At 60.7% G+C, this 111,700-nt stretch carries 108 protein-coding genes, 12 tRNA genes and 6 pseudogenes (2 of these 126 only partly in view); 40 read left to right on the forward strand and 86 right to left on the reverse strand.

All coding sequences use genetic code 11. The features are described from left to right. The 9 genes from HU736_RS09740 to uvrB form a co-directional block, all read right to left on the reverse strand. Nucleotides 1–304, reverse strand: the 5' portion of a protein-coding gene (locus HU736_RS09740; RefSeq protein ID WP_103438111.1) for a TetR/AcrR family transcriptional regulator. 236 nt of this gene lie to the left of the window's left edge; 304 of the gene's 540 nt are visible here — the first part of the coding sequence; the start codon lies at nt 302–304; its stop codon lies beyond the left edge, outside the window. Between the two features lie 170 nt (nt 305–474). Then, a tRNA-Glu gene (locus HU736_RS09745) sits at nt 475–550 on the reverse strand. 45 nt (nt 551–595) lie between these two features. Then, nucleotides 596–671: transfer RNA gene (locus HU736_RS09750), tRNA-Ala, on the reverse strand. 64 nt (nt 672–735) lie between these two features. Beyond that, a tRNA-Glu gene (locus HU736_RS09755) sits at nt 736–811 on the reverse strand. 42 nt (nt 812–853) lie between these two features. Then, nucleotides 854–929 (reverse strand) — tRNA-Ala (locus tag HU736_RS09760). A 53-nt stretch (nt 930–982) separates the two neighbouring features. Then, nucleotides 983–1,058, reverse strand: a tRNA-Glu gene (locus tag HU736_RS09765). A gap of 76 nt (nt 1,059–1,134) precedes the next feature. After that, nucleotides 1,135–1,210 (reverse strand) — tRNA-Ala (locus HU736_RS09770). Between the two features lie 245 nt (nt 1,211–1,455). Further along, nucleotides 1,456–2,937 carry a glutamate--tRNA ligase gene (gene gltX, locus HU736_RS09775; protein ID WP_186700127.1) on the reverse strand — a complete coding sequence of 494 codons (1,482 nt, stop codon included), beginning with the start codon at nt 2,935–2,937 and terminating at the stop codon, nt 1,456–1,458. A gap of 146 nt (nt 2,938–3,083) precedes the next feature. Beyond that, nucleotides 3,084–5,099, reverse strand: a complete 2,016-nt coding sequence (uvrB, locus tag HU736_RS09780; protein WP_186700125.1) for an excinuclease ABC subunit UvrB — start codon at nt 5,097–5,099, stop codon at nt 3,084–3,086. Nucleotides 5,100–5,378: 279 nt separating this feature from the next. On the opposite strand from uvrB, the gene HU736_RS09785 reads away from it, so the two are divergent. Further along, nucleotides 5,379–6,575, forward strand: coding sequence for an amino acid aminotransferase (locus HU736_RS09785; RefSeq protein ID WP_186700123.1), 1,197 nt, complete (start codon nt 5,379–5,381; stop codon nt 6,573–6,575). A gap of 36 nt (nt 6,576–6,611) precedes the next feature. Here the strand turns inward: HU736_RS09785 and HU736_RS09790 are convergent, their stop codons facing one another. From HU736_RS09790 to HU736_RS09865, 16 genes are all read right to left on the reverse strand, one after another. Continuing rightward, nucleotides 6,612–7,172, reverse strand: coding sequence for a DUF1285 domain-containing protein (locus HU736_RS09790; RefSeq protein ID WP_186700121.1), 561 nt, complete (start codon nt 7,170–7,172; stop codon nt 6,612–6,614). A gap of 12 nt (nt 7,173–7,184) precedes the next feature. Next, nucleotides 7,185–7,790, reverse strand: coding sequence for a DUF4823 domain-containing protein (locus tag HU736_RS09795; protein WP_101321464.1), 606 nt, complete (start codon nt 7,788–7,790; stop codon nt 7,185–7,187). Between the two features lie 66 nt (nt 7,791–7,856). Further along, nucleotides 7,857–8,825: a GTP 3',8-cyclase MoaA gene (locus HU736_RS09800; protein ID WP_186700119.1), complete on the reverse strand. Its 969-nt coding sequence runs from the start codon at nt 8,823–8,825 to the stop codon at nt 7,857–7,859. A 108-nt stretch (nt 8,826–8,933) separates the two neighbouring features. Then, nucleotides 8,934–9,569 (reverse strand): TetR/AcrR family transcriptional regulator, encoded by a 636-nt coding sequence (locus tag HU736_RS09805; protein ID WP_101321468.1) that lies wholly within the window; start codon nt 9,567–9,569, stop codon nt 8,934–8,936. A 405-nt stretch (nt 9,570–9,974) separates the two neighbouring features. After that, entirely contained in the window at nt 9,975–10,757 is a 783-nt protein-coding gene (locus tag HU736_RS09810) for a TatD family hydrolase (protein WP_186700117.1), read from the reverse strand. Nucleotides 10,758–10,788: 31 nt separating this feature from the next. Then, nucleotides 10,789–11,775, reverse strand: a complete 987-nt coding sequence (locus HU736_RS09815; RefSeq protein ID WP_103438118.1) for a DNA polymerase III subunit delta' — start codon at nt 11,773–11,775, stop codon at nt 10,789–10,791. Next, nucleotides 11,768–12,400 (reverse strand): dTMP kinase, encoded by a 633-nt coding sequence (gene tmk / locus HU736_RS09820; protein ID WP_186700115.1) that lies wholly within the window; start codon nt 12,398–12,400, stop codon nt 11,768–11,770. The genes HU736_RS09815 and tmk overlap by 8 nt, the downstream gene beginning before the upstream one ends. A gap of 9 nt (nt 12,401–12,409) precedes the next feature. After that, entirely contained in the window at nt 12,410–13,603 is a 1,194-nt protein-coding gene (gene mltG, locus HU736_RS09825; protein WP_186700113.1) for an endolytic transglycosylase MltG, read from the reverse strand. Between the two features lie 3 nt (nt 13,604–13,606). Then, nucleotides 13,607–14,428, reverse strand: a complete 822-nt coding sequence (gene pabC / locus HU736_RS09830; RefSeq protein ID WP_103438121.1) for an aminodeoxychorismate lyase — start codon at nt 14,426–14,428, stop codon at nt 13,607–13,609. Next, the gene (fabF, locus tag HU736_RS09835) at nt 14,428–15,672 is read right to left on the reverse strand and encodes a beta-ketoacyl-ACP synthase II (protein WP_103438122.1); all 1,245 of its coding nucleotides are present in this window, start codon (nt 15,670–15,672) and stop codon (nt 14,428–14,430) included. Before fabF ends, pabC begins: the two co-directional genes overlap by 1 nt. A 169-nt stretch (nt 15,673–15,841) precedes the next feature. Further along, the gene (gene acpP / locus HU736_RS09840; protein ID WP_004371293.1) at nt 15,842–16,078 is read right to left on the reverse strand and encodes an acyl carrier protein; all 237 of its coding nucleotides are present in this window, start codon (nt 16,076–16,078) and stop codon (nt 15,842–15,844) included. Nucleotides 16,079–16,293: 215 nt separating this feature from the next. Next, nucleotides 16,294–17,034 carry a 3-oxoacyl-ACP reductase FabG gene (gene fabG / locus HU736_RS09845; RefSeq protein WP_103438123.1) on the reverse strand — a complete coding sequence of 247 codons (741 nt, stop codon included), beginning with the start codon at nt 17,032–17,034 and terminating at the stop codon, nt 16,294–16,296. A 16-nt stretch (nt 17,035–17,050) separates the two neighbouring features. Further along, nucleotides 17,051–17,989 carry an ACP S-malonyltransferase gene (gene fabD, locus HU736_RS09850; RefSeq protein WP_103438124.1) on the reverse strand — a complete coding sequence of 313 codons (939 nt, stop codon included), beginning with the start codon at nt 17,987–17,989 and terminating at the stop codon, nt 17,051–17,053. A 127-nt stretch (nt 17,990–18,116) separates the two neighbouring features. Then, the gene (plsX, locus tag HU736_RS09855; RefSeq protein ID WP_103438125.1) at nt 18,117–19,127 is read right to left on the reverse strand and encodes a phosphate acyltransferase PlsX; all 1,011 of its coding nucleotides are present in this window, start codon (nt 19,125–19,127) and stop codon (nt 18,117–18,119) included. Between the two features lie 3 nt (nt 19,128–19,130). Beyond that, on the reverse strand, nt 19,131–19,313 hold the full coding sequence (gene rpmF, locus HU736_RS09860) for a 50S ribosomal protein L32 (RefSeq protein WP_016485486.1): 183 nt from the start codon (nt 19,311–19,313) through the stop codon (nt 19,131–19,133). 13 nt (nt 19,314–19,326) lie between these two features. Next, complete coding sequence (locus tag HU736_RS09865; protein WP_101321489.1) at nt 19,327–19,854, reverse strand: YceD family protein; 528 nt, start codon at nt 19,852–19,854, stop codon at nt 19,327–19,329. A 94-nt stretch (nt 19,855–19,948) separates the two neighbouring features. Here HU736_RS09865 and HU736_RS09870 point away from each other — a divergent pair, with 94 nt between their 5' ends. Then, entirely contained in the window at nt 19,949–20,527 is a 579-nt protein-coding gene (locus HU736_RS09870) for a Maf family protein (RefSeq protein ID WP_103438126.1), read from the forward strand. 38 nt (nt 20,528–20,565) lie between these two features. Here HU736_RS09870 and sppA read toward each other — a convergent pair whose 3' ends face one another. The 3 genes from sppA to rluC are packed head-to-tail and all read right to left on the reverse strand — an operon-like array spanning nt 20,566 to nt 23,201. After that, the gene (gene sppA / locus HU736_RS09875) at nt 20,566–21,555 is read right to left on the reverse strand and encodes a signal peptide peptidase SppA (RefSeq protein ID WP_103438127.1); all 990 of its coding nucleotides are present in this window, start codon (nt 21,553–21,555) and stop codon (nt 20,566–20,568) included. 6 nt (nt 21,556–21,561) lie between these two features. Beyond that, complete coding sequence (locus tag HU736_RS09880) at nt 21,562–22,239, reverse strand: HAD family hydrolase (RefSeq protein ID WP_103438128.1); 678 nt, start codon at nt 22,237–22,239, stop codon at nt 21,562–21,564. Beyond that, nucleotides 22,236–23,201, reverse strand: a complete 966-nt coding sequence (gene rluC / locus HU736_RS09885; RefSeq protein ID WP_101321498.1) for a 23S rRNA pseudouridine(955/2504/2580) synthase RluC — start codon at nt 23,199–23,201, stop codon at nt 22,236–22,238. The genes HU736_RS09880 and rluC overlap by 4 nt, the downstream gene beginning before the upstream one ends. Nucleotides 23,202–23,984: 783 nt before the next feature. Here rluC and rne point away from each other — a divergent pair. Then, nucleotides 23,985–27,239: a ribonuclease E gene (gene rne, locus HU736_RS09890; RefSeq protein ID WP_186700111.1), complete on the forward strand. Its 3,255-nt coding sequence runs from the start codon at nt 23,985–23,987 to the stop codon at nt 27,237–27,239. Between the two features lie 99 nt (nt 27,240–27,338). Here rne and murB read toward each other — a convergent pair whose 3' ends face one another. The 8 genes from murB to HU736_RS09930 all read right to left on the reverse strand — a co-directional run bounded on the left by murB (nt 27,339) and on the right by HU736_RS09930 (nt 34,182). Next, the gene (gene murB / locus HU736_RS09895; protein WP_186700109.1) at nt 27,339–28,358 is read right to left on the reverse strand and encodes a UDP-N-acetylmuramate dehydrogenase; all 1,020 of its coding nucleotides are present in this window, start codon (nt 28,356–28,358) and stop codon (nt 27,339–27,341) included. After that, nucleotides 28,355–28,819 (reverse strand): low molecular weight protein-tyrosine-phosphatase, encoded by a 465-nt coding sequence (locus HU736_RS09900; RefSeq protein WP_186700107.1) that lies wholly within the window; start codon nt 28,817–28,819, stop codon nt 28,355–28,357. Before HU736_RS09900 ends, murB begins: the two co-directional genes overlap by 4 nt. After that, on the reverse strand, nt 28,819–29,583 hold the full coding sequence (gene kdsB, locus HU736_RS09905) for a 3-deoxy-manno-octulosonate cytidylyltransferase (protein ID WP_103438133.1): 765 nt from the start codon (nt 29,581–29,583) through the stop codon (nt 28,819–28,821). The genes HU736_RS09900 and kdsB overlap by 1 nt, the downstream gene beginning before the upstream one ends. Further along, nucleotides 29,580–29,765 (reverse strand): Trm112 family protein, encoded by a 186-nt coding sequence (locus HU736_RS09910; RefSeq protein ID WP_028633616.1) that lies wholly within the window; start codon nt 29,763–29,765, stop codon nt 29,580–29,582. Before HU736_RS09910 ends, kdsB begins: the two co-directional genes overlap by 4 nt. A 42-nt stretch (nt 29,766–29,807) precedes the next feature. After that, nucleotides 29,808–30,815: a tetraacyldisaccharide 4'-kinase gene (gene lpxK, locus HU736_RS09915; protein ID WP_186700105.1), complete on the reverse strand. Its 1,008-nt coding sequence runs from the start codon at nt 30,813–30,815 to the stop codon at nt 29,808–29,810. Further along, nucleotides 30,815–31,249: an ExbD/TolR family protein gene (locus tag HU736_RS09920; RefSeq protein ID WP_186700103.1), complete on the reverse strand. Its 435-nt coding sequence runs from the start codon at nt 31,247–31,249 to the stop codon at nt 30,815–30,817. Before HU736_RS09920 ends, lpxK begins: the two co-directional genes overlap by 1 nt. After that, on the reverse strand, nt 31,246–31,881 hold the full coding sequence (locus HU736_RS09925) for a MotA/TolQ/ExbB proton channel family protein (RefSeq protein WP_186700101.1): 636 nt from the start codon (nt 31,879–31,881) through the stop codon (nt 31,246–31,248). Before HU736_RS09925 ends, HU736_RS09920 begins: the two co-directional genes overlap by 4 nt. A 90-nt stretch (nt 31,882–31,971) precedes the next feature. Further along, nucleotides 31,972–34,182, reverse strand: a complete 2,211-nt coding sequence (locus tag HU736_RS09930; RefSeq protein ID WP_186700099.1) for a DNA internalization-related competence protein ComEC/Rec2 — start codon at nt 34,180–34,182, stop codon at nt 31,972–31,974. A gap of 142 nt (nt 34,183–34,324) precedes the next feature. On the opposite strand from HU736_RS09930, the gene HU736_RS09935 reads away from it, so the two are divergent. Beyond that, nucleotides 34,325–34,951: a DUF2062 domain-containing protein gene (locus HU736_RS09935; RefSeq protein WP_186700097.1), complete on the forward strand. Its 627-nt coding sequence runs from the start codon at nt 34,325–34,327 to the stop codon at nt 34,949–34,951. On the opposite strand, the gene HU736_RS09940 is transcribed toward HU736_RS09935, so the two are convergent. The 3 genes from HU736_RS09940 to HU736_RS09950 form a co-directional block, all read right to left on the reverse strand. Next, the gene (locus tag HU736_RS09940; RefSeq protein WP_101321513.1) at nt 34,835–35,614 is read right to left on the reverse strand and encodes an ABC transporter permease; all 780 of its coding nucleotides are present in this window, start codon (nt 35,612–35,614) and stop codon (nt 34,835–34,837) included. The genes HU736_RS09935 and HU736_RS09940 overlap by 117 nt on opposite strands. Beyond that, a complete protein-coding gene (locus HU736_RS09945; RefSeq protein WP_060481534.1) occupies nt 35,611–36,543 on the reverse strand; it encodes an ABC transporter ATP-binding protein in 933 nt (310 codons plus the stop codon). The genes HU736_RS09940 and HU736_RS09945 overlap by 4 nt, the downstream gene beginning before the upstream one ends. A 144-nt stretch (nt 36,544–36,687) precedes the next feature. Continuing rightward, nucleotides 36,688–37,311, reverse strand: coding sequence for a glutathione S-transferase (locus HU736_RS09950; RefSeq protein WP_186700095.1), 624 nt, complete (start codon nt 37,309–37,311; stop codon nt 36,688–36,690). A 222-nt stretch (nt 37,312–37,533) separates the two neighbouring features. Here HU736_RS09950 and HU736_RS09955 point away from each other — a divergent pair, with 222 nt between their 5' ends. Both HU736_RS09955 and HU736_RS09960 read left to right on the forward strand, forming a co-directional pair. Beyond that, nucleotides 37,534–39,981, forward strand: coding sequence for an acyl-CoA dehydrogenase (locus HU736_RS09955; RefSeq protein WP_186700092.1), 2,448 nt, complete (start codon nt 37,534–37,536; stop codon nt 39,979–39,981). A 107-nt stretch (nt 39,982–40,088) separates the two neighbouring features. Beyond that, nucleotides 40,089–40,502, forward strand: coding sequence for a PA2817 family protein (locus tag HU736_RS09960; protein WP_186700090.1), 414 nt, complete (start codon nt 40,089–40,091; stop codon nt 40,500–40,502). A 264-nt stretch (nt 40,503–40,766) separates the two neighbouring features. Here the strand turns inward: HU736_RS09960 and HU736_RS09965 are convergent. From HU736_RS09965 to HU736_RS09985, 5 genes are all read right to left on the reverse strand, one after another. Then, nucleotides 40,767–40,842 (reverse strand) — tRNA-Gly (locus HU736_RS09965). A gap of 84 nt (nt 40,843–40,926) precedes the next feature. Continuing rightward, a tRNA-Gly gene (locus tag HU736_RS09970) sits at nt 40,927–41,002 on the reverse strand. A 3-nt stretch (nt 41,003–41,005) separates the two neighbouring features. After that, nucleotides 41,006–41,081, reverse strand: a tRNA-Glu gene (locus tag HU736_RS09975). A gap of 82 nt (nt 41,082–41,163) precedes the next feature. Continuing rightward, nucleotides 41,164–41,239, reverse strand: a tRNA-Gly gene (locus HU736_RS09980). A gap of 2 nt (nt 41,240–41,241) precedes the next feature. Continuing rightward, nucleotides 41,242–41,317, reverse strand: a tRNA-Glu gene (locus HU736_RS09985). Nucleotides 41,318–41,685: 368 nt separating this feature from the next. Here HU736_RS09985 and HU736_RS09990 point away from each other — a divergent pair. Further along, on the forward strand, nt 41,686–42,453 hold the full coding sequence (locus tag HU736_RS09990; RefSeq protein ID WP_103438140.1) for a hypothetical protein: 768 nt from the start codon (nt 41,686–41,688) through the stop codon (nt 42,451–42,453). 60 nt (nt 42,454–42,513) lie between these two features. Here the strand turns inward: HU736_RS09990 and HU736_RS09995 are convergent, their stop codons facing one another. Both HU736_RS09995 and HU736_RS10000 read right to left on the reverse strand, forming a co-directional pair. Beyond that, nucleotides 42,514–42,996: a GAF domain-containing protein gene (locus tag HU736_RS09995; protein ID WP_103438141.1), complete on the reverse strand. Its 483-nt coding sequence runs from the start codon at nt 42,994–42,996 to the stop codon at nt 42,514–42,516. A gap of 1 nt (nt 42,997) precedes the next feature. Then, the gene (locus HU736_RS10000; RefSeq protein ID WP_103438142.1) at nt 42,998–43,885 is read right to left on the reverse strand and encodes an ATP-binding protein; all 888 of its coding nucleotides are present in this window, start codon (nt 43,883–43,885) and stop codon (nt 42,998–43,000) included. Nucleotides 43,886–43,962: 77 nt separating this feature from the next. Between HU736_RS10000 and HU736_RS10005 the strand changes: the two are divergent. Beyond that, nucleotides 43,963–46,319: pseudogene (locus HU736_RS10005) on the forward strand (response regulator). Here HU736_RS10005 and HU736_RS10010 read toward each other — a convergent pair. Both HU736_RS10010 and msrB read right to left on the reverse strand, forming a co-directional pair. After that, nucleotides 46,309–46,797 carry a glutathione peroxidase gene (locus tag HU736_RS10010; RefSeq protein WP_186700086.1) on the reverse strand — a complete coding sequence of 163 codons (489 nt, stop codon included), beginning with the start codon at nt 46,795–46,797 and terminating at the stop codon, nt 46,309–46,311. The pseudogene HU736_RS10005 and the gene HU736_RS10010 overlap by 11 nt on opposite strands. Nucleotides 46,798–46,810: 13 nt before the next feature. Continuing rightward, entirely contained in the window at nt 46,811–47,206 is a 396-nt protein-coding gene (msrB, locus tag HU736_RS10015; RefSeq protein ID WP_101321551.1) for a peptide-methionine (R)-S-oxide reductase MsrB, read from the reverse strand. A gap of 169 nt (nt 47,207–47,375) precedes the next feature. On the opposite strand from msrB, the gene HU736_RS10020 reads away from it, so the two are divergent. Further along, nucleotides 47,376–48,587, forward strand: a complete 1,212-nt coding sequence (locus HU736_RS10020; RefSeq protein WP_101321553.1) for a pyridoxal phosphate-dependent aminotransferase — start codon at nt 47,376–47,378, stop codon at nt 48,585–48,587. Nucleotides 48,588–48,805: 218 nt separating this feature from the next. Beyond that, nucleotides 48,806–49,693: a protease HtpX gene (htpX, locus tag HU736_RS10025; RefSeq protein ID WP_101321555.1), complete on the forward strand. Its 888-nt coding sequence runs from the start codon at nt 48,806–48,808 to the stop codon at nt 49,691–49,693. A 57-nt stretch (nt 49,694–49,750) separates the two neighbouring features. Here the strand turns inward: htpX and HU736_RS10030 are convergent, their stop codons facing one another. Further along, entirely contained in the window at nt 49,751–50,401 is a 651-nt protein-coding gene (locus HU736_RS10030; RefSeq protein WP_186700084.1) for a thiopurine S-methyltransferase, read from the reverse strand. 102 nt (nt 50,402–50,503) lie between these two features. Here HU736_RS10030 and HU736_RS10035 point away from each other — a divergent pair, with 102 nt between their 5' ends. Continuing rightward, a complete protein-coding gene (locus HU736_RS10035; protein WP_186700082.1) occupies nt 50,504–51,271 on the forward strand; it encodes a DODA-type extradiol aromatic ring-opening family dioxygenase in 768 nt (255 codons plus the stop codon). Between the two features lie 66 nt (nt 51,272–51,337). Here HU736_RS10035 and HU736_RS10040 read toward each other — a convergent pair whose 3' ends face one another. Together HU736_RS10040 and HU736_RS10045 are read right to left on the reverse strand one after the other, a co-directional pair. Then, nucleotides 51,338–53,032: a DEAD/DEAH box helicase gene (locus HU736_RS10040; RefSeq protein ID WP_186700080.1), complete on the reverse strand. Its 1,695-nt coding sequence runs from the start codon at nt 53,030–53,032 to the stop codon at nt 51,338–51,340. Nucleotides 53,033–53,403: 371 nt separating this feature from the next. Next, nucleotides 53,404–54,159, reverse strand: a complete 756-nt coding sequence (locus HU736_RS10045) for a spermidine synthase (RefSeq protein WP_101321561.1) — start codon at nt 54,157–54,159, stop codon at nt 53,404–53,406. A gap of 120 nt (nt 54,160–54,279) precedes the next feature. Here HU736_RS10045 and HU736_RS10050 point away from each other — a divergent pair, with 120 nt between their 5' ends. Continuing rightward, nucleotides 54,280–55,626: a class II 3-deoxy-7-phosphoheptulonate synthase gene (locus tag HU736_RS10050; RefSeq protein ID WP_101321563.1), complete on the forward strand. Its 1,347-nt coding sequence runs from the start codon at nt 54,280–54,282 to the stop codon at nt 55,624–55,626. Between the two features lie 45 nt (nt 55,627–55,671). Here HU736_RS10050 and HU736_RS10055 read toward each other — a convergent pair whose 3' ends face one another. After that, complete coding sequence (locus HU736_RS10055; RefSeq protein ID WP_186700078.1) at nt 55,672–56,421, reverse strand: sulfite exporter TauE/SafE family protein; 750 nt, start codon at nt 56,419–56,421, stop codon at nt 55,672–55,674. Nucleotides 56,422–56,533: 112 nt separating this feature from the next. Here HU736_RS10055 and HU736_RS10060 point away from each other — a divergent pair, with 112 nt between their 5' ends. From HU736_RS10060 to HU736_RS10070, 3 genes are all read left to right on the forward strand, one after another. Further along, nucleotides 56,534–57,487: a LysR family transcriptional regulator gene (locus HU736_RS10060; protein ID WP_186700076.1), complete on the forward strand. Its 954-nt coding sequence runs from the start codon at nt 56,534–56,536 to the stop codon at nt 57,485–57,487. A 57-nt stretch (nt 57,488–57,544) separates the two neighbouring features. Beyond that, nucleotides 57,545–58,000, forward strand: a complete 456-nt coding sequence (locus tag HU736_RS10065; RefSeq protein WP_103438150.1) for a MarR family winged helix-turn-helix transcriptional regulator — start codon at nt 57,545–57,547, stop codon at nt 57,998–58,000. A gap of 128 nt (nt 58,001–58,128) precedes the next feature. Beyond that, nucleotides 58,129–58,557: an organic hydroperoxide resistance protein gene (locus HU736_RS10070; RefSeq protein WP_186700074.1), complete on the forward strand. Its 429-nt coding sequence runs from the start codon at nt 58,129–58,131 to the stop codon at nt 58,555–58,557. A gap of 62 nt (nt 58,558–58,619) precedes the next feature. On the opposite strand, the gene efp is transcribed toward HU736_RS10070, so the two are convergent. After that, on the reverse strand, nt 58,620–59,189 hold the full coding sequence (efp, locus tag HU736_RS10075) for an elongation factor P (protein WP_103438152.1): 570 nt from the start codon (nt 59,187–59,189) through the stop codon (nt 58,620–58,622). 48 nt (nt 59,190–59,237) lie between these two features. Continuing rightward, nucleotides 59,238–60,371, reverse strand: coding sequence for an elongation factor P maturation arginine rhamnosyltransferase EarP (gene earP, locus HU736_RS10080; protein ID WP_186700072.1), 1,134 nt, complete (start codon nt 60,369–60,371; stop codon nt 59,238–59,240). Between the two features lie 130 nt (nt 60,372–60,501). Between earP and HU736_RS10085 the strand changes: the two genes are divergently transcribed. Both HU736_RS10085 and HU736_RS10090 read left to right on the forward strand, forming a co-directional pair. Then, nucleotides 60,502–60,888: a hypothetical protein gene (locus HU736_RS10085; RefSeq protein WP_103438154.1), complete on the forward strand. Its 387-nt coding sequence runs from the start codon at nt 60,502–60,504 to the stop codon at nt 60,886–60,888. Continuing rightward, nucleotides 60,888–61,373, forward strand: a complete 486-nt coding sequence (locus tag HU736_RS10090) for a GreA/GreB family elongation factor (RefSeq protein WP_437180451.1) — start codon at nt 60,888–60,890, stop codon at nt 61,371–61,373. Before HU736_RS10085 ends, HU736_RS10090 begins: the two co-directional genes overlap by 1 nt. Here the strand turns inward: HU736_RS10090 and HU736_RS10095 are convergent. Continuing rightward, complete coding sequence (locus tag HU736_RS10095) at nt 61,370–62,308, reverse strand: LysR family transcriptional regulator (RefSeq protein ID WP_186700070.1); 939 nt, start codon at nt 62,306–62,308, stop codon at nt 61,370–61,372. The genes HU736_RS10090 and HU736_RS10095 overlap by 4 nt on opposite strands. Nucleotides 62,309–62,428: 120 nt before the next feature. Here HU736_RS10095 and HU736_RS10100 point away from each other — a divergent pair, with 120 nt between their 5' ends. The 3 genes from HU736_RS10100 to HU736_RS10110 all read left to right on the forward strand — a co-directional run bounded on the left by HU736_RS10100 (nt 62,429) and on the right by HU736_RS10110 (nt 66,839). Continuing rightward, nucleotides 62,429–63,178 (forward strand): 3-oxoacyl-ACP reductase family protein, encoded by a 750-nt coding sequence (locus HU736_RS10100; protein ID WP_186700068.1) that lies wholly within the window; start codon nt 62,429–62,431, stop codon nt 63,176–63,178. Between the two features lie 132 nt (nt 63,179–63,310). Next, on the forward strand, nt 63,311–64,513 hold the full coding sequence (locus HU736_RS10105; protein WP_186700066.1) for an MFS transporter: 1,203 nt from the start codon (nt 63,311–63,313) through the stop codon (nt 64,511–64,513). A 193-nt stretch (nt 64,514–64,706) separates the two neighbouring features. Continuing rightward, nucleotides 64,707–66,839, forward strand: coding sequence for a TonB-dependent siderophore receptor (locus HU736_RS10110; RefSeq protein ID WP_186700064.1), 2,133 nt, complete (start codon nt 64,707–64,709; stop codon nt 66,837–66,839). Between the two features lie 183 nt (nt 66,840–67,022). On the opposite strand, the gene HU736_RS10115 is transcribed toward HU736_RS10110, so the two are convergent. Further along, nucleotides 67,023–67,112, reverse strand: a tRNA-Ser gene (locus tag HU736_RS10115). Nucleotides 67,113–67,400: 288 nt separating this feature from the next. On the opposite strand from HU736_RS10115, the gene HU736_RS10120 reads away from it, so the two are divergent. Further along, nucleotides 67,401–68,090 (forward strand): crotonase/enoyl-CoA hydratase family protein, encoded by a 690-nt coding sequence (locus HU736_RS10120; protein WP_186700062.1) that lies wholly within the window; start codon nt 67,401–67,403, stop codon nt 68,088–68,090. Between the two features lie 75 nt (nt 68,091–68,165). Then, nucleotides 68,166–69,137 (forward strand): magnesium and cobalt transport protein CorA, encoded by a 972-nt coding sequence (locus tag HU736_RS10125; protein ID WP_103438160.1) that lies wholly within the window; start codon nt 68,166–68,168, stop codon nt 69,135–69,137. Between the two features lie 42 nt (nt 69,138–69,179). Here the strand turns inward: HU736_RS10125 and HU736_RS10130 are convergent, their stop codons facing one another. Then, the gene (locus tag HU736_RS10130) at nt 69,180–69,917 is read right to left on the reverse strand and encodes an amidotransferase (protein WP_103438161.1); all 738 of its coding nucleotides are present in this window, start codon (nt 69,915–69,917) and stop codon (nt 69,180–69,182) included. A gap of 527 nt (nt 69,918–70,444) precedes the next feature. On the opposite strand from HU736_RS10130, the gene HU736_RS10135 reads away from it, so the two are divergent. After that, nucleotides 70,445–71,245, forward strand: coding sequence for a c-type cytochrome (locus tag HU736_RS10135; RefSeq protein ID WP_186700060.1), 801 nt, complete (start codon nt 70,445–70,447; stop codon nt 71,243–71,245). A gap of 48 nt (nt 71,246–71,293) precedes the next feature. On the opposite strand, the gene HU736_RS10140 is transcribed toward HU736_RS10135, so the two are convergent. From HU736_RS10140 to HU736_RS10155, 4 genes are all read right to left on the reverse strand, one after another. Continuing rightward, complete coding sequence (locus HU736_RS10140; protein WP_101321585.1) at nt 71,294–71,626, reverse strand: ribonuclease E inhibitor RraB; 333 nt, start codon at nt 71,624–71,626, stop codon at nt 71,294–71,296. Nucleotides 71,627–71,819: 193 nt separating this feature from the next. Further along, nucleotides 71,820–72,056, reverse strand: a complete 237-nt coding sequence (locus HU736_RS10145; protein WP_186700058.1) for a hypothetical protein — start codon at nt 72,054–72,056, stop codon at nt 71,820–71,822. Between the two features lie 147 nt (nt 72,057–72,203). Next, complete coding sequence (locus HU736_RS10150) at nt 72,204–74,279, reverse strand: LTA synthase family protein (RefSeq protein WP_186700056.1); 2,076 nt, start codon at nt 74,277–74,279, stop codon at nt 72,204–72,206. A 190-nt stretch (nt 74,280–74,469) separates the two neighbouring features. Then, complete coding sequence (locus tag HU736_RS10155) at nt 74,470–74,661, reverse strand: PLDc N-terminal domain-containing protein (RefSeq protein WP_103438165.1); 192 nt, start codon at nt 74,659–74,661, stop codon at nt 74,470–74,472. A gap of 124 nt (nt 74,662–74,785) precedes the next feature. On the opposite strand from HU736_RS10155, the gene HU736_RS10160 reads away from it, so the two are divergent. After that, nucleotides 74,786–75,736 (forward strand): ZIP family metal transporter, encoded by a 951-nt coding sequence (locus tag HU736_RS10160; RefSeq protein ID WP_186700054.1) that lies wholly within the window; start codon nt 74,786–74,788, stop codon nt 75,734–75,736. A gap of 21 nt (nt 75,737–75,757) precedes the next feature. On the opposite strand, the gene HU736_RS10165 is transcribed toward HU736_RS10160, so the two are convergent. Further along, nucleotides 75,758–76,288, reverse strand: a complete 531-nt coding sequence (locus HU736_RS10165) for a hypothetical protein (RefSeq protein ID WP_186700052.1) — start codon at nt 76,286–76,288, stop codon at nt 75,758–75,760. Between the two features lie 59 nt (nt 76,289–76,347). Beyond that, nucleotides 76,348–76,869, reverse strand: a complete 522-nt coding sequence (locus tag HU736_RS10170; protein WP_101321591.1) for an ankyrin repeat domain-containing protein — start codon at nt 76,867–76,869, stop codon at nt 76,348–76,350. A gap of 270 nt (nt 76,870–77,139) precedes the next feature. Here HU736_RS10170 and HU736_RS10175 point away from each other — a divergent pair, with 270 nt between their 5' ends. Beyond that, nucleotides 77,140–77,412, forward strand: coding sequence for a DUF3509 domain-containing protein (locus HU736_RS10175; RefSeq protein WP_103438169.1), 273 nt, complete (start codon nt 77,140–77,142; stop codon nt 77,410–77,412). Nucleotides 77,413–77,515: 103 nt separating this feature from the next. Here HU736_RS10175 and HU736_RS10180 read toward each other — a convergent pair whose 3' ends face one another. From HU736_RS10180 to aroC, 3 genes are all read right to left on the reverse strand, one after another. Further along, nucleotides 77,516–78,052 (reverse strand): oxidase, encoded by a 537-nt coding sequence (locus tag HU736_RS10180; RefSeq protein ID WP_186700050.1) that lies wholly within the window; start codon nt 78,050–78,052, stop codon nt 77,516–77,518. Further along, nucleotides 78,052–79,206 carry an MFS transporter gene (locus HU736_RS10185; RefSeq protein WP_101321594.1) on the reverse strand — a complete coding sequence of 385 codons (1,155 nt, stop codon included), beginning with the start codon at nt 79,204–79,206 and terminating at the stop codon, nt 78,052–78,054. Before HU736_RS10185 ends, HU736_RS10180 begins: the two co-directional genes overlap by 1 nt. A 63-nt stretch (nt 79,207–79,269) precedes the next feature. Then, the gene (aroC, locus tag HU736_RS10190; RefSeq protein ID WP_186700048.1) at nt 79,270–80,361 is read right to left on the reverse strand and encodes a chorismate synthase; all 1,092 of its coding nucleotides are present in this window, start codon (nt 80,359–80,361) and stop codon (nt 79,270–79,272) included. A gap of 157 nt (nt 80,362–80,518) precedes the next feature. Here aroC and HU736_RS10195 point away from each other — a divergent pair, with 157 nt between their 5' ends. Further along, nucleotides 80,519–81,478, forward strand: coding sequence for an alpha/beta hydrolase (locus HU736_RS10195; protein WP_186700046.1), 960 nt, complete (start codon nt 80,519–80,521; stop codon nt 81,476–81,478). Nucleotides 81,479–81,568: 90 nt separating this feature from the next. Beyond that, on the forward strand, nt 81,569–82,354 hold the full coding sequence (locus HU736_RS10200) for a hypothetical protein (RefSeq protein ID WP_186700044.1): 786 nt from the start codon (nt 81,569–81,571) through the stop codon (nt 82,352–82,354). A 48-nt stretch (nt 82,355–82,402) separates the two neighbouring features. Here the strand turns inward: HU736_RS10200 and prmB are convergent, their stop codons facing one another. Beyond that, a complete protein-coding gene (gene prmB, locus HU736_RS10205) occupies nt 82,403–83,311 on the reverse strand; it encodes a 50S ribosomal protein L3 N(5)-glutamine methyltransferase (protein WP_186700042.1) in 909 nt (302 codons plus the stop codon). A 179-nt stretch (nt 83,312–83,490) separates the two neighbouring features. On the opposite strand from prmB, the gene HU736_RS10210 reads away from it, so the two are divergent. The 5 genes from HU736_RS10210 to HU736_RS10230 all read left to right on the forward strand — a co-directional run bounded on the left by HU736_RS10210 (nt 83,491) and on the right by HU736_RS10230 (nt 86,181). Next, nucleotides 83,491–84,081, forward strand: a complete 591-nt coding sequence (locus HU736_RS10210) for a cysteine hydrolase family protein (RefSeq protein WP_101321599.1) — start codon at nt 83,491–83,493, stop codon at nt 84,079–84,081. Nucleotides 84,082–84,163: 82 nt separating this feature from the next. Continuing rightward, complete coding sequence (locus tag HU736_RS10215) at nt 84,164–84,484, forward strand: hypothetical protein (protein WP_103438175.1); 321 nt, start codon at nt 84,164–84,166, stop codon at nt 84,482–84,484. Nucleotides 84,485–84,571: 87 nt separating this feature from the next. Further along, the gene (locus HU736_RS10220; protein ID WP_101321601.1) at nt 84,572–85,132 is read left to right on the forward strand and encodes a Smr/MutS family protein; all 561 of its coding nucleotides are present in this window, start codon (nt 84,572–84,574) and stop codon (nt 85,130–85,132) included. A 70-nt stretch (nt 85,133–85,202) separates the two neighbouring features. Next, nucleotides 85,203–85,748 (forward strand): GTP cyclohydrolase I FolE, encoded by a 546-nt coding sequence (gene folE, locus HU736_RS10225; RefSeq protein WP_101321602.1) that lies wholly within the window; start codon nt 85,203–85,205, stop codon nt 85,746–85,748. Nucleotides 85,749–85,809: 61 nt separating this feature from the next. Continuing rightward, the gene (locus HU736_RS10230) at nt 85,810–86,181 is read left to right on the forward strand and encodes a glutaredoxin family protein (RefSeq protein ID WP_186700040.1); all 372 of its coding nucleotides are present in this window, start codon (nt 85,810–85,812) and stop codon (nt 86,179–86,181) included. Nucleotides 86,182–86,283: 102 nt separating this feature from the next. On the opposite strand, the gene HU736_RS10235 is transcribed toward HU736_RS10230, so the two are convergent. The 3 genes from HU736_RS10235 to HU736_RS10245 form a co-directional block, all read right to left on the reverse strand. Further along, a complete protein-coding gene (locus HU736_RS10235) occupies nt 86,284–86,736 on the reverse strand; it encodes a hypothetical protein (RefSeq protein WP_186700038.1) in 453 nt (150 codons plus the stop codon). Beyond that, nucleotides 86,733–87,437 (reverse strand): hypothetical protein, encoded by a 705-nt coding sequence (locus HU736_RS10240; protein WP_186700036.1) that lies wholly within the window; start codon nt 87,435–87,437, stop codon nt 86,733–86,735. The genes HU736_RS10235 and HU736_RS10240 overlap by 4 nt, the downstream gene beginning before the upstream one ends. A gap of 253 nt (nt 87,438–87,690) precedes the next feature. Further along, nucleotides 87,691–88,293, reverse strand: coding sequence for a glutathione S-transferase family protein (locus HU736_RS10245; RefSeq protein ID WP_186700034.1), 603 nt, complete (start codon nt 88,291–88,293; stop codon nt 87,691–87,693). A 142-nt stretch (nt 88,294–88,435) separates the two neighbouring features. Here HU736_RS10245 and HU736_RS10250 point away from each other — a divergent pair, with 142 nt between their 5' ends. Then, nucleotides 88,436–89,626: a benzoate/H(+) symporter BenE family transporter gene (locus HU736_RS10250; protein ID WP_186700032.1), complete on the forward strand. Its 1,191-nt coding sequence runs from the start codon at nt 88,436–88,438 to the stop codon at nt 89,624–89,626. 6 nt (nt 89,627–89,632) lie between these two features. Here the strand turns inward: HU736_RS10250 and HU736_RS22175 are convergent, their stop codons facing one another. The 3 genes and pseudogenes from HU736_RS22175 to HU736_RS10260 all read right to left on the reverse strand — a co-directional run bounded on the left by HU736_RS22175 (nt 89,633) and on the right by HU736_RS10260 (nt 93,080). Then, nucleotides 89,633–90,505 carry a methyl-accepting chemotaxis protein gene (locus HU736_RS22175; protein ID WP_371411618.1) on the reverse strand — a complete coding sequence of 291 codons (873 nt, stop codon included), beginning with the start codon at nt 90,503–90,505 and terminating at the stop codon, nt 89,633–89,635. Next, nucleotides 90,494–91,570: pseudogene (locus HU736_RS22180) on the reverse strand (HAMP domain-containing protein); the annotation flags it as partial. The gene HU736_RS22175 and the pseudogene HU736_RS22180, both read right to left, overlap by 12 nt. An 85-nt stretch (nt 91,571–91,655) precedes the next feature. Next, nucleotides 91,656–93,080, reverse strand: coding sequence for an aminotransferase-like domain-containing protein (locus HU736_RS10260; RefSeq protein ID WP_186700028.1), 1,425 nt, complete (start codon nt 93,078–93,080; stop codon nt 91,656–91,658). 124 nt (nt 93,081–93,204) lie between these two features. Between HU736_RS10260 and HU736_RS10265 the strand changes: the two genes are divergently transcribed. From HU736_RS10265 to HU736_RS10280, 4 genes are all read left to right on the forward strand, one after another. After that, nucleotides 93,205–94,398, forward strand: coding sequence for an MFS transporter (locus tag HU736_RS10265; RefSeq protein WP_186700026.1), 1,194 nt, complete (start codon nt 93,205–93,207; stop codon nt 94,396–94,398). 48 nt (nt 94,399–94,446) lie between these two features. Continuing rightward, nucleotides 94,447–95,295, forward strand: coding sequence for a lipopolysaccharide kinase InaA family protein (locus tag HU736_RS10270; protein ID WP_186700024.1), 849 nt, complete (start codon nt 94,447–94,449; stop codon nt 95,293–95,295). Between the two features lie 34 nt (nt 95,296–95,329). Further along, complete coding sequence (locus tag HU736_RS10275; RefSeq protein ID WP_186700022.1) at nt 95,330–96,193, forward strand: phosphotransferase; 864 nt, start codon at nt 95,330–95,332, stop codon at nt 96,191–96,193. A gap of 140 nt (nt 96,194–96,333) precedes the next feature. Next, nucleotides 96,334–97,335 carry an NADP-dependent oxidoreductase gene (locus tag HU736_RS10280; RefSeq protein ID WP_186700020.1) on the forward strand — a complete coding sequence of 334 codons (1,002 nt, stop codon included), beginning with the start codon at nt 96,334–96,336 and terminating at the stop codon, nt 97,333–97,335. A 40-nt stretch (nt 97,336–97,375) separates the two neighbouring features. On the opposite strand, the gene HU736_RS10285 is transcribed toward HU736_RS10280, so the two are convergent. Together HU736_RS10285 and pyrF are read right to left on the reverse strand one after the other, a co-directional pair. Continuing rightward, complete coding sequence (locus tag HU736_RS10285) at nt 97,376–98,170, reverse strand: WaaZ-like lipopolysaccharide core biosynthesis protein (RefSeq protein ID WP_186700018.1); 795 nt, start codon at nt 98,168–98,170, stop codon at nt 97,376–97,378. A gap of 190 nt (nt 98,171–98,360) precedes the next feature. Further along, the gene (gene pyrF, locus HU736_RS10290) at nt 98,361–99,062 is read right to left on the reverse strand and encodes an orotidine-5'-phosphate decarboxylase (protein WP_186700016.1); all 702 of its coding nucleotides are present in this window, start codon (nt 99,060–99,062) and stop codon (nt 98,361–98,363) included. Between the two features lie 179 nt (nt 99,063–99,241). Between pyrF and HU736_RS10295 the strand changes: the two genes are divergently transcribed. Beyond that, entirely contained in the window at nt 99,242–99,409 is a 168-nt protein-coding gene (locus HU736_RS10295) for a DUF2897 family protein (RefSeq protein ID WP_103438184.1), read from the forward strand. 41 nt (nt 99,410–99,450) lie between these two features. Here the strand turns inward: HU736_RS10295 and HU736_RS10300 are convergent, their stop codons facing one another. The 10 genes and pseudogenes from HU736_RS10300 to HU736_RS10345 all read right to left on the reverse strand — a co-directional run bounded on the left by HU736_RS10300 (nt 99,451) and on the right by HU736_RS10345 (nt 108,689). Beyond that, nucleotides 99,451–99,774 carry a ComEA family DNA-binding protein gene (locus HU736_RS10300; protein WP_186700014.1) on the reverse strand — a complete coding sequence of 108 codons (324 nt, stop codon included), beginning with the start codon at nt 99,772–99,774 and terminating at the stop codon, nt 99,451–99,453. 466 nt (nt 99,775–100,240) lie between these two features. Beyond that, nucleotides 100,241–100,627: pseudogene (locus tag HU736_RS10305) on the reverse strand (transposase); the annotation flags it as partial. Nucleotides 100,628–100,633: 6 nt separating this feature from the next. Beyond that, nucleotides 100,634–100,864 (reverse strand): annotated as a pseudogene (locus tag HU736_RS10310) (IS66 family transposase); the annotation flags it as partial. A 48-nt stretch (nt 100,865–100,912) separates the two neighbouring features. Further along, nucleotides 100,913–102,443, reverse strand: a pseudogene (gene tnpC / locus HU736_RS10315) (IS66 family transposase). 87 nt (nt 102,444–102,530) lie between these two features. Then, entirely contained in the window at nt 102,531–102,821 is a 291-nt protein-coding gene (tnpB, locus tag HU736_RS10320) for an IS66 family insertion sequence element accessory protein TnpB (RefSeq protein WP_225912996.1), read from the reverse strand. Between the two features lie 199 nt (nt 102,822–103,020). Then, complete coding sequence (locus HU736_RS10325; RefSeq protein WP_186700012.1) at nt 103,021–104,277, reverse strand: glycosyltransferase; 1,257 nt, start codon at nt 104,275–104,277, stop codon at nt 103,021–103,023. Nucleotides 104,278–104,314: 37 nt separating this feature from the next. Then, nucleotides 104,315–105,250 carry a hypothetical protein gene (locus tag HU736_RS10330; RefSeq protein WP_186700010.1) on the reverse strand — a complete coding sequence of 312 codons (936 nt, stop codon included), beginning with the start codon at nt 105,248–105,250 and terminating at the stop codon, nt 104,315–104,317. A 19-nt stretch (nt 105,251–105,269) separates the two neighbouring features. After that, nucleotides 105,270–106,418, reverse strand: a complete 1,149-nt coding sequence (locus HU736_RS10335) for a WbqC family protein (protein ID WP_186700008.1) — start codon at nt 106,416–106,418, stop codon at nt 105,270–105,272. A gap of 13 nt (nt 106,419–106,431) precedes the next feature. Further along, on the reverse strand, nt 106,432–107,067 hold the full coding sequence (locus tag HU736_RS10340; RefSeq protein ID WP_202883896.1) for a PIG-L deacetylase family protein: 636 nt from the start codon (nt 107,065–107,067) through the stop codon (nt 106,432–106,434). Beyond that, a complete protein-coding gene (locus HU736_RS10345; protein WP_186700006.1) occupies nt 107,058–108,689 on the reverse strand; it encodes a glycosyltransferase in 1,632 nt (543 codons plus the stop codon). The genes HU736_RS10340 and HU736_RS10345 overlap by 10 nt, the downstream gene beginning before the upstream one ends. A gap of 752 nt (nt 108,690–109,441) precedes the next feature. On the opposite strand from HU736_RS10345, the gene tnpB (HU736_RS10350) reads away from it, so the two are divergent. Then, nucleotides 109,442–109,621 carry an IS66 family insertion sequence element accessory protein TnpB gene (gene tnpB, locus HU736_RS10350; RefSeq protein ID WP_225912997.1) on the forward strand — a complete coding sequence of 60 codons (180 nt, stop codon included), beginning with the start codon at nt 109,442–109,444 and terminating at the stop codon, nt 109,619–109,621. Nucleotides 109,622–109,812: 191 nt separating this feature from the next. Continuing rightward, a pseudogene (locus tag HU736_RS21845) lies at nt 109,813–110,699 on the forward strand (transposase); the annotation flags it as partial. A 208-nt stretch (nt 110,700–110,907) separates the two neighbouring features. On the opposite strand, the gene HU736_RS10360 reads toward HU736_RS21845, so the two are convergent. Further along, a protein-coding gene (locus HU736_RS10360) for a polysaccharide biosynthesis protein (RefSeq protein ID WP_186700183.1) crosses the window boundary here: on the reverse strand, nt 110,908–111,700 show its end. Its footprint extends 1,202 nt past the window's final position; 793 of the gene's 1,995 nt are visible here — the last part of the coding sequence; its start codon lies beyond the right edge, outside the window; the stop codon is at nt 110,908–110,910.

Below are 111,700 nucleotides of genomic sequence, written 5' to 3' on the forward strand. Positions count from 1 at the left end.
CCTGCTCGAGCGCGTCGCGATGCTTGCGTGACAGGTAGAAAGCAGCAGCGAGGGCACGGCGGCCGGCGCCGTCCAGGGCTGGATCGATCTGGGTGAATAAACCGCGGCGCTCGCTCAGCAGTTGGCTGAACGCCTCGAGCATGAGCTCGTCCTTGCTGTCGAAGTGCGCGTAGAAACCGCCCACGGTCAACCCGGCGGCGCCCATCACCTGACTGACACTGGGCTCGGCCGGTCCGTGCTGGATCAACGCGCTGCGGGCTGAATCGAGAATGCGTTGGCGGGTCTTGCTCTTCTTGTCGTTCATAAGCCACCCGATAAATATTATGAGTGAAATATGATGCACATAATATTTATTGGCAAGCGAAAAATTCGAGCTCAGGCCGCTTCATTGAAAAAGTCAGGAAGGCAGAAAAACAAAAGGCCCATTCAATAATCGAATGAGCCTTATAAGCCCCGCAAAACGCGAGAAAAAATTGGCGTCCCCTAGGGGACTCGAACCCCTGTTACCGCCGTGAAAGGGCGGTGTCCTAGGCCACTAGACGAAGGGGACTTGTAACCTTCGTGCAGGCACGCTTTCACGAACCCTGGCAAATATTGGTGGAGCTAAGCGGGATCGAACCGCTGACCTCCTGCATGCCATGCAGGCGCTCTCCCAGCTGAGCTATAGCCCCTAAAACAAAAGGCCCATCCAATATGCGAATGAGCCTTTAAAGCCCCGCAAAACGCGGGTAAAACTGGCGTCCCCTAGGGGACTCGAACCCCTGTTACCGCCGTGAAAGGGCGGTGTCCTAGGCCACTAGACGAAGGGGACATAACCTTCGTGCCGGTTCGTTTGCACAAACCGCGGCAAAATTGGTGGAGCTAAGCGGGATCGAACCGCTGACCTCCTGCATGCCATGCAGGCGCTCTCCCAGCTGAGCTATAGCCCCGGATTTCTAGCCTCGCGGCCCAGCGACATGGTTAGACATCGCTTGTGTAAAACTGGCGTCCCCTAGGGGACTCGAACCCCTGTTACCGCCGTGAAAGGGCGGTGTCCTAGGCCACTAGACGAAGGGGACGAACCTTCTACCGTGAAACCTGGCACTGGAGCCGGGTTTCATTCTCCGCCAGCAGTGCTGGCCAAGAATCGGAATTTGGTGGAGCTAAGCGGGATCGAACCGCTGACCTCCTGCATGCCATGCAGGCGCTCTCCCAGCTGAGCTATAGCCCCACAATGTCGCTTTGAACTGAATTGCCGGCTGGGTTGCTGACAGTTCGTTACGTTCATCGCTGTGGACGGGGCGCATATTAAGATCGGATGGCTATGCTGTCAAACGAATTTTTGAAATTAACCAAAAGATTTTTCACAGATAACAATCACTTACCGCCCTGCCCCGGCAACTGACGATTTTGCCTGCGGCAGCCGGCCCGCCCAGCATCAGCTGGGGCAGGCAAGCCCGCTTGGGTAACTGGCTGTCAGGCAATGTTGGCCAGCAGTTTTTCCCATTCCTTGTTTTCTTTCTTCGACACACCACCGAGCAGATCCAGCGCCTGGCGCAGGCGGTAGCGAGTCAGGTCAGGGCCAAGGATTTCCATCGCATCCAGCACCGACACCGAACTGGCCTGGCCGGAGATAGCAGCAAACATCAGCGGCATGGCGTCACGCAGCTTCAGCTCAAGCGATTCGACCACGGCCTGGATGCAACCGGTGATGCGGTCTTTCTCCCACTGGCGCAAGCTCTCCAGCTTCCACAGAATCAGCTGGATGACCTGGCGGATCTGATCGGGCGAGAGCTTTTTGTGCTCGAACAGCTTTGCATCAAGCTTCAACGCACCCTCGAAGAAGAAGCCACCCAATGGGGCGATCTGGCTGAAGGTCTCTACGCGGCCCTGGACATGCGGCGCGATCTTCATCATGTAATCGCTGTTGAACGCCCACTTCTGTACCCGTGCAGCGAACTCCTCGACCGGCAACTCACGCAGCCACTGGCCGTTGAGCCAGGACAGCTTTTCGATATCGAAGATCGGCCCACCCAGGGAAACCCGCGACAGGTCGAAGTGCTCGACCATCTCGGCCAGGGAGAACTTCTCGCGCTCGTCCGGCATCGACCAGCCCATGCGGCCGAGGTAATTGAGCATGGCTTCGGGCATGAAGCCCATGCGCTCGTAGAAGGTGACCGAGGTCGGATTCTTGCGCTTGGACAGCTTGCTCTTGTCCGGGTTACGCAGCAGCGGCATGTAGCACAGCTGCGGCTGCTCCCAGCCGAAGTACTCATACAGTTTGATCAGCTTGGGCGCCGACGGCAGCCACTCTTCGCCACGCAGGACGTGAGTGATGCCCATCAGGTGGTCATCGACCACGTTGGCCAGGAAGTAGGTCGGCAGGCCGTCGTTTTTCATCAGGACCTGCATGTCCATGCGATCCCACGGGATCTCGACATCGCCACGGAGCATGTCCGGGACCACGCAGACGCCTTCGCTTGGCACCTTCATGCGGATCACATGGGGCTCACCAGCGGCCAGGCGACGCTGCACTTCCTCAGCGCTGAGCAACAGCGCGCGGCCGTCGTAACGCGGCGTCTCGCCCCGGGCCATCTGTTCGGCGCGCATCTGGTCGAGTTCTTCTGCGGTGCAGAAGCAGTAGAACGCATGCCCGGCGTCAACCAACTGCTTGGCGTACTTCGCGTAGATCTCGCCACGCTCGCTCTGCCGGTAAGGGCCGTGCGGGCCGCCCACGTCCGGGCCTTCGTTCCACTCGATGCCCAGCCAGCGCAGGGCGTCGAAGATCTGCTGTTCCGACTCACGGGTCGAGCGCAGCTGATCGGTGTCCTCGATGCGCAGGATGAATTCGCCGCCGTGCTGCTTGGCAAAGCAGTAGTTGAACAGGGCGATGTAGGCGGTGCCAACATGGGGGTCGCCGGTGGGCGATGGCGCGATACGCGTGCGAACGGTGGTCATGGAGGGTCTCGAACGAAGTTGAAACAAAGGCGCGATGTTAGCAGGGAGCGGGCATCAGGCTCCAGCGGTGGCGCAATCGCCTCGCCGTCAGACCAGGCGTGCCGGTGATCGGCAGGCTATGCCGATCACCGAACCCGTCGGGCAACCTAGCTGGTGATCAGCCGCTCACGTAGCTTGGTGATCTCGTCGCGCATCTGCGCGGCGGCCTCGAACTCGAGATCGCGCGCCAGCTGGAACATCTTCTCTTCCATCTGTTTGATGCGTTTGGTGATCTCGCCTGGGGTGCGCAACTCGGCTTCGTAGCGAGCGCTCTCCTCCGCCGCCTTGGCCATGCCTTTGCGCTTCTTGCTGCGCCCGCCGGGGATGTTGGCGCCTTCCATGATGTCGGTGATGTCCTTGACCACCCCTTTGGGCACGATGCCATTGGCCTCGTTGAAGGAGATCTGCTTGGCCCGTCGGCGCTCGGTCTCGTCGATGGCGCGCTGCATCGAGCCGGTCATGCGGTCGGCATACAGGATGGCCTTGCCGTTGAGGTTACGCGCTGCGCGGCCGATGGTCTGGATCAGCGAGCGGTCCGAGCGCAGGAAACCCTCCTTGTCGGCGTCCAGAATCGCCACCAGCGACACTTCGGGCATGTCCAGGCCTTCACGCAGCAGGTTGATCCCCACAAGCACATCGAAGGTACCCAGACGCAGGTCGCGAATGATCTCTACCCGCTCGACAGTGTCGATGTCCGAGTGCAGATAGCGCACGCGTACGTCGTGGTCGGCCAGGTAGTCACTGAGGTCTTCGGCCATGCGCTTGGTCAGAGTGGTGGCCAGCACGCGCTCGCCAACGGCCACGCGCTTGCCGATCTCCGATAGCAGGTCGTCGACCTGGGTCAGCGCCGGGCGGATTTCTACCAACGGATCAACCAAGCCGGTCGGCCGCACCACCTGCTCGACGACACGCCCGGCATGCTCCGCCTCGTACTGACCGGGGGTGGCCGAAACGAAGATGGTCTGCGGGCTGACCGACTCCCATTCATCGAAGCGCATGGGCCGGTTGTCCAGCGCCGATGGCAGACGGAAACCGTACTCGACCAGAGTCTCCTTGCGTGAACGGTCACCTTTGTACATGGCGCCGACCTGCGGAACGCTCACGTGCGACTCGTCGATCACCAGCAGGGCGTCGGCAGGCAGGTAGTCGTACAGGGTGGGAGGCGGCGCACCGGAAGGCCGGCCAGACAGGTAGCGCGAGTAGTTTTCGATACCGTTGCAATAGCCCAGCTCGAGGATCATTTCCAGGTCGAAGCGGGTGCGCTGCTCGAGGCGCTGCGCCTCGACCAGCTTGTTGTTCTTGTGCAGGTACTCAAGGCGGTCCTTGAGCTCTTCCTTGATGCCCTCGATTGCCCCAAGCAGGGTTTCACGCGGGGTTACATAGTGGCTCTTCGGATAGAAGGTAAAACGTGGCAGCTTGCGCAGCACCTCGCCGGTCAACGGGTCGAAGGCGGCGATGTTCTCCACTTCGTCATCGAACAATTCGATGCGGATCGCCTCGAGGTCTGACTCGGCCGGGTACACGTCGATGACATCACCGCGCACGCGGAAGGTGGCGCGGGCGAAGTCCATCTCGTTGCGGGTGTACTGCAGATCGGCCAGGCGCCGCAGCAACGCGCGCTGGTCGAACTTGTCGCCGCGATCGATGTGCAGGACCATCTTGAGGTACGTTTCAGGGCTGCCCAGACCGTAGATGCACGACACAGTGGTGACAATGATGGCGTCGCGTCGCTCGAGCAGGGCCTTGGTAGCCGACAGGCGCATCTGCTCGATATGGTCGTTGATCGATGCATCCTTCTCGATGAAAGTGTCCGAAGACGGCACATAGGCTTCCGGCTGATAGTAGTCGTAGTAGGAAACGAAATACTCGACCGCGTTGTTCGGGAAAAACGCCTTGAACTCGCCATACAACTGGGCCGCCAGGGTCTTGTTCGGCGCCAGCACCAGGGTTGGCCGCTGCACCTGCTGAATCACGTTGGCGATACTGAAGGTCTTGCCCGAGCCGGTTACCCCGAGCAGGGTCTGGTGCGAAAGCCCGGCGTCGATACCCTCGACCAACTGGCGAATCGCCTCAGGCTGGTCGCCGGCCGGCTGAAAACGGGTGACAAGCTGAAACTCGGACATGGCAGACCTCGAGCAACTGTAAATATAGCCAGTAGTCTACACCGAAACGGGCCTTTCCATTGCCCGCTTCGCGGCTGGCGATGTGAACGTGTGTTTCTGTGGACCGGGCAATTAGACCAATGGTCCAAAAAAATTGCGAAAAAACGCCGGAAAACCCGCGCCCGATGGTCGCAGCGGTCGGCGCGTATCTCTATACTGACTCCCCGTTTGTGCACCGCTTCAGTGCATTCGGCTGGAGCGTGCAAGCCCTATCACACTCCATTCAGAGCCAAGGTAACAATGAGCCTGTTTTCCGCTGTCGAGCTGGCACCCCGCGACCCTATCCTGGGCCTCAACGAAGCTTTCAACACCGACCCGCGCACCGTCAAGGTGAACCTGGGCGTCGGCGTTTACTGCAATGAGGAAGGCCGTATCCCGCTGCTGCGCGCAGTGATCGAAGCCGAGACCCAGCGTGCCGCACAGCATGCCTCGCGCGGCTATCTGCCGATCGATGGGATTGCCACCTACGACCAGGCTGTACAGAAGCTGCTGTTCGGCGCCGAATCGCCACTGCTGGCCGCTGGCCGCGTAGTCACCGTGCAGGCCGTAGGCGGCACTGGCGCACTGAAGATCGGCGCAGACTTCCTCAAGCGCCTGTCGCCTGATGCCGTCGTCGCCATCAGCGACCCGAGCTGGGAGAACCACCGCGCGCTTTTCGAGACGGCCGGTTTCCCGGTACAGAACTACCGCTACTACGATGCTGCCAGCCACGACGTCAACCGCGCCGGCATGCTCGAAGACCTCAACCAGCTGCCGTCGGGCTCGATCATCGTCCTGCATGCCTGCTGCCATAACCCGACCGGTGTCGACCTGACCCTGGACGACTGGAAAAACGTCCTGGAAGTGGTCAAGGCCAAAGGCCATGTGCCGTTCCTCGACATGGCCTATCAGGGCTTTGGCGCCGGCATCGCCGAAGACGCCTTCGCCGTACGCCTGTTCGCCGAGTCGGGCCTGGACTTCTTTGTCTCCAGCTCGTTCTCCAAGTCGTTCTCGCTGTATGGCGAGCGCGTCGGCGCGCTGTCGATCGTCACTGCCTCCAAGGATGAAAGCACCCGCGTGCTGTCGCAGGTCAAGCGGGTTATCCGCACCACCTACTCCAACCCGCCGACCCACGGCGCAAGCATCGTCGCTGCCGTACTGAACAGCCCTGAGCTGCGCCAGATGTGGGAAGACGAGCTGGGCGAAATGCGTAATCGCATTCACGGCATGCGCAAGCAGATGGTCGAGTTGCTGGCTACCTATGGTGCCAAGCGCGACTTCAGCTTTGTCGGTCGCCAGTGCGGGATGTTCTCCTACTCGGGCCTGACTGCCGAGCAGGTCAATCGCCTGAAGGATGAGTTCGGCATCTATGCGCTGGATACTGGCCGTATCTGTATTGCTGCGCTGAACCAGAGCAACATCCACGTAGTGACCAAAGCTATCGTCGCGGTACTTTGATGCAGTTGGGGGCTGCTCTGCAGCCCCCAACTGTTTTCAGCCAGCACGCCCAATCGGGTAAAACTGGCCATGGCTCCACACCCCGAGCCATTCATCGCCGCCCAGCAAGCGCGGCACCGCCAGCTCAACCAACTGATAGAACACATTGCGATGCAACAGCGCCTCAAGGTTGCTGCGCATCAGGATGTACGGCGCAGGCTCCTGCGTAACCGGATCCACCTCGACTCGCAACGGATGCGCACTGCTAGCCTCAATCACATCCTCAACATTGTTGGTGAAACGCAAAACCTGCGCCTCCCCCGCACCGATCACCTCCAGCAACACCGCCACAAACGGCGCGTCATCGACCTGGATGCCGACCTTCTCGACCGGCGTCACCAAAAAGTAATCATCACCGTCACGGCGCAGGATATTGGAAAACAGCCGCACCATCGGTTTACGGCCAATTGGCGTGCCCTGGTAAAACCAGGTGCCATCACGGGCGATGCGCATGTCGATGTCGCCGCAGAAATCCGGGTTCCACAGGTGAACCGGCGCCGGGCCCCTCCCCTTGGGGATTTGCGCCAACAGATCATTGGTCTCGACAGACTCGGTCATCACCCTCTCCTATCAGCGGCTCATACCCAACAGGCTACGAGCGTACTCGCGCATGGGCGCTGCGAGCAAATCCTGCGGGCTATTGTCGTGAAACGTCAACAAACCGCCACGGCTCTTGATCCGCGCTGTGTCGATCAGGTAGCGAGTGCTGGTTTCGATGAGCATCATCTGCACCACGCCGGTGTCCCAACCGAGCCGGTCGACTGCCTGTTCGTCGTACCACTCATCACCATTGCCGATGCGGTCGTCGGTACGAGCGAAGCGGGTATACAGCACGTAATGGGCACCGACCGAGCGGGCTTCGGCGATGGCATCTTCCAGGCCCAGCGGGCCTTGCGCACGACGCACCAGCGGGAAGTACTCGACAAAAGCCTTGAACGCCTCTTCGGCGACGATGTTCTGCTGCGGCAGCGGGCCTTTGCCCGGCGGCACGAACGCACCCTGGCCAATATAGATGAACGAATCCGGTTGCAGGCGCACCGACAGGCTACGCTGGGTATCGCTATGATCGAGCAGACCGGCATCGCTCATGTGATAGCGAACACCTTCGCCCATATCGCTGACATTCATGCAGCCACCAAGCGCCATCAGCGCCAGCAGCAAGACCAGGCTACGCATCTTTCCTCCAGAGGCCGGTGACGAAAAACCGGCGAATAACCGCCAGATGCAGCTTTTGCGCCAGAGTCAGCCGCCGATCACCTTCATTACCGTTACCCCACCGGCGAACGCCAGCTCCTGCTTGTCAGCCAAGGCTTTTACCAGTAACCGTTGCAGCGCTGGCAAGGCCTGGTGCCGGGGACGATCAAGCAAGTCGCCGATGTAGTGCCGATTGCTGCTCGACAGGCAGCCATGCAGCCAGCCGGTTGAGGACAAGCGCAGCCGCGAACAGGCGCGGCAGAACGGTACGCTCTCGTTGGCGATCACGCCAAAATAGCCTTTGCCGGGGATCTGGTAGCGCAATGCGGTGGCATCAACAGCAGCGCTGGCCTGCTCAAAGGCATGGTGCTGGCCGATCAGCGTCAGCAGCTCAGGCATGCTGACCAACTGCTGGCGAAAGGCATTGCCGTCGCGCGCCAGGTGGCCCATGCGCATCAGCTCGATGAAACGCAGCTCGTAGCCACGCGCCAGGCAGTAGTCCAGCAGCGGCGCGACCTGATCCAGATTCTGTCCGCGCATCGGCACCATGTTGACCTTGATGCGCATGCCAGCCGCACTGGCCTCTTGCATGCCAAGCAACACCGTGGCCAGGTCACCGCCGCGAGCAATGCTGCGAAATGCAGCGGCGTCGAGGGTATCCAGCGACACGTTCAAGCGGCGGACACCCGCGGCCTGTAGCAGCGGCAGGCGCCGCGACAGCAACTGGCCGTTGGTCGTCAGGCTGATGTCGTGCAGGTCGAGGCCGGCGATGGCGGTGAGAAACCCTTCGAGCCTGGGACTGATCAGTGGCTCGCCGCCGGTGATGCGTAGACGCTCGATGCCGGCCGCCTCGATCAGGTAAGCCACCCCTCGTGCCAGGTCCTCGCCAGAGAGCTCATCCTGCGCCGCCACCAAACGCTTGCCGTCGGGTACGCAGTAGGTACAAGCGTAGTTACAGGCCGCCGTCAGGCTGACCCGCAGGTTGCGAAAACGCCTGCCTTGACGATCGACGATCATGGATGACTCCGACATGGAAGAATAAACCGTGCAAAACCTGACTCATAAATCAGGTTTTTGCAAGCTCGCATGTCGGACAGCCCCGCAAAGGGTGACGGGGCGTTGCTGTCAGGCGTTCGGTTCGGGGTCGCGCTTGCGCTTGTTACCCATGCGCACACCGATGTCCATCAGGAACTGGAAGAAGCCTTCCTGATCTTCCAGCACATTGCTCCAGAACGGCGAGTGGTACAGCGCCACTGCGCCATGCACCAGCGCCCAGGCGGCGCAGTAGTGGAAGTACGGCGGCACGTCTTCAAGCTTGCCTTCGCTGATGCGACCCTTGATCAGTTGAGTCAGGCGATCGAAATTGGAGGCACGAATGCTGTGCAGCTCCTCGACCATCTCTGGTACCTGATTACCCTTGACCACCTTCTCTTCAAGGCGATCGAACAGCCGGTAGCGCTGCGGGTCACGCATGCGAAATTCGAAGTAGGCACGCGACAGTGCTTCTTTGTCGCGGTCGACATCGGCCGAGTGCAGCAAGGTGTTCAAATCGCGCTCGTAGTCGAGCATCAGGCGCAGGTAGATCTCTGCCTTGGACTTGAAGTGCTTGTAGATCGTACCTTTGCCGATGCCAACGGCGTCGGCGATCATCTCGACAGTGACGCTGTCTTCACCCTGTTCGAGGAACAGTCTGAGGGCGGTATCAAGGATCTCTTGTTCGCGACGGCGAAACTCACGGACCTTACGCGGTTCTTTCTGCATGGGAGGCTGCATGGGGGAGGACTGGCTGACAATCGAAGCGGATTATTATGCCTATCTTGCAAGAAATTGCACGGATCATCGGCGCATGTCTGTGTTTCACGATAAGTTCGCAAGCGGTGGGATTGATTGGGCAAGCTGCAGATTGGCCAATCGAAGTGACTCGCATGCAGGGAATGCACTGTGCATCCCGCGACGTATTCCAAATCTGTTTAAAAAACGACCAGTTGTCGCTGGCACTGTGCCAAAGCTGACCAATACTTGAAGTGTTGACGCGCCACATCCCCCCAAGTGGCGTGCCGATAAAGGCGCTCAGGGACCGCGTGCCTTTGTTTACTCCTAATGGTCTTAACCCGGTTTCCTCCCCCAGAATCCGGGTTTTTTTTGCCCGCCAATCAGACTGCCAGATCAGCGTACTCGCGCAAGCGGGAACAAGCGCTTGAAGTTGGCCGTGGTCTGCTCGGCCAAATGTGCATAACTGACGCCACGCAGCGACGCGACGTATTCGGCGACTTCGCGCACGTACTGAGGCAAGTTGGGCTTGCCTCGGTAAGGGATCGGCGCCAGGTACGGTGAGTCTGTCTCGACCAGCAGACGATCGCTGGGGACCTGGCGGGCCACGTCGCGCAGGGCCTCGGCATTGCGAAAGGTGACAATGCCGGACAACGAGATGTAGTAGCCCAGATCCAGCGCCGCCTTGGCCATCGGCCAGTCTTCAGTGAAGCAGTGCAACACCCCGGCCTGCTCCAGGCTGGCTTCGCGCAACAGCGCCAGGGTATCGGCCCTGGCCGCACGGGTATGCACGATCACCGGCTTGCCGGTCTGCCGCGAGGCCTCCAGGTGCAGGCGGAAAGACGCCTGCTGAAGGCTCGCCGCCTCAGGCTCGTAATGATAATCCAGGCCGGTCTCACCAATCGCCACGACGTGCGGATGCGCAAGCTCGCTGAGCAGCCAGTCCAGCGCCGGGGTTTCTCCTGGCGCCAGGTCCAGCGGATGGATACCCACCGAGCAGTCTACATCTGCGTACTGTTCACTCAACGCCTTTACCGCGGCGGCATTGTCGGCACTCACGCCGATGCACAGAAAGTGCCCTACCCCGCGCTCGCGCGCTGCCTGCAGGGCAGCGTCGAGCGAGCCACCATGGGCACTCAGGTCTAGACGGTCGAGGTGGCAGTGGGAATCTACGAGCATGGCAGCAGGACACATATATAGAAGAAGGGAGTCAGCGTGAGCCTGGCAGCTGGACCCAGTGGGCCAACAAGGCTTCCAGCAGCAACACGCGGTTGAGGTTGGCCTTGCCCAGCACCTTCTGGCGCTGTTCAAGGATCCACGCCTGGGTTTCCAGCACCTTGCCCTGGCGGCTTTTCTGCGCAAGATACTGCAGTACCTTGCGCATGTCTGCCAGGCCCAGGCCTCTTTCGTCCTGGGTCATCTGATAGCGCAGGATCAGGTGCGACCACTCGAAGAACCAGTCAAACAGCAGCAGCAGCGGCACGCTGTTCCACGACTCGGCCAGTTGCGTCGGTGACTGTTGCTGCTTGAGCAGTTTTTTCACGCCCTCGGTGACCTGCGCACGTTGCTCGAGGACACCTTGCGCGTGCAGCTTGGCCGCCATCAGTGGCGATCCTGCCGCCAGGGTCAGCAGCTCCTCGCGTTCTCCCGGTTCACTGTCTGGCAACGCATTGGCGAGCCAGGCCTGGCTTTGGGCAAGGTTTGGTTGCGGACATACAACTTGCTGGCAACGGCTCTTGATGGTCGGCAACAGTCGGCTCGGCTGATGGCTGACCAGCAGCAGAACCGTATTGCCGGACGGCTCTTCCAGACTCTTGAGCAAGGCGTTGGAGGCATTGATGTTCATGGCCTCGACCGGTTCGATCAGGATCACCTTGCGCCCGCCCAACTGCGCGGTCTGAACAACAAACGACACCAGATCGCGAACCTGGTCGATCTTGATCGGCTTGTCGACGTCTTCCGGCTCCAGCACGTAGTTGTCCGGATGGCTGCCAGCGCGCAGCAACAAGCATGACTTACACTGCCCGCAGGCATCAGCGCCTTGCGGCTGCTGGCACAACAAACGCGCCATCAGGCGCTCGGCCAGGGCCCGCTTGCCAATCCCCTGCGGACCGTGCAGCAGGTACGCATGGGCATGCTGGCTGCGCCCGGCCAATTGCTGCCAGAGCGCATCCTGCCAGGCGAAGGCCTCAGCCACGGGCGCGTTCCAGCATGGTCGGCAACAAACTGTCGATGTCGCGCTGCACCGCGTCCAGCGATTGGCCGGCGTCGAGGATGCTGTAGCGCTGCGGGTCAGCTTGGGCCCGTGCCAGATAGGCATGGCGCACGGCCTCGAAGAAGGCCGTGCCTTCTTGTTCGAAGCGGTCCAAACGGCCCCTGGCAGCCGCGCGCGACAGGCCGATCTCGATCGGCAGGTCGAACACCAGCGTCAGGTCAGGGCGCAGATCGCCTTGGACAAATGTTTCCAGCATAGCAATGCGCTCGACCGGCAACCCGCGGCCGCCGCCTTGGTAGGCGTAGGTGGCATCGGTGAAGCGATCGCACAACACCACCGCACCGCGCGCCAGCGCCGGGCGGATGACCTTGGCCAGGTGCTGGGCACGCGCCGCAAACATCAACAGCAATTCAGTATCCGCTGCCATGCTTTCGTCGCTTGGTGCCAGTAGCAGCTCACGAATCTGTTCAGCAACCGGCGTGCCGCCCGGCTCGCGGGTCAGCACTACGTCCAGGCCCTGCTCGCGCAAGCGCTGCGCCAGATATTCGCGGTTGGTGCTCTTGCCCGCGCCTTCGGGGCCTTCCAGGGTAATAAACAAGCCGCTCACGCGCAGTCCTTAGGGTTTGTCATCGGGTGTCGGCGCCGCTGCGGGGGCAGCGTCGGTCGCCGGTACGGTTGGCGGGGTCGACGCAGGTGCGTCTGCCGGTGCATCCGCAGCAGGTGTCGGCTGATCTCCCGCTGCCGGTTCTGGCTGGTCAATCGCACCCGGCTGCGCCTGCGGCGCGGGGCTGGAGCGGTAGTCGCTGCGGCGCTTGAGTTGATACTCGCGCACTGCCGAGTTGTGGTTGTCGAGGTCGTCGGAAAACACGTGACTGCCGTCGCCCCGCGCAACGAAGTACAAACTGGTGCCGTTGGCCGGGTTCAGCGCGGCATGAATCGCCTCGCGGCCGACGATAGCGATCGGTGTCGGCGGCAGGCCACTGATGGTATAGGTATTGTAGGGTGTCGGTTCACGCAGGTCGGCCCGGGTGATCTTGCCGTTATAGCGCTCGCCCATGCCATAGATCACGGTCGGGTCGGTCTGCAGCATCATACCCAGCCGCAGGCGCCGCACGAACACCCCAGCAATCTGCGCGCGCTCTTGCGGGATACCGGTTTCCTTCTCGACCAGCGAAGCCATGATCAGCGCCTGGTACGGGTCTCGGTAAGGCAGATCGGTGGCCCGCTCGGCCCATTCCTTGGCCAACACTTGCTCAAGACGCATGTACGCCTGCTGCAGGAACTCGACATCGCTCATGCCACGCACGAAACGGTAGGTATCCGGAAAGAAGCGCCCCTCAGGGAACACGCCACTATGGCCGAGTTTTTCCATCACCTCGGCATCGGACAGGCCGTCCAAGGTCTGGGTGATTTTCTCGTGCTTGGCCACTGCCGCGCGCACCTGGCGGAAGGTCCAGCCCTCGACCAGAGTCAGGTTGTACTGCACAACATCGCCACGGCGCCAGGCATCGAACAGCTGGTTGACGGTCATGCCAGGTGTCAGCCGGTATTCACCGGTATGCAGTGGCGTGCCGGCCATGTTGAAGCGCCAGTAGAGGCGCAGCCAGACGGCATCGTCGAGCAAGCCGTCAGTCTGCATGCGGTAGAACATGCGATTGGGTGTGGTGCCGTTGGGCACCTCGAGCATCCGCTCCTGCTCGACGTGCAGGGGCTGCTCAAGGGCCGAATGGACTTTCCAGGCCGACCAGCCCAACGCCAGACCGGCTAGGATCAGGCCTATTTCCAGCAGCAGGAGAAATTTGCGTCTCACGAATCAGGTATCCAGTAACGTCCGGGCAACGGCCTGCAGTTTACGGGTGAGCGGCCCCGCCGGCCAGTTCAGCTTGAGCGCAGAGCACTCCAGTACCGGCCAGATTCCATACACGCTGTTGCAGAGAAAGACTTCCTCGGCCTGTTCCAGGTCAGCCAGGGCCAGATCACTCACCTGCACGCTGATACCCAGTGCCGGCGCTTGCGCCAGCAAGGCGCCGCGCATTACCCCGGCTACACCGCAGCGACTCAGCTCAGGCGTTTGCAGCACCCCGCCACGAACCATGAACAGATTGCTGTAAACGCCCTCAATGACCCGCCCGTGGCTGTCACAGACCAGCCCTTCGGCGTGCTCAGCGTCCTGCCATTCGGCGCGGGCAAGCACTTGCTCAAGGCGATTGAGGTGTTTGAGGCCGGCCAGCAGGGGTTGTTCCGCGAGGCGCGTCTGGCAGGCGAACAAACGCACGCCTTGCTCGGCATTGACTGCGGGATACTGTGGCAGCGGGCTACCCTGAAGGATGCGCCGAGCCGCGACGCCAACGCCTGGAGCGTAGCCGCGCTGGCTATCGCCACGGGTAACGATCAGCTTGGCGACGCCGTCGCCGAGCTGGCTGGCAAAGCGCAGCAGTTCGTCGCGCACCAACGGCAGGTCGATGCTGATAGCCAGTCGCTGGCAGCCCAGTGCCAGGCGCTGCAAGTGCAGCTCCAGCAAGCTGGGCTTGCCGGCACGCACGGCGATGGTTTCGAACAGACCATCGCCGTAGGCCAGCCCGCGGTTGTGCAGGTTGACTGCAGCCGCGGGTTGGCCGTCGATCCAGCTGTGCATCAGTCGGCGAACCGGCGGAACACCAGCGAGCCGTTGGTACCACCAAAGCCGAACGAGTTGGACAGCACCACGTCGATCGGCATGCTGCGGGCGTGATGGGCAACGAAGTCGAGATCGCAGCCCTCGTCCGGCTCGTCCAGGTTGATGGTCGGCGGCGCCATCTGGCTGTTGATTGCCAGCACGCTGAAGATCGCTTCCACGGCACCGGCAGCACCGAGCAGGTGACCCGTCATCGACTTGGTCGAGCTGACTGCCACCTTGTACGCATGCTCACCGAACACACGCTTGATCGCGGCCACTTCGGCGATATCGCCGGCCGGGGTCGAGGTGCCATGTGCATTGATGTAGCTGACTTCTTCCGGGGCGATGCCGGCATCGCGCAGGGCGTTGGTCATGCAGCGCGCCGCACCCTCACCGGAATCCGGTGGCGAGGTCATGTGATAGGCATCACCGCTCATACCAAAGCCAACCAGCTCGGCATAGATGGTGGCGCCGCGCGCCTTGGCGTGCTCGAGCTCTTCGAGCACCAGTGCACCGGCACCGTCGGACAGCACGAAACCATCACGGCCCTTGTCCCACGGCCGACTGGCCCGGGTTGGCTCGTCATTGCGCGTCGACAGCGCACGCGAAGCACCGAAACCGCCCATGCCCAGGCCACACGCAGCCATTTCAGCGCCGCCGGCGATCATCACATCGGCTTCACCGTAGGCAATGTTGCGCGCGGCCATGCCGATGCAATGGGTGCCGGTGGTGCAGGCAGTGGCGATGGCATAGTTCGGACCCTGCAGACCCAAATGGATCGACAGGAAGCCGGAGATCATGTTGATGATCGAACCAGGCACAAAGAACGGCGAGATGCGCCGCGGGCCTTGCTCGTGCAGGGTCCGGCTGGTCTCTTCGATATTGGTCAGGCCGCCGATGCCGGAGCCCATGGCCACGCCGATCCGCTCACGGTTGCTGTCGTTGATTTCCAGCCCGGCGTTACGGAACGCCTGGAAACCTGCGGCCAGGCCGTATTGAATGAACAGGTCGAGCTTGCGGGCCTCTTTGACCGACAGGTACTGCTCGACTTCAAAGCCTTTCACCGAGCCGCCAAAACGGGTGGAGTAGGCCGTCAGATCGGAGTGTTCGATCAGACCGATGCCACTGCGGCCAGCCAGAATGCCCTGCCAGGTACTCGGTACATCGGTACCCAGCGGCGACAGCATGCCCATACCAGTGACCACGACGCGTCTACGCGACACAGTACTCTCCTCATTGTCCAATAACAGAGTCTCTTGCCGTTGCATTTTGCAGCAAAAGGCAATGGCAAAAGGCTCTTGGTGCCTGCTTCACACATCTCGCAAAGAAAAAACCGCACGCCAGTGACGGCAGTGCGGTTTTCCCCGACAAGAAGCGTCGACTACAGACGTCTTAAGCCTGGTGGCTGGTGACGTAGTCGATAGCAGCTTGAACGGTAGTGATTTTTTCGGCTTCTTCGTCAGGGATTTCGGTCTCGAATTCCTCTTCCAGAGCCATCACCAGCTCAACGGTGTCAAGCGAATCTGCACCCAAGTCTTCTACGAAAGAAGCACTGTTAGTTACTTCTTCTTCCTTGACGCCCAGTTGCTCGGCGACGATTTTCTTGACGCGCTCTTCGATGGTGCTCATACCTAATTTTCACTCCTAATAGACATATGTCAGGCAGCTGGCCGGTGACCGAGTTTATAGCAAGACGCCTGCTTTTCAAGCGTAACGCGCCCCGCCATCAACTGGCTAAGTGGTCACTCGACCCTCTGCCCGGAATCTGGTTGCAGCTTTATAACGGATTTTAAGCTCGGAGTATGACTCTTTTTTGAAGCAATCCGTCACATTGAGTTGCGATGTTACATGTACATCCCGCCGTTCACAGGCACTGTAGCACCTGTGACATAGGCTGCGCCGTCGGACGCCAGGAAAGCAACTACCTTGGCGATTTCGTCGGCTTGACCCAGACGGCCCAGCGGAATCTGGGTCTGCAACGCTTCACGTTGAGCCTCTGGCAGTTCACGGGTCATATCGGTGTCGATAAAACCTGGAGTTACCGAGTTGACAGTGATGTTGCGCGACCCGACTTCACGTGCCAGAGCACGGCTGAAACCTTCCAGACCGGCTTTGGCGGCGGCATAGTTTACCTGACCGGCGTTGCCCATGGCACCCACAACCGAGCCGATGCTGATAATGCGGCCCCAACGCGCCTTGGTCATGCCGCGCAGCACGCCCTTGGACAGGCGGTAGAGGCTGTTGAGGTTGGTGTCGATCACGTCGAACCACTCGTCGTCTTTCATCCGCAGCATCAGGTTGTCGCGGGTGATGCCGGCGTTGTTGATCAGGATCGAGGTAGTGCCGAACTGTTCCTGGATCGCGGCCAGAACGCCGTTGACCGACGCTTCATCAGTCACGTTCAGCTCCATGCCGGTGCCGGTGATGCCATGCTCCTTGAGCGTGGCAGCAATGCGCTCGGCGCCCGAGGCCGAGGTCGCGGTACCGATGACGGTAGCGCCCTGACGGCCCAGCTCGAGGGCGATGGCCTGGCCGATACCACGGCTGGCGCCGGTGACCAGTGCAACTTTACCTTGCAGGCTCATGCAAGCTTCTCCAGTTTCAGGCCAGCGCCGCACGGGTGGCGGCGATGGCATCAGGGGTATTGAGGTTGTAGGTGGTCACGCCATCAGCGCAACGCTTGTTCAGGCCGGCCAGGACCTTGCCCGGGCCGCACTCGACCAGATTGACCGCGCCATTGGCCGCCAGGGTCTGCACGCATTCAACCCAGCGCACGGGCTGGTACAACTGGGCCAGCAGGTCTTGCTTGAGCACGCTCAGGTCAGCTGGGATGGCTGCAGAAACGTTCTGCACCACCGGGATCTGCGGCGCCTGCCATTCGATGGCGTTGACCGACTCGGCAAAGCGCTCGGCAGCAGGCTGCATCAGGGCGCAGTGCGACGGCACGCTGACCGCCAGCGGCAAGGCGCGTTTGGCGCCCTTGGCCTTGCACAGCTCCATGGCGCGATCTACTGCTGCCTTGTTGCCAGCAATGACCACCTGCCCTGGCGAGTTGAAGTTGACCGCGCTGACCACTTGGTCTTCTGCTGCTTCAGCGCAGATGGCGACCACGACCTCGTCGTCCAGACCGAGAATCGCGGCCATGCCGCCATGGCCTGCCGGGACTGCTTCCTGCATCAGCTGGCCACGGCGCTCGACCAGGCGCACCGCGTCTTTCAGGCTGAGGCTACCGGCCGCTACCAACGCGCTGTACTCGCCAAGGCTATGCCCGGCGACGAACGCAGGCTTTGCGCCGCCTTGGGCCAGCCACAGGCGCCACAACGCAATGGAGGCGGTGAGGATGGCCGGCTGAGTCTTGTCGGTTTGATTGAGTTGCTCTTCCGGACCTTGCTGAACCAGTGCCCACAGGTCGTAGCCCAGAGCGTCGGAAGCTTCCTTGAAGGTTTCGACGATTACCGGCTCTACTGCGCCGATTTCGGCGAGCATGCCCAGCGATTGGGAACCTTGACCCGGAAAGACAAATGCGAGGGATGCAGACATTGAACAAGCCCTTATGATCTTGTCGTCGGAGAGGATGCGCCCAGCCCATGGCTGTACGCAGAATCTGAAAACTTGGATGAATACGAAAACCCAGCGGTCACATTTAACCACCTCATGGCGATTATGCCTAAGGCAGCAGGTCTTCGAGGCGGCTGTGCAGGCGCCCTGGCAGGTTTTCCTCGATCTCGATCAGCGCCCGCTGGATAGCGCTCTGCAGGCCTTCTACCCCTGCCGAACCGTGACTCTTGATGACGATGCCCTGCAGACCGAGAAAACTCGCACCGTTGTGCCGTGCAGGCGCCAGGTCAGCCTGCAGGCGTTTGAGCAGCGGCATGGCCAGCACGCCGACGGCGCGCGCCAGCACCCCCCTCTTGAACAGCGCCTCGATTCTGGTACTGATCATGGTTGCCAGACCCTCGCTGGACTTGAGCAGGATATTGCCGACAAAGCCGTCACACACCACTACATCGGCTTCACCGCGATACAGGCCATCACCCTCGACAAAGCCGACGTAGTTGATACCGCGAGCATTCTGCAGCAGCGTTGCCGCCAGCTTGACCTGCTGATTACCCTTGATGTCTTCGGTGCCGATGTTGAGCAGCGCAACGCGTGGGCGCTGAATGCCCAAGGCCTGCGCCGCCACCGAGCCCATCAACGCGAACTGGTAGAGATGCTCGGCACTGCAGTCAACGTTGGCGCCCAGATCGAGCAACTGGCAAAAGCCTGACTGGGTCGGGATCGCCGCCACCATGGCCGGCCGATCAATGCCTGGCACGGTCTTGAGGACAAAGCGCGACAGCGCCATCAGTGCACCGGTATTGCCGGCACTGACGCAGGCCTGGGCCTTGCCGTCCCGCACCAGTTCAAGGGCAATGCGCATCGACGAATCAGGCTTGCTGCGCAACGCTTGCGAGGGCCGCTCATCCATCTCCACCACTTCACTGGCCGCGACAATTTGCAGGCGCGCGCGATCGGCAGCTGCTAGGCCGCTGACGAGTGGTTCAAGAAGGGAGGGTTGACCGACGAGGGTCAGGTGCAGCGAGGGCGTAGCCGAGAGGCAAGCGATACTTGCCTGAACAATGTTGCGGGGACCGAAGTCCCCGCCCATTGCGTCGATCGCGATGATCTGAGCGGACAAGATTTACTCGTCAGCGCCCTTGTCGATCACTTTGCGGCCACGGTAAACGCCTTCTGGCGAAACGTGGTGACGCAGGTGAATTTCACCGGTGGTTTTTTCTACCGACAGCGCGTTTTCCGACAGGGCATCGTGCGAACGACGCATGTCACGGGCAGAGCGGGATTTTTTGTTCTGCTGAACAGCCATAATTGATTAACTCCTAAACGTTTGGGTCACGCTTTAACTGCGCCAGGACGCTGAACGGGTTGGACCGCGTTACCTCGTCCTCGCTCGATTCGGGCTCATCGAGGCCCGCCGGCTGCTGGCATTCTTCCGGATGATGAGCAGGCACGATGGGCAAGGCGAGCAAAAGCTCTTCCTCGATCAGCGCCTGCAGATCCAAAGGATCTTCGCCCAGTTCCAGCACGTCATAGCCTTTCGGCAACGACTGGGTATTCGCACCCTCCTTCACCACCGCGTACGAACACTCGCTGTGGATCGGCAGGGTGACCAGCTCAAGACAACGCTGGCAAACCATTTTGACTTCGACGTCGAGCTCACTGTGGATAACCACGGCATGCTGTTCATCTCGTTCAAAATCGAACTTCGCCTGCACCGTACCGACATTGTCGGAAAGCGGGTCGCAGAGTCTTTCCAAATCAGCGAGTTGCAACGAACCTTGAAGGGTTACGCCACGATCGGCTAATTTGCGCGGGTCAACGTGAGGTGGAATCGGGTCATTCAACATAGGCGCAGCATTCTAGGGATGGCCCCCGCCCCTGTCAAAGGAAATTCGGTGGCAAGTGGATGATAGAATCGGTTGATCTGCCAAGGAGTCTACCATGCTGCCCCTGTTACTGGCTTCCAGCTCTGCCTACCGCCGCGAATTGCTCACCCGCCTGCGCCTGCCCTTCACCTCGGCAAGCCCCGACCTAGACGAACAGCGCCTGCCGGACGAACCCGCCATCGCGCTGGTCAAGCGCCTGGCGCAGCAAAAGGCCGAGGCATTGGCCGCAGCCCACCCCGGCCATCTGATCATCGGCTCTGACCAGGTCGCGGTGCTGGGCGAACAGATCCTCGGCAAGCCACATACGTTCGAGCGCGCCCGCGAGCAGCTGCTTGCCGCCAGTGGCCAACAGGTCACCTTTCTGACCGGCCTGGCGCTGCTCAACAGCAGCAGCGGCCATTGTCAGGTCGACTGCGTGCCGTTCACGGTGGTCATGCGCGAGTTGAGCCAGGCCAGTATCGAGCGCTATCTGCGCGCAGAGCAGCCTTACGACTGCGCCGGCAGTTTCAAAGCCGAGGGATTGGGGGCAAGCCTGTTCCAGAGCACCCATGGCAGCGACGCGACCAGCCTGATCGGGCTGCCGCTTATTCGCCTGGTGGATATGCTGCTGGAAGAAGGCGTACAGGTGCCCTGAAGGGAAACTGCTGGCCTGCACGCACAGGCCAGCAGCGCTTAGCGCAGGGTCGGTCCCTGGAAGCCCATCCACATTGCCAGGTGCTCAGCTACGCTGGCGCCGATGCGTTTGGAGAAACGGTCGAACGGCGACTCCTGGACTGTGAAATCGACCAGATTCTTCTCGCCAACGATGTCTCTGGCGACATAGCTGGCACTGCCCAGACCATCTACCAGACCTAGCGCCTTGGCCTGCTCACCGGACCAGATCAGGCCACTGAACAGCTCAGGGTGCTCTTTGTCCTTGAGCCTATCACCACGCCCCTGTTTGACCATGGCAATGAACTGCTGGTGAGTGGTGTTGAGCACGCCCTGCCAGAACTCGGTTTCTTCAGGTTTTTGCGGCGAGAATGGATCAAGGAACGCCTTGTGCTCACCCGCCGTATAGGTGCGCCGCTCGATGCCCAGCTTGTCCATGGCACCGACAAAGCCATAGCCCGCTGCGGTAACGCCGATCGAGCCGACCAGGCTGGCCTTGTCGGCATAGATCTCATCGGCAGCACTGGCGATGTAATAGGCACCCGAGGCACCAAGATCGGTGATCACTGCGTACAGCTTGATCTGCGGGTATTCGGCGCGCAGGCGGCGAATCTCGTCATAGACGTAACCGGACTGCACCGGGCTGCCGCCTGGGCTGTTGATACGCATCACCACTGCTTTGGTATTGGCATCCTTGAATGCCTCGCGCAGGCTCTTGATCAGGTTGTCGGCACTGGCCGCCTCCTGATCAGCAATAACCCCACGCACCTCGACCAGTGCGGTATGGCTGCCACTGCGCGAAGCAGCGCCGTCCATACTCATCAGCGGCGAGAACAGGAACAGGATGCCGAACAGGTAAAGGAACGTCAGCAGCTTGAAGAAGATCCCCCAGCGTCGCGCTCGACGCTGCTCCTGCACACCAGCAAGGAGGGTTTTCTCCAGCAGCTTCCAGCTCTTGCGATCCTCACTCTCGACCACTTCGGTCTCGGGCGCTTTCCACTCGTCAGCCATGCTCACCTACCTTGGAATTGATAATTGCGCCGAACCTGCCAACCACTCGCGCAGCTGGGAAAAGTGATCGATGCACACCTGCGGCCCGAACTCTGCCAGCGCCTGCAGCGACATAGCCCCGTAACCGACAGCCACCGAGTGCATGCCGGCGTTGTTGGCCATTTGCAGGTCGAACGCAGAATCTCCGACCATCAGCGCCTGGCCGGGTTCGGCGCGGCAATGGGCAAGAATTTCTTCAAGCATCAATGGGTGCGGCTTGCCGCGGGTTTCATCAGCCGCCCGAGTGATATCGAAAAAGTCTTCCCAGCCATTGGCCTTGAGCACCCGATCGAGCCCGCGACGGGCCTTGCCAGTAGCTACTGCCAGGCGATAGCCGTGGGCGCGAAACGCATCCAGCGACTCGACCACGCCGTCAAACAACGGTGACGGCTGCTGATCCAGCGCCATGTACACATCAGCATAGTGCTGACGGAAGCGTTCGACCTGCAGCGGCTCAAGATGCGGATACAGGGTCCAGATCGCCTCGCCCAGGGCCAGGCCGATAATGCCCTTGATTGCATCCTCGGCACTGGGCGCCTCACCGGCGCGCTCAGCGGCCTGATTCATCGCCAGAACGATGCGCCCGACAGAGTCAGCCAGGGTGCCATCCCAGTCAAAAATCAGCAGCTCGTAGGGTTTGCTCATGTGAAGTCAGGCCGCGCCAGGCGCTCTACAGTCTTGGCCCACATTTCGTCGACCGGTGCTTCAACCTTGAGCTCGCCGCCATCGGGCAGCGGCACGGTCAGGGCATAGGCATGCAGGAACAGGCGCTTGCCGCCGAGATCACGAATCTCGCGGGAGAATTCTTCATCGCCGTATTTGTTGTCGCCAGCAATCATGTGCCCGGCATGCAGGGCGTGCACGCGGATCTGATGGGTGCGACCGGTGATCGGACGCGCTTCGATCATGGTGGCGAAGTCGCCGAAACGGCGCAGCACCTTGAACAAGGTCAGCGCTTCCTTGCCCTCTTCGTTGACCTCGACCATACGCTCGCCAGAACGCAGGTTGCTCTTCTGCAATGGGGCATTGACCTGTTTCTTCGCGGTTGGCCAGTTGCCACGCACCAGCGCCATGTAGCGCTTGTCGACGCCATCACCGCGCAGGGCAGCGTGCAGATGGCGCAACATGCTGCGCTTCTTGGCGATCATCAGCAGGCCGGAAGTGTCGCGGTCGAGCCGGTGCACCAGCTCCAGTTCCTTGGCGTCCGGGCGCAACTGGCGAAACGCTTCGATCACGCCAAAGCTCAGGCCGCTGCCGCCATGCACGGCGATGCCGGCCGGTTTGTTGAGCACGATGAGCGCCTTGTCTTCATAGACAATGGCCGCCTCCAGGCGCTGCAACAGCGATTGTGCCACCGGCACCGGCTCGTCACGCTCGGGCAGACGCACCGGTGGCACGCGCACGATGTCGCCGGCCTGGATCTTGTATTCAGGCTTGACCCGACCCTTGTTGACCCGCACTTCACCCTTGCGCAGGATGCGGTAGACCAGGGTGCGAGGCACGCCCTTGAGCGCCGTGATCAGGAAATTGTCGATTCGTTGGCCGGCAAGCTCCGGCGCGACTTCGATCAGCTGAACGCCGGAAGTCGGAGGGGTATTGGTAGTCATGGCGCTGATAATAACAATTTTTTAGGGAATTGAAGCACTTAATCATTGCTGCTATAGTCGCGAACGCCGCCAAAAGCGGTGGGCCAGCGGTACACGGCGCTTTGCCAGCCCCTGACCAACGCAATTCTCGAGGACGCGAGGCCGTCCTACGGGGCTTTCGCCAGTTTATCGAAACACCTGGAAGCGCCACTCGCGCCGGGTAGAGAAGACCGAAAAGAATCATAAGTGTGGTAGTTCATCTGCTTAACTGGCTTTTTTCGCCGTGTCTCTGCACCGCCATCGTCACTTCCTCCTACACCCGGCGAATGCTTCGGAAATACCTGCCTTGGACATGAATGGCGCCAGCTTCCCTTATGAAGATGGCGAAAAATGCAACCCGTTGCGGATTCAGCGCGCGGCAGCACCCGAATTATCAGGGATACGTGCAGGGTGGAGATGCACAGCCCTCGGACCGTGTAGCACCGCGTCCGGCCACCGCCCCACTGTAATGGGCGGCGAGCGGATAAGGTCCTTACAGATGCCACGTAGGCGTCCACGGCTGACGGTTGATTCCTCCTCCTGACTGAGTGCACCAGGCCTGCCAGGTTGATCCCGATACCACAGGCCCACAGCACCGCAGCAACAGGACGCGTCGTCGCGACAACGGCAGGCTGGGCAACCGGCTGGTGCCGAACGTCGCCGACACGGGGGTGGTTCGCCACCCTTTGCGCACCTTGACACCGACCATGAGAAGTCGTGTGTGCCGAACGCCGTTTCCGGCAGCCCGGAAACCGACGGTACAACATGAAAAGAATGCTGATTAACGCAACTCAACCCGAAGAGTTGCGTGTAGCCCTGGTGGATGGCCAACGCCTCTACGACCTGGATATCGAATCCGGCGCCCGTGAGCAGAAAAAGGCCAACATCTACAAAGGCAAGATCACCCGGATCGAGCCCAGCCTCGAAGCCGCCTTCGTCGACTTCGGCTCCGACCGTCACGGCTTCCTGCCGCTGAAAGAAATCTCCCGCGAGTACTTCAAGAAGGCCCCAGAAGGCCGCGTCAACATCAAGGAAGTACTCACCGAAGGCCAGGAAGTCATCGTCCAGGTCGAGAAGGAAGAGCGCGGCAACAAAGGCGCCGCCCTGACCACCTTCATCAGCCTGGCTGGCCGTTACCTGGTGCTGATGCCAAACAACCCACGTGCTGGCGGCATCTCCCGCCGTATCGAAGGCGAAGAGCGCAACGAGCTGCGTGAAGCCCTCAACGGGCTGACCGTACCAGGCGACATGGGCCTGATCGTGCGCACTGCCGGCCTTGGCCGCAGCAGCGAAGAAATGCAGTGGGACCTCGACTACCTGCTGCAGCTGTGGACCGCCATCAAGGAAGCCTCGCTGGACCGCACCGCGCCGTTCCTGATCTACCAGGAAAGCAACGTCATCATCCGCGCCATCCGCGACTACCTGCGCCAGGATATCGGCGAAGTCCTGATCGACAGCATCGAAGCCCAGGAAGAAGCTCTGACCTTCATCCGCCAGGTGATGCCGCAGTACGCCAGCAAGGTCAAGCTGTACGAAGACAGCGTGCCACTGTTCAACCGCTTCCAGATCGAAAGCCAGATCGAGACCGCCTTCCAGCGCGTCGTCGAGCTGCCCTCGGGCGGTTCGATCGTGATCGACCCAACCGAGGCGCTGGTGTCGATCGACATCAACTCGGCGCGTGCCACCAAAGGCAGCGACATCGAAGAAACCGCCCTGCAGACCAACCTGGAAGCGGCTGAAGAAATTGCCCGCCAACTGCGTCTGCGTGATATCGGCGGCCTGATCGTCATCGACTTCATCGACATGACCCCGGCAAAAAACCAGCGTGCGGTCGAAGAGCGTGTGCGTGAATGCCTCGAGGCCGACCGTGCTCGCGTCCAGGTTGGCCGCATCTCGCGCTTCGGCCTGCTGGAAATGTCGCGCCAACGCCTGCGTCCATCGCTGGGTGAAAGCAGCGGCATCGTCTGCCCACGCTGCTCGGGCACCGGCATCATCCGTGACGTCGAGTCGCTGTCGCTGGCGATCCTGCGCCTGATCGAAGAAGAAGCCCTGAAAGACCGCACTGCCGAAGTGCGCGCGCAGGTGCCAATCCCGGTTGCCGCGTTCCTGCTCAACGAGAAACGCAACTCGATCACCAAGATCGAGATGCGCACCCGTGCTCGCATCATCATTCTGCCGAATGACCACCTGGAAACCCCGCACTTCGAAGTCCAGCGCCTGCGCGACGACAATCCGGAAGTGCTGACCAACCAGTCCAGCTACGAAATCGCCACCACCGAAACCGAGGAAGCGCCACAGCAGGCCGCGACCCGCACCCTGGTTCGCCAGGAAGCTGCGGTCAAGACCGCTCCACCGCGTACCAATGCTCCGGTACCGGCTGCTGTCGAAGAGGCTGCTCCGGTTGCTGCTGCGCCAGTACCAAGCATGCCTGAGCCAAGCCTGTTCAAAGGCCTGGTCAAATCGCTGGTGAGCCTGTTTGCCGCCAAGGAAGAACCGGTCGCTGCACCAGCTGCCACCGAGAAGCCTGTTACCGAGCGCCCACAGCGCAACGAAGAGCGCCGCAACGGTCGTCAGCAGAGCCGTAACCGTAACGGTCGTCGCGACGAAGAGCGCAAGCCGCGCGAAGAGCGTGCACCGCGTGAAGAACGCGCTCCACGTGAAGAACGCGCTCCACGTGAAGAGCGTGCACCGCGTGAAGAGCGCGCACCGCGTGAAGAACGTGCGCCGCGTGAAGAACGCGCTCCACGCGAGGAACGTGCTCCACGTGAAGATCGCCCACGTCGCGGCAACCGTGACGAGCGCCCTGTGCGTGAGCTGCGTGAGCCACTTGACGCTACCCCTGCATCTACTGAAGAACGCGCTCCGCGTGAAGAGCGCGCTCCTCGTGAAGAACGTGCCCCTCGCGAAGAACGTGCTCCACGTGAAGAACGTGCTCCACGTGAAGAACGCGCACCTCGCGAAGAACGTGCTCCACGTGAAGAACGCGCCCCTCGCGAAGAACGTGCTCCACGTGAAGAACGCGCACCTCGCGAAGAACGCGCTCCACGTGAAGAACGTGTGCCGCAGGAAGAGCGTCAACTGCGCCCAGCCGCCCAGGCTGACGAGCAGGCCGCAGAGATCGCCGATGAGCAACTGCCGAACGACGAGCTGCAGCAGGACGAACAAGAAGGCACTGATGGCGAACGCCCACGTCGTCGCTCGCGCGGCCAGCGTCGTCGCAGTAACCGTCGTGAACGTCAGCGCAATGCCAATGGCGATCTGATCGATGGCGACGAAGAAGGCAGCGAAGGCAACGAAAACGGTGAAGAACAGCAACCACGTCAGGCGACTGATCTGGGTGCCGACCTGGCCGCTGGCCTGGCCGTAACTGCCGCTGTTGCCACCAGCAACATCAGCGCTGCAGCCGAAGCACAAGCCAATCAGCAGGCTGAAATCGCTTCTACCCAAACGCCTGAAGCGGCTAGCGGTGAAGTTATCGCCCTGCCAGCCGAGCCTGCACAGCAAGCTGATGACGTTGCGATCGCCCCTGTGGTCGAGCAGCCTGTCAGCGAGCCGGTTGCAGTGGTCGAGCCGAGCATCGAGCCGGTTGTCGAGGTTGCGCCGCAGCCCGTAGTCGAAGCACCTGCAGTTGAAGCAACCCCGGTTGCTGCCGCAGAATTGGAAACTGCAGCGCCAGTTGCTGAAGCGCCAGTGATCGAGGCACCAGCCGCCGAAGCTCCAGTGGTTGAAGCCGCCGTGGTCGAGTCGGGTGAAGCCGAGAAGCCAGTGCACGTTGCCGAGGCCCCAGCGGCCGCGCCAGTCGAAGCACCGGTGGTCGAGCAGGCTGCACCGGTTGAAGCCAAGCCAGAAGTTGTCGAGGCAGCGCCTGTAGCGGCTGAACCGGCGCCTGTAATGCTGGCCAACGGTCGCGCACCGAACGACCCACGTGAAGTGCGTCGCCGCAAGCGTGAAGCCGAGGCCGCTGCTGCCGCAGCTCAGGCCCAGGCATCGACCGATGAGCACAAGCCTCATCACGGTTGATAACCACGGCTGAATGAAAAAGCCCCGCCAGTGCGAACTGGCGGGGCTTTTTTTTGCGTTGCATTCAGCGCTGCACTGGCATATCCATGTGCCACCTACTCAGTACAGATTCGGCTCCATCTCCAGCTCCACGCCAAACCTGGCGAAGATATCAGCCTGAATTTTCTGCGCCAGCGCATGCAACTGCGCCCCCGAGGCCTGGCCATAATTGACCAGTACCAACGACTGCAACCGATGCACGCCGGCATCGCCATCGCGATAGCCTTTCCACCCTGCCTGCTCGATCAACCAGCCCGCCGCCAGCTTCAGCTGGCCATCGGCCTGCGGATAAGCCACCACACCCGGATAGCGAGCGCGAAGCTGCTCGCCGAGCGCGGCGCTGACCAGCGGATTTTTGAAGAAGCTACCAGCATTACCCAGTTCGAGCGGGTCAGGCAGTTTCTCGCGACGAATGCTGCAGATCGCATCGCTGATTGCCTGCGCGGTCGGCTCGACGACCCCCTGCTCGTGCAGGCGCTGACGCACTGGGCCGTAGTCCAGGTGCGCATGCAAGCTGCGGCTCAGGGCAAAGCGCACGCGCAGGATCAACCAGCGGCCGGGATTGCGCTTGAACAGGCTGTCGCGGTAACCAAACCCGCACTCCTCAAGGGAAAAATCCTTGAGCTCACCTGTTTCACGGTCGAGTGCGGTCAAGCCGGCAAACACGTCTTTGATCTCGACGCCATACGCGCCGACGTTCTGCATCGGCGCGGCACCGACGGTGCCGGGAATCAGGCTGAGATTTTCCAACCCGCTGCAACCCTGCGCCAGGCTCCACTGCACAAACTCATGCCAAGGTTCACCGGCTTCAGCCTCGACTACCACGCGATCGCCCTCCTCACTCAGCAGCCGCCGGCCACGGCTGGCCATATGCAGCACCAGCGCGCTGATGTCACCGGTCAACAGCAGGTTGCTGCCACCGCCGATGACCAGCACCGGAAGCTCAAGGCGGGCTGCTTCGAGCAATGCCGCCCGCACCTCGGCGTCGCTGTGCGCCTGGGCGAAATAGCGGGCCTTGACGTCAATACCAAAGGTGTTGAAAGGCTTGAGCGATACCTGCTGTTGCCAGGTGGCAGTCATAGCCGACCCCTGATTTCATCGACCAACTGCTCGCACGCCAGCTCTATCAGGTCCAACACCTGCTCGAAACCGGCCGCGCCGCCGTAATACGGGTCGGGGACTTCATCCAACGCGCCGTCATAGCGACGCAGGAACAGATCCAGCTCGCCCCTGGACGCCGGCGGCCGTATGGCCTTGAGGTCGGCGAGGTTGCTGGCATCCATGGCCAGCACCAGATCGTTCTCGGCAAAATGGCCGGCCTTGACCTGCTGGGCACGTTGCGCCGACAGGTCATAGCCGCGCGCCAGCGCTGCCTTGCAGGTGCGCGCGTCCGGCGCCTTGCCCACGTGCCAGTCGCCCGTACCGGCCGATGCCACTTCTACCTGGTCGGCCAGCCCGGCGCGTTGCAACTGATGGCGCAAAACCCCTTCTGCGGTGGGCGAGCGGCAAATATTGCCCAGGCACACAAACAAGACGCGCATTAGGCCTCCAACAAGCGCCGAACGCGCTCCAGATCTTCTGGGGTATCAACGCCCACGGCGGGAGCCTCGAGCGCATCTTCAACGTGGATACGCACGCCATGCCACAGCGCTCGCAGCTGTTCCAGCGCTTCGGTCTGCTCGAGCCAGCACGGGCCCCAGTTGACGAAGTCCTGAAGAAAGCCGACGCGGTAGGCATACATGCCGATATGGCGGCGATAAGGCACTGCCGGCGGCAACTGCTCGCGGTTTACCGCAAACGCATCGCGGGCCCACGGCAACGGTGCACGGCTGAAGCTCAGGGCCAGGCCATTCTTGTCGCTGACTACCTTGACCGCATTGGGATTGAACACCGTCTGCGGCTCATGGATCGGCTCAGCCAGGGTGGCGATGCCAGCTTCTGGGTGCGCAGCGAGGTTGGCCGCGACCTGGTCGATGATCACCGGCGGGATCAAAGGCTCGTCGCCCTGCACGTTGACGACGATGGCATCACTGGCCAAACCCAGCTGGGCGGCAACTTCGGCCAAGCGATCGGTGCCCGATTCGTGCTCAGCGCAGGTCAGCAATACCTCGGCACCAAATGCCTGGCAGGCGGCAACGATGCTGGCGTCATCGGTGGCGATCACCACCCGGCTTGCGCTGCTTTTGCGCGCCTGTTCCCAGACGTGCTGGACCATCGGCTTGCCAGCGATCAACAGCAGCGGCTTGCCCGGCAGGCGCGTGGAGCGCAGCCGGGCGGGGATGACCACAGTGAAGTCCAGGCTCATTTGTCCAGACGCTCGTCGTCGGTCAAGGTGCGTGCTTCGCTTTCCAGCATGACCGGGATGCCATCGCGCACCGGGTAGGCCAGGCCTGCGCCTTTGCTGATCAGCTCGGTCTTGTCGGCGCTGAGCTTGAGCGGGCCTTTGGTGATCGGGCAAGCCAGGATATCAAGCAGTTTGGTGTCCATGAGTGCGTCCTTGGGGCCAAGCGGCCGGAAAATTGAACAGGGTCAGGGCTGCTGCGCAGGCAGCAGACGCTCAAGCTGGGCGTCGAACCAGGTAATGAAGGCCGGTGACGGTTGCGCCTCGACTGTCAGATACCACCAGTCGTCAGCGGCAAAGGCACGGCATTTCACCGCATCTTTTTCGGTCATCACCAGCGGCAGCGTCGGGCTGAACGTCAGCGCTTCGGCGCTGAACTGCGCATGGTCGGCAAACGGGTGCGGCACCGGCTGCCAGTTTAGCTGCAGCAGGGTGTTGAAGAAACGTTGTGGATTACCGATGCCAGCCACCGCATGCACGGCCTGGCCAGGGCTGAAATGGTCAAGCCCACGGCGTTGGTCACTGCGCAGGTTGACCAACGCCGAAGGCTTGAGTTGAAAGGCGAAGCCGTCTTCGCGGTCGCTGCTGGCACCGTTATAGAGCAGCGCGTCGACCTCATCGAGGCGCTCGACCGGCTCGCGCAGTGGCCCTGCGGGCAGGCATCGGCGATTGCCCAAGCCCCGTGCGGCATCGATCAGCACCAGCTCAAGGTCACGCGCCAGGCGGTAATGCTGCATGCCGTCGTCGCAAAGGATCAGGTCGAGGGGTTCGCTGGCAAGCAGCCCGCGTACGGCCGCCGAACGGTCGGGATCGATCATCAGCGGCACACCGGTGCGCTGAACGATCAACAACGGCTCGTCGCCGGCATGCTCGGCGCTGTGCTCCGCCGCCACCCGCCAGGGCAGCGAAGGCGGCTTGGCACCGTAACCGCGGCTGACCACACCGACGCGCAAGCCCCGCTTGCGGCAGTGTTCGATCAGCCAGAGGATCATCGGCGTCTTGCCGGTGCCGCCAACGGTAATATTGCCGACCACAATGACCGGCACCGGCGCGCGGTAAGCGGCGCTTGCACCACTGACGAAGCGCGCACGCTTGCGCAGCACGACGCGACGGTACAACAGCTCCAGCGGCCGCAACAAGGCCAGCGCCGGGTGGCCGTCGTACCAGGCAGCGAGCAAGCGCTCGGCGAAAGCCATCAGGGCGTCCCCGCTGCGGCCTCGACCGTGGTCATGCGCAGCTGGCTGAAACCAAGCTTGCCCGCCGCGTCCATGGCCGTCACCACCGACTGATGCGGGGTCTTGCCATCTGCGCTGATCGACAACGGCAGCTTGGTATCACCGCCAGATTCCTGCCGCAGCGCTTCGACCAGAGTGGCCAGGTCGCTTTTCGGCAGCAGATGATTGTTCACCGAGTACACCCCGTCGGCACTGATGGTGATATCCACCCGCTTGCCCTCGTCGGCCTCGGCCGGCGCGCCTGTAGAGGCCTCCGGCAGTTCGACCCGCAGCTGGTTTTCGCGGGTGAAGGTGGTGGTGACGACGAAGAACAGCAGCAGCACGAACACCACGTCGATCAACGACGCCAGGTTGATGTCGACGTTCTCCCGCGCACGGTTGCGCCGAAACTTCACGCCTTGACTCCCGCCACTTCCACTTCGCGATCACCTTGCACGACTTCGACCAGCTTGATCGCCTCTTGCTCCATACCGACCACCAACTCGTCGATGCGACGCAGCAGGAAGCGGTGGAAGAACACCGCCGGGATACCGACCATCAGGCCTGCAGCCGTGGTCACCAGGGCTTTGGAGATGCCACCGGCGAGCACCGAAGCGTTGGCGGTCATCTGCGACCCCATGAACGCGCTGAAGATTTCGATCATGCCCAGCACGGTACCGAGCAGACCGAGCAGCGGTGCCATCGCAGCGATGGTGCCGAGCGTGCTGATATAGCGTTCGAGCTCGTGAATAACCCGCGAGGCGGCTTCTTCAATGCACTCTTTCATGATTTCGCGGCCATGGCGCGAATTGGCCAGGCCGGCAGCGAGGATCTCGCCCAGCGGCGAGTCAGCGCGCAGGCTCTTGAGCTTGTCACTGGTGAGCTGCTTGTCCTTGATCCACATCCACACCTGACCCAGCAGGTGCGGCGGGGTTACGCGACTGGCACGCAGGGTCCACAGGCGTTCGACGACGATAGCCATGGCGACGATGGAGCTCAGAATGATCGGCAGCATCATCCAACCACCGGACTTTACCAATTCCCACACAGTAATCATCCCCTCGAAAAAGGCCGCCACTCTACCATAGGATCGCCCTCGGCTGAGTTGCCGGAGGTCGCAACAATGCGCGTGCCGGGGTCATTCTTTGTCACGCCAGAACCTGCGCTGGGCACGCTGCCCGGCAACCTGGGATTGAGCGCCCAAGCGCAAGCTCAAGGCGCCCTCTATGGCGGTGTCGTGAATCGCCAGCCCATGGCGCTGGTAGCGTTCCAGCACCTGCGCATGCGGATGGCCGAAACCGTTGTGCACACCGCGGGAAATCAATACGCCGCGCGGCCTGGTGGCAGCAATGAACGCCTCGGTGGAGGAACTGCGACTGCCGTGGTGCGGTGACTGCAGCCAGTCGATGCGTTTGCCTTCATGCGCCGCCAGCCAGGCGCGTTCGGCGCTGGCTTCAATGTCGCCGGCCAACAGCAGACGCTCGCCCTGCGCCTCGACCAGCAATACGCAGGAGCGGTCATTGCTCGAGCGCCCCTGCGGCCAATGCCAGAGTGAAAAGTCGACACCGTCCCACTGCCAGCCCTGCCCCGTCTCGCAGCTTTGTGCCTGGAAGGCCTGCTCCGACTCACCGACCACAACGCGCTCGACCGACAGGCCGCGCTGCACGGCCGCTGCGCCGCCGGCATGGTCGGCATGGGCATGGCTGATCAGCAGCACATCCAGTCGATCGACACCCAGTTTACGCAAAGTGGGCAGCACTACACTTTCGCCCAGATCGCTCTCGCCGCGCGCTGGGCCAGCATCGTAGAGCAGGCTGTGGTTCCGCGTGCGCAAAAGGATCGCCAGGCCTTGGCCGACGTCCAACTGCAGCACCTCGACCTGCCCCTGCGGCAACGACTTGCCAGGCACCCACAGCGCCAGCAGCATCAGCGCGCCCAGGCCACGCATGGGTACGCCCCGGGGCAGCAACACGATCAACGCGCCACTGAGCACCAGCAACCAGGCCAGTAGCGGCAACTGCCGGGCAATCCATGCCGGTTGCCACTGAGCTACCACCGTCAGCACGTCGAACAACCCAGCCAGCGCCGCGCCGGCCAGCCATAGCAGCAGTTCGCCAACCCCCGCCAGCGGCAGAAACAAGGTGCCCAGCAACGCCAACGGCAGCACCACCAAGCTGATCCAGGGCACCGCGAGCAGATTAGCCAACGGCGCGCTCAGACTGATCGGCAGGCCCAGCGCCAGCATCGCCGGCAACAAGCCGATGGCGATCACCCACTGCGCACGCGTCCACGCTTGCCAAGGCCGCCAACCGCCAAGGCGCTGGGCAAAGCAGTAGATCAGCACTGCCACCGCGCCGAACGACAACCAGAATCCGGGCAGCAAACTGGCCAACGGCTCAACCAGCAGCACACCGCACAGCGCCATCAACAGTGGTACAAAGGCGCTCAATTGGCGAAAACCCAGGCGCCAGAGCAGCACCACCGCCAGCATCAGACAGGCCCGCTGCACCGGCACGCCAAACCCGGCCAGCCAGCCGTAGCCCAGCGCGGCCGTCATGGCCAGCCCGCACGCCCACGGCAGCCATGGCCAGCGCCGCGGCCAACCTCCGTAACGTGCCAGCCCCGCCACCAGGCCGTAGACCAACCCTGCGACCAACCCGATGTGTTGGCCCGAGATGACCAACAAGTGCACCGTGCCGGTCGCCTGCAGCGCTTGCCAGTCTTGCCTGGCCAGCCCCGAGCCATCGCCCAGAACCAGCGCCGCCAACGCCGCTTCGCGGCCCCAGGCATCCACTGCCAGCAGGCGCTGGCGCAGACTGTCGCGCCAGCCGCCGGCCACCGGCTCCAGCAACTCTCCCGCCTTGACCGTGCCAGTGGCGCCGATGCGCCGGGCCAACAGCGTCGCCTCGCGGTCCGGCCCATGTGGATTGAGCAGGCTGCGCGGGCGTTTCAGGGTCACGACCAGGCGCCAGCGCTCTCCGGCACGAATCTCTGGGCCGTCGAACCAGCTCAGTTGCAAGCGCCTGGGTAATTCGGCGCGGCGCGAAGCGGGTTCCTCCAGCTCGAAGCGCACACCGTGGGCCGATACCGCTGGCAGGCCGACCACGCGCCCCTCAAGCCATAGCGTGCGGCCATCGAGCGAATGCGCCAGACGATCATCCAGCGCCTGCTGCGCCGACCAGCACGCCCAGCAAAAGCCCAGTAGCAAGCAGCCCAGCGGCCAGACTCGCGTAGCCAGGCAGCCAAGCGCAGCGAGCAGCATCACGACTAGCCAGCCGACCGTCGGCAGAACGGGTAGAAAGCCCAGGCACAACAACCCGAGCGCAAGCGCCAACATCCCTGTGCGCATAAGGTAGAGCTCCGCAAGCAAGACAGCCTGCAGAGGAATAGCGTATTTAAGGGTCAGTCTTGCTCAACAATTGTCACAAACTCTGAACAAGCCATTCCGGGAATCAAGGCATACTTGCCCGATCACTGCCCCGGGAGCCCCCATGCCGCGCCGCCTGTTCAAACGGTACATGCCGGATCCGACCAGCATTCGGGAACACAAGTCCTTACGCTTTTTCGGCAAGCTGCTGCACGACCCCAACCTCTGGCACCTGAACCGTCATTCAGTGGCACGGGCCATGGGCGTGGGCCTGTTTGCCGCATTGATCCCGATGCCGATGCAGATGCTGCTGGCCGCCAGTCTGGCGATCCCGCTGCGGGGCAACCTGCCGATTGCGGTCAGCCTGGTCTGGCTAACCAATCCGCTGACCATGCCGCCGGTGTTCTTCGTCACCTACATGACAGGCGCCTGGCTGCTGCAGACGCCACCACGCAGCCTGCCCGACGACCTCACCTTCGAGTGGATCACCGACCAGCTGGCTACCGTGTGGCAGCCATTTTTGCTCGGCTCAGTGGTGTGCGGCGTGGTGCTGGGCATCGCCGCCTACTTCATCACCATGAGCTACTGGCGCTGGTGGGTCGGCCGCCAGTGGCGGCGCCGCAAGCAACGTATGTCATGCACGCATGCCGCGGCCGCTGACCAGCAGGCGAATGCACAGGGCATACAGCACAGCCGTGGCCACCAGCATGAAGGTGATCGCAGTACCGATACTGATATCCGAAACCCCTAGGATGCCGTAGCGGAACGAGTTGACCATGTGCAGCACCGGGTTCGCCAGCGACACCACCTGCCAGAACGGCGGCAACAGGCTGATCGAGTAGAACACCCCGCCCAGGTAGGTCAGCGGGGTCAGCACGAAGGTCGGGATAATCGAAATATCATCGAAATTGCGCGCAAACACTGCGTTGACGAAGCCCAGCAGCGAGAAGATGGTTGCGGTCAACAGCACTACCACCACGGTCACGCCCAGGTGATGCACCTGCAGGTGGGTGAAGAACATCGACAGGATGGTCACGATCACCCCTACCGCCAACCCACGCAGCACGCCGCCGAGCACATAGCCGATAAGGATGGTGTGCGGCGACACCGGCGACACCATCAGCTCCTCGATCGAGCGTTGGAATTTGCTGCCGAAGAAGCTCGAGACCACATTGCCATAGGAGTTGGTGATCACCGACATCATGATCAGCCCAGGCACGATGTACTCCATGTAGGTAAAGCCACCCATGTCGCCAATCTGCCGACCGATCAGGTTGCCGAAGATGACGAAGTACAACACCATGGTGATGGCCGGCGGCAGCAGTGTCTGCGGCCAGATCCGCAGGAAGCGACGCACTTCGCGGTAGACGATGGTATTCAGGGCGACCCAGTTGGTGCGCAGTTCCACACTCATACGGCCACCTTCGACAGGTTTTTCTCTACCAGTGACACGAACAACTCCTCAAGCCGGTTGGTCTTGTTGCGCAGGCTCTGCACCTCGATGTTCTGCAAGGCCAGCTGGCCGAACAGCGCGGTGATGCCGATATCCTTGTCGACCTGCACTTCCAGCGTGTGCGGGGTGATCAGCCGGCACGGGTAGCCGTGCAGGGTTGGCACCGTGGTCAGGTCCTGCTTCAAGTCCAGCACAAAAGTCTCGACATGCAGCGTGCCGAGCAGTTTGCGCATGCTGGTGTTTTCGACAATGGTGCCGTGGTCGATGATGCCGATGTTGCGGCACAGCTGCTCGGCCTCTTCCAGGTAATGCGTGGTCAGGATGATGGTGATGCCTTTCTCGTTGAGCTCGGTGAGAAAGCTCCACATCGACCGACGCAGCTCGATATCGACGCCCGCGGTTGGCTCGTCGAGGATCAACAGGCGCGGCTCGTGAATCAGTGCACGGGCGATCATCAGCCGACGCTTCATGCCGCCAGACAATGAGCGTGATGGCACGTCGCGCTTGTCCCACAGGCCCAACTGGGTCAAGTACTGCTCGGCGCGTTCCTTGGCCAGCTTGGGCGGGATGCCGTAGTAGCCGGCCTGGGTGACGACGATATCGAAGGTCTTTTCAAACTGGTTAAAGTTGAATTCCTGCGGCACCACGCCCAGGCAACGCTTCAGCGCGGCAGGCTCGCGGTCGAGGTCATGGCCAAAGACATTGACGCTGCCGCTGGTCTTGTTGACCAGGGTCGAGAGAATGCCGATGGTGGTAGATTTGCCGGCGCCGTTGGGGCCGAGCAAGGCGAAGAAGTCACCTTCGGCGACATCCAGATCAATACCCTTGAGGGCCTGGAAGCCGTTGCCGTAGGTTTTGGTCAGCTGTCGGATGGACAGAGCAGAACTCATAGCGGGTCACGTACCATTCTAGGAGGTTCAGGACACGCCAGATCAGGTCACTGGCGCAGTGAGTGCGGCCATGGTGCAAGCCAGGGCCACACAAGTACAGTCATGTGCATTGATAGTGACTATCGAAAGCGCACAGGTGTTCGATCAGGTCAGCGCGGTCATTACCGCCGCTTGATAGGCCGGCCGCGCCTTGAGGCGCTCATACCAGGCCTGCAGATGGGGCAACTCAGGGCGCTCGATGGGCATCTCGAACCAGGCGTAGGCGAAACAGCCCAGGGGAATGTCACCCATGCCGATCTGCTCGCCGGACAAGTACGGTTGCCTGGCCAAGGTCTCATCGGCGATCGTCAGCAGGTTGCCACAGGTCTTTAGCGCGGCGTTGATAGCCACCCAGTCGCGTTGCTCCTCGGGCGTGCGCAGGATGCCCCAGAACAGCGGCCGGAACGGCGTGGCCAGGGCTGACGTGGTCCAGTCCATCCATTTATCCGCCAGCGCTCGCTGGCGCGGGTCTTCCAGATACCAGCCCTGCTCGCGGCCGTACTCGGCGCACAGGTAGCGGACGATGGTGTTGGACTCCCACAGCACCAGGTCGTCATCTTCGAGCATCGGCACCAGGCCGTTAGGGTTGCGCGCGCGATACTCGGGGTCGTTGACCACACCAAAGGCGCCGCCAGCATCGATGGCCTGGAACTCCAGCCCGAGCTCGTGGGCAATCCACAGTGCCTTGCGCACATTGCTCGAATTTTTACGGCCCCAGATCTTCAGCATGGCAAGCTCCCTGTGTATGCAATAGACGCATCAGTCTACTCCAGCCGAGCACGCTTATGGGCGGGTGTTGTCGTATCACAGTCGTTCACGACACATGCGTTGACATCAACCTGGCGAACTCCCAAGGTCATGTCCTGTCACTGAACAGACGAGGCCGTTCGGCAGATGCCGGCTAAGCTCTGTGGGGTCGGCCCAAGCCCAAGCTTCCAAGGAGGAAGACCTATGTTGCTGTTGTGGTTGGTGGTGCTGCTGATTGGTGCGGCATATCTCACGCACCGGCGCTTGCCGCCTTTGCAGATCATCGGCATCGTTGCCGCCTATACCTTGCTGATGGGAATCTTCAGCAGTGCACCGGGCTGGTTACTGGTGCTGATCTGGCTACCGCTGGCGGCGATCACCGCCCTGCTGGTGCTGCCTGACTGGCGGCGCAAGGTGTTTACCGGGCGCGTGTTCAGCTGGTTTCAGAAAACCCTGCCGCCGATGTCGCAGACCGAGCGCGAAGCGATCGACGCCGGCACGGTGTGGTGGGACGGCCAGCTGTTCAGCGGGCAACCGAACTGGAACACGCTGCTCGACTACCCCGCACCGAAGCTCACAGAAGAAGAACAGGCGTTCATCGACGGCCCGACCAACGAGCTGTGCGCGCTGGTCAGCGACTGGCAGATCGGCCAGGACCTCGACCTGCCGCCTGCGGCCTGGGCGCATATCAAGGCGCATGGCTTCTTCGCCCTGATCATCCCCAAGGAATACGGCGGCAAAGGCTTCTCGGCCTATGCCCATTCCCAGGTCGCGATGAAACTGGCCACCCGCAGCGGCGACCTGGCCTCGACGGTGATGGTGCCCAACTCGCTCGGCCCGGCCGAACTGCTGCTGCACTACGGCACCGACGAACAACGCAACCATTACCTGCCGCGGCTGGCGCGCGGTGACGAGATCCCCTGCTTCGCCCTGACCGGCCCACTGGCCGGCTCCGATGCTGGCGCCATGCCCGACACCGGCATCATCTGCAAGGGTGACTGGCAAGGCGAACAAGTGCTCGGCCTGCGCTTGAACTGGGAAAAGCGCTACATCACCCTCGGCCCCGTCGCCACCCTGCTCGGCCTGGCCTTCAAGGCCTATGACCCGGAGCATTTGCTCGGCGACCGAGAAGAACTGGGCATCAGCCTGGCCCTGATCCCGACCGACACCCCCGGCGTCGATATCGGCAAACGCCACCTGCCACTGGGCGCCGCCTTCATGAACGGCCCCAACAGCGGCAAGGACGTCTTTATCCCCTTGAGCTACCTGATCGGTGGCCAGGAAATGCTCGGCAAGGGCTGGATGATGCTGATGAACTGCCTGTCGGTAGGCCGCTCGATTTCGCTGCCTGCGGTCGGCACTGGCGCCGCCAAGTACACCAGTCTGGTGACTGGCCAGTACGCTCGCGTACGCGAACAGTTCAACGTGCCGCTGGCGGCGTTTGAAGGCATTCAGGAATCGCTGGCACGCATTGGCGGCAACGCCTGGCTGATGGACAGCGCCCGCCTGCTGACGGCCAAGGCTGTCGACCTCGGCGAGAAACCCTCGGTATTGTCGGCGATCCTCAAGTACCACCTCACCGAACGTGGCCGCGAGTGCATCCAGCACGCCATGGACGTGCATGGTGGCAAAGGCATCATCATGGGCCCGAACAACTACCTGGGCCGCAACTGGCAAGGCGCGCCGATCTTCATCACCGTCGAAGGCGCCAACATCCTTTCGCGCAACCTGATGATCTTTGGCCAGGGCGCGATCCGCTGTCATCCGTTCGTGCTCAAGGAAATGGCCCTGGCCGGCCGCGAAGACCGCGACCAGGCGCTCAAAGAGTTCGATGCGCTGCTGCTCAAACACATCGGCTTCGCCGTCGGCAACGCCGCCAGCACGCTGGTACTTGGGCTTGGTCTGGGCCGCTTCGAGCGCGTCCCCGGCGATGCCCTCAGCCAAGGCTACTTCCGCGCCCTCAACCGCCAGGCCGCAGCCTTTGCCCTGCTTGCCGACCTGTCGATGATGCTGCTGGGCGGCGCGCTGAAACGCCGTGAACGGCTCAGTGCACGCCTGGGCGATGTGCTCAGCTACCTCTACCTCGCCTCCGCCGCACTCAAGCGCTACCACGATCAAGGCTCGCCTGAATACCTGCAGCCGCTGCTGCGCTGGGCCATGGAAGAAAGCCTGGGCAAGGCCGAGCACGCACTGGACAGCCTGCTCGACAACTTCCCCAACCGCTTCGTCGGCTGCGCCCTGCGTGTACTGGTATTCCCATTCGGTCGCCAGCACACAGGCCCAAGCGATCAGCTCGACGCCGAAGTTGCCGAGTTGATCGGCCGCGGCAAGGGCGACCCAGCTCTGGAAGAGCTGCTCGCCGGTTGCTACCGCCCGGATAGCCAAGGTGACCCGGTCGCCGCCCTGCAGCATGCCTGTGACCTGCTCGACGACGCCGCACCGCTGCACAAAACCCTGCATCAAGCGATCAAGCAGGGCAAGGTCGCGCCAGCGCCTGGTAAATCAGTGATCGATGCAGCGGTCACTGCCGGCGTGCTGCAGCCTGACGAAGGGCAACGCCTGCACGCCGCTGAAGCAGCGCGACGGGTGGTGATCGACGTTGACGCCTTCGACAAAGAGCAACTGCTGCCAACTGCCGAAAAAGTGCGTTAAGGGCAACGGGGCCCAGCGTCGTGCTTCGGCACGGCGCTGGGTCGCCTGAGGCGGCATTCAGGCGTATACTCCGCGCCCCGTTTCAGCCAACCCCGAGGAATCTGCTCATGGCCAACACCCACCTGGAGTATCACCTGCAACTGCTCCAACATCTGCGCACCATCCTGGTGGCCCTGGGCGAAGCCGAGCAAGTGCCGGATGAAAGCCACGCGCTGTTTCTCGAGCGCTTCGACGAGCTGCTGACCCTGCTGCCGCAAGATCCACTGGAAAGCCAGTACCTGGGCCAGGACCTGCTCTGCCAGGTTATCCAGCGCTACCCGCAAATCGCCCACCTCGTCCCCCGCGACCTGCTGTGGTTCTTCGCCGGCGACTGCCTGCACTTCATGCCTGATGACGAGCTGGATTTGTATCAGGCACTGGAAGAGCGGCGCTTCGAGGCAGAAGAGAACGATGAGCCGTTTGATTGGCACATGGAGAAGCGCCTGCTTAGCCAGGCGGCGCCGGGGGATACGCAGCACTGATAGCCCCACGTGCGGCCTTGCTGACTCCAGTCTCATACAAATAGAGCAGTGATTTCTCACTGCTCTACTCCCCTTGCTACTAATACTTTCTTACCGTATCAACGGCACCCTTGTCGCACTCGATGGCATGAAGACTGCCTGCGGTGCCAGCCTGATTGCCAGTGCCAGCCACGGCTCCGTGCATCGTTGAAGTACCGTTCACGCAACAGGCCTAAATCGCAGCCAAAAAAAAACGCCACTTCAAACGAAGTGGCGTTTTCAAATTGGAGCGGGAAACGAGACTCGAACTCGCGACCCCGACCTTGGCAAGGTCGTGCTCTACCAACTGAGCTATTCCCGCGGGGTGAAGCAAACTGCTGATGGTGTGAAGCAGCACGAAGCCCTTCACCACCCTGTACCGTCATGAACGCCACAGCTTTTAAACTGGAGCGGGAAACGAGACTCGAACTCGCGACCCCGACCTTGGCAAGGTCGTGCTCTACCAACTGAGCTATTCCCGCAAATGGCGTCCCCTAGGGGACTCGAACCCCTGTTACCGCCGTGAAAGGGCGGTGTCCTAGGCCACTAGACGAAGGGGACAATGCCGACGCTTTGCAGCGTACCAGGTACAAACCCTGGATTTCTTTTTTCGAGCCCTGCCGTGAGGCAAAACCCTGAAAACTGGAGCGGGAAACGAGACTCGAACTCGCGACCCCGACCTTGGCAAGGTCGTGCTCTACCAACTGAGCTATTCCCGCAATGGCGTCCCCTAGGGGACTCGAACCCCTGTTACCGCCGTGAAAGGGCGGTGTCCTAGGCCACTAGACGAAGGGGACACGCTACATCTTCACTATTTCTTACTACCTGCTGCGTGTCGCGGTTAGCTTTCCGCTGCAAGTGGCGCGCATTCTAGGGATGCAGTGGAAAGCCGTCAACCCCTTTGTATAAATTTATTTAAATCAATGACTTCGCGGATAGATGGGCGGCTATAGAAGCAGCGCTCGGGGATTGGCGTTGATTTTTTGACAGCAGCCCGGCAAGCTCGCAGCAAAGTGCCACTAGCGATCAGCTGCGCTGCAGTTTTTGCCGTGCAGGCCGACACAGGATACAGGCATCGTGCCTGGCGTCCGCCAAGCTGCACTGTTCGCCCTCCAGCGAACTCACTACACTCATTGCAGCAAAACTTATTCATGAGGCGTTAACGGTGACACCACTTCTGATCACTCTGCTCATCGTTGCCGGCATTGCCCTGCTGATCGTCATCGGCTACCTCAACAATGTGGTCGAGAACAGCAAGCTCGAACGCGCACGGCTGAAAATCGAGCTGGCCGAGCGTGCACGCCGCTGCGGCGAAATCAACGAGACGTTCCCCGGGCAGCTGATGAGCCCGGCGCTGAAGCTGTTGATGACGCGCCTGGAACACAACGTCACGCAGCGCCAGCTGGCGGTGGACAAGAACAGCGCCCCCCTGAAAGCGCGCCTGGCCGAGCTGGAAGGTTTGATTGCGCTGGGCGACAAGCTGCCGGTGAACAACCCACCGAGCCCGATCCAGACCGAAGTCAAAGCCAAGGATGTGCGTTTCCTGCTGGAAGCACTGCACAATCAGATCGTGCGTGCCACCCAGGAAGGCTTCCTGGCCAGCAACGAGGGCAAGTACTGGGTCAAGGAAATCCGCCATATCCTGGTGCTGCTGCACATCGAGTTCTTCAACAACCTCGGCCAGCAGGCGCTCCAGCAAAATCAGCCTGGTCAGGCGCGGTTGGCCTTCGAGCGCGGCGTGCAGTACCTGCGCAAGCAGCAGGAGCCCAAGCAGTATGAAGAGCAGTTGACCTACCTGGAGAAGCTGCTGGCCCGCGCCAACGCTATGGTGCTGGACCAGATGGAGCCTGCCGAGAGCGACAACAATGAGTTGACCGAAGGCCTCAAGACCGACGAGGAAGAGACTTGGAAGAAAAAGGTCATCTACGACTGATTGGCATGCTGCATCGGTTGCAACACAGCACAAGGGGCCTGATCAGGCCCCTTGTCGTTTTCAGCAGTCGGTCAATTCCAGAAAGATCGCCGCCAATCGCTCCAGCCCCATCTGATCGGCCTCACTGAAACGCGCAAGCCTGGGACTGTCGAGGTCGAGCACGCCAATCAGCCTGCCCTCCTTCACCAGCGGAATCACCAGTTCGCTCTGCGATGCACTGTCACAGGCGATATGCCCGGGAAACGCGTGCACGTCTTCCACCCGCTGGGTCTGCCGGCTAGCTGCAGCCGCACCGCACACGCCCTTGCCGAAGGGAATGCGCACGCAGGCCACCTGCCCCTGGAATGGGCCAAGTACCAGCTCTTCGTCACGGTTGATATAGAAGCCGGCCCAGTTCAGGTCATCCAGCTGGCTGTACAGGAATGCCGAGAACTGCGCGGCATTGGCGATGAAGTCGCGCTCGTCGGCAAACAGCGCCTGCGCTTGCGCGGCCAGCAGGTGGTAGCCGTCCAGGCCTGCGCCACTGGCATTGAGGTCGATCATTTCAGTTTTGCTCCAGCAATTGCAGGCCGACCCAATAACGGGCGAACTGATAGGCACAGCGGCCGTTACGATTACCGCGTCCGGTGGCCCAGCGCACGGCGAGAATTTCCAGGGCTTCGTCGCGCTGCCATTGCAACCCGGCGGTACTGGCCAGTTGGCCGATCCAGTGCTCGACCACATCGAGGAAGTGCTCCTGGGTGAACGGGTAGAACGACAGCCACAGGCCGAAGCGGTCAGACAAGGCGATCTTGTCCTCCACCGCCTCGTTGGGGTGCAGCTCGCCGTCAACCATCTTCCAGTTTTCGTTGTCGCTCTGCTTCTCCGGCACCAGGTGGCGGCGGTTGGAGGTGGCGTACAGCAGGACGTTGTCCGGCGCCTGCTCCAGCGAGCCATCGAGCACGCTCTTGAGCACGCGGTAGTCGCCCTCGCCTGCTTCAAACGAGAGGTCATCGCAAAACAGCACGAAGCGTTGCTTGAGCTTGCTCAACTGCTCGACCACCCGCGGCAAGTCGGCCAGGTGATCGCGCTCGATCTCGATCAAGCGCAGACCGGCGCCGGCGTGCTCGGCGAGCAAAGCGCGCACCAGCGACGACTTGCCGGTGCCACGCGAGCCCCACAGCAGAGCGTGGTTGGCCGGCAGGCCGTTGATGAATTGATGGGTGTTGCGGCCGAGTTGATCGCGCTGCTTGTCGACCCCGATCAGGTCGGACAGACGCATGTCCAGGCTGACTTCCAGCGGCATCAGGTAGCCGCTGCGGCCATCGCGCTGCCAACGGGCAGCCAGGGTGGTGTCCCAGTCGATCTGCGGGCGCAGCGCGGGCAGCAGCGGTTCGAGCCGGGCGAGCACCGATTCGGCGCGCTCGAGAAAGGCGGTGAGGCGGGGGTCCATGGTGACTCCTGGTTAAAACGGATTCAGGGAAAGGCTGAATGTTTGACAGACCCACCAGCTGCCGAGATTGATCGGCTATGCTTGCGCAGCGCAGGAGCGCGAAACCGGCTTGGGATCCATGGATATAAAGTTCACCAATCGTCTGTCTTACAAGCAAGCCCGGCTGACTGTCCTGGTCGGCTTCATACTGGGAACATTGCTCAGTCTCATCCAGATCGGTATCGATTATGCCAGCGAAGACGCGTCTATCAACCGCGAAGTGCAGGCATTGCTGCAAATCAGCCACAACCCCGCCTCGCGCATCGCCTACAACATCGACACCGAGCTTGCCCAGGAACTGACCGGCGGCCTGCTGCAATCGCCGGCGGTGATCCGCGCGCGGCTGATCGACAACAACGACACGGTGCTGGCCGATGTGCAGCGCCCGCGCCTGGAAGACCGCTACCGGCTCCTGAGCGACTTTCTGTTCGGCGAGCAACGCCAGTTTCAGGAGCGCCTGCACCTGGCGCAGATGCCCAAGGACTACCTCGGCACGCTGTACCTGGACGTCGACACTTACACCTTTGGTGGGCGCTTTCTCGAGCGCGCATGGGTGACCCTGCTCAACGGCTTTACCCGCAGCCTGGTGCTGACCGGCATCCTCCTCGGGCTGTTCTACATGATGCTGACCAAGCCACTGGTGACGGTGATTGCCGCGTTGAGCAACAGCGACCCGCGCCAGCCCCAGCAGACCCGGGTGGATTGCCCGCCCGGGCACGAGTCGGACGAAATCGGCGTACTGGTCAAGGTGGCCAATCGGCAGTTCGTCAGCATGGCCACCGAGATCCAGCAGCGTCGCGCCGCGGAAAACCGCCTGACCGACTACCTCAACGAACTGGAGGACCGCGTCTCGGCCCGCACCAACGAGCTCAAGGCAAGCAACGATCGCCTCAGCCAGACCAACCAGGACCTTGAAGAAGCACGCCGCCGCGCCCTGGAAATGGCCCAGGCCCGTGCGGCGTTCCTGGCCAACATGAGCCACGAGATCCGCACCCCGCTGAACGGCATGCTGGGCATGATCTCGCTGGCCCTGGACAGCGGCCTGCCGGCCGAGCAGCGCCAACAGCTGTCGATCGCCCATGATTCGGGCAAGGTGCTGGTCGAGCTGCTCAACGATATCCTCGACCTGTCCAAATTCGACGCCGGCCAGCTGGAGCTGGAGCGCATCCCGTTCGACCTCGGCGCGATGGTCGAAGACACCGCCAACCTGCTGTCGCAGAACGCCGCGGCCAACGTCGAGCTGACCTGCCTGATAGCCAGCCAGTTTCCCAGTACCGTGCTCGGCGACCCCACGCGGGTGCGCCAGATCGTCAGCAATCTGCTGTCCAATGCGCTCAAGTTCACCCGCTTTGGCCGTGTCGATGTGCGCCTGTCGCCAATTGTCGGCGGCGTACGCCTGGAAGTCTGCGACACCGGCATCGGCATCCCCGAAGAGGCCCAGGCACGGATCTTTCAACCGTTCACCCAGGCCGGTGCCGGCATCACCCGCCAGTACGGCGGCACCGGCCTGGGCCTGGCCCTGACGCGCAACCTGTGCAAAGCCATGCAAGGCCACCTGCATATCCAGTCAGCCGCAGGCTTTGGCAGCCGTTTCAGCGCCGACCTGCCGCTGCTGACCCACACCGAAGCGATTCCCGCCGCGCCGCTGCGTGGACGCGTGGTGGCCCTGAGCAAGGCCGGCAGTGGCCTGGCCGAGCTGCTGAGCAGCAACTTGCCTGGCTGGGGCATGGACTATCAACAGCACGAAAGCGCCAGCACGCTGCAGCCAGGCGCCTTCGAGCTGTTGATCACCGATGACCTCGAGCAACTGCTCGCGCTGCGCCCGCAATTCGCTGCGCCGATTCTGCTGGTCACAGCCTACGGCAACTTCCTCCCCTCCGAGCGCGCCGGCGAGCTGGCTCCGCTGGTGCAGCTGGCTCGGCCATTGGCACGCAACGCGCTCTACCAGGCGCTGCGGCGGATGCTCCAGGGCGAACAGGCCAACACCGCCCCCGTGCAGGCTTCGCCCAACGCCCTCCAGCACCGCGCACGAGTGCTGCTGGTCGAAGACAATCCAGTCAATCAACTAGTGGCCAAGGGCATGCTGGGCAAGCTCGGCTGCCAGGTGCTGGTCGCCAGCCAAGGTGCCGAGGCACTGGAAATGCTCGACCGGGAAACCGTCGACATGGTCCTGATGGACTGCAACATGCCGGTCATGGACGGTTACGAAGCCAGCCGGCGGATTCGTCAGAGCGGACGTTGGCAACAATTACCCATCGTCGCCCTGACCGCCAATGCCATGCCGGAAGAGCGCGAGCGCTGCCGCGCCGCCGGCATGGATGACTACCTGGCCAAGCCGTTTCGCCGCGAAGACCTGCTCGCCCTGATCGAACACTGGGTGCCGCTCAACGGTTGAGCAGTTTCTCCACCGCAGCATGCAACGCCTGCGGTTTGGTGGTCGGAGCAAAGCGGGTGACCTTGCCGCTGACCGGGTCGAGCAGGAACTTGGTGAAGTTCCACTTGACCTTCTCGGTGCCAAGCAGGCCCGGCGCGCGTTTTTTCAGCTCGACGAACAGCGGATGAGTGCCTGGGCCGTTGACGTCGATCTTGCGCATCAACGGGAAGCTGACGCCAAAGCGTGCTTCGCAGAACGAGGCGATTTCGCGGGCATCGCCGGGCTCCTGCTTGCCGAACTGATTGCAGGGAAAGCCCAGCACCACCAGGCCCTGCCCGCGATAGTCGCGCCATAGCTGTTCCAGGCCCTGATACTGCGGGGTGAAGCCGCACTGGCTGGCGGTGTTCACCACCAGCAGCGCCTTGCCGGCGAAGTCGCCGAGCAGCTTGTGCTCGCCGCTCAAGGTCACGCAGGGGATGTTCAGCAAAGAATCGTCCATGGTCGCTCTCCGGTCAGTCACGCGGCTTGAAGTCCAGGCACACCGAGTTGATGCAGTAGCGCAGCCCAGTCGGTGGTGGGCCGTCAGGGAACACATGGCCCAAGTGCGCATCGCACTGGGCGCAGGTGACTTCGGTACGGATCATGCCGTGGGTCGTGTCACGGATTTCGATCATCGCGCTGTCGGCAATCGGCGCATAGAAGCTTGGCCAGCCACAGCCGGAATCGAACTTGGTGGTCGAGTCGAACAGGTCAGCGTTGCAACAGATGCAGGTGTACACACCGTCGGCCTTGTGGCTGTTGTACTTGCCGCTGAACGGGCGCTCGGTGCCTTTCAGGCGACACACCTGATACTGCTCGGGGTCGAGCATGGCGCGCCATTCATCCAGGGTTTTGTCGATCTTTTGCATGTTGTCACCTCGGCAGGCTGAATTTCACCTCGCACCGGCTTTTCCACGGCGCGGGTGGCACGTATATTAGTTGGCTTCGTGCGCAAGGCTCCAAGTCTGGCACCCGCGCCGCGCCCTTACAAACCTTTCGACGGCGACGCGTCCGCGACTTCTCAATCGGGATCACATCATGCAGTTCAGCAAATCGAACAAGCTCGCCAATGTCTGCTACGACATTCGCGGCCCTGTGCTCAAGCACGCCAAACGCCTGGAAGAGGAAGGCCACCGCATCCTCAAGCTGAACATCGGCAACCCGGCGCCGTTTGGCTTCGAGGCGCCGGATGAAATCCTTCAGGACGTGATCCGCAATCTGCCGACCGCCCAGGGCTACAGCGACTCCAAAGGCCTGTTCAGCGCGCGCAAGGCAGTCATGCAGTACTGCCAGCAAAAAGAAATCGAAGGCGTCACCATCGAGGACATCTACCTTGGCAACGGCGTCTCCGAGCTGATCGTGATGTCGATGCAGGCGTTGCTCAACAATGGCGACGAAGTGCTCATCCCGGCACCGGACTACCCGCTGTGGACCGCCGCAGTAAGCCTGGCCGGCGGCAATCCGGTGCATTACCTGTGCGACGAGCAGGCCGACTGGTTCCCGGACCTGGCCGACATCAAGGCCAAGATCACCCCCAATACCAAGGCGCTGGTGATCATCAACCCGAACAACCCTACCGGCGCGGTGTACTCCAAAGAGATGCTGCTGGGCATGCTCGAACTGGCTCGCCAGCACAACCTGGTGGTGTTCTCCGATGAGATCTACGACAAGATCCTCTACGACGAAGCCGTGCACATAAGCACCGCCGCGCTCGCCCCGGACCTGCTCTGCCTGACCTTCAACGGCCTGTCCAAGTCGTACCGGGTGGCGGGCTTCCGCTCCGGCTGGCTGATCATCTCCGGGCCCAAGCACAACGCCCAGAGCTACATCGAAGGCATCGACATGCTGGCCAACATGCGCCTGTGCGCCAACGTGCCGGCCCAGCATGCGATCCAGACCGCCCTGGGTGGTTACCAGAGCATCAATGACTTGATCCTGCCGCCAGGCCGCCTGCTCGAGCAGCGCAACCGGACCTACGAGCTGCTCAACGACATCCCGGGTGTCAGCTGCGTCAAGCCGATGGGCGCGCTGTATGCGTTCCCGCGGATCGACCCGAAGGTCTGCCCTATCCTCAACGACGAGAAGTTTGCCCTCGACCTGCTGCTCTCCGAGAAGCTGCTGATCGTCCAGGGCACTGCGTTCAACTGGCCGTGGCCGGACCACTTCCGGGTGGTTACGCTGCCGCGCGTGGATGACCTGGAGCAGGCCATCGGCCGCATCGGCAACTTCCTGCGCACCTACCAGCAGTGATCCAGCCTTGAGCATGACGGGGCCGCGCTGCGGTCCCGTCTACGGGTGCGGAATTCCCCTTACATCCTGCAACGCTCTCGCCTACAGCTGGGCGAAATTCCTCTGCCATACTCCGCGCTACACAGTTTGAAATAGTCGCCCGGTTGAATCAGCGCGACAGCCCCCTTATATACCCCGCAGTCAGCAAAATTTTCATCCGTCAGGAGAACGTAACAACCATGATGCGCATTCTGTTGTTTGTAGCCACCAACCTTGCGGTGGTGCTGGTTGCAAGCATTACCCTGAGCCTGTTCGGCTTCAATGGGTTCATGGCCGCCAATGGGGTTGACCTTGACCTCGGCCAGTTGCTGGTCTTCTGCGCCGTGTTCGGCTTCGCCGGCTCGCTGATCTCGCTGTTCATCTCCAAGTGGATGGCGAAGATGAGCACCGGCACGCAGATCATCACCCAGCCCCGCACCCGCCATGAGCAATGGCTGTTGCAGACGGTCGAAGAGCTGTCCCGCGAAGCCGGCATCAAGATGCCCGAGGTGGGTATCTTCCCGGCTTACGAGGCCAATGCCTTCGCCACCGGCTGGAACCGCAACGACGCCTTGGTCGCCGTGTCGCAAGGCTTGCTCGAGCGCTTCTCACCCGATGAAGTCCGCGCGGTGCTGGCCCACGAAATCGGCCACGTCGCCAACGGTGACATGGTCACCCTGGCGCTGGTGCAGGGCGTGGTCAACACCTTTGTCATGTTCTTTGCGCGGATCATCGGCAACTTTGTCGACAAGGTGATCTTCAAGAACGAAGAAGGCCGCGGTATCGCCTACTACGTCGCGACCATCGTTGCCGAGCTGATCCTGGGTATTCTGGCGAGCATGATCGTCATGTGGTTCTCGCGCCGCCGCGAGTACCGCGCCGACGAAGCCGGCGCCCGCCTGGCCGGCACCGGCGCCATGATCGCAGCCCTGCAGCGCCTGCGCGTCGAGCAAGGCATGCCGGTGCATATGCCCGACACGCTGAAGGCCTTCGGCATCAATGGCGGCCTCAAGCAGGGCCTGGCTGGCCTGCTGATGAGCCACCCGCCGCTGGAAGAGCGTATCGAAGCACTGCGCCAACGCGGTTGATAACCCGCCGGGCCGCTGCCAACTGCAGCGGCCCGGCACGTTACATCTCGGACCGCTTCAGCGGTGCAAGTGATACACCCTCTCCAACAAGCTGCTCAGGCCGGCCTGACTGTACTTAGGGCTTTCGGCAATGATCTGCTGAGTCTCCAGCGCACCGACCTGCCAACCTGCATAGCCTTCCCGCACTTCACGCTCAGCCACTGAAAACGGCGGACCGTCGATGCGTGTCTGATCGTACTCAAGGGTCACCAGCAAGCCCTGGGCGCCAGCTGGCAAGCCGTTGCCAAGCAACTGCAGATAGCTGCTACGCATTTCCTGCGGCAAGGCAATCAGCGCCGCACGGTCATACAGCCCGGCGCACTCGGCCAGGTCAGCCGCCTGCAAGTCGAAGATATCGCCACACCAAAGCTCGATTTCCCCGCTGCGCCAGACCTCGAACTGGCCCTGGCGAGACACCTCTGGCTGCAGCCCATTGCCTGCAAAAAACGCCTCGATTGCCTGAGCGGACAGCTCTACCCCACGCACCTGATGGCCCTGCCCGGCGAGCCAGAGCAGATCCAGGCTCTTGCCACACAGCGGCACCAATACCCGGCTACCAGGCGCCAGTTGCAGGGCCGGCCAGTGCGCCTGCAAATAGGGATTTACCTGGCTCTGGTGAAAACCGATCTGATTGTCTGCCCACTTCTTGTGCCAAAACGCAGCCTGCATGCTTCCTCCTGGTTTTTCGATCAGTCACTGCAAAAACTTATATTGGAAGACGATCTGAATCTACTCGAAGATGGCCTCATCTTAGCCTTCAGGACCACCGCCATGTTGCCCAGCCTGTTTATTTCCCACGGCTCTCCAATGTTGGCCCTGCAACCTGGCGCCAGCGGGCCGGCCTTGGCCAGGCTGGCCCGCGAGCTGCCTCGACCTAAAGCCATCGTACTGGTCTCGGCCCATTGGGAGAGCCGCGAGCTTCTGATCATGAGCAACCCGCAGCCAGCGACCTGGCACGACTTCGGTGGCTTCCCGCCAGCGCTGTATGCAGTTGAATATCCCGCACCGGGTGCGCCCGAGCTGGCCAGTCAGATCAGCCAGCAACTGAGCGCTGCCGGCCTGCCGGCGCGGCTTGATGACCAGCGCCCGCTCGACCATGGAGCTTGGGTACCGCTGTCGCTGATGTACCGCGAGGCCGATATTCCCGTAGTACAGGTGTCGCTGCCCAGCCACGCCGGGCCTGAGCTGCAACTGCGCGTCGGTCAGGCACTTGCCGCGTTGCGCGCAGACGGCATCCTGCTGATCGGCTCAGGCAGCATCACCCATAACCTCGGCGAACTGGACTGGCACGCTGGGCCAGATGCCGTAGAGCCCTGGGCACTAGCGTTTCGCGACTGGGTCGTGGCCAGGCTGGAGGCGGATGACCGCCCTGCCCTGCTCGACTACCGGCGCCAGGCACCGCACGCGGTGCGTAACCACCCGAGCGACGAGCATCTGCTGCCGTTGTTTTTTGCGATGGGTGCAGGGGCGCGCCTTGGCGTGGTCCATCAAGGCTTCACCCACGGCGCGCTGGGCATGGACATCTATCGCTTCGATTGAGCCTGGGCGTTTTCCAGGCAAAAAAAATCCCCGAATCAATCGGGGATTTTTTTTAGTGCGCCAGGATCAATCCTCGCGATAGCGGCGCAGCTTGAGCTGCTTACCGGCTACGCGGGTGTCCTTGAGCTTGGTCAGCAGACGCTCCAGACCATCTTCCGGCAGCTCGACCAGGCTGAAGCTGTCGCGTACCTGGATACGGCCGATAGCATCGCGGGCCAGGCCGCCTTCGTTGAGGATCGCGCCGAGCAGGTTCTTGGCGGCGATGCCGTCACGAGCACCCAGAGCGGTACGGCAACGCACACGGCCTTCGGCCAGTGGCATTGGCGCACGGCGCTCACGGTCGCCACGGTCGCTGCTGCTGCGCTCGCCACGATCAGGGCGGTCGCTACGCTCGGCACGCTCGCCACGCGGTGCACCGGTTGGTACCAGCGGCTGCTCGCGCTCAACCGAAGCCAGGTCCAGCGGCTGACCGTTGGTGGCTTTGCTCAGCAGGGCCGAAGCCAGGGCACGCGGGGTGCATTCCAGCGAAGCGGTCAGGCGGTCGAACAGGTCGCCGTGGGTGGTTTCTGCTTCGGCTACCAGTGGCGCCAGGCTTGCGGTCAGCTTCTTGATGCGCGCATCGAGCACAGCTTGTGGGCCAGGCAGACGGGCTTCAGCAACTTTCTGACCGGTCACACGCTCGATAACCTGCAGCATGCGGCGCTCACGTGGAGTCACCAGCAGCAGTGCACGGCCTTCGCGACCGGCACGGCCAGTACGGCCGATACGGTGCACGTAGGACTCTGGGTCGTACGGCATGTCCACGTTGAATACGTGGGTGATGCGCGGTACGTCCAGACCACGGGCAGCGACGTCGGTAGCGACAACGATGTCCAGACGGCCATCCTTGAGCGACTCGATCACGCGCTCACGCTGGTTCTGGGCGATGTCGCCGTTCAGCGCGGCAGCCTTGTAGCCTTTGGCTTCAAGGGCAGCGGCCAGATCCAGAGTGGCTTGCTTGGTACGCACGAAGGCGATCAGGGCATCGAACTCTTCGACTTCCAGCAGACGCAGGACAGCAGCGATCTTCTGGTCAGCGTGAACCATCAGGTGAGCCTGATCGATCGCGGTTACAGTCTGGGTCTTGCTCTGGATCTTGACGTGCTTCGGGTCACGCAGGTGACGTTCGGCAATGCTGCGGATCGACGACGGCAGGGTCGCAGAGAACAGCACGGTCTGGCGAGTCGGCGGCAGGGCCTCGAAGATGACTTCGAGGTCGTCCATGAAGCCCAGCTTGAGCATCTCGTCGGCTTCGTCCAGCACCAGGTGCTGAACAGTCGACAGGACTTTCTCGTCGCGACGCAGGTGGTCGCACAGACGGCCTGGGGTCGCTACGACGATCTGAGCACCATTGCGAATGGCACGCAGCTGTGGGCCCATCGGGGCGCCACCGTACACAGCCACTACATTGATACCCGGCGTTTGTTTGGCGTAGGTTTCGAATGCGGTAGCAACTTGCAGCGCCAACTCACGGGTTGGCGCCAGGATCAGGGCTTGCGGTTCGCGCTTGCTCACATCGATGCGATTCAGGATCGGCAGAGCGAAGGCAGCGGTTTTACCGGTGCCGGTCTGCGCCTGGCCGATCATGTCATGACCGTCGAGGATGATCGGGATCGACTGATGCTGAATGGCGGACGGCTCTTCGTAGCCGGTGGCCATTACAGCAGCAACAATGTTCGGGTTAAGTCCGAGAGCGGCGAATCCGCCGGTTTCCTGGGTCATGGGTCTGCCTCTATGTGCATCCGCAAAGACCCATGCTCCAAAACTGCACATGCCTTGAAAGACCCAAAGGTCACCCAGGCAGTTTTGGCGGCGGGGATTTGCGAAAACGATTGAAAAAGAAATACTTGAGAAGGTCCGACTAGCGGACGTGCAGCCGAAGCTGGACTCGGAGGATTTGCACCACCTGATTTTGCGGCCCGCTAAAAGACCGGCGCGTACTATACCCGAAATCCTTGATTGCGGTGAGATTTTTTTCTGGGGCGTGGTGATGTGGGGGGTTGAGGCTGAATCGGTTGGGCTTTAGCTCTCGGCAGGGATGCGTAATTTGCAGTGGAGCGGCGATTTTTGGGGGCGCTTTGCGCCCCACGGCCTCAGGTCGCCGGGCGAATCGCCTTGATCAGGTACTCAAGGCTATACCCCAACTGCGGCGCCAGCGCCTCGGCCCGCGCGCGCAACTCGTCGATCTGCAATTCCTGATCGAATTCGGCTGGCACCAGCACCACGACATTGCCCTCCTTCACCGGCAGCTCCCAATAATGCCGGTGGTAGAGCCCACGCAGCAGCGCCGCACCCAGCGGCTTGCCGTCATCGCCGGCCCACTGGTTGATCACCAGCCAACCGCCTGGGTTTAGCTGCTGCTGACACTGCTCGAGGAAATTCCAGGCCAGATGCGCCACTCCCGGCCCATGGTCGGTATACAGGTCGACAAAGATCAGGTCAGCCTTCTCGGCCGTCGGCAGCAACTCGACCGCATCACCAATGCGCACATACAGCCGCGGGTCATCGTCCAGACCGAGGTATTCCATGGCCAGCCGCGGTACATCCGGGCGTAGCTCAATGGCTTCGACGTCATCCAACGGCAGGAACTTCAGGCACGCCTGGGTCAGCGTACCGGCCCCCAGGCCGAGAAACAGCGCGCTCTCGGGCAGCTCATGGCACAGCGCGCCGATCAGCATCGCCCGGGTGTAGTCGTATTCAAGCCAGCTAGGGTCAGCGGTAAACACGCAGCTTTGCTCGATGGCCTCACCGAATTCGAGAAAACGATAATCCTCGACCTCGTAAACGCTGACGATGCCATAGGCATCCTCGACCCGAGCCAGCAGCCGCTCTTCCCGCTCGTTAGTCATTACCACTCCCGCTGCACCGCGCACAAAAGCGCCATTGTCCGTCAATGCCTGCGGTGCAACAAGCACGCCGCCACCTGATACCATGAGCCATTGCCCCTAACAGCCAATAACGAGCCCGTGATGAACCAACCCTGGAGCCCCGAAAGCTGGCGTGCCCTGCCCATCCAGCAGCAGCCGAGCTACCCCGATGCCGCGCACCTGGCCAAGGTCGAGCAGACCCTCGCCAGCTATCCGCCGCTGGTGTTTGCCGGTGAAGCGCGCGAGCTGCGCCGGCAATTCGCCGAGGTCACCCAGGGCCGGGCATTTCTGCTGCAGGGCGGCGATTGCGCCGAGAGCTTTGCCGAGTTTTCCGCCGCGAAGATCCGCGACACCTTCAAGGTGCTGCTGCAGATGGCCATTGTCATGACTTTTGCGGCCGGTTGCCCGGTGGTCAAGGTCGGGCGCATGGCCGGGCAGTTCGCCAAGCCGCGTTCGGCCGGTGACGAGACCATTGGCCAGGTGACCTTGCCAGCGTACCGCGGCGACATCGTCAACGGCATTGGCTTCGACGCACCCAGCCGCATCCCCGACCCCGAGCGCCTGCTGCAGGCGTACCACCAGTCCACCGCCAGCCTCAACCTGCTGCGCGCGTTTGCCCAGGGCGGTTTTGCCGACCTGCATCAGGTGCACAAGTGGAACCTCGACTTCATCGCCAACTCAGCCCTGGCCGACAAGTACCACCAGCTCGCCGACCGCATCGACGAGACCCTGGCGTTCATGCGCGCCTGTGGCCTGGACAGCGCGCCGCAGCTGCGCGAAACCAGCTTCTTTACCGCCCACGAAGCGCTGCTGCTGAACTACGAACAAGCGTTTGTGCGCAGCGACAGCCTGACCGGCGATTTCTATGACTGCTCGGCGCACATGTTGTGGATCGGCGACCGCACCCGCCAGCTCGATGGCGCGCATGTCGAATTCCTGCGCGGTGTGCACAACCCGATCGGGGTCAAGGTCGGCCCAAGCATGGACCCTGAGGAGTTGATTCGGCTGATCGATGTGCTCAACCCGAGCAACGATCCAGGCCGCCTGAACCTGATCGTGCGCATGGGCGCAGGCAAGGTCGGCACACACCTGCCGGGGCTGATCCGTACGGTAGAGCGCGAAGGCCGCCAGGTGCTGTGGAGCTGCGACCCGATGCACGCCAACACGATCAAGGCCAGCAGCGGCTACAAGACCCGCGACTTTGCGCAGATCCTCGATGAGGTGAAGCACTTCTTCCAGGTTCATCAGGCCGAAGGCTCGTACGCTGGCGGCATTCACATCGAGATGACCGGGCAGAACGTCACCGAGTGCATTGGCGGTGCGCGACCGATCACCGAAGACGGCTTGTCCGATCGCTACCACACCCACTGTGACCCGCGGCTGAATGCCGACCAGTCACTGGAGCTGGCATTCCTCATCGCCGAAACCCTCAAGCAGGTCCGTCGCTGACCTGCTCGCGCGCAGTCACTGCCAGCCGGTGACTGGGCGACCGACTTACAGCTCGTAAGCCAGCAGCACGGCGCACACCACCAAAAAGCCACAGAACATCATGCGCAGCACGCGCTCGGGCAAGGCGTGCGCGAGCTTCACGCCCCAACTGATGCTGAGCAGCCCGCCCACGGCCAGGGCAGCGCCCATCTGCCAGTCAACACTGTGGTGCAGGCCGTAGGTGAGCAAAGTCACCGAGGTGCTCGGTGCCGCCAATGCCAGCGACAGGCCCTGGGCGACCACCTGAGTGGTGCCGAACACACTGGTCAGTACCGGTGTGGCAACCACCGCGCCGCCAACTCCGAACAGCCCGCCCATGGTTCCGGCAAAACAGCCGAGCACACCCAGCCACGGCCACGGATAACGCAATTGGCTGCTGGCCGGTGCGGTGCGCATGAACATCCGCGCCAGGTTCCACACCACCAACGCCAGCAAAAAGCCGACAAAGCCCAGGCGCATCGAATAGGCATCGATGCCGACCGCCCAGATCGAGCCCAGCCAGGCAAACAGCAGACTGCACAGCGACAACGGCAAGGCGTAGCGCAGTTCGATGCGATTGCGCTGGTTGTAACGCCACAGCGCCAGCAGCACATTCGGCACCACCATCACCAGCGCGGTGCCTTGCGCGAGTTGTTGGTCCAGACCAAACAGCACGCCCAGCGCCGGGATCGCGATCAAGCCGCCACCGATGCCGAACAATCCGCCCACCGTGCCCAATGCAGCGCCCAGTACGATATACAGCAACCACTCGATCATCAGGGCCTCATCTGCCTGTTACACAATGTGTACATGCTAACCACTGCGGGCTGGTAGGGAAACGCACAGCAGCGCACAATGGCTTTGCGCATCTCGCACAAGCAGAGCCTGAATGAACCCCGATGCCCTTACCGAACAGCTGAGCCTGTTCCTCGACGTGCTCGACACCGGCAGCTTTTCTGCCGCGTCCAGGCGCCATCCCCTGACCCCATCAGCCGTGGCTCGGCGCATCGACAGTCTCGAGGCAGCAGTGGGCAGCCGGCTGTTCGTGCGCAGCACCCATGCCGTACGCGTGACACCCGCCGGCAAGGCCTTTGCCGAACGCGCCCGGCGCATCATCGAAGAGCTGCGCCTGGCCCGCGCCGAAGCGGTCTCGCTGAGCAACGCCCCTGAGGGGCTGATCCGCATCGACGCCCCGGCCGCCTTCGGCCGCCTGCACCTGGCCCCGGCGATTGCCGACTTTCTCGCGGCGTACCCCGGGCTGGACGTGCGCCTGCGCCTGATCGACAGCTTCGTCGACCTGCACGGCAGCCACCTGGGCGAGGTCGATCTGGTGTTGCGCGCCGGCCCCTTGGCCGACACCCGGCTGGTTGCTACACCACTGGCCTATATGGTCCGCGTGGCCTGCGCCAGCCCGGTGTATCTGACCAACCGTGGCCTGCCCAACTGCCCCAGCGAACTACCAGCGCACGACGGCCTCGACTGGGACGGCCTGGCGCCACCGTTTGCCTGGCGCTTCAACGTCGACGGCCAACTGCGCCTGTATCGGCCCAGCCGCATGCGCATGTCGGCCAACAACGCTGAGACCCTGCTGTGCGGCGCCCTGGCCGGTTTGGGCGTGGCGCACCTGCCGACCTGGCTGATCAGCGAGCACCTGCTGCGCGGCGACCTGGTGCCGTTATTCTGTCAAAACGGCCTGCCTGCAGCCGAGACCAGCGGTATCTACGCATTACGCCTGGAACATGAAACGAACTCTCGCAGCCGCTTGCTGCTCGAATTCCTCAAGAGCCGGTTCAGTCCGTTGCCGCCGTGGGATCTTGCCCTGCGCAGCGAATTACGCTGGTAGTGAGCGCGCCAGCTATCAGCGTGCTAGATTTTAAATCTGAAGAATTCAAGGACCTGCATGAACGCCGACACTAAAGCCCCCTGCGACGAGCTGCTGCTGAACAACCAGGTCTGTTTTGCCCTGCACTCGACCTCGTTGCTGATGACCAAGGTTTACAAGCCCTTGCTGCAGGCGCTGGGCCTGACCTATCCGCAATACCTGGCGATGCTGGTGTTGTGGGAGCAGGACGGCCTGACCGTAGGTGAAATCAGCAATCGCCTGCTGACCGACCCTGGCTCGCTGACCCCGCTGCTCAAACGCCTGGAAAGCGAGGGCCTGCTCAAGCGCACCCGCAGCCGCGAGGATGAGCGGGTGGTGCTGGTGCAACTGACCGACAAGGGCCATGCCCTGCATGAGGATGCCAAGCGCGTGCCGCAGTGCATTCTGCAGGCCAGCGGGCGCAGCCTGGAGCGGCTCCAGCAGTTGCAGTCCGAGCTGTTGGACCTGCGCGCCAGCCTGCAAAAAGCCGTATAGCGAATACGCTGGGACAGCCGTCCCGACAAACGGCTAGTGATTTATCTTGCGCGCAAACTAATTGCGCGCTAATTTAAATCCCACACCAACCAGCGCTACGGCGCGCAGCACATTACGCGAGGCTAGTCATGCAAAAGGTCACTCCGCTGTACATTGCCCAAGCCACTTCCACCGGTGGTCGTGATGGTAAATCCCGCTCGAACGACGGCAAGCTCGAAGTCAAACTGAGCACGCCGAAAGAGCTCGGCGGCGCCGGCGGCGAAGGCAGCAATCCCGAGCAGCTGTTCGCTGCCGGCTACTCGGCCTGCTTCATCGGTGCCCTGAAGTTCGTCGCGGGCCAGGCCAAGCAGCCGTTGCCAGCAGACACCTCGATCACCGCCAAGGTCGGCATCGGCCAGATTCCCGGCGGCTTTGGCCTGGACATCGACCTGGAGATCAACCTGCCCGGCCTGGAACAAGCCGCAGCGCAGGAACTGGTCGACAAGGCACACCAGGTCTGCCCGTACTCCAACGCCACCCGCGGCAATGTCGATGTACGCCTGCATGTGAACGTCTGAGTAATCTTCAGGCATAAAAAAACCCGGCCAGCGCCGGGTTTTTTTGCGTTCGGCAGAAGTGATTACTTCTTCGAACGGCCTTTGAAGCTACCGTCACGGGTGTCGATATCGATCATTTCGTCGATTTCGATGAAGTCAGCAACCTGAACTTCAGTACCGTTGGACAGCTTGGCAGGCTTCATGACCTTGCCCGAAGTGTCGCCACGTGCCGAGTTCTCGGTGTAGACAACCTTACGGCTGATGGTGGTCGGCAGTTCAACCGATACCAGACGCTCTTCGAAGAACACAGCTTCGCAGATGTCAGTCATGCCTTCTTCGATGTACGGCAGAACGGCCTCGATATCTTCGGCGTTCAGCTCGTACATGGTGTAGTCGGTGGTGTCCATGAAGGTGTAAGTATCACCATTGATGAACGACAGGGTTGCTTCTTTGCGATCAAGGATCACGTCGTCCAGCTTGTCGTCTGCACCGTATACGGTTTCAGTCTTGTAGCCGGTCAGCAGGTTTTTCAGCTTGGTCTTCATGATCGCGCTGTTACGGCCCGACTTGGTGAACTCAGCTTTCTGAACCAGCCACGGATCGTTATCGATGCGCAGAACGGTACCGGGTTTGATTTCTTTACCAGTTTTCATTGCGAAATATCCGAATCTGGATGGATTTATAAAAATCGAGGCCGCGTATCATAGCGAATTTCGGCAAAAGTGTACTAGCGCTGTGGCAAGGTCCGGCTGAGCGGCTTGCGCGACAGCCCATTCGCGGGCATGGGTTTGCAGTTCGTCCCAGTGTGGCTGCAGCGCTTGCCAGGCCTGGCCCATGTCGCCGTCGATGTTCCATGCCCGCCACAATGCGGTCAGCGCCACGCTGGCCGGGTCTGACAGCCCCTGGCGATAGAGCGCCAGGAACGCTTCGAGTTTTTCCCAGTGGGCATTCTCGTCCTGGACGTAGATATGCCACAGCATCGGCACAGCGGCCCACTGCGCACGCACGAACGAATCTTCACCGCGCACGGCATTGAAGTCGCAGGCCCACAGCAGCTTGTCGTAATCACCCTGACTGACGAATGGCACCACCTGCACAGTCAGCGCGCCGCGCTGATGCAGCGCACCCGGCGCCAGCGTGGCAACCTCGAGCCAGGCCGCCAGGTCCGCCAGAATTCGCCCTTGTGGCACCAGCAAGTGAGTCGCTTGCGTCCCTGCCGCCAGCGCCTGCAGCCAACTGCCCAACTGGCGGTTCTCATAAGCGAACAGCGACAGCAGCCGACTGCCGGGTGCGACCTGCACGCCCAGCCCTGCCAAAAACTCTGCCCGTTGCTTTGGCGCTGACTGCAGGCTGTCGCGGCTCGCCAGCACACTGGCCTCGCGCAGCAGGCCGCCGGTCCTGGCGGTGAAACCCGGGAAGAAAAACACCTTGCGCAGGCCGTTGGGCTGGGGCGACGGCAAACCGTGGCAACCCTCGACCCAGTCTTCGGCGCTCAGGTACTCAAGGTTCAGCCACAACGGCGGCGTCGCTTGCGCGCTCATCGCCTCGATATAGGCCGGCGGCAACTGACAGGCAAAAGCACCGACCACTACCTCAGCCGGTGAAGTAGCCGACCACGCTGCCGGCCAATGGCGTACGTCTACACCCTCGTGCCACTGCTGCTCGGCGTTGGCGTCAGCGGCTGGGCACAGCGGCACGAAGGCGTTCAGGTCGTCGACCCAAAGCCGCACGGCCAGGCCATGTTCAGCCACCAGTTGCCGGGCCAGGCGCCAGGTCACGCCGATATCACCGTAGTTATCCACAACGGTGCAAAAGATATCCCAGCTGGCTTTCATCGCCGCTCCCATGCTGCGCGGTAAAACCCGCGATTTTGCGGATAAACGCCTGCCGACAAAAGCACCGCGCTGAATATTTGTCGGCGGCCATGCGACAATGCTCGCTACCCCGCCCTGCCAGGAGGCCGCCATGTACCGCCGCCGTGAACTGAAGATTACCCTCAAGCCCGTGCAACTGGTGCTGTGTATTGCCTTCGGCCTGTGGCTTGGCGCCATCGCCATTGCCGTAAGCCTGTGGCTGGCGGCGCGGTTGTGGCCCGAACAGGTGCAGCCGGTCGCTCAGGTGCTGGCACCGGCAATCGTAGCGCCGGCACCGGCCGCAGCCGGCGATGCCCAGGCGCAGATGTTCGAGCGCTACAAGGACATCTTGCACAACCAGGAAGCCGAGCAAGCCGCCGCTGCTGCCGAGGGCAACCCGCGCAATCTGAACAAGCCCAAGTGCCAGTTCTGGCTGCAACAAAACCGCACCGCGCCGACCGACAAGAGCCAAGCCAACGTGCTCGAGTTCTGTTACTGATGTTGAACAAGAACCAGGTACTTAGCGCCATTGTCGCCGCACTCGAAGCCGACGTCGAGGCACTGCGGCGGGCCGCGCAGATCGCCTATGAAGCCGCCACCGCCGAAGAAAACAAGGCCGAGAACAAGTACGACACCCTAGGCCTCGAGGCCTCCTATCTGGCCACAGGCCAGGCCCGTCGCGCTGCCGAGATCCGCCAGGCGCTGCTGACCTACCAACAGTTGGTGCTGCGTGACTATGACCCGACACGCGGCATTCAGATCAGCAGCCTGGTCACCCTCGAAGACGAACAAGGCGATCAGCGTCGGGTGTTCATTGGCCCGGAGGGCGCCGGCCTGAAGCTTGGCCACGGGCCGCAGCAGGTGACCGTGATCACCCCGCGCTCACCACTGGGGCAAGTGTTGATCGGCAAGCGGCTGGACGATGAAGTGAGCCTGGTGGTGGCAGGCGTGGCCCAAGTATCCGCCGTGGTTGCTGTCGCCTAAAGCACCTCCAGCGCATCAAAGGCACTGGCCAGGCCCTGCTCGGCAAACTGCTCGACGACAAAGTCGATGAACGCACGGGTCTTGCCCGGCAGCAGCTTGTGCCCGGCGTAATAAACACTGATGTTGCCATCATCCACGTACCAGTCCGGCAGCACCCGTTGCAGCAGGCCTGCGCGCAGATACGGCACGGCAAACGGCAGGCTGACCAAGGCAATCCCCAGGCCTTGCTGGGCCACCGCGCAGGCAGCATCGGAGTCGCTCATGGTCATGGCCTGACGCAACGGCAGCGGTCGTTGCTCACGCCAGCGACTGGTCAATGGCCAGGCGCGCACGCGGCCGGTCTGCGGCGAGCGGATGAGAATACCAGGCAACTCGAGCAGATCTTCCGGCTGGTTGATCGCGGCGCGCCCTTGAATAAACCCAGGCGCCGCGACCAGCACCCGATGCGCTGGAGTCAGCCGCCGCGCCACCACCCCCGGCGGCAGCTCGAAGCCGCCGCCGATGGCCGCATCGAAGCCCTGGCCGATCAGGTCGACCTGGCGGTTGTCAAAATGCCAGTCCGGCGTGATCGCCGGGAAGCGCTGCAAAAACTCACCCAGCAGCGGCAGCACGTAAAGGCGCCCGAACACCGTGCCCATGCTCACCCGCAACAGCCCCGCCGGCTGCCCCTGGGCGCTGGCAAGGTTGGCCATGGCCGACTGGATAGTGCCGAAGCTGTCCTTGACCTCGCTTAGAAAGCGCTGACCGGCTTCGGTCAGGGTCAACTTGCGAGTGCTGCGCTGAAACAGCCGCACACCCAAGCGCGACTCCAGCTGGGCAACGTTCTTGCCCACTGCGGCCGGAGTCAGGCGCAGCCGCCGAGCCGCTTCGGCGAAGCTGCCAACCTCGGCACTACGAATAAAGCATTCCAACGTACTGAATGACTCGATGGCCATGATTAGCAACCTAGGGTTTACTCTGCTGATCGTGATTAGCATCTTATCAGTAGCTAATCGGCAGCGGATACTGCGCCCATGCCAAGGCCTTTCGCCTTGCCCACCAGCAGGAGTTCGCCCATGTCCAGTCCCCTCACCCTCACCGGCAAAGTCGCTTTGGTCCAAGGCGGTTCGCGCGGCATCGGCGCTGCCATCGTACGCCGCCTGGCGCTGCAAGGCGCACACGTCGCGTTCACCTACGTCAGCTCCGCCGGGCCTGCCCAGGCCCTGGCGGATGAGATCAGCGCCGCCGGCGGTAAAGCCTTGGCGCTGCGCGCAGACAGCGCCGATGCCAGCGCCGTCCAGCAAGCGGTACAGAACACCCTAGAGGCTTTTGGCCGGCTGGATATTCTGGTCAACAACGCCGGCGTGCTCGCCGTTGCACCCGTCGCCGAGTTCGATCTGGCCGAGTTCGACCGCATGCTCGCGGTCAACGTGCGCAGCGTGTTCGTCGCCAGTCAGGCTGCAGCGCCGCATCTGGGCCAGGGCGGGCGGATCATCAATATCGGCAGCACCAATGCCGAGCGCATGCCGTTTGCCGGCGGCGCCCCGTATGCCATGAGCAAGTCAGCGCTGGTTGGCCTGACCAAAGGCCTGGCACGCGACCTCGGCCCGCAGGGCGTGACCGTCAACAACGTGCAGCCAGGGCCAGTGGATACCGACATGAACCCGGCCGATGGCGACTTTGCCGACAGCCTGATTCCATTGATGGCCGTCGGCCGCTATGGCCACGCCGAAGAAATCGCCAGCTTTGTCGCCTACCTCGCCGGCCCCGAAGCGGGCTACATCACCGGCGCCAGCCTGACCGTGGACGGCGGCTTCTCGGCCTGATTACCTGCCCCGTTGCGCCAGACAGCGCGACGGGGCCGCCTGGTAATCGCTACCATGCAGCAATTGAATTGGGATGGGGCCAACGCAGCCCCAATACTCGATGTACTTTTTACTGCCAGCAAAGGACCTGCCATGCCCTCCCCGACCTTGAGTCGCGCCCTCATCCTGCTGATGGCGACCGCCACCGGCCTGGCCGTTGCCAGCAACTATTACGCGCAACCTTTGCTGCACAGCATCGCCGAGCAGTTTGGCCTGAGCACGACCAGCGCCGGCACCATCGTCATCGCTGCGCAGCTCAGCTACGGCGCCGGCCTGCTGCTGCTGGCGCCGCTGGGCGACATGTTCGAGCAACGGCGGCTGATCGTGAGCATGATTGCCATCGCCACGGTCGGCCTGGTCATCAGTGCCTGCGCCCCGAACCTGGCCTGGTTGCTGGTCGGCACCACGCTGACCGGGCTGTTTTCGGTGGTGGCGCAGGTTCTGGTGCCGATGGCCGCCAGCCTGACCGCCCCCGAACAACGCGGCCGCGCGGTCGGCACCTTGATGAGCGGGCTGCTGCTGGGGATCCTGCTGGCGCGCACCGCTGCGGGCTTCATGGCCGAGCTGGGCGGCTGGCGCAGCATCTATGTGCTGGCGGCAGTGTTGATGGCGATCAGCGCCATCGCGTTGTACCGCAGCCTGCCGCAGCACAAGAGCCACGCTGGCCTGAAATACCCGGCGCTGATTGGCTCGGTGTTCCGCCTGTTCGCCGAAGAGCCGGTGCTGCGCCTGCGCTCGTTGCTGGGGCTGTTGGCGTTCAGCCTGTTTGCGTTGTTCTGGACCCCACTGGCATTCTTGCTGGTGCGCGAGCCCTACCACTATGGCGAGGCGGCCATCGGCCTGTTTGGCCTGGCCGGGGCTGCCGGTGCCCTGGCAGCGAACTGGGCCGGGCGCCTGGCCGACCGCGGCAAGGGTGCCCTCGGCACTACCGTGGGCCTGAGTGCGCTGGTGCTGTCGTGGCTGCCACTGGGTTTTGCCGAACAGTCGCTGATGGCCCTGCTGATCGGTGTGTTGCTGCTTGATCTGGCGGTACAACTGGTACATGTCAGCAACCAGAACGCCGTGATCAGCCTGCGTCCCGAGGCCCGCACCCGGCTCAATGCCGGCTACATCAGCTGCTACTTCATCGGCGGCGCGCTGGGCTCACTGCTCGGTACGCAGTTGTTCGAATACAGCGGCTGGAAAGCCATCGTCGTCGCCGGGATCCTGATCGGCACGCTGGCCTTGCTGGTGTGGGTTCTGGCCGAGCGCAGGCGCAAGCTGCAGCCGCCGCGCCCGTCGGCTGCCGCGAGCTGAATTATCTGCCAGCTCAATCGTTTCTCTGAACGGGCGCCTCTGAAATAGGGGCGCCCGACGCTGCTCTGCCTGCTACCATGGCGCCCCTTTTTCGCCTGCCTGGCGCAACACCAGCAGGCTGCCGCTGCCGCTGCCACGCCCCGCCTGCCCTCGGCGCAGCGGTGCCGCGCGCGCGTTTTTCCAGGAGCCCTGCATGACTTCGCTTCGCCCTCGCCTGCCCCTGAGCCTGCTCAGCCTTGGCCTTGCTCTGCACAGTGGCCAGGCCCTCGCTGACGGCGTGACCCTGGCGCCGTTGCAGGTGACCGATGTTTCCGCCAGCGACGGTTATCAGGTGCGCCAGGCGCAGGTCGGCGGCTGGCAGCCAGCGGCGCTGCTCGACACCCCGGCCTCGATCAGCGTATTCAGCCAGCAACTGCTGGAAGACCGCCAGGTGCGCAAGCTCAGCGAAGTGCTGCAAAGCGATGCCTCGGTGGGCGAAAGCTACGCGCCGATTGGCTACTACGAAAACTTCAACGTGCGCGGCTTCGAGCTCAATGCTGCCAGCAGCTACAAGATCAATGGCCAGACCATCGCGGGCGAGCAGAACGTCGCGCTGGAGAACAAGCAGCAGGTGGAACTGCTCAAGGGCTTGTCGGGTTTGCACAGTGGCGTCTCCGAGCCGGGCGGCCTGATCAATTACGTGACCAAACACGCCGCCGATGTGCGTAGCGTCAGCGTCTCGACCAACGAACACGGCGAGCGCTATCTGGCCACTGACGTTGGCGGCTGGTTCGGCAGCGAGCGCCAGTTCGGCCTGCGCGCCAACCTCGCCCATGAGGACATTCGCTCGTATGTCGACCACGCCGACGGCAAGCGTGATTTTGCCTCGTTGGCGTTTGATTGGCAGATCAGCAGCAACGCCACCTTGCAGCTGGACGCCGAGTATCAGCACCGCGAGCAGCGCTCAGTGCCGGGTTATCAACTGCTTGGTGGCAGCGCAGTGCCGCATGGGGTCGATCCGAGTGATCGGCTTGCTTATCAGCAATGGGCCAAGCCCGTGCAGAACGATTCGCTGAACCTTGGCGGGCGCTTCGAGTACCGGTTCAATGACGACTGGAGCGGCACGCTGAGTGCTTCGCGCAGCAAGGTGGTGATTGACGATTACAGTGCGTTTGCCTGGGGCAGTGAAAATGGCATGCAGTCGCAGTTCAGCCCAGACGGCGACTACGACATCTACGACTACCGCAGCCCGGATGACACCCGTCGTACCGATGAGGCGCAGGCAACGCTCAATGGCCGCTTCGATGCGTTGGGGTTAGGTCATGAGTTGACCGTCGGCACCAGCGCTCAACGTCGCACCGTGGACCAGCGCCCGTACTACAACATTGATGTCGGCGACGGCAACATCGAAACAGGCGCGCCAGCAGTCAACCCATCAGATTTGCCGGTTGGCGCCAGCCAACGCCGCCTGGACAGCCGCCAGTACGGGCTATTTTTCAGTGACCGCATCACTTTCAACGAGCAGTGGCAAACCGTGATAGGGGCTCGTGAAGTGCGCCTGGATGAGAAGACTTGGCTCGAGACCGGCGAACTCAACCGCCATACTCAGCAATACCAGTTGCTGCCAAATGCCGCGCTGATCTACAAGCCGCAGCCTGACACCACCGTCTACGCCAGCTACTCCAAAGGCCTGTCGGCCGGGGGCACGGCACCGTGGTTCACCAGCAATCTCGGCGAAATCCTCGCCCCAACACTCTCAAGGCAACTGGAACTGGGCATCAAGCATGACTGGCAAGGCATGAGCTTCAGCGCTGCGCTGTTCCAGATCCGCCAGGCGTATCAGTACGCTCGCCCCGAGGACGGTGGTTTTACCTACGTCCAGCAAGGCCAGCAAAAAAACACCGGCCTGGAGCTCGGCGCCAGCGGTTGGGCCACCTCGAAGTTGCAACTTCAGGCCAGCGTCGCCGCGATCCGCGCGCGAGTCGAAGACAGCGGCACCGACGCTTACGAAGGCCACCAGGCGATCAACGTGCCGAAGTTGCGCGCCGCGCTGCACGCCGAATACACCCTGCCGGTGCCAGGCCTAGCCCTGCTCGGCGGCGCCCGTTACAGCGCCAGCAAGTACGCCAGCCAGGCCGGTAACGTCGAAGTCGGCGGTTACACCGTGTTCGATCTCGGCAGCCGCTACCGCACCGCCATCGGCGGCTATGACACGGTACTGCGCCTGACCGTCGACAACCTGTTCGACAAACGCTACTGGCGCGACACCGGTGATTATCTGGGCGACAACTACCTGTTCCAGGGCGCCCCGCGTACGGCTCGGTTGTCGGCTTCGGTGAGTTTTTAACCACGACACAGCTGAGATGCAGCGCTCAGCGGCCACGAAATCTCAGTTTCGCCGCCGACCTCCCCGGGGCTGCTGCGCAGCCCTTTCGCGACACAAGGCCGCTCTACAGCAAGCTGGCGAAATCGTGCGATGCAGAAACAAAAAGCCCCCGAACTTTTCAGTTCGAGGGCTTCTCGTAGAATGTGGCGGTGAAGAAGGGATTTGAACCCTTGATACGATTTCTCGTATACACACTTTCCAGGCGTGCTCCTTCGACCACTCGGACACTTCACCGTTTCTCTTCAAGCTATTCAGCCTGTCGAGGCGCGCTAATTTAGTCGAAGAGTCGGTTATTGGCAAGCGCTTTTTTCAGAATTTTCATGCGCTTAAGCAAACCCGAGGATCGCTGCAGGGGGCGATGGCAAAGCTGCCATTGTACCCAGTGCTTTTCCCAGTCAACGGCGGCCACGCCCGCAACCCGTGGCCGCGATGGCCGCAGCTGACTGGCCGGTCAGCCTTGCTGCTTTACCTGCGCAGCTGCGCTGGGTAACGTCATCGCCACGCCACTTAAAGGACTCTGCCATGAGCGAGCTGATCACTTACCACGCCGAAGACGGCATCGCCACCTTGACCCTGAACAACGGTAAGGTCAACGCCATCTCGCCAGACCTGATCACCGAATTCAACGCCGCCCTTGATCGTGCGGTAGTGGAACGCGCTGTGGTGATCATCACCGGTCAGCCCGGTATTCTCTCCGGCGGCTACGACCTCAAGGTAATGACCTCGGGCCCACAGCAGGCGGTCTCGCTGGTTACCGCAGGCTCGACTCTGGCCCGCCGCCTGCTCGCGCACCCATTCCCGGTGATCGTCGCCTGCCCCGGCCATGCCGTGGCCAAGGGGGCGTTCCTGCTGTTGTCGGCCGACTACCGCATCGGCGTCGAAGGCCCGTACAAGATCGGCCTCAACGAAGTCGCCATCGGCATGACCATGCACCACGCCGGCATCGAACTGGCTCGCGACCGCCTGCGCCGCTCGGCCTTCCACCGCTCGGTAATCAACGCCGAAATGTTCGACCCGCAGGCGGCCCGCGAAGCTGGCTTCCTCGATGCGGTAGTGCCCGCCGAGCAATTGCTTGAAGCCGCCACCAGCGCAGCCCATGCGCTGAAAAAACTGAACATGAATGCGCACAAGAAAACCAAGCTGAAAGTGCGCAAGGACCTGCTCGATGCGCTCGACGAAGCGATCATCCTCGACCAGGACTTTGCCCTCTGAGCCCGCGCCGAGGTTGCCTGCGCAGCGCAGACCGACCAAGCTGTCCGACATAGTCAACCGAACAAGCGGACAGCCATGGGTCGAGTCGTCGCAGCGGCGGTTTACAGCGCCGGAAGAAAGGTCACCAATATCAGCATCGACGAGGGCAGCGAGTGGGCGAAAAAGCCCGGCCACTTCGTCTGGATCGGCTTGGAAGCGCCCAGCGCCGAAGAGCTGGCCAGCCTGCAGTGCCAGTTCAACCTGCATGAACTGGCCATTGAGGACGCGCTGGAGAAACACAGCCGGCCCAAGCTGGAAACCTTCGGCGATGCGCTGTTCATCGTCACCTATTCGCCGGTGCGGCAGAACGGCAAGCTGGAGTTCATCGAAACGCACATCTTTGCCGGTAATGGCTACATCATCACCTGCCGTAACGGCCACTCCAAATCCTACGCACTGGTGCGCCAGCGCTGCGAAGCCCGGCCGTTGCTGCTCGATCACGGTGAAGACTTCGTGCTGTATGCCCTGCTCGATTTCGTCACCGAGAACTACCAGCCGGTCAGCGAAGCGATCCACGGCGAGATCGAAGAGCTGGAACAAAGCGTGCTCAGCAGTTCGCTGATGGAAGACGACATCCGCCGCCTGCACAGCCTGCGCCGCGACATCCTGCGCCTGCGCCGCTACGTGGCGCCGATGGTGGAAATCAGCGAAGAGCTGCAGCGGCTGAACTTCCCCTTCATCGACAAAAACATGCGCCCGTATTTTCGCGACGTGCAAATCCACGTCACCCGACAGATGGAAGACCTGGTGAGCATTCGCGATATCGCCAGCCAGACCATCGAGATCGGCATGCTGCTGGAGTCGTCACGCCAGAGCATTACCCAGCGCAAGTTCGCCGCGTGGGCAGCGATCCTGGCGTTTCCGACGGCGATTGCCGGGATCTACGGGATGAATTTCCAGAATATGCCCGAGCTGAGCTGGCACTACGGTTACTTTGCCGTGCTGAGCGTGATCGGCCTCGGCTGCACCGGGCTGTTCGCCAGTTTCAAGCGCTCGGGGTGGTTGTAGCGGGATAAGCAGGAGCCGCGCTGGCGGCTCCTGACAAGTGCCTCAGGCGGCGCTTTCCTTGGCGCTCGGTGCGTGCGCAACAAAGCGCAGCATCCACTCGCCAACCAGATCGCCTTGGTGCTCCAGCTTGAGGCTGGCAATGGCGCGCTGGTAAACCTCGTCACCCAAGTGCTCCTGGCGGGCATCGAGCAGTGCGCGCGAATAATCATGGACAAACTCAGGGTGGCCCTGGAAGCACAGCACCTGATCGCCCACATGGTAGGCAGCGTTCGGGCAGAAATCGCTTGAAGCAATCACCGTGGCGCCTTTGGGCAGCTGAGTGACCTGATCCTGGTGGCTGATCAGCAGGGTCAACTCGGTTACCTGCGGGTCCATCCATGGCGCATGCGCAGCCAGGGTGTAGCGGTGCACGCCCACGCCCCAGCCACGGTCGGCACGTTCGGCCTTGCCGCCGAGCACCAGCGCCAGCAGTTGGTGGCCAAAGCACACGCCCAGCAACTTGTCGCCACGCTCGTACAGCTTGAGCAGGTACGCCTTGAGGGTCTGGATCCACGGATCATCGCCGAATGAGTCGGCCTTGCTGCCGGTCACCAGATACGCATCGAAGCGCTCGCCCTCGGGGGGATAGTCGCCGTTCATCACGTTGTACACACGAAACTCGGCCTGGTTGACCGACTGACGCAAGAACAGCTGCTCGAACATCCTGCCGTAACCCTGGTACTGCGCCGTCAGCTCTGGCCGCAGGACGTCGGTTTCAAGGATGCAGATGCGTAACGACATAGCGATAGTCCTGAACGACACAAGGAGGGTTTGGCTGTAGAGACTGCCGCGAAAGACACGTACAAGCAAGTAGGCTGTACTGACGAACGGTAAGGGGTGTCACCCTTGGTAACCCCCATCGCGCAGCGGTCTAGCTCAGACTTATCGGGCTGGTGGCAAGTGGCCTTAAATGAAACTTGTATGTCAAAGCCTGCACTTATAACAAAGGGTTCTCAAACATGCATAACCTACACCCTACTGTTGGATGTATACCCAAAAGCAGGAAGCCAGCAGAACCGGCGTGTAGCCACGCCGCTGTGATCGACCCGACCCGGCAAAGGGAAGCCAACGGCTATTCAGGAATAACAACAAGAAGGCGGTCCGCCATGTTCAGACAATCAAAAGTACGCCAAGCCGGACTCATATTGTTCGCTACCACCTTGCTGCTGATCTTGCCGAACCTTTCTCGGCTGTTTGGCTGACAGCTTGTGTGGCTATTTCAGACATTGCATAGGTAATCTGCCGATCTCACCGGTTGGAGATTACCTATGCGCATCACCTTCGCCCTGCTGGCGCTGCTACTCAGCCTGCCCGTGGCTGCGGCGCAGCTGAACCTTGAGCTGGGTGAGCGCACACGCCATTGGCAAACTGCCGAGCTGCTTGCCCATCCGCAGGCAAGTGATATCGACGTCCCGGCAGACGTCGCCTACAAGCGGCCCATGCACTACCGCGCAGTGCCCTTGGCTGTGTTGCTTGAGGGCGTGCAGCCAGGCGAACACCTGCAGGCCATTGCGCTGGATGGCTTTGCTGCCGAGATGCCCGCTTCGCCGCTGTTGGCCAATGGCCCCGCGCAGGCGTGGCTGGCGGTAGAGGACAGCGCCAAGCCATGGCCCGCACTGGGCAAAGACAAAGCGACCGCCGGGCCGTTCTATCTGGTCTGGACCAACCCTAAGGCCAGTGCCATCCGCCCAGAGCAATGGCCCTTCCAGATCGCCACCATTCGCCGCCTGGCAGCGGTCGAGCAACGCTTCCCGGCACTGTTGCCCGAGGCTAGCCTTGCCAGTGACGACCCGGTACGCCAAGGCTTTGCCCTGTACCAACAGAACTGCATGGCTTGCCACCGCCTCAATGGCGCCGGTGATGCGCAGTTCGGCCCGGACCTGAATCGCCCCTACAATCCTACCGAGTACTTCCAGCCGGCGTTTTTGCGCAAATACATCCGCGACCCACAAAGCTTGCGCCAGTGGTCGCAGGCAAAAATGCCTGGCTTTGCCGAAAGTGTATTGAGTGAAGAGGAACTGGACGCGCTGCTGGCGTATCTGGCGCACATGAGCAAGCGCAAAGGTTGAGCCGCAGGTAGAGCCATTCGCGAGCGCACTCGCGAATGGCGATGGCACTTAAGCGGTTTGCCGCTCGTGCTTGACGCCCCAGCCTTCGACTTCGCCACCGAGGGGCGAAACCACCCCCTCGAAGGCCTCTTCGAAAGCACCGATGCCGCGGTAGGTTGCATACATGATCTTGCTCAACTCAAGGTTCCAGCCGCCATCATCACGTTCTCGTACCTGAGCATTCAACGACTCGCCACGAAACCGCCCGGCCGCCTGGCGGGCGCCGCTTTCATCTGGAAATACCGCATAGAACTCGATGGGGTGGATCTGGGTGAAGTCAAAACCGCCAGCTTTCATCTGGCGCAGGACATTGCTGCTGATGTCGTCGTTCTGGCTGCTCATGAATCGTCCTCCTGAATAATGCAATGGATAGACTTTCCGTGCACTACGCACTTGCCGGCGCCGGTAAAGGCCGCAAACAAGCCGAGCTGATCGAGCTGATGCAAGACGCGAAGAAAACCGCGTCGGCCCGCAGAAGAGGCCGATGCGTGAGACTAGCGTAGTGCTTATCGCAGCACTACGCCAGAGGGGCTGCTCAAGGCATTTCGCGGATGTCGCTGATGGTTACGCCGTTCTGCTCCTTGAGCCAGCGTGCCGTCGGTGCGTCGCTACGGTCCTGGAAGTCATTCAAATCCAGTTCATTCAAAAGCGGAAAAAGCTTGGTGCGTATTGCGCGTGCCGCCTCTTCATCACTGGGACGCTGATCGCCGGTGAGCAGCAGCGTCGTCGGTTCACCTTTCTGGTCGGCAAAGATGACTTCCCACTCTTTCATCGAATAACCCTCGGTGGATACGGAATTGACTGACATCCGTTCTAGCTTGACCACTGGCTGCAGAAGTTGTTCAGCGCGCTCGCCAAGCGCACATGAAAAAGGGCCCGCCGGTTACCCGACGAGCCCTTCACGGTGCCCCAGCGCGCCCTATTTGGGTGTGCCGTGGACCACGCCTGCGGTGTTGTCGAGCAGGCTCTTGGTAGCGGTCTGGATGTAGGCTTCGAGGTTTTTCAGCAGTTCGGGCTGATCCGGGCTTTCGATCAGTTCGGCCTTGAACTCGCTGCCCAGCTGGTAGCGGTACATGCGCGGGGTCATGTCCTTGGACTCGATCAGAATGCGGTCGCCCTTCACCAGGCCAACGATCTGCTCGCTGCCCGACGGTTTGATCATGCCCACACCCTGATCGCCTTCCGGCAGGTTGAGCAGGTCACGGCCCCAGCACTGATGACGGGTCTGACCACCCAGGCGGCCCATGATGGTCGGAACGATGTCGACCTGGGTACCGACGGTGTGGTCGACCGCACCGAATTTGTCCTGGATGCCCGGGCCGATCAGCAGCAGCGGCACGTTGAAGCGGCCTAGATCGAGCTCGGTGACCTGCTGGTGGTTGCCAAAGCCGTGGTCGCCAACGATGACGAACAGGGTCTCCTTGAAGTACGGCTCTTTACGCGCCTTCTCGAAGAACTGGCCCAGCGCCCAGTCGGAGTAACGCATGGCGGTCAGGTGCTCGTCGAGACGGCCCTGGCCGGTCACAGGCTCTACCGGCAGGTCTTTTGGCAGCGCGTACGGGGTGTGGTTGGAAAGCGTCTGCAGCAAGGCGTAGAAGGGTTTCTTGCCGTAGTTTTTTGCCAGCTCCTCGGCGCCACGGTCGAACATGTCCTGGTCGGATACCCCCCAAGTCGGGTCGGAGAACACCGGATTGACGAAGTCGTTACGACCGATAAAGGTGGTCATGCCCTGGTTGCCGAAGAAACCGGACTGGTTGTCCCAGGCAAAGTCGCCGTTGTAGACGTACACATCGTCGTAGTCGCGGGCACTGAGCAGCGCCGGCAGTCCGGACAGTTTGTGGCCACCCTCAGGGGTCTGCATCAGGTATTCGAAGCCCGGCAGGTTGGGGAAACAAGCCATGGTGGCAAACATGCCCTGATGGGTATGGGTGCCGTTGGAGAAGAAGCGGTCAAACAGCAGACCCTCCTTGGCCAGCTTGTCGAAGTACGGCGTGATGTTGTTGGGGCTGCCCAGCGCGCCCACCGAATGACCGGCGAAGCTCTCCATCAGGATCACCACGACGTTCTTGATCGGCAGGGTGCGCTCGGCTGGCGGTACGAAATCACGGCGGATCGCAGCTTCGTCGGCATCGACCAGGGTGTCGTGCGGTGTCAGCAGCAGGTCACGCACAGTTTGCTGCGCCACTTGCTGATCGAGCACTGGCTTCCAGACATTGGCGCGATCCTCACCGAAGCGGCTCTTGGCAGCGTCGATCAGGGTCAGCGTGCCATTGAGGCCCAGCTGGTTGATGAAGTTGGAGTCGGTGGTGAACGCGTCGCCCCAGCGCATTGGCGGGCCTTGGCGCAGGGTGCCACGGGCGGCAATCACGGCAATCAGCAAGATCACCATGAATACAGCCAGGCGGTAATACCAGGCCACAGGCGGGCGCGGGTTGCCGTGCAGCGCGCCGCTGGCAGGCCGGGTCAGCCGATCGATGCCTTTGAACAACAGGCTCAGCAGCCAGGTGCCGATCACCCAGGCGAGCAGATAGCGCACCACCGGGAAACCGTACCAGAGCATGCTCAGGACGGTTTTCGGGTCTTCCTTGACGTACTGGAAGACCAGGCCGTTGAGGCGCTGGTGGAACTCGCGATAGAAGTCCAGCTCCATCAGGCCAAGGAACATGACCACGCTCGAGGCAATCGTCAGCCACACGCGGAATACACCACGCGCTGCCATCGCGGCCGGGCTGAGGACCGCCAGCAGCAGCGGGATGCTCAGGTACACCACCACCCGCAGGTCGAAGCGCAGGCCATTGAGGAAGCCCTCGGCAACCGTGGAATACGGCGTATCGCCGATCATGTCGCTGTTGTAGACCAGGAGGCCAAGGCGTACCAGGCTGAGCATCAGCATGATGACCAGGCCGCAGAGCAAGGTGTAGGCCAGGTGCGATTGCAGGGTCGGCGCGGAACGAACCGGCACGGCCCGTTGTTTCAAGGCATCCGTGTTAGCCATGAATGGGGAGATCCTAGGAGTTTGCGGGAAGGCGACAGCGCCCATAAGCCCTGCCAGCGGTCGTGGCGATAGGGCAAACGCGGCATTGTGCGGCGCGGATTCTGGTTAATCCAGTGTGAAAATTGTGTCACGAAGCGGCGACTGCGCAGTCAGCCCCGCGCTGGCACGGGGCTGCTCCTGGTCGATCAGGTCAGACGCGCACGTTACCGCGCGGCCCAGCGATGGCCCAGATGATCAGACCCACTACCGGCAGTACCAGAATCAGCAGGATCCAGAGCAGTTTACTGCCAGTGGACCCGCCGCTTTTGACCACGTTGATGATCGCCCAGATATCCAGGGCAAGAATGATCAGGCCGATCAGGCTGTTGAATGTCGATCCCATGCAGATACTCCCCATAAAGTCATGTCCGGTGAGCATAGTCGCCTATCACGTCGATAGAAGGGAATCCTTGGCGAGCAGGCGCGGTCACTGCTTAGACTGCTTCATCCATTGCCCAGAGGTTCGCATGCCCCCCGCTCACACCGACAGCGCCGTCGACAGCCCGACCGTTTCCCGCCTGTTCAGTAGCCTGCGCCAGCATGCGCAGGCGTCGCCGTGGCTGAGCGCCGGCCTGGGGCTGGCCTTGCTGGCCATCCTCGGCTTGCTCGGCGCCAGCATGTGGAATGCGGTCAATGGCGATCACTCGGAGAACCTGCACCTGGCTGTGCTCGGTGGCCTCGCCGGCTTTGGCGCGACGGCACTGGGTGCGGTATTGGCGGTGGTGCTGCGCGATGTCAGCTCGCGTAGCCAGGATGTGATGCTCGGCTTTGCCGCCGGCATGATGCTCGCGGCCAGTTCGTTCTCGTTGATTCTGCCGGGGCTGGAAGCAGCCCGGGAGATTACCGGCAACGGCGCAGCAGCAGCGTTGACCGTGGTGGTCGGCATGGGCCTGGGCGTGTTGCTGATGCTCGGCCTGGACCGCTTCACCCCGCATGAGCACGAAACCGTCGGCCGGCAAGGGCCGGAGGCCGAGCGGATAAATCGGGTGTGGCTGTTTGTGCTGGCAATCACCCTGCACAACCTGCCCGAGGGCATGGCCATCGGCGTCAGCTTCACCAATGGCGACATGGCTGTCGGCCTGCCGCTGACCAGCGCCATTGCCATTCAGGATATCCCCGAAGGCCTGGCAGTCGCCCTGGCCCTGCGCGCGACCGGGCTGTCGAACTTCAAAGCGGCGATGGTTGCCGTGGGCTCGGGCTTGATGGAACCGCTAGGCGCGGTGATCGGCCTGGGCATCTCTACCGGCTTTGCCCTGGCCTACCCGATCAGCATGGGCTTGGCGGCTGGCGCGATGATTTTTGTGGTGTCCCACGAAGTGATCCCCGAAACCCACCGCAATGGCCACCAGACTTCGGCAACGCTGGGCTTGATGGGCGGTTTTGCGGTGATGATGTTTCTCGATACCGCGCTGGGTTAACCCCAGCGCGCGGTCCCCGGCTCAGACGTGGACGGCAACCTTCAAGGCTTCCAGGGCCGGCTCGACCCTGATATTCAATTGCTGACCCAGCTCCAGCACCCGCGCCAGGTCATGCTGGCCAACCATGACCATCTGCAGCTCCTCGTCCAGTAACTGGCTGAAGTTGAGCAGTACATAACCACCGGCTTCCTTGTTCAAGGCAGCCATCTGCACCTGAATGCGGTTGAGCGCAGTCAGCGCCTCGGTCTTGGCCAGTTGTTTGGGCTTGAGGTTGAGGGCGACGCTGCTGTCGAACGACTCGCTGATCGCCTGGAACAGCTCCTGATAGCTGTCACCGATGAACACCACCGTCTCCGGCAAACTGCCGAGCACGATCCACTCGCCCAGCGGCATCGGGTAGCTGTCGTCGTAGTTGATGTCTGGGTTGGCAGCGAGGAATGCGGTGGGGTCGGCGTAGGCCTGAGCGGCCTCGTCGGCAATGCGCTCGATCTCGTCATCGGGCATGCAGCCGGCACCGATGAGGCTGATGAATTCGCGCAGTTGGTCTTTCATGTGGGGGCTCTGCAAGGTGAAAAATGTCACCAAGGATAGCCGCAAACGCCCCCTGAGGGTTAGCCGGCGAGCGCCTGCAAGCGTGCTGCGGTGTCGGCCGCACCCATGGTCTGCGCTGCTGCCAGGGCGTTGGCACCGCGCACATCCTGGCGTACCGGGTCTGCGCCCTTGGCCAGCAGGAACTCAAGAATTTCGCTGCGGTTGAACATTGCCGCCAGCATCAACGCCGTACGCCCATCAGCAGCGGCGGCATCCACCGGCACTCCATGCTCGATCAGCAACTCGATCATCGGCAGGTCACCCTTGAACGCCGCGCCAGCAATCGGCAACTGGCCGTTGTCGTTGGCAATCAGCGGATCGGCGCCGTGCTCGAGCAGCACGCGCACGGCCTGATGATGGCCGTGGTAGCTGGCAAGCATCAGCAGGGTATCGCCCTTGTGATTACGCAGGTTGACCGGCAAGCCGCTGTCGAGCAGGCGCCCTAACATGTCGGCGTCGCCACGGCGGGCGCGGTCGAACACCTCGTCGGCAAATGCGGCTGCTTCATCGTCATTCATGGTGGCGGGCTGTTGGTCGGACATCTGTAACCTCCTGGCAAAATGGATGGCCCAAGTGTTGGTCAGGCACTGCCAGTGGGTCAAAGGTTCAGATTCTATAGGGGCAAGAGGCTGCGGCTATGACCTTGCAAAATGCACTGTGCAAATTGCATGACCTTGCACACTGCACGAGGCGCAAAATCAAAAATAGGTTCAAGCTGCTGATTTTAAAGGGATTTTTTACATGGCAAAAGCTGGCACGGTCACTGCAACCATCAACTCAACGTCTGCACACACATTCAGCCAGGAGTTGATATGGACCTTATCCAGCAAAAATTCGCCTCGGTCTTTTCCGCCTACTCGGTCAACACTCAGCCACGCCCTGACGGCGGTATCCTGCTGACCCTGCGTGCTGCCGATGGCAAGGTTACCCGCCGTGTACTGACCTATGGTCAAATGCACAGTGCCGAGCAGCTGTCGTGGGCGATAAGCGCTATCCGCCGCGACCTGGCTGAACAAGCCAGCGAACTGCCGGTGATCAACATGCTGCAAAGCCAGCAGCGCTTTGCACTGCCGACTTATCGCTAAGCAAAAAGCACCTCCGCGAAGCTGATCCTGCACAGCCTGTTCAGGCTTTACAGGAGCAGCCTTGCAGCGCTGGCGAGGCCGCAATCCTCGCCAGCACTATCCTTCAGAGTTCGTCCATCCCCAAAAATTCCCTTGCTGCCAGATCCCCGGTGAATTGTGCTTGGACGCCTTGCTGATCGCGGAACAATCGCGCCGCCAGGCAAAACGGCGAGTCACCCAGATCAATCCAGCGTCGCGTCTGTGCCGGCACGTACAACACATCGCCCTTCTCGCATACCACCGTAAAAACAAATTCGCCTAGACGCAGAGCCACTTGAGCACGTCCGCTGATAACGGCGAACAGCTCGTCGCTGCTGTGCACATGCTCGTCGCGCAGGTCTATCTGCGACTCGACGGCACCTTCCTGATTGAGCAGGCTGACCGCGCTGAAACCGTTGGCGGTCAGCAACTGATCGAGCGGCTCACGCCAGGCATCGAGCACCTGATCATCCGGCGTACCTGGACGGATACGTACATCTGCAGGTTGCCGGGCAAAATGCACGCCGTGCTCGGCCAAGGTGGCGGCGATGTCGTCGTGGTGGGTCAGAACCTTGTTCGGCTGGCCGGGGCTGGAGGGGTGGAAAACACTGAGGATGCTCATCAAGGGCTGTTCCTGCTATCGGTCATTCGAGTGGCAATGATACCGGCTGCGGCGAAGGCTGCGACGCTGGCCATACCAAAGGTGAAGTTGGGGCCCAGCAGGTTCCAGCTGTAGCCCGCGTACAAGGCGCCAAGCGCGCCGCCAGTGCCGGACAGCGCCGCATACAGCGCCTGGCCCTGGCCTTGCTGACGGGCGCCGAAGCTGGCCTGGACGAAGGCGATCGAGGCGGCATGGAAGCAGCCGAAGGTGGCCGCGTGGAGCAACTGCGAAACGATCAGCACGCCAGCATGGTCGGCCAGACTACCTAACAGCAGCCAGCGCAAGCCGGCCAGAACAAAGCTGACCAGCAGCACCTGGCGCACCGAGAAGCGCGCGAACAACCGGCTCATGGCCATGAACATCAACACTTCCGCAACAACCCCGAGTGCCCACAGCAAACCGATGCTGCCGCGGCTGTAGCCCAGATGCTCCAGGTGCAGGGTGAGGAAGGTGTAGTACGGGCCGTGGCTGAGCTGCATCAACGCCACGCACAGGTAAAAGGCAATCACCCCCGGCGCCAGCAGCTGGCGGCCGAAACCCCCTGCCCTGCTGCGTTCGGCGTTCTCCACCGGCTGGGCGTTAGGCACCCACAGACTGGCGCCGAAAATCCCGGCCATGATCGCCACCAGCGCCAGCGGGTAGATATCCAGGCTCAACCATTCAAACAACTGGCCCAGGCCCACCACCGCCAGGATGAAGCCGATCGAGCCCCACAGCCGCACCTGGCTGTAGCGCGAGGTCTGGCCATGCAGGTGAGCCAGCGTAATCACCTCGAACTGCGGCAGTACCGCGTGCCAGAAGAACGCATGAAGGGCCATCACCAGCGCCAGCCAGGCGTAGCTCTTGCCGAAGAAGATCAACGAGAAACTGGCCAGGGTCGCCAGCGCGCCGAGGCGCACGATCAGCAACCTTTGACCGCTGCGATCACCCAGCCAACCCCACAAGTTGGGCGCCACGCAGCGCATCAGCATGGGGATCGCGACCAACTCGCCGATCCGCGCCGGAGAAAATCCCAGATGATCGAAATACAGCGCCAGAAACGGCGCAGTAGAGCCGAGCAATGCGAAGTAACAGAGGTAGAAACTGGACAGGCGCCAGTACGGGATGGGCGGCATGGGCGGGGTCGTCATGTACTGCCGTTGGCGGCCCGTACGCAGGCCGCCCGTGGCGAGCGAAATTTACAGCTGGCGCAGGACCGGCGTCGTAACCTGCACATCGGCGTTTTGCGCGCGGTGGCGCAGCAGATGGTCCATCAGCACCAGGGCCATCATCGCCTCGGCGATCGGCGTGGCGCGGATGCCGACACAAGGGTCATGGCGGCCTTTGGTGATGACTTCAACCGGATTGCCATGGATGTCGATCGACTGGCCTGGGGTGGTGATGCTCGATGTCGGCTTCAAGGCCAGGTGGGCGACAATCGGCTGGCCCGAGGAGATCCCGCCGAGAATGCCGCCGGCATTGTTGCTGAGGAAGCCTTGCGGGGTCAGCTCGTCACGGTGCTCGGTGCCGCGCTGGGCGACGCTGGCAAAGCCGGCGCCGATTTCCACGCCTTTGACCGCGTTGATGCTCATCAGCGCGTGGGCAAGTTCGGCATCGAGGCGATCGAAGATCGGCTCGCCCAGGCCAGGCATGACGCCTTCGGCAACCACGGTGATCTTGGCCCCGACCGAGTCCTGGTCGCGGCGCAGCTGGTCCATGTAGGCCTCGAGCTCCGGTACTTTGTCCGGGTCGGGGCTGAAGAAGGCGTTGTCTTCGACGCTGTCCCAGCTCTTGAACGGGATTTCGATCGGGCCGAGCTGGCTCATGTAGCCGCGCACGGTGATGCCAAGGCCGGCCAGGTATTTCTTGGCGATTGCTCCTGCCGCTACGCGCATGGCCGTTTCGCGGGCCGAGCTGCGGCCGCCGCCACGGTAGTCACGCTCACCGTATTTGTGGTGATAGGTGTAGTCGGCATGGGCCGGGCGGAACAGGTCCTTGATCGCCGAGTAGTCCTTGGACTTCTGGTCAGTGTTGCGGATCAGCAGGCCGATCGAGCAGCCGGTGGTGCGCCCTTCGAACACGCCGGAGAGGATTTCGACTTCGTCCGGCTCCTGGCGCTGGGTGGTGTGACGGCTGGTGCCAGGCTTGCGCCGGTCGAGGTCGCGCTGCAGGTCGGCCTGGGAGATTTCCAGACCTGGCGGACACCCATCGACAATGGCGACCAACGCCGGGCCATGGCTTTCGCCAGCGGTGGTAACAGTGAACAGCTTGCCGTAGGTATTGCCGGACATGGACGCTCCGCGAAATCAGCCTGAATGGGGTGCAGCGGGCAGTATACGGAAAGCAGCCGCCTTGCGACGAGTCTGCGGGCTGATTTGTTGCCTGCAGCGGCCAGAACCTTCGTCAGAGCGCTGGGTCAAACCCTCAACTCACTACGAAGCCCTGCCCATGCTGCGCCTCACCGCCCTGCTTCTGCTGCTGTGCAGCACCCTCGCCAGTGCCGCTGCCCCGACCGTTCTGCAACGCCCGATCGAACTCGATACCGGTAACGGTGTGCTGTACGGCAGCCTGCTGTTGCCACAACAGGACACCCCGCCGCCGGTGGTGCTGATCATTGCCGGCTCCGGGCCGACCGACCGCGATGGCAACAATCCGGCGGGCGGGCGCATCGACAACCTCAAGCGGCTGGCCTTGCTGCTGGCCGGCGAACACATCGCCAGCGTGCGCTTCGACAAGCGTGGCGTGGCCGCCAGCCAGCCGGCGACTCCAGACGAACGCAACCTCAGCGTCGAGGCATATGTGGCCGATACCGTGGCCTGGGCGCACAAGCTCAAGGCCGACCCGCGCTTCGGCCCGCTGATTCTGCTCGGACATAGCGAGGGCGCGCTGATTGCCACCCTGGCCGCTGAACAAGCCGGCGCCAGCGCCGTGATCAGCCTGTCCGGTAGCGGTCGACCGGTGGCCGAGGTCATCCGTGAGCAGCTGGCCCAGCGCCTGCCGCCGGCGCAACTGGCCCAGGGCACCGCATTGCTCGACAGCCTGCAGGCCGGGCAGACCAGCCTCAACGTACCGGTGCCGCTGCGCCAGGTGTTCCGCCCGACCGTGCAGCCGTACTTGATCTCGCTGCTGCGCCAGGACCCGGCCGCAGCGTTCGCCCAACTCAAGGTGCCGGCGCTGATCATCCAGGGCCGCAACGACGTGCAGGTGGATGTGGCCGACGCCGAACTGCTCAAGGCGGCCAAGCCCGATGCGCAACTGGTGTTGATCGATGGCATGAACCACACCCTGCGCATCAGCCCGCGGGACATCAGTGGCCAGCGGGAAACCTACCAGAATCCAGAGCTGCCACTGGCGCGCGAACTTGGCCAGCGGATCGTCGCTTTTATCCGGCAATTGCCACCAGCCTGAGTAGATCGCCCTCAGGTCTTGCCTGCGCCTGCCGATAAGCAGGCATTGGCCCGCGTTTGACTGGCCGACCCCGATTCGAGGACGACCGCAATGACCGATGCCCCAGCCGCCGAAGCGACCGCAGAGCCGCAAGCCCCGGAGAGCGCCCCGCTGCCCTGGGCAGATCTGGCCGCCGAGCACTTCCAGTTGCTGCGCCTGGCGCCATTGCCCACCGACCGCCACACCGGCCCGCGGCCGCTGCGCTTCGTGCAGTTTGGTTATGCCGAGCGCCACAGCAAAGAGCACAGCCTGCTACGCATGCAGATCACCCTGCCGGGGCAAAAGGTGCGTAAAGAGCAGAATCAGCTCGACATCCGCGTCGATCACGAGCTGCAACGAGTCTCCATTGGCGCAGAAAACGGCCTGCAGATGGAGCCGCTCAACCGCGGCCTGGGCCGGTTTCTGTTCGCCCAGGCGGTGCAGTGGCTGCAGGCCAACTGGTCGCACTACCGCATCGAGGCGGTGGCGTTGCCGAACAAGGATGCCCTCAACGAAGACACCCGCCTGCGCCGCGACAATGTGCTGCGCTGCGTCGGTGTTGAAGTCGAGTACGTAGAAGGGCAGCTGCTCAAAGGGCGCACACCCGAGCTTGCCGTCAGCCAGCTCAAGGGCGGCTGGAACACCGACAAAGTCCAGCGGGTGGACATCCTCGAATCGGCCGGCATGCTGCAACAGGCCGAGCAGACCTTGCTGGAGAAAGAAGCTCAGATCCGCGAGCGGGATGAACGCGTGGCCAAGTACCGTCGCGAAGACGGCGGGCTGCGCTTCACCATCACCTGCCTGGTGGCCTTTGCGGTGTTCCAGGCAGGCCTGCTGATCTGGATCGCCACACGCTGATCGGCTAGCCAGGCGGGGCCGTTTTACAGCCGCGCCTGGCCGCTCGGATCAGACCCGCGCCTGGAACAGCTCCTGGTGCTGACGGCACTGCTCGGAAGTCAGCATGAACACGCCATGGCCGCCCCGCTCAAACTCAAGCCAGGTGAAGTCGACCTCGGGGTACAGCGCCTCGACGTGGACCTGGCTGTTGCCCACTTCGACAATCAGCAAGCCCTTGTCAGTCAGGTGCTCGGCCGCTTCGGCGAGCATGCGCCGCACCAGGTCCAGGCCATCGTTGCCGCAGGCCAGGCCCAACTCCGGCTCGTGGTGATATTCGGCCGGCATGTCGGCGAAGTCTTCGGCATCGACATACGGCGGGTTGGACAGAATCAGGTCGAAGCGCTGCCCCGGCAGACCGGCGAAACCATCGCCCTGCACGGTGAACACACGCTGATCGAGGCCATGCCGCTCGATGTTCTGGTTGGCCACTTCGAGAGCGTCGAAGGACAGGTCGGCCAGCACCACCTCGGCCTCGGGGAATACATCTGCCGCGACGATACCAATGCAGCCAGAGCCGGTGCACAGGTCGAGAATGCGTGCAGGCTCCTGCGCCAGCCATGGCTCGAAGCGTTTTTCCAGCAGCTCGCCGATCGGCGAACGCGGCACCAGCACGCGCTCATCGACAATGAACGACATGCCACAGAACCACGCTTCGCCAAGCAGGTAAGCGGTCGGCACGCGGTCTTCGATGCGGCGCTTGAGCAGGTGCAGCAGGCGCACGCGCTCGTCGTCTTCCAGGCGGCAATCGAGGTAGCTGTCGGCGATTTCCCACGGCAGGTGCACCGAGCCCAGCACCAGCAGGCGGGCTTCGTCCCAGGCATTGTCGGCACCGTGGCCGAAGAACAGCTCGTTCTCGTGGAAGCGGCTGACCGCCCAGCGAATATGGTCGCGCAGAGTGCGCAGGCGTGAAGTGATCACGGGGGGACTCCTTTTCAGACAGCCTGAAAGTCTAACAGGCCCACCCGCTGAAATGTTCCACCAACACCCTGACGATGGGGCAGATGCCAGTATTTGCATCGCTTGCGATGTCAACCATTCCCATTGGTCGCCAAGCAGGGGACAATAGCCCGACAAAAGCCCTGCTCAAGGAGCCCTTGATGTCTGTTCCAACCACGATGTTCCGCCTCAGCGGCCGCGACTATCCGCCGGCCAAGCTGGGCAACGCCAGCCTGATCATCATCGATGCGCAGAAGGAGTACCTCAGTGGTCCCCTGCAACTGTCGGGCATGGACGAGGCCGTGGCCAACATCGCCAGGTTGCTCGACGCGGCGCGCAAGGCTGGCCGGCCGATCATCCATGTGCGCCACCTGGGCACCGTTGGCGGCCTGTTCGATCCACAAGGCCCGCGCGGCGAGTTCATCGAAGGCCTGGAGCCACGCGGTGACGAGATCGTCATCGAAAAGCGCATGCCCAATGCCTTCAAGAACACCTCGCTGCACGAAACCCTGCAGAACAAGGGCCATCTGGACCTGATCGTGTGCGGCTTCATGAGCCATTCCAGCGTAAGCACCACGGTGCGCCGCGCCAAGGACTATGGTTATCGTTGCACGCTGGTCGAGGATGCCTCCGCCACGCGCGATCTGGCGTTCAAGGACACGGTCATCCCAGCGGCACAGATTCACCAGGGCGAAATGGCCGTGATGGCCGACAACTTTGCCTGTGTTGCACCGACTGCCAGCCTGGTCTGAGCACGGTTGAGCGCCTGCCGGGCGGGCGGAACCGGGTGACTGCAGGTGGGTCGAATGGCCGATAGCGCAGAGGAAATCCGCAATGAAGCTTTCTGACAGTTTCGACGCCAAGCGCCTGCGCTCGCGCCCGCCGCGCAACTGGACGGCGCGGTTGAGCGCTGGCCTGTCCGTGCTGATCGCGACCTTGGGCATCCTGTTGATGATGGCCGGGTTTGCCGGTTTGCTGGGCAACTATGCAGCGCTGGCCGAGCTGAATGCCAACCGGCCGCTGGCTGCGACCGTGCTGGGTGGCGGCGTGTTGTTGCTGTGGCTGGGGGTTTGGTTGTGGCGGCGCAGCCGGATCAGGTTGCGCCGTGGCCGTGAGCTGAACATTGCCCCGCACTTGATGAAGAAGCACGACTGACGCCCCCTGGGGCCGCTTCGCGCCCCTTTCGCGCCTCCCGCTGATCCGCAGACTCGCGTAAACTCCCCGGCCCACGTGGAGGCCTGCATGCAAGACGATGACTTTTCCCTGTTCCATGCCGAAGTGCGCGGCGTAAAGCCGATCAAGCACGACCGCGCCGAGGTCGGCAAAGCCAAGCCTGACCGCAAGCAGCTGGCCGGCCTGCGCCAGTCCGCCACGGTGCGCAGCGATCAGCCACTGGTGGTCGACGGCATGTCCGATCAGTTCGTCATCGATGTAGCCGCCGAAGACGAGCTGTCATGGCGCCGCGATGGCGTGCAGGAAAGCCAGCTGCGCAAGCTCAAGCTCGGCCAGATCGCCTTTGAAGGCAGCATCGACTTGCACGGCATGAGCGTCGAGAAAGCCCGCGAGATCCTCTGGGCGTTCCTCGCCGAGGCGACCAAGCTGGAAGTGCGCTGCGTGCGTGTGACCCACGGCAAGGCGGCGCGCCTGGACGGCAAGCGGCCGATGATCAAGAGTCACGTCAATACCTGGCTGCGCCAACACCCCCAGGTACTCGGTTTCACCTCATGCCAGGCGCGCCACGGCGGCACTGGCGCGGTATACGTGATTTTGAAACGAACCATGCTCGACGGCCGCGACGAATAACGCCGCGCTTGCAGCGCCGTCGTTGCCGCCGTACCCTTGCGTATTTGCGTTTACTCCCACAGGTAGATCCATGTCCCTGGAACAGAACTACACCGAGATCCTCAGCCAGATTGGCGAGGACGTCTCCCGCGAAGGCCTGCTCGACACGCCAAAGCGGGCCGCAAAGGCCATGCAGTACCTTTGCCGCGGTTATCAACAGACCCTGGAAGAGGTCACCAACGGCGCGTTGTTCACCTCCGACAACAGCGAGATGGTGTTGGTGCGGGACATCGAGCTGTATTCGATGTGTGAACACCACATGCTGCCGTTCATTGGCAAGGCGCATGTAGCCTACCTGCCCAAGGGTAAAGTGATCGGCCTGTCCAAGGTCGCGCGGATCGTCGACATGTACGCTCGCCGCCTGCAGATCCAGGAAAACCTCAGCCGCCAGATCGCCGAGGCGATCGAGAAGGTCACTGGCGCTGCCGGCGTGGCCGTGGTTATCGAGGCCAAGCACATGTGCATGATGATGCGCGGCGTCGAAAAGCAGAATTCGAGCATGATCACTTCGGTGATGCTCGGTGAGTTCCGCGCCAATGCCGCGACTCGTAGTGAGTTTCTCAGCCTGATCAAGTGATCGGCTGGTGATCCCGAACCGACCCTGACGGGTCGGTTTTTTATTTGTTCAGGAGTTGCCCATGATCGTCAAAGCCCTGCGGGTCGGCCTCGGCCAGCTTATCGTGTTCGGTGACTTGATCAGCCGCCCAGCCAAGCGCAAGCGCAATGCCGCGGCCCAGGCTGCGGTCGAGCAGCAGGCCAAGGGCCTGGCTTTGTACCAGTTTCATGCCTGCCCGTTCTGCGTGAAGACCCGGCGTAACCTGCATCGGTTGAATGTGCCGGTGGCGCTGCGTGATGCCAAGAACGACCCGCTGCATCGCCAAGCGCTGCTCGAAGGTGGCGGCCGGGTCAAAGTGCCGTGCCTGCGTATTGAAGAAGCTGGGGAAGTGACCTGGATGTATGAGTCCAAGGCGATCATTGCTTATCTGGAGCAGCGCTTCGCAGGTATCTGAGGCCTGCGACCGCTGTGACTTTACTCGTGTGCCAAGCACTTGAAGTCCCGCACCTGCTTATGGCGTGAAGCCTTGGCGGGTGCCGTTTCGTCTGCGATGGTTTCAAGCACCTGCCCGGATTCGCTGCGCCTTATCCATGCCGAACCACCAGACACTCAAGCACTTCAGTGTTTCTGACAGCACAACCAGCCCTATCGCCAACAACGCGCTGTAGCTCGGGTAAAACCCAAGAGCAGTGGTTAGAAGGGATACCGACGGCACCATCAAGAACAGCCTGAGAGGCGTTTGCGCGAAGCTCAACCACCGTGCACTTTGACGCTGAGTCCAAAACAGCCAGCAGCTGATGAGTATCGATAGTTCAAGCGTCCAACTGAGCGCTACGAAAACGTAAGCCCCCTCCCCATAACGCTCTACCGTCTCCAGCGCAGAATACGCATCTGCCACGAATGGAACATTACCGCGCGCTAAGCTGTGCCCCATATAGGACACGATATGCACTGCGTCAAAACCGGCCCAGATTCGCCATATGATTGCGCTTTTTTGTTGCACGTTCATTTTTCGCCACCGCGATACTCGTAGACTATATCCGGAATCACGGGCACCCAGTGCCACGATTTGCCGCTAACATCCCAGTGATCATCGGCGTGCAGAAAAGTTTGTTTTTGATTCCGGAGCTCTCCGTACCAGTGCTCTGCGGAATCGAGCTTGAACGATAACTCATCAGCTTCAAGCCGCACCCATTCCTGAGTAAATGTACGGATCGTATTTGCGAGACCGCCAGGATCAGAGAAGATAACTTGCCCTTCATTGGACATGCTTCGACTTCGATTGGCTAGAAGAAAAAAAGAGTTTACAGCGCCGTGATAGTCAATATGACTTTTCTGCCACTTGCCGGGTCCGAATTTAACGACGCTGGTGAGGTCCTCATACTTAGCTTGAATGTCTGCCTGCGTAGCAACAGACCGCTCGCCTGCGCGATGAGTGAGAAAGCTGCGGCCAGCAAGGGGACAAAGTGGTCTTTCCGTCAACAGGTACCATTGACGTTTTTCAATTTTCTCTATGATGCGGTCTTCTTGGAGCTGCTGGTACTGACCAAGCTCTGATGAACACTCTTTGATTAGATCATTGAGACCTGGAAGAGAGTAGGGGTTATATAGAAAAAACCTCACAGTTGAACGTGCGAAAAATGGATCTTCGACTTTTGAAAGAGAGTGCCTTTCAAACATGAAACGATCGCGACGTATAAATCGATTCATTTGACTACCTCGCAGAGCTGGCTCTGCTTATTCCTCTAAACCTCCTAATTAAAGATTTTACCAAGCTATGTCTGCAGGAAACGTCTGTAGACCTTGTAGGAAACGTCCCATTCAGAGTAATGACCTACAGAAAATCCTTCACATACGCAATCCGAGTCATGAGCCTCGATCTCCACGCAAGCCGCACGTTAAGTAGACCTCATCGATTCAGCGAAATTGCTGGGGCTGCTTTGCAGCCCCACCTACGCCACCGTCACTCCCCCATCGGCACATGCCGAGGATGCTCGGCGACCCGCACCAGCCACTCGCGCACTGCAGGGTAGCCAGCCAGGTCAAAGCCGCCCTGATGCGCCACATGGGTGTAGGCATACAGCGCCACATCGGCAATTGAATACTGCTCGCCGACCAGGTATGGGGTCATCTCCAGCTGCTTGTTCATCACCTTGAGCGCCTTGTAGCCGCCCTTGTGCAAGCCTTTGTATTCTTCCAGGCGGTCATCCGGCAGGCCCAGGTAGTACTGAATGAAGCGCGCCACGGCGATGTACGGCTCATGGCTGTACTGCTCGAAAAACTGCCACTGCAACACTTGCGTGCGCAGGCGCGGCTCGGTCGGCAGGAACTCGCTGCCATCGGCGAGGAAGTTGAGAATCGCGTTCGACTCCCACAGGCAAGTGCCGTCTTCAAGCTCAAGCACCGGCACCTTGCCGTTAGGGTTCTTGGCGAGAAACTCCGGGGTTTCGGTCTCGCCTTTGAGAATGTCCACCGGGTGCCATTCAAATTCATGCCCGAGCAGGTTCAGCATCAGCTTGACCTTGTAGCAGTTGCCCGATTTGTAATCGCCGTAAACCTTGTACATCGCCCCTTCCCCTCTGCGCAGTTGTCGACCGTGGGCCAATAGTTGGCGACTGTACGGCTAAAAGCAATGGTCGCTGTATGGCAAGGATCAAGCTTGGCCGCGTTAGCCTGCAAAAAATACTTACATGTACAAGGACAGCACCATGACCGATGCCACCTCAGCGCGCCTGCGGCCCTTGGCAGACAGCTCCCCCTCGGCGGTGGTCGCCGGCTTCATCGCCATGCTTACGGGCTACACCAGCTCGCTGGTGCTGATGTTCCAGGCCGGCCAGGCGGCCGGGCTGACCACTGCGCAGATCTCATCGTGGATCTGGGCGCTGTCGATCGGCATGGCGATCTGCAGCATCGGTTTGTCGCTGCGCTACCGCACACCGATCACCGTGGCCTGGTCGACCCCGGGCGCGGCGCTGTTGATCACCAGCCTCGGCGGCGTCAGCTACGGCGAAGCCATAGGCGCCTACATCACCTGCGCGGTGCTGGTGCTGATCTGCGGCCTGACCGGCAGTTTCGAGCGCCTGGTCAAGCGCATCCCGGCATCGCTGGCCTCGGCGTTGCTGGCAGGCATCCTGTTCAAGATCGGCAGCGAGATATTCGTCGCCGCACAACACCGTACCCTGCTGGTGCTGGGCATGTTCTTCAGCTATCTGCTGGTCAAGCGCCTGTCGCCGCGCTACTGCGTGCTGGCTGCGCTGGTGGTCGGCACGGCGTTGTCGGGGGCGTTGGGCCTGCTCGACTTCAGCCACTTCAACCTGCAGCTGGCTACACCGGTGTGGACCACTCCAAGCTTCTCGCTGGCAGCAACCATCAGCATCGGTATCCCGCTGTTTGTGGTGGCGATGACCTCGCAGAACATGCCCGGCGTGGCGGTGCTGCGCTCTGACGGATACCAGGTGCCGGCCTCGCCGTTAATCACCGCCACCGGTTTCGCCTCACTGCTGCTGGCGCCGTTCGGCTCGCATGGGGTCAATCTGGCGGCCATCAGTGCGGCAATCTGCACCGGCCCGCATGCCCATGAAGACCCGAGCAAGCGCTATACCGCGGCAGTCTGGTGCGGGATTTTCTACGGCATTGCCGGGGTGTTTGGCGCGACATTGGCCGCGCTGTTTGCCGCCCTGCCCAAGGAGCTGGTGCTGTCGATTGCGGCGCTGGCATTGTTTGGCTCGATCATGAATGGCCTGAGTGTGGCCATGAGCGAGCCACGTGAGCGCGAGGCGGCGTTGATCACCTTCATGGTTACCGCCTCCGGGTTGAGCCTGTTCTCGATCGGCTCGGCGTTCTGGGGGATTGTTGCCGGGGTGATTACTTTGCTGATCCTCAACCCGCGCAAGGTTTGATCCGGGCTACAAACGGAAATGCCCAACCATCCCCTTGAGCTCATCGCCCAGCTGGGCCAGTTCGACACTGGAACGGGCATTGCCCTGCATGGCCAGCGCGGCCTGATCGGCGCTGCCGCGGATCTGCGTGACGCTGCGGCTGATCTCGTCACTGACCGAACTCTGCTGCTCGGCGGCAGCGGCAATCTGCTGGTTCATCTGCTGGATCTGTGACACCGCCACCGCGATGCTGGCCAGGGCGCTTTCAGTCTGCAAGGTGTCGGCCACTGCCAGGCGCACCAGCTCGGTACTGCCACGGATCTGCGCCACCGACTGCTCGGCATTGCCGCGCAGGCTGGCGACCAAGCGCTCGATATGTTCGGTCGACTGCTGCGTGCGCTTGGCCAACGCCCGCACCTCATCCGCGACTACCGCAAAACCGCGGCCCTGCTCGCCCGCCCGCGCCGCCTCGATGGCGGCATTCAGCGCCAGCAGGTTGGTTTGCCCAGCAACGCTCTTGATCACTTCAAGCACATCGCCAATGGTATGAATCTCGGCACTCAAGCTGTCGATACCGGCGCTGGCCGCTTCCGCCGCCACGGCCAGCTGCTCGATGCGCTGCAGGCTCTGACGCACCACCTGCTGGCCCGAGTCGACCTTGCCGTCGGCGACTTCGGCCGCCTGCGCCGCCTGCTCGGCATTGCGCGCAACATCGTGCACGGTCGCGCTCATCTGCTGCATGGCGGTGGCGACCTGCTCGGTCTCCTGCTGCTGGCTGCCAACCTCACGATTGGTCTGTTCGGTGACCGCCGACAACGACTGGGCGCTGCCGGCCAATTGCTCGATACCCTGTTGCAGGCCGCTGACAATGCCACTCAAGCCCGCCGCCATCTGCTGCATCGCCAGCAGCAGTTGGCCGACTTCATCGCGGCGCGGCGGCTCAGCCTCGCCGGCCAGGTCACCGGCGGCAATCCGCTGGGCGCGACCGATCACCCGCTGCAACGGGCCGACTATCGCCCGGGTGATCAACCAGGCCGCCAGCAAGCCGACCAGCAGCGCCAGCGCGGTGGCGATGGCAATCGCCACGCCGTTGCGCTTGAGCTCGCTGTGCATGGCCTGCTCTTGGCTGGCGTAAGCCTGGTCGACCGCGCTGGTGGCCTGGTTGGCGCGCGCCTGCAACTGCGCCTTGATGCCCTGCTCTTGCGCAAGCAGGTCGGTGTATTCATTGAGCTTGTCGGCAAAGCTGGCGATATGCCCGGCGACTTCAGCGAGCACACCTTGATAACCGCTGTCGGCAACTGCGCTTCTGAGTTGCTCGGCCAGGCTGGCCGCCTCGACGGTCTGGGCGATGCGGCCACTGTTGACCTCTTCGCCTTTGCGGCTTTGCTCCAGGCGCACACGGGCCTCGTCCATCGCCTGCAGCATCAAACGCGAGACCGCTGCCACCTGCGTGGCCTGGTCGAGGAACTCGCTGCCCTGCTGGCCCTGGGATTGTTTCAGGGTGTAGGCGCCGTCATCAGCCAGGCCGGCCTGGAGCACGTCGAGGTTGTTGGCGACGCTGGAGACCGACCAACTGGCCGTGTCCAGTGCCAGCTCCTTGGCCTGCACTGCCTCGACAAAGGCGTCGAACGCCTGGCCATAGGCGCTCAGATCCGCTTCGGTGGCGCTCAACTGGGACACGCCGCGGGCTCGCTCAAGAAGATTTTGCAGGCCGCTGCGCAGTTTGTCGGCCTCCTCGCTGTCGGAACGCAAGGCAAAACCCTGCTCATGCTGGCGCAGGCGCAGCAGGTCACTGTTGAACTGAGTCATCTGCCGCAGGCTGTCGAAGCGCTGGCTGACGCTGTACAGCGAAGCCACGCCGATCGCCGCCACTGCCAAGGTCAACAGCAGTACCAAGGCAAAGCCCAGGCCGAGTTTGCGGGCCATGCCCAGGTTGGCCAGAACACCGTGCTTGCTCGCCGTCATTGCTCATCCCCCGGTTGCGAAGGCCAAGAGTGACAACGCCGCCAGCCCCCTCACAAGGGATTGAGGCAACAATGGTGTCAAATAGCTATGTGATGTCGCCCAGAGCATGATCGAGGTCGCCTTTGGCCTCACCCGCCGCACGCAGGAACCCCTGGGCGCGCACGTCCTGAGCATAGGCGACATTGATCCGCAGCCAGGCGCTGCTGTGCCCTTGATAATCGAACGCAGCACCCGGCGTGAGCAGCACCGAATGCGCCAGCGCCAGGCGCTCGAGGCTGGCAAAATCGTGCCCAGGTGCCCGCACCCAGACGAACATGCCGCCATTGGGCTCGGCGAACACCTGCCAGCCATATGCCTCGAGCTGAGCCAACAGCGCGGCCCTGTGCTGACCCAGCCGCACGCGCAGGCGCTGGGTGCTCTTGCGGTAACTGCCGTTGGCCAGCATCTGCGCCAGCACCTGCTCGGCAAAGCGCGAAGTACCAATGCCGCTGACCATTTTCAACTCGGCCAGGCGCGTGATCAGCGCGGCATCGGCGACCACATAACCGACCCGCAGCGAACTGCTCAAGGTCTTGGAAAAGCTCGCCAGGTAGATTACCCGCTGCTCACTGTCGAGGGTCGCCAGCCGTGTCGCCGGGCCTTCCTGAAAGTCGGCATAGATGTCGTCTTCGATGATCCGCAGGTCATGCTCGCGGGCCAGTTCCAGCAGGCGGTAGGCGACCTTCGGCGTGAGGCTGGTGCCGGTCGGGTTGTGATACAGGCTGTTGATGAACAGGCAGCGCGGCCGGTGCTCGACCAGCAGGCGCTGCAGCGCGTCCAGATCCGGTCCATGGACGGTGCGCGGCACGGCAAGCATGTTTACCTGGTGGGTGCGCAGCAGGTTGAACAGGTTGTAGTACCCCGGGTTTTCCACCAGCACCGTATCGCCCGGTCGCAGCAACGCGCGCACCAGCAGGTCGAGCGCCTGGCTGGCGCCGTGGGTGGTGACAATGCGCTCGGCGCCTGCGGCGATATCCAGCCGTTCCAGACGCTTGTGCAACTGCTCGCGCAGGCTGGCCAGGCCGAGCGGCGGCGCGTAGTCGAACAGGTCGGCCGGGTTGCCACGGCTGACCTGGCGAATGGCCTGGGCCAGTTCATCTGCGGCGCGCCAGGCCGATGGCAACCAGCCGCAGCCGAGCTTGAGCAGTGCCTCCTGGCCTTCGTCGAACTGCCGCCACTTGCCATCGACCGTCTCGCCCCACAGCGCTGCGTCCTGCTCAGGCAGCCCGGCCTTGCGCTCGGCGACGAAAAAGCCGGTGCCGTGGCGCGCCTCCAGCCAACCGCTGGCCACCAGCCGATCGTAGGCCTCGATCACACAGGCGGCGCTGACCCCGTGGGTTTTCGCCAAGGCCCGGATCGACGGCAGCCGCGCGCCCGGACGCAGGCGTTGCTGCTCGATCCAGGCTTGCAGCTGGGTGGTGAGTTGCTGAACCAGCGACACGGCGCTGAGGCGATCGAGGGTGAGGTGCATAGATCAACTGTTCGCGATTTTTATGCGAACAGTTAAGCATAAATGGCTGCCCGCTGTGCCTTGTTGCGCGCCCACAGCAAGCGCAGCCTGCAGCCAGTACCCGTTCAATCAAGGACCTGCGTCAATGCGCGACCGCCACGCCCCCGCCCTGCTCGCCTTCGCCCTGTGCATCATCACCCTTGCAGTCAACCTGCAGGCACCTCTCTACACCGCCTATGCCGACCTCTCCGGGCTGGGCGCGACGGCTACCGCCGTGGCGTTTTCCGCCTATGTGCTGGGCGTGCTGCCGGTGCTGCTGGCTCTGGGCGGGCTTGCCGACCGGATTGGCCGGCGGCCGATGATCATCGCCGCGTTGAGCTTGTCGATCATTGCCACCCTACTCGCGCTCAGCCTACCCAGCCTGTACAGCATTGGCATCGCGCGGATGCTGCTCGGTATCGGCACCGGCCTCGCCTCGGCCACCGCCACCGTATACATGAGCGAACTATTGCCTGCCGAGCGCAGCAGCAGCGCCGCCAGTTGGGTCACTGCCAGCACCTCGCTGGGCTTTGGCCTGGGCGCTGCGCTGACCAGCCTGTGCCTGCTACGCGGGCCCAGCCTGAGCCCGGCCAGCTTTTATTTGCATCTGTTGCTGGCCGCGCTCGCGCTGATACTGGTCTGGCGCCTGCCGGAGCCACGCCAGGCAGCACGCACGGCCATGCTGCGCCTGCCTTGCTACCCGCCCGGCAGCCTGGTGTATGGCTGCGCCATTCTGCTCGCCTGGGCCTGCGTCGGGCTGGTCACCGGGCTGCTGCCGGCAGTACTGCGTCAGCATGATTTGAGCGCCTGGTCGGGGTTTTCCACGTTCTGCGTGATCAGCTGCGGTGTGCTGTTTCAGCCCTTGGCCAAGCGCCTGCCCAGTGCCACGGCGGTGCTGCTCGGGCTGGCGATTCTGCCCTGCAGCTATGCGCTGCTGGCCTGGGGCGCAGAACGCGGCGCGCTGCTGGCGGTGCTACTCGGTGCCGTCGCGGCCAGCAGCGCCTGCTACGGCTTTATTTACCTAGGCGGGCTGGCGGCGGTCAATGAACTGGCCACCGAAGAAAAGACCCGCGCCACTGCAGGGTTCTTCCTGTTGGCGTATGTCGGCTTCAGTTTGCCAGTGATCGTTACCGGCTTGATCGGCGACTGGCTGGGCATGCGCATGGCGTTGATGCTGTTTGGCATGGCATTGCTGGCGGGCAGTGTCGCTATCGCCGTCGCGCTGGCTCGGCAACACAACCAACGTCTTGGATCCAAAAAAGAGCACAGTGCCTATAGGACAAATCTGAAAGAAATGTGAAAATAGTGTGAATATTTGTAAAACTGAACTATTGAGCAAGGATGCAGCGTGTCACCGGACCCAAGTGCCTGGCCAAAAGAGTACCCCTTCACCCTCAAGCATCGCCGGACTACACTGCACTTCCAGGCGCCACTGGCAGAACACACCCGAGCAGCCCTTGAACGCCTGGTCGAGCGCGCTCGCGTGCCCGGCGCCAAGCGCATCAGTGCACCGCTTGACTGCGAGCGCAGCCAGCTGTTCGCCAAGCGCGAGCAGCTCGACAGCCTGAAGAAAAAGTGGCGCGTGCAGCGCGGTGCGGCGCGCAGTGATGGCACCTACGACTGGGCCGTCGAAGAAATCATCAATACCCACAAAGCCTATCAACGCGGCGCTCCGGTACCCGAGCTGGTGGGCTTTGGCTACACCCGCTCCCGGCTTGGCCTGGTGCAGGACCTGTTCGTCATCACCCGCCTGCTGCAGGGCTACAGCGATGGCCTCAGCGTGCTGCAGCAAGACCCCAGCAGCGTCTACCGCGTGCTCGATGCCTCGACCGAATTGATGTTCAGCCTGCACAAGCAAGGCATCACCCACATGGACCTGTGGGCCGGCAACGTCATGCTCTGCGACAGCCAGGCAGGCGCGCCGGTAGCAATTGATCTGGAAAACAGCTTCTTCGTGCCCAGTGCGTTCGCCAGTGAAACCCTCGGCTTCCAGTTTGGTTTTCTCTACCTGCGGGAAATCTACCGTTACATCACCGAAGCCAAGTACGACGCGTGGGTGGACATTGCGCTAAGCAACTTTGCCCCGGAGATTGATAAAGCCGCCTTCCGCCGGGTTTATGAATATGCCAAGCATGAGCACATCGGGCGCCTGGATCGTCGCGAGATCTTCCTTACAGGCCAGGTGGCCGGCTGCTGAGCAGCATTTTCAGACTTGTTTGTCGGAGCACTCCATGCGTCACCTCAAGCACCTGACTGGCGCTTTCACGCGCCAGCGTATTCAGGGCAACACCTTTCATCTCGATCCAGGCCAGAGCCAACCACTGGCCTCTGCGATCACGGCGTTTCTGGCAGCGCCCGAGCAACACCAGACGCTCGATATCCCCGAAGCCACCCGCGGCGTTTACCTGCTGCACGGCGAACGCAAATGGGTGCTCAAGCACAACCGCCTGCAGCATTGGAAAAAGCGCCTGCAAAACTACCTGGGCCTGAAAAAGAGCTACGGCCTGCACGATCTGACCAACGAGTTCATCAACCTCTCGGTGGCCGGCAGCAAGTCGCAACTGGCGCCCAGAGTTGCCGCCTTTGGTTACCAGGCGCGCTTCCCATTCCTGCGCGACGAGTACCTGCTGATCGAGTTTCTCGACGACCACAGCAACGTCGATGAGCGCCTCAGCGCCCACCCCGATACAGCTGCAACGTTGCTGCCACAGGTGTTCGCGCTGTTCAGCCAGATGCTTGCCGATGGCTTCGTGCACATGGACCCGCACCCGAAGAACATCCTCATCAGCCCGAGCGGCGAACTGCGCCTGATCGATTTCGAGTGCTGCGCACACACAGTGATCGACCCGGACTTCAGCCTGGGCTTTCTGATGGGCTACTTCTATCACTTCTGGATCAAGCGGTTTGTCGCACTGGACGAATACCGCGCGTCCAGCGAGGCGTACCTCGCAGCCACTCAACCGCACTTGAACAGAGCGGTATTCGAGCCCGTCTTCGAACGCTTTTTGACTGACAAGGTCTCTCGTACCACGCGCTATTCGATCCTCACCAGCGCGCCCGCGCAACTGGCATTCAAGGCCAGCCTGCGCGGTTGAGCCACGCGCCTAGGCCGCAGCGGGGCCGATACCGGCCATCACCCTGATGGATCACCGGCCATTCGCCCCGCGCACAAGCCTTGCCAGCGGCTCCCCGTACCTCTATCAAAGGCAGTGTCCATTTTTCAGTGAGAGCCCCCATGACCCAGACCAACCGCCGCTTCCTGCTCGCCAAACGCCCTGTCGGCGCCGTCACCCGCGAAGACTTCAGCTTTGAGCAAGGGCCCGCCGCCGAGCCTGCCGAGGGTCAGATCCAGGTTCGCAACCTGTACCTCTCGCTCGACCCGGCCATGCGCGGCTGGATGAACGAAGGCAAGTCCTACATCCCGCCGGTGGGCCTTGGCCAGGTCATGCGCGCCCTTGGCGTCGGCGAGGTAACTGCCTCCAAACACCCTGACTTCAAGCCCGGCGTCCACGTCAGCGGCGCCCTTGGCATCCAGGACTACTTCACCGGCGAGCCGCAGGGCCTGCACAAGATCGACCCCAATCTCGCACCCCTGCCCCGTTACCTGTCGGCACTGGGCATGACCGGCATGACCGCCTACTTCGCCCTGCTCGACGTCGGCCAACCGAAAGAAGGCGAAACCGTAGTCATCTCCGGCGCTGCCGGCGCAGTTGGCAGCATCGCCGGGCAGATCGCCAAGCTCAAAGGCTGCCGTGTAGTCGGCATCGCCGGTGGCAAGGACAAGTGCCAATACCTGCAGGATGAACTCGGTTTTGACGGAGTCATCGACTACAAGGCTGAAGACGTACTGGCCGGTCTCAAGCGTGAATGCCCGAAAGGTGTCGACGTGTACTTCGACAACGTCGGCGGCGACATCCTCGATGCCGTGCTCAGCCGCCTCAACTTCAAGGCCCGCGTGGTCATCTGCGGCGCTATCAGCCAGTACAACAACAAGGAAGCGGTCAAAGGCCCGGCCAACTACCTGTCGTTGCTGGTCAACCGTGCGCGGATGGAAGGCTTCGTGGTGATGGACCACGCCAAGGAGTATGGCAAGGCCGCACAAGAGATCGCCGGCTGGATGGCCAGCGGCAAGCTCAAGAGCAAAGAGCATGTGGTCGAGGGGCTGGAGACCTTCCCGGAAACGCTGCTCAAGCTGTTCAACGGCGAGAACTTCGGCAAGTTGGTGTTGAAGGTCTGATCAAGTAGCCACTGGATGGCGGGCGAAGCGCCTCTGGGCATTACCCCGCCATCAGCTGCTGCTGGGGATGCTCAGCGCTGAGTGACCTTGGCCTGGCACCACCTTTGCGAGAAACCATCGAATGCGCTTGCTCGACAGTGATCTTTGGGATCACCGAAGCCGGGATGCGTGACGCTGCAGACAGGTTGAACACGGCAAAACGCTCGTCCACCACCCGCTCGGCCATCAGCTTGAGTGACGGCAATACCCGCCCTTCATAATGCTGATCAAGCCCACAGGGCGACTTGGCAGAATCGGCTGTTTCATAGAAACGTCCAGCGGCCTGGTTCAGGTCCACCCCGACCAGCAATACCTTGCTGAAGCCCAGATGATAAGCGAGCTGCAACGCCGCATATGCGACTGTGCGCGCATCGAAAAAGCCTTCTGTGAGGTCCTTGCTGAAACCGATCGAGCGTGCACGCGCATTCCAGGCAAAACGAGGGCGCACGCACGCGGACTGGCCTTGCGACATCGACTGTTTCAAGGAAAATCCGGCGGCTTTCTGCAATGGATACAGTTTGGCAGAGCAAGTACCGGCCACCTCGGCGATCTGCTCCGACCACAAGGCTACATGCTGGCTGCTGCTCAACGCCTGGGCGAATAACTCGGGCTGCTGCTTGGGGAAGCTGGTGTCGGTGCAGATGTAGAAGAACGGCTTGATCGCTGTGTCGGCGAACATCGAGATGGCGCCATTCATGGTGATTACCGGCACACCGGCGAAGCGCTCCAGCGGGAAGTCCTTGGCGGAGCTGCCCGAGGCCATGATGATGACCGAGCCCTTGGCGATGTTGCGCACATCAGCAAAGTCACCAATGACTGGCTTAGAAGTCTCAGTACCGCCCGATGTAGCCGCCAAAGTGTCTGCCCCAATCCGAATTTTCGGATAATTCTGACAGAAAAATCGGCGCAGAGTTCAGGCGCTGGTCGTAGTTCCCCCGAAGACTATGAAATAAAACTCATCTACCGGGGGCTGTGCAGGGCTGTATTCAGCCGCGAATCTCGGCAACAACTGCCGCAAGTGCCTGGGCCGGATCGGCCGCTTGGCTGATCGGGCGACCAATAACCAGGTAATCAGACCCAGCACCCAGTGCCTGGCGCGGGGTGAGAATGCGGCGCTGATCGTCTTGTGCGCTGCCGGCAGGACGAATCCCCGGGGTCACCAGTTGCAGCGACGGATGGGCCGCTTTCAGTGCAGTGGCCTCCAGCGCCGAGCAGACCAGCCCGTCCATACCGGCCTTCTCAGCCAATGCCGCCAGACGCAGCACTTGCTCCTGTGGCTCGATATCCAGACCAATACCGGCCAGGTCCTCCCGTTCCATGCTGGTCAGCACGGTCACACCGATCAGCAACGGCTGCGGCCCACTACGCTTGTCCAGCACATCGCGGCACGCCGCCATCATGCGCAGGCCGCCCGAGCAGTGCACGTTGACCATCCACACGCCCATCTCGGCGGCGGCCTTGACTGCCATCGCGGTGGTATTGGGGATGTCATGGAATTTGAGATCGAGGAACACCTCGAAGCCCTTGGCGCACAACGTCTCGACGATACCCGAAGCGCTGCTGGTGAACAGTTCCTTGCCAACCTTTACCCGGCACAGTGCAGGGTCGAGCTGGTCGGCCAACTGCAGGGCAGCTTCACGGGTAGGGAAATCCAGGGCGACGATCAGGGGCGTCTGGCAAGCAGGCATTGGCAAGGTCTCATGGCGGGTCGTAAACGGCGCGCATTGTAAACCAAGTGGGGTGCGCTTTGCAGGCCGCAGGTCACGAGAATGGCAGGGTTTGCGAGGGCTATAATGGAACCAAAGGGCGTGGCGTCCGCTCGTAATTGGTACAAGCGAAGCTGTTTACTGCCCGTAGGAGAATGACGATGCCTTGGTATGCCTGGTTGATATTGGTCGTTGCCATCGGCTCGATCGTGGGTGGTTTGATGATGCTGCGTGATACGGCGAAGAAGCTGCCGTTGACAGAGGAGCAGCTGCGCAAGGTGCATGAGCGTAATGCGCAGATGGATGCCAAAGAATCCAAAGACCTGTGAATGATTGATGGCCGGCGCAAGGCCGGCCATCGCTTGCGTGCTTACTCCACAGTAAGCCTGTCGCGGTTACGCTCCATCAGAGCGTTGCCGATGCCCTTGATCTCCAGAAGCTCATCAACGGACTGGAACGGGCCGTTTGCTTCGCGGTAGGCGACGATGGCCTGGGCTTTGGCTTGGCCGATGCCGTTTAGTTCGCGCTGGAGGGTGGAGGCGTCGGCGGTGTTCAGGTTGGTTTTGGGTTGGGCTGTGGTGGCTTGGGCGACGATTGGGACGGGCTCAATGGGCGCCGCTGGCGCGGCACTTGCTGAGAATGAAAGGCCTGCGAACAGTGGGAGTAGAAGATAGGAAAGAATGATATTTCGCATTGGGGACACTCCTGTCGTATGGGACGTTTTGGTGCAGCGTTCCTTGGCTGCAGGCAAAAGGTAAACAACAGAAAACCTCCCGAAAACTATTATTTGTTATCCAAAAATTGCTTACGCATTTTGAAACTAGTACCAAAAGAACAAAAGTGGTGAGACTAGGGGCGAAAGCCTGTAGGAAATCTCGAAAATGACACTAGAGAAAAACGAAAGGATACAGAAACGTTGGGTTTCATACCGTCGAAATTACTAAATCAAACGAAATCATTCGAGAGGGAGATAAGGGGTTTTGGCCCATGATTACCCGGACTATCAACGCTTTTCAAAATTGAGACGCCGATAATTCATGAGGGGATGGAAGGAACGACGCAGGTTCTCTGCGTCAGGATGACTCACACCCATTGACGGGACTGTCAGATTTTTTATGTGCGCGGCCCGATAATGGCCTGCCGTCAGGCAGGCCGTGCTTTTACCAGGTCGGCCTGATAAATCGATCTCCGTACAGAATCGCAAATTGGTTCATCGCACTTTTCCAATCATGCGCCGCCGCCCCCCCCCCAGTTTGCCGTGATGTTACGCAGCCCAAGCCAGATCAGCTTGGTCGCTGCGTCATCCGTCGGGAAGTGGCCCCGGGTCTTGATGATCTTGCGTAGCCGAGCGTTGATGCTTTCGATAGCGTTGGTCGTATAGATCACTTTTCGAACGGCAGGCGGGAAGACAAAGAACGGAATCACTCGATCCCAGGCTCTTCTCCAATCCGCCACCACCGTTGGGTACTGCTACCCCAAGGGCCATTTTCAAAGGCACCCAGTGCCTGCTCAGCCGCTTCTGCGTTGATGGCTTGATAGATCGGTTTTTATGGCTCCAGCTTGCTCCAGTTATTGGCGAGGTAACTGATAGCTTTGCCCAAGGCGTTCTGCACAGTGACCTGTGGCCGCGTCTTTTCGATCCAACTTTTCAACTGAGCCAGTATCGGCAGGCTTTGTTCGTGACGACCGATCTTACGTTCAGCGTAGCTGCAAGCCTTTAGGTGGCGTTCGATGCCGTAAAGCTTGTTGATCAGGACCAGTGCGATATCCGTGCGCCCCGTTTTATTGTAAGCGATCCATGAACCCCACCTACCGCAAGGTGAGGCTACGGTTTACCGTGGCATTTCTGGTGAGCAGTTCCACGGCAACAGCGCTTCGTAATCTTCAACCGTCTGCGCCTGTGGCAACCGTTCCAGTACGTAGCGCAGCCACGTATAGGACTCTTGGCCGTTGATCTTGGCCGTCTCGACCAAACTGTAGAGCTGAGCGCTGCCGGCGGCACCCTTGGGCGTATCGCTGAACAGCCAGGCTTTGCGCCCGATCACAAATGGCTTGATCGCGCGCTCCGCAGCGTTGTTGTCGATCGGCAAAAATCCGGCCTCCACATAGCGCTCCAGCCGAGTCCAGTTGCTGGCCAGGTAATTCACCGCCTTGCCTAATACGCTTTGCGGTGTCACGTGTGGCTGCGTCTTGTCCATCCTGCTTTTCAACTGCCTCAGGATTGGCAAGCTCTTTTCCTGGCGGCCGGTAAATCGCTGCTCATCGTTGGCATCTTTCAATTCACGCTCGATGCCATACAGCTTATTGATCATTGCCAGCGCCATATCCGCGCGCCCGGTCTTGCCCTTGGGTTGTACTTTCTGCGCTTCAACAAACTTGCGGCGCGCATGGGCCATACACGCCAAACGCTCGATACCCGGCTGCAACGTCAAGGCGTTATAGCCCGCGTAATCGTCCGTCATCACATAGCCGCGATAACTTTCCAGCAGGCGCAGTGGCACTTCCTGCGCACGGCTGGAGGTGTAGTCGAACAGTACGACTTTTCGATCCGGCGGCCCACTGGCTTGCACCCACATCCAGGATTGGCTGGTCGGGTCTCTATCCGGTTCTTTCAGGACTTGAACGCGTGTTTCATCACAATGGATGATCGGGCTTTCCAGCAACCGGTCTCGCATCAGATTCAGCAGTGGTTGCAGGTGCTCGCCGCACTGAATCACCCAGCGCGCCAAGGTCTGACGCGGGATCTCAATACCGTGTCGGCTCAGCACCGTTTCAAAACGGTGCAGCGGTAAGCCGTCGACATACTTGGTCGTCTGCAGCATCGCCAGCACGCTTGGGCTGGCCATGCTTTTTTCGATCAACTGAGCGGGTTTGTCAGCGGTGACCGGAACGGTTTCGCAGCCACGGCAGCCGTAAACTTTACGGATGTGTTTGATCACACGAATCTGCATCGGCACGATATCCAGCTGCTCGCTGGTTTCTTCACTGATCACATGCTTGCGGCAACCGCAGGCATGTGATCAGTTCATGCTCGGGCAGTTCGTGGATCACTTCAATGCGCGGCAGCTCAGTGGACAGCGGCTTGCGTTTACCGCGACGCGGGGTTGGAGCAACAACGTCCTCGTCCTCATCCACCTGAGTTATCAACACGCTTTCAGGCTCATTGAACAACGCCAGTTGCGACGTGTTGGGCTCAACGGTCTGCTCGGACTCGCGGCAGAACAGACAGTCGCGCAACAGCTTGATCTGCTCTTTGAGATCGACAATCTCGCCCTTATCGACCGTGCGCTCAATCATCAACTGCGCAAGCAGTTGCTTGAGCAATACAGGATCATCGGGAAGGTCTTCGGGTATGGAAATCATCGCCCGGATTATACCGAATCAGGCGACGAATCGCGGCGTCAAAACTTGATGGGGGCGGTTGCGCCAAAGGTCAAAACCGTCGAGCAATCAGTTCAGTTCCTGAACCGTGAGGACTATCGCCTCGTCGGTGACATCGGGCGATGTTTTGAATCGCTCAGACTCCAGGCGCTTGAGCCAAAGGCAGAAGCCGTTGCGCTCCCAGTAAAGGATTTTCACCCGATTGCGGTGGCGATTCAGAAAAACAAAAAGCACCGGATCGAAAACCGCCACTTTGATATCCAGTTCGACCAAGACTGCCAAGCCGTCAATGGATTCTCGGAAGTCGACGGGTTTGGGGTAGAGGTAGACTTTTTCGACTTTGGCGTTGGATCGCATCATGGCGGACGGGCTCCGGAAAGAAATCGGGAGCACAGCATCCGGGATCAGTTGGAGGCTTTGAACGTGGGGTTCATGGAGCGCTTACGAATTAACGACTCGAACCGACGCTATATACGTAGATACGCTCGCCCAAACCGATATCGGTCAGGGGCGAGGCATAAGAACGCAAACTAATCGATACTGTATGGTATTACAAACGCTAGGCAAGTCGGACTTTTTCCATGACTCGCCGCATGAACCGAGCCAAGCCAACACGCTTGTAAAAGCTGTAAACCTCTCTCCAATAGGCTTTCTTAAACGTAGCTTTCGAAGAGTCAATCAGCGTCCGTGCAATAAGCTTCTTCTGCAACTTTGCCTGCGCTCTGATTTGCTGATGATTGAAGTGCATATAGGCAACTAAGTCAATCTGCTGCTGCCTGGCAAGCACCCGATGATAAACAACTTCGCACTCGCGAGCGACGACAACCGGATCATGGGTTTCACAGCAATAACGATAGCCGCGCTCTGCGATCTCCTTACGTAGCTCATAGGAAGAAACCAAATCTCGGAGCACTCGCTCAATCGACTCAGGATTGGCGATGGCGACGGGAGGTTTGCCGTCAAAGTGGCTGAGCAAATCGTCACGAACATATGAAACAACAGTCTTACCAAGCGCCATTGCCTCAACAGCAAGAACGCCATACCATCCAATACGCAGCTGATCTACTATAATATCGGCTTTCTCAAATATAGCACGAGCATCGACTTGGGATAAATTTTCAACAAGTTCAAAATCAAAAATCAGCCCCTGAGCGCGCAATACTTCCACCGCTTTAAGGACATGCTCCGTACCCTTGACCCCGCGTCGACTGGGCGCATGCACAATAAGCGGTCGATTGCTCGGCTGAATACCAACATAACCCCATGTGTTAAAATCGATAACTCTTGGAATAACACTTGCGCCAGGTACATAAGTTGCCAATTCCGGATCTGAAACCACCAGCTCATCGGCCAAAGCGCGACACATTGCTACATACGCGACCTGGCTCGGCTCCGGGAATTTAGCCATCAAGCGTTCGGGGTCATCATCAACATAGTGATATGGGTTGTTCGCCGCAAACAAACTTGCCATACGGATTTCACTTCCTCGGAAGTGAACGACTATGCGCTTGCCCGCCGCCTTCAAAGCAAGCAAGTCAGTTCCCATCGGAAAATGAGCCGGCCCCTTATTGAAAAAAGGGGTGATGGCATGAATATGTATGACATCAGCCTCGCCACCAAACTCTGCTAATACGCGGCACTTTTCAGCCGGTCCAGCATCTGGAAAATGGAAATCAGCAGGATAGGAAAACTTATTGTAGCCCATGACTACATTAAAAGCATCTACACCGATACTTCGAAGAGCATTAGCCATCATCGCCGGTTGACCTGCCGAAGGGCTGAATCCATGAAGCACCCTATAGTCCCTGTCGTTCATCTGACCCTCGCACTAATTAACATTGTATATACGACCATCAGATCCCGTCCACGGCTTCAAAAGTTTCAACTTTGGCGGATCCTACGTCACCTTCAAGGCATGCACGAATCGCAGGCAGAAATGCGGCAGCCTGAACAAAAGATCCGAAAAACTTACCCATGATCCCCACGTATGATTGAAGCAACACTAGCACTAGGAATACTTCCCTGATACCAATTTCCAGAATTCCGAACTCCTGAACGACGACCATAACCAAACAGAAAAATATAGAAAATAAAGCGGGCGTCAAGCCAAAAATTGATGAAATAAATATCCGATTGAAATATGACTTATAATAACCCGCCACTTCCGCACCATAAGGAACCTCGACATCTTGTTTCCATGCCGCCATTTTCTTGCCATTTTCAGCAAGCCCTCGCGAAGAAGTAGACATGATTATCGACAGCGCCTGCATGGCTATAAATAGTCCGCCGGCACATAACAGTAGGAACACTATAACACTTAGCAGGTAGGCAAGCGGCAGCAAGAAAACCATAGCCCCAAAGCTAGTAATCAACAGCAAAACCATACTTGCCGCCTTCATACTCGCCGAAGACATTCGGCCGTAATAATTCGATGCTCGACTAACATTACCACCGACTTGCCTCACATCTACCCTGAGCTTCTCAGCAAACCACTTTTCCCTTGATATAACAACCCGGGCCTCAATAAACACCTGCAGCAATCTTGCTGATAGAAGAACAACCGAGATTAAAAGCGCTGCAAAAATCAGGAGATTCTTGTCCGTGAGTACAGCGAAATCCCCAACTCGGTCGACAACCCTGAATATATCCATGCCAAAGTAAAGCGCTATCAGCGCACTGAAAGCCAGCGTGGAGCCAATGACAACCAAGCCAGAGAGCGCATGGACCGCCACTAGGCATCTATTGTTTACAGCACTACCAAGAAAAAGTGACCATTCAGCTCTATTCATCGGTCATAAAACCTCATGGCTAGCGATCGAGGGCCATCTGCTTGAAACTCGCAGTGACTTCCTTGGCACCGATATTGAACAGTGCATCCAGCACACCCAGGCCGGCAATAAAACTTGAAGAATTCTGCAAATACGGACTGGGGGAAAAATTCGAGTAAACGAGATCAATGTCGTGCTGCTCATAAATCGCATCACTTTGATAGTTTGCACCGCCAGCACCGGAAATATAAGTTGTCCCGCCGACTTTCGCCACCAGACTCGCCAACCGAACATCACTGAGACCAGCAACATCCATTTCAGATGACCGGAGCAGAATACAGTCAATTTCTAATTGGGCTGCAATATACTTTATTAAGGAAATATTCAAATCAGCAAAATTCATGCTGCAATTTTTCGATAGTATCGCAGCAATGTCAGGATAATAATCAGCAAAAAATGGCGAGCGACCGTAGACGACTTCAAGTGTACGCAAATGCTTGCTTACCCAATCACCAACCGCCGGGTACACATCCACTATCGGTGTCTTATATTTACCACCACTAGGCACAGTCAGCCAACTTGCTTCTTCATTAATACAGATCTTATTACGATTTACGTACCCACCTTTCGGAAAATCAGCATCATCCAAAAAAATAAAAACATTGGAAATGCTCATCTTGTAAAAATAACCAAGCCAAGGCAAATAGTTAGGCTGATGTATTCCTACCCTAATATCGCTGGAGGAGGTCAACATCATTACGACAAGTCCATTTTCAGTCGAAATTTCATGAAACCCATTCTTTTTGTAAAAAGATCGCGCAGGAAGATTTACCTCCGGCGTTTTAAGAATGATACCCAACAATCCCTCACGCGTGATCGCGCGGCTCAACTCTTGCAGAACAAGGGCACCTAACCCACGGCCCCGCCAGTCCTTGTCAACAACCAGACGGTGCACCCATAGAAACCCGCCCTTTGCAGAGCAGAGGCAAAATCCGACCAGCTCACTATCGACTGAAATGAGCCTGGAAAGTTCCCATTTCTGTGGCAATGGCTTTAAATAATGCTCCTCAGACCATCCCATCCAAGACTCATCAGAGGACAGAGCCTCCAGCTTGGGCCATAAGGTCGCGACCTTGTGCTCGGTGAGCACGTCGAAGGAAATGGAATTGCTGTGAACGACGTTATTCAAGAGCAGACCTTCTTTAATAGACCGCACGATACAGTGTAAATGCCTCGGCGTATTCAGCGCCAATTGTGACTCCCCGAGAATGAGCATGCGCTCGCAAGAATCGCTCACTAAAATATGGCCTATGCTTCTGCGAAGTATACATGCGCAAAGCCGAGATTTTCGTTTCTAAATCACGCTCATTGACAGTCACTAGGTAATTCGCATGAAACTCGATATTGTTCCAAGGGATCTCGTAACCCAAAACGGTTTTGGTTTTGAATGCACGCAACGCTTCCTGCGCAACAACTGCGTGATCCTGATGAAGATCATCAACGGTCGGACAAAAAACCAACTGAGGATTCAAGGTGCGGTTTAACTTTACTAGCTCTTCTAGAATATCTTGACGACTGTAAGAAAGTTTCCTAACCGTGAAGCTATGCACTGTGACGTTTTCAGCTGGAATCCCCAGCACCTCTGTGGCGTCCAGCAATTCTCGGCGTAGAGATCCTAATTCAAATTCCTTTGGAAGACTTTCGTCACAACTGCAGAAAGCAACATAATGAACCTGATGACCAAGGCTGGTCAGCTTAGAGATAGTTGCGCCACACCCAAGCTCACCATCATCGGTATGCGGAGCAAGTACTAATATCGGCCGGTCATTCAAGAACACTTCGCAGCTCCTTCGCCTTGTAGTTTAGTCAACCCGTTTATCACTTGATGACGCTCATTGGTTACGAAGTACTCTACACCCTCAACCAAATTGTTGAGATCAGGATCCATCGATACAAATGCAGCTTTTACGGTACAGCCCCGTTTGAGCAGGGTCCTGGAGAGCCGCTTATAACGTTGATACTTAGTAAGGTCGCGGAACGCAATCAAGGTCACAGACTTCGGCTCACCGAGGAATTTATATAGTGCATCCTCTTGACTCTCCCACGTTAGCGACGCCCTAGCGTGATGTGATTGAACTCGATAATGGTCAATCCTACCCGCAACCTTTTTAATACTTTCTGCCCATGATTCCGCAGAGGTGTCAGCAAGTATCTCTCCAAACCCATACTCAGATACTAATGCTTTGACATCTGGCATGGCCGGCGCGATAACTGGTAATCCTGCTGCTATATAGTCAAAGCATCGATTCGGAAGACCAACTGCACCGTTGGGATTGGCAATATCACTCGTAATCATGCCAATATCAGCGCCTGCTGCTAGGTGGGCTAATCGCTCATAGTCTACAAACGCAAAAAAATGAACTCGCTGCTGAAGACCGAGATCAACAACTAACTGCTCTATGGACTCACGATATGCAATAGGTACAAGTCTTACAAAGGCAGCCAAATGATAGCTATCGGGCAGAAGAAGCATAGCGCGAAGGACTGGCTCAAAGCCAATAACCACGTTCCCACTAGCAAACAGCAGAGTGTCCTCGGCGTTAACACCGCACATCTCTTTAAGTTCACTATTTGGGGTCGAGACAGAAAACTCTCTGAAATTTTTCAATACGTGAACAGGCCGACCGAATCTGTCCAGGGTCTTCGCCAGCGCATCACCAATCGTAATAAGCCCGTCTGCTTCAAGCATAGCTCCATAGGCAGCGTAGTTGACCATCCCAAGAGTGACGGGAGACCATCTTGGCGCTGCAGAGTGCATGTGCACATCAACATTTTCTACGTTGTCGCAAAAAACTTGCCCGCCCCCATTCAGCCTCCGGAGCTCAAAGGCGGTGGGCAGGCTACTAGGTAAAAGAGCGATGTAGCATTCAGAATTTAAACTTGCAGAAGAGCGAGCCGCCGACTCTGCTAAAAGGCCTTGGAAATAAAGAGGGAAAAATGGCCTGGCGGCACGATAGAAATCACGTACCTGCTCAAACTTTCTGCGAAACTCGATGGATCGCTGCTTCATGGAGGCGAGCTTCGCCCGATCAGCTTTGACATACTGCTTAAGTGCATCAATTTTTGTACTGGTTGTTAATAAATAGTCGCGCATAACTGCTATTTTTTCGCGATTTTTTATAAGACGCCCCTTCATCACCTCGGTCCTAGCACGCTGCAATGCAGCATGCTGCTTCATAATATCTGCACGGGCACGGTGAACGGCAACGTATTGCTTCAGACTTTCGACTTTAGCACTCTTCTCTTGCGCACGACGGGTTAATTCGCTGATTGTGCGCTGATAATCAGCGTGAAGTTCACGCATACCCCTTTGCGCAATGCCTTTATAACCTCTTAGAAAACTAAGCAGTTGATGTCTAGTAATTCCTATTTTCTGTCTATAGCGGTATCCAATCTTCATGATATTATTTCTACATTAGCGATGACATCACCCACAGCATGGGTAATCGGTTAATCCATTAGCCTTGCAGGCTACAACTACCAGACAGACCTCAAAATCGGCCCGCGGTCACAACATCGGCCTCTACAGCTCTAAGGCACTGTTGAAGTGCAGCAAGTAAAACGCCCACTTCAGCAATCAGTTCGCAATTTAATATGGGGAAAGGGTAAGCCGATGGTGGCGGCTTAGCGAATCCCATACCTAAATACCATCCGACTAGACAAGGAAGCAACAATAACTCCCGACGAAGACTTACGGACGGTTTAACAATAATTCAAGCCGGACATTATCATCCACACTCGCAACTATTCCGAAGAAAATATAGTAAACTACACTTACCCCCACTTGAACAACGAAATAAATTTATCCAAGGCCGTAAATCTTACTATCTTTAATCAAGTTAAATACAAATTCACTTGACATGCGTCAGATCCATTTTACATGGCTCCTAGCTAAATTACAACCTTAAATTTAGAAAATCTCAATACCAGATTTCAACTGTCCTACCCTCAAGCGATACTCATATCCATCTAATGAACTATAAGTGGACAATCAGAAGCAAAGTATTGATATAAAAGATGATTTTTCAGAGAACCTCTAATTATGCATCTGTATTGCGCCGAATCACCCCAAGCGCTCCATCAACCCCACATTCAAAGCGTTTCGCTGATCCTTGATGCTGTGCTCCCGACTTCTTTCTGGAGCCCGCTGCCATGATGCGCCCCGACTCCCAAGGTCGAAAAAACTATCTCTACCCCAACCCTGTCAAATTTCAAAAATTCATTGACGGCCTGGCAGCACGTGTCGACCTGGACATCAAAGTCGCGGTGTTTGGCCCCGTGAGCTTCGTGTTTCTGAATAAAAAGCGCAACCGCGTGAAGATCCTGTACTAGAAGCGAAACGGCTTCTGCCTCAAGCGACTGGACTCGAAACGCTTCAAACAACGCCTAACCGAACCGAAGAGGCCATTGTCCTAACCGTCCTGGAACCCGATTGACTGCTCGACGGCTTTGACCTCTGCCGCAACCGCCCTCATCAGGTTGGGACGCCTCGCTAGGTTGCCTGAATCGGTGGATTCCACGGCATAATTTCCGTACCCGAAAATCTCACCGCCGACCCTATTTTTCTCAAGCAACTGCTCGATCAAATGATCAAAGAGTGCTCATTCAATAAGGGCAAGATCGTTCACATAGAGGAATAAGTGGTGCGACTGCGCCAGCGACTCTTTTGACGCAAAACGAAGCAGACCAACGATTCGGCTGGACCCTAACTTCTTTTTTTTGAAGACCAGAGTTTGGATGAACCCGTCAGTGAAACTCGGAAGAAGAAGTCGCTGCAACAAGCAAGTGCCGTGGCAAACAAAAGCTACTGCCCAGCGATTAGTCGCGTGTCGAGGTCATTCATGAACTGCCTGAGCACGGACTGAGTTGCGCGTGCGGTTGCCGCAAGCATGCCCATGGTGAAGTCAGGGATCAGCTTGAAATCGTGCCTATGCAAATCTGCGTCATCAAACATGTCTTCAAGGTGCACGCCAGCCGCGACTATGAGTCAGCGCCGGTGACAGAGGACAAGCCTGCTCAGATGATCGAAAAAAGCATATACAGACCCAGCGTACACAATTTTGTTGACCACCAAATGAATAGATCGCCTGCCATCTCATCGCTTCGAGAAAATGTGAGGACGTCATAGCATCAATATCTCACGTCCCACGCTGGGCCGCTGGATCACCCAGTGCGGCCGAATTTTTAGCCGCTGCTGAATTTGGTACGCGATAGTCTGTTAAGTGGCCTCATCATTGACTGCGATGAAACCCGTTTTCAGGTTTTGAAAGAGCCTGATCGCGACTCCGATAGCCAACCCTGGCTGTGGGTAAAGACCGGCGGCCTGCCTGACAGGCCAGTGATTCTTGTCGACTCGTCCACCAGCGGAGCGCAGGAGGTGACCACGCGTCGGCTGGGCGGATGTCGTGGCTAGGTGATGACCGATGATTACACGCGTAGTTAGCAGCGACCTGAAGGCCGCTTGGCTAAATATTCGTGCTATCAGAAATATAATGCTCGCACCCAAATCGCATATATCCCGGAATCTCTCAAACCCTAATGTACTGGCGAGCCCAAGAGTAACAGTCGGAGATGTGTAGATCGTAAACGATTTTTATTGATGCTAACCTTCGGGGACCTTATAAGTCCTTGCGACGCTGTTGATGAACCCAGTCTACAATTTCGCCTTCTGGACTATAGCCGCTGACAACCTCTCTGAGTAATTGTCGAACTCGACTAAAATCTTCGTCCACTAGGGCTTTGATGAGGACTGCAAGATGATCACTGAGAACACTCCACGCAAGATAGTCTTCACTAGCCATCATAATCATCGGATGAGGAGTAGCAGAAACATTATCTCCTATCAGCAGTTCCTCGTACAGTTTCTCGCCAGGCCTGAGTCCGGTGAATTCTATGGCGATATCGCCATAAGGATTACGTTGAGACTTAAGGCTTAGTCCTGAAAGATGGACCATTTTCTCCGCGAGCGTAGCGATACTGACCGGTTCCCCCATATCAAGAACGAACACATCGCCACCCTGCCCCATCGAGCCAGCCTGGATGACAAGCTGCGCCGCTTCAGGAATGGTCATGAAGTAACGTGTGATTTTGGGGTGAGTGACTGTGATCGGACCGCCCGCCTTGATCTGTTTATGAAACAGCGGAATAACTGAACCTGAAGAGCCAAGGACATTGCCAAATCGCACCATAGTGAAACGTGTGTTATTCTCTTTAGGAAGTGAAGTGGGATCTCCAAAAAAGACGGGATTAGGCTCTTTGCTCAGCGCTTGTAATATAAGTTCGGCGAAACGCTTAGTGCTGCCCATCACGTTAGTGGGACGGACGGCTTTATCCGTTGAAATAAGTACAAAATTCGAGACATTTGCTTGAAGTGCCGCTTGGGCCGTATTCACCGTCCCGATGATATTGTTT

This window comes from Pseudomonas shirazensis, assembly GCF_014268785.2.
GTDB classification, from domain to species: Bacteria; Pseudomonadota; Gammaproteobacteria; order Pseudomonadales; family Pseudomonadaceae; genus Aquipseudomonas; species Aquipseudomonas shirazensis.

Excerpts from the sequence above, each read along its gene's own strand:
- HU736_RS09910 (WP_028633616.1), bottom strand. The coding sequence starts at position 29,765 with ATGGACACCAAACTGCTTGATATCCTGGCTTGCCCGATCACCAAAGGC.
- HU736_RS09950 (WP_186700095.1), bottom strand. The coding sequence starts at position 37,311 with ATGCTGAAGATCTGGGGCCGTAAAAATTCGAGCAATGTGCGCAAGGCA.
- HU736_RS10090 (WP_437180451.1), top strand. The coding sequence starts at position 60,888 with ATGTTGAACAAGAACCAGGTACTTAGCGCCATTGTCGCCGCACTCGAA.
- HU736_RS10105 (WP_186700066.1), top strand. The coding sequence starts at position 63,311 with ATGCCCTCCCCGACCTTGAGTCGCGCCCTCATCCTGCTGATGGCGACC.
- HU736_RS09785 (WP_186700123.1), top strand. The coding sequence starts at position 5,379 with ATGAGCCTGTTTTCCGCTGTCGAGCTGGCACCCCGCGACCCTATCCTG.
- msrB (WP_101321551.1), bottom strand. The coding sequence starts at position 47,206 with ATGCAAAAGATCGACAAAACCCTGGATGAATGGCGCGCCATGCTCGAC.
- HU736_RS10240 (WP_186700036.1), bottom strand. The coding sequence starts at position 87,437 with ATGAATCGATTTATACGTCGCGATCGTTTCATGTTTGAAAGGCACTCT.
- HU736_RS10280 (WP_186700020.1), top strand. The coding sequence starts at position 96,334 with ATGACCCAGACCAACCGCCGCTTCCTGCTCGCCAAACGCCCTGTCGGC.
- HU736_RS10100 (WP_186700068.1), top strand. The coding sequence starts at position 62,429 with ATGTCCAGTCCCCTCACCCTCACCGGCAAAGTCGCTTTGGTCCAAGGC.
- HU736_RS10050 (WP_101321563.1), top strand. The coding sequence starts at position 54,280 with ATGAACCAACCCTGGAGCCCCGAAAGCTGGCGTGCCCTGCCCATCCAG.
- HU736_RS10195 (WP_186700046.1), top strand. The coding sequence starts at position 80,519 with ATGCTGCGCCTCACCGCCCTGCTTCTGCTGCTGTGCAGCACCCTCGCC.
- HU736_RS10245 (WP_186700034.1), bottom strand. The coding sequence starts at position 88,293 with ATGTACAAGGTTTACGGCGATTACAAATCGGGCAACTGCTACAAGGTC.
- pabC (WP_103438121.1), bottom strand. The coding sequence starts at position 14,428 with ATGCACAGCTGGATCGACGGCCAACCCGCGGCTGCAGTCAACCTGCAC.
- sppA (WP_103438127.1), bottom strand. The coding sequence starts at position 21,555 with ATGGCTGACGAGTGGAAAGCGCCCGAGACCGAAGTGGTCGAGAGTGAG.
- acpP (WP_004371293.1), bottom strand. The coding sequence starts at position 16,078 with ATGAGCACCATCGAAGAGCGCGTCAAGAAAATCGTCGCCGAGCAACTG.
- efp (WP_103438152.1), bottom strand. The coding sequence starts at position 59,189 with ATGAAAACTGGTAAAGAAATCAAACCCGGTACCGTTCTGCGCATCGAT.
- HU736_RS09935 (WP_186700097.1), top strand. The coding sequence starts at position 34,325 with ATGCCGCGCCGCCTGTTCAAACGGTACATGCCGGATCCGACCAGCATT.
- HU736_RS09795 (WP_101321464.1), bottom strand. The coding sequence starts at position 7,790 with ATGCGTAGCCTGGTCTTGCTGCTGGCGCTGATGGCGCTTGGTGGCTGC.
- HU736_RS10035 (WP_186700082.1), top strand. The coding sequence starts at position 50,504 with ATGTTGCCCAGCCTGTTTATTTCCCACGGCTCTCCAATGTTGGCCCTG.
- HU736_RS10165 (WP_186700052.1), bottom strand. The coding sequence starts at position 76,288 with ATGAAAGACCAACTGCGCGAATTCATCAGCCTCATCGGTGCCGGCTGC.
- HU736_RS10250 (WP_186700032.1), top strand. The coding sequence starts at position 88,436 with ATGACCGATGCCACCTCAGCGCGCCTGCGGCCCTTGGCAGACAGCTCC.
- HU736_RS22175 (WP_371411618.1), bottom strand. The coding sequence starts at position 90,505 with ATGCAGCAGATGGCGGCGGGCTTGAGTGGCATTGTCAGCGGCCTGCAA.
- HU736_RS10300 (WP_186700014.1), bottom strand. The coding sequence starts at position 99,774 with ATGCGAAATATCATTCTTTCCTATCTTCTACTCCCACTGTTCGCAGGC.
- HU736_RS10045 (WP_101321561.1), bottom strand. The coding sequence starts at position 54,159 with ATGACTAACGAGCGGGAAGAGCGGCTGCTGGCTCGGGTCGAGGATGCC.
- HU736_RS10030 (WP_186700084.1), bottom strand. The coding sequence starts at position 50,401 with ATGCAGGCTGCGTTTTGGCACAAGAAGTGGGCAGACAATCAGATCGGT.
- lpxK (WP_186700105.1), bottom strand. The coding sequence starts at position 30,815 with ATGGCTTTCGCCGAGCGCTTGCTCGCTGCCTGGTACGACGGCCACCCG.
- tnpB (WP_225912997.1), top strand. The coding sequence starts at position 109,442 with ATGATGCGCCCCGACTCCCAAGGTCGAAAAAACTATCTCTACCCCAAC.
- HU736_RS10185 (WP_101321594.1), bottom strand. The coding sequence starts at position 79,206 with ATGCCGCCCATCCCGTACTGGCGCCTGTCCAGTTTCTACCTCTGTTAC.
- HU736_RS10060 (WP_186700076.1), top strand. The coding sequence starts at position 56,534 with ATGAACCCCGATGCCCTTACCGAACAGCTGAGCCTGTTCCTCGACGTG.
- HU736_RS10040 (WP_186700080.1), bottom strand. The coding sequence starts at position 53,032 with ATGACCCAGGAAACCGGCGGATTCGCCGCTCTCGGACTTAACCCGAAC.
- HU736_RS10010 (WP_186700086.1), bottom strand. The coding sequence starts at position 46,797 with ATGGACGATTCTTTGCTGAACATCCCCTGCGTGACCTTGAGCGGCGAG.
- HU736_RS10175 (WP_103438169.1), top strand. The coding sequence starts at position 77,140 with ATGGACCTTATCCAGCAAAAATTCGCCTCGGTCTTTTCCGCCTACTCG.
- HU736_RS09870 (WP_103438126.1), top strand. The coding sequence starts at position 19,949 with ATGCTGCCCCTGTTACTGGCTTCCAGCTCTGCCTACCGCCGCGAATTG.
- HU736_RS10325 (WP_186700012.1), bottom strand. The coding sequence starts at position 104,277 with ATGAACGACAGGGACTATAGGGTGCTTCATGGATTCAGCCCTTCGGCA.
- HU736_RS10125 (WP_103438160.1), top strand. The coding sequence starts at position 68,166 with ATGGGTCGAGTCGTCGCAGCGGCGGTTTACAGCGCCGGAAGAAAGGTC.
- HU736_RS09995 (WP_103438141.1), bottom strand. The coding sequence starts at position 42,996 with ATGATCGACCTCAATGCCAGTGGCGCAGGCCTGGACGGCTACCACCTG.
- HU736_RS10000 (WP_103438142.1), bottom strand. The coding sequence starts at position 43,885 with ATGGACCCCCGCCTCACCGCCTTTCTCGAGCGCGCCGAATCGGTGCTC.
- HU736_RS09945 (WP_060481534.1), bottom strand. The coding sequence starts at position 36,543 with ATGAGTTCTGCTCTGTCCATCCGACAGCTGACCAAAACCTACGGCAAC.
- pyrF (WP_186700016.1), bottom strand. The coding sequence starts at position 99,062 with ATGCCTGCTTGCCAGACGCCCCTGATCGTCGCCCTGGATTTCCCTACC.
- HU736_RS10265 (WP_186700026.1), top strand. The coding sequence starts at position 93,205 with ATGCGCGACCGCCACGCCCCCGCCCTGCTCGCCTTCGCCCTGTGCATC.
- HU736_RS10135 (WP_186700060.1), top strand. The coding sequence starts at position 70,445 with ATGCGCATCACCTTCGCCCTGCTGGCGCTGCTACTCAGCCTGCCCGTG.
- HU736_RS10070 (WP_186700074.1), top strand. The coding sequence starts at position 58,129 with ATGCAAAAGGTCACTCCGCTGTACATTGCCCAAGCCACTTCCACCGGT.
- HU736_RS10220 (WP_101321601.1), top strand. The coding sequence starts at position 84,572 with ATGCAAGACGATGACTTTTCCCTGTTCCATGCCGAAGTGCGCGGCGTA.
- HU736_RS10215 (WP_103438175.1), top strand. The coding sequence starts at position 84,164 with ATGAAGCTTTCTGACAGTTTCGACGCCAAGCGCCTGCGCTCGCGCCCG.
- HU736_RS10140 (WP_101321585.1), bottom strand. The coding sequence starts at position 71,626 with ATGAGCAGCCAGAACGACGACATCAGCAGCAATGTCCTGCGCCAGATG.
- HU736_RS09955 (WP_186700092.1), top strand. The coding sequence starts at position 37,534 with ATGTTGCTGTTGTGGTTGGTGGTGCTGCTGATTGGTGCGGCATATCTC.
- murB (WP_186700109.1), bottom strand. The coding sequence starts at position 28,358 with ATGACTGCCACCTGGCAACAGCAGGTATCGCTCAAGCCTTTCAACACC.
- HU736_RS10210 (WP_101321599.1), top strand. The coding sequence starts at position 83,491 with ATGTCTGTTCCAACCACGATGTTCCGCCTCAGCGGCCGCGACTATCCG.
- HU736_RS09790 (WP_186700121.1), bottom strand. The coding sequence starts at position 7,172 with ATGACCGAGTCTGTCGAGACCAATGATCTGTTGGCGCAAATCCCCAAG.
- HU736_RS10085 (WP_103438154.1), top strand. The coding sequence starts at position 60,502 with ATGTACCGCCGCCGTGAACTGAAGATTACCCTCAAGCCCGTGCAACTG.
- HU736_RS10145 (WP_186700058.1), bottom strand. The coding sequence starts at position 72,056 with ATGAAAGAGTGGGAAGTCATCTTTGCCGACCAGAAAGGTGAACCGACG.
- aroC (WP_186700048.1), bottom strand. The coding sequence starts at position 80,361 with ATGTCCGGCAATACCTACGGCAAGCTGTTCACTGTTACCACCGCTGGC.
- HU736_RS09940 (WP_101321513.1), bottom strand. The coding sequence starts at position 35,614 with ATGAGTGTGGAACTGCGCACCAACTGGGTCGCCCTGAATACCATCGTC.
- HU736_RS10020 (WP_101321553.1), top strand. The coding sequence starts at position 47,376 with ATGCAGTTCAGCAAATCGAACAAGCTCGCCAATGTCTGCTACGACATT.
- gltX (WP_186700127.1), bottom strand. The coding sequence starts at position 2,937 with ATGACCACCGTTCGCACGCGTATCGCGCCATCGCCCACCGGCGACCCC.
- folE (WP_101321602.1), top strand. The coding sequence starts at position 85,203 with ATGTCCCTGGAACAGAACTACACCGAGATCCTCAGCCAGATTGGCGAG.
- HU736_RS10200 (WP_186700044.1), top strand. The coding sequence starts at position 81,569 with ATGACCGATGCCCCAGCCGCCGAAGCGACCGCAGAGCCGCAAGCCCCG.
- HU736_RS10130 (WP_103438161.1), bottom strand. The coding sequence starts at position 69,917 with ATGTCGTTACGCATCTGCATCCTTGAAACCGACGTCCTGCGGCCAGAG.
- HU736_RS09900 (WP_186700107.1), bottom strand. The coding sequence starts at position 28,819 with ATGCGCGTCTTGTTTGTGTGCCTGGGCAATATTTGCCGCTCGCCCACC.
- fabG (WP_103438123.1), bottom strand. The coding sequence starts at position 17,034 with ATGAGCCTGCAAGGTAAAGTTGCACTGGTCACCGGCGCCAGCCGTGGT.
- HU736_RS09810 (WP_186700117.1), bottom strand. The coding sequence starts at position 10,757 with ATGCTCGTAGATTCCCACTGCCACCTCGACCGTCTAGACCTGAGTGCC.
- tnpB (WP_225912996.1), bottom strand. The coding sequence starts at position 102,821 with ATGATGCGATCCAACGCCAAAGTCGAAAAAGTCTACCTCTACCCCAAA.
- HU736_RS10065 (WP_103438150.1), top strand. The coding sequence starts at position 57,545 with ATGAACGCCGACACTAAAGCCCCCTGCGACGAGCTGCTGCTGAACAAC.
- earP (WP_186700072.1), bottom strand. The coding sequence starts at position 60,371 with ATGAAAGCCAGCTGGGATATCTTTTGCACCGTTGTGGATAACTACGGT.
- HU736_RS10230 (WP_186700040.1), top strand. The coding sequence starts at position 85,810 with ATGATCGTCAAAGCCCTGCGGGTCGGCCTCGGCCAGCTTATCGTGTTC.
- HU736_RS10260 (WP_186700028.1), bottom strand. The coding sequence starts at position 93,080 with ATGCACCTCACCCTCGATCGCCTCAGCGCCGTGTCGCTGGTTCAGCAA.
- HU736_RS10345 (WP_186700006.1), bottom strand. The coding sequence starts at position 108,689 with ATGAAGATTGGATACCGCTATAGACAGAAAATAGGAATTACTAGACAT.
- htpX (WP_101321555.1), top strand. The coding sequence starts at position 48,806 with ATGATGCGCATTCTGTTGTTTGTAGCCACCAACCTTGCGGTGGTGCTG.
- HU736_RS10330 (WP_186700010.1), bottom strand. The coding sequence starts at position 105,250 with ATGAATAGAGCTGAATGGTCACTTTTTCTTGGTAGTGCTGTAAACAAT.
- rluC (WP_101321498.1), bottom strand. The coding sequence starts at position 23,201 with ATGACTACCAATACCCCTCCGACTTCCGGCGTTCAGCTGATCGAAGTC.
- rpmF (WP_016485486.1), bottom strand. The coding sequence starts at position 19,313 with ATGGCTGTTCAGCAGAACAAAAAATCCCGCTCTGCCCGTGACATGCGT.
- HU736_RS10055 (WP_186700078.1), bottom strand. The coding sequence starts at position 56,421 with ATGATCGAGTGGTTGCTGTATATCGTACTGGGCGCTGCATTGGGCACG.
- HU736_RS10235 (WP_186700038.1), bottom strand. The coding sequence starts at position 86,736 with ATGAACGTGCAACAAAAAAGCGCAATCATATGGCGAATCTGGGCCGGT.
- HU736_RS10275 (WP_186700022.1), top strand. The coding sequence starts at position 95,330 with ATGCGTCACCTCAAGCACCTGACTGGCGCTTTCACGCGCCAGCGTATT.
- HU736_RS10150 (WP_186700056.1), bottom strand. The coding sequence starts at position 74,279 with ATGGCTAACACGGATGCCTTGAAACAACGGGCCGTGCCGGTTCGTTCC.
- HU736_RS09805 (WP_101321468.1), bottom strand. The coding sequence starts at position 9,569 with ATGCAGAAAGAACCGCGTAAGGTCCGTGAGTTTCGCCGTCGCGAACAA.
- HU736_RS09800 (WP_186700119.1), bottom strand. The coding sequence starts at position 8,825 with ATGATCGTCGATCGTCAAGGCAGGCGTTTTCGCAACCTGCGGGTCAGC.
- HU736_RS10170 (WP_101321591.1), bottom strand. The coding sequence starts at position 76,869 with ATGTCCGACCAACAGCCCGCCACCATGAATGACGATGAAGCAGCCGCA.
- HU736_RS10180 (WP_186700050.1), bottom strand. The coding sequence starts at position 78,052 with ATGAGCATCCTCAGTGTTTTCCACCCCTCCAGCCCCGGCCAGCCGAAC.
- HU736_RS09865 (WP_101321489.1), bottom strand. The coding sequence starts at position 19,854 with ATGTTGAATGACCCGATTCCACCTCACGTTGACCCGCGCAAATTAGCC.
- HU736_RS09960 (WP_186700090.1), top strand. The coding sequence starts at position 40,089 with ATGGCCAACACCCACCTGGAGTATCACCTGCAACTGCTCCAACATCTG.
- HU736_RS09880 (WP_103438128.1), bottom strand. The coding sequence starts at position 22,239 with ATGAGCAAACCCTACGAGCTGCTGATTTTTGACTGGGATGGCACCCTG.
- HU736_RS10110 (WP_186700064.1), top strand. The coding sequence starts at position 64,707 with ATGACTTCGCTTCGCCCTCGCCTGCCCCTGAGCCTGCTCAGCCTTGGC.
- rne (WP_186700111.1), top strand. The coding sequence starts at position 23,985 with ATGAAAAGAATGCTGATTAACGCAACTCAACCCGAAGAGTTGCGTGTA.
- HU736_RS09930 (WP_186700099.1), bottom strand. The coding sequence starts at position 34,182 with ATGCGCACAGGGATGTTGGCGCTTGCGCTCGGGTTGTTGTGCCTGGGC.
- HU736_RS10095 (WP_186700070.1), bottom strand. The coding sequence starts at position 62,308 with ATGGCCATCGAGTCATTCAGTACGTTGGAATGCTTTATTCGTAGTGCC.
- kdsB (WP_103438133.1), bottom strand. The coding sequence starts at position 29,583 with ATGAGCCTGGACTTCACTGTGGTCATCCCCGCCCGGCTGCGCTCCACG.
- HU736_RS10155 (WP_103438165.1), bottom strand. The coding sequence starts at position 74,661 with ATGGGATCGACATTCAACAGCCTGATCGGCCTGATCATTCTTGCCCTG.
- HU736_RS10295 (WP_103438184.1), top strand. The coding sequence starts at position 99,242 with ATGCCTTGGTATGCCTGGTTGATATTGGTCGTTGCCATCGGCTCGATC.
- HU736_RS10120 (WP_186700062.1), top strand. The coding sequence starts at position 67,401 with ATGAGCGAGCTGATCACTTACCACGCCGAAGACGGCATCGCCACCTTG.
- HU736_RS10160 (WP_186700054.1), top strand. The coding sequence starts at position 74,786 with ATGCCCCCCGCTCACACCGACAGCGCCGTCGACAGCCCGACCGTTTCC.
- fabD (WP_103438124.1), bottom strand. The coding sequence starts at position 17,989 with ATGTCTGCATCCCTCGCATTTGTCTTTCCGGGTCAAGGTTCCCAATCG.
- uvrB (WP_186700125.1), bottom strand. The coding sequence starts at position 5,099 with ATGTCCGAGTTTCAGCTTGTCACCCGTTTTCAGCCGGCCGGCGACCAG.